Source organism: Morganella sp. TYF_1, assembly GCF_043105645.1.
Lineage (GTDB): Bacteria > Pseudomonadota > Gammaproteobacteria > Enterobacterales > Enterobacteriaceae > Morganella > Morganella morganii_B.
Genome location: NZ_JBICLU010000025.1, coordinates 55,436 through 170,124, shown reverse-complemented (window position 1 = coordinate 170,124; position 114,689 = coordinate 55,436). Strand labels below are relative to the sequence as shown.

123 protein-coding genes and 4 tRNA genes (2 of these 127 running past the window's edge) are annotated in these 114,689 nt (G+C 47.8%); 56 read left to right on the top strand and 71 right to left on the bottom strand.

Going from position 1 to position 114,689, the window contains the following annotated elements; all coding sequences use genetic code 11:
* Positions 1–73 carry the 5' portion of an MBL fold metallo-hydrolase gene (locus ACF8OF_RS12450; RefSeq protein WP_392496789.1) on the bottom strand. Its footprint begins 734 nt before the window's first position, so only the first 73 of its 807 coding nucleotides appear in the window; its start codon is at positions 71–73; its stop codon lies beyond the left edge, outside the window.
* A 189-nt stretch (positions 74–262) separates the two neighbouring features.
* On the opposite strand from ACF8OF_RS12450, the gene ACF8OF_RS12445 reads away from it, so the two are divergent.
* The 4 genes from ACF8OF_RS12445 (at position 263) to ACF8OF_RS12430 (ending at position 3,525) form a co-directional block, all read left to right on the top strand.
* Positions 263–721, top strand: coding sequence for a DUF6097 family protein (locus tag ACF8OF_RS12445; RefSeq protein WP_025154422.1), 459 nt, complete (start codon positions 263–265; stop codon positions 719–721).
* 111 nt (positions 722–832) lie between these two features.
* The gene (locus ACF8OF_RS12440; RefSeq protein ID WP_025154421.1) at positions 833–1,498 is read left to right on the top strand and encodes a response regulator; all 666 of its coding nucleotides are present in this window, start codon (positions 833–835) and stop codon (positions 1,496–1,498) included.
* Positions 1,499–2,917 carry an ATP-binding protein gene (locus tag ACF8OF_RS12435; protein ID WP_262861875.1) on the top strand — a complete coding sequence of 473 codons (1,419 nt, stop codon included), beginning with the start codon at positions 1,499–1,501 and terminating at the stop codon, positions 2,915–2,917.
* A gap of 35 nt (positions 2,918–2,952) precedes the next feature.
* Complete coding sequence (locus ACF8OF_RS12430) at positions 2,953–3,525, top strand: cysteine hydrolase family protein (RefSeq protein WP_392496788.1); 573 nt, start codon at positions 2,953–2,955, stop codon at positions 3,523–3,525.
* A 43-nt stretch (positions 3,526–3,568) separates the two neighbouring features.
* On the opposite strand, the gene ACF8OF_RS12425 is transcribed toward ACF8OF_RS12430, so the two are convergent.
* Positions 3,569–3,895 (bottom strand): AzlD domain-containing protein, encoded by a 327-nt coding sequence (locus tag ACF8OF_RS12425; RefSeq protein ID WP_262861330.1) that lies wholly within the window; start codon positions 3,893–3,895, stop codon positions 3,569–3,571.
* Entirely contained in the window at positions 3,895–4,557 is a 663-nt protein-coding gene (locus ACF8OF_RS12420) for an AzlC family ABC transporter permease (protein WP_262883036.1), read from the bottom strand. Before ACF8OF_RS12420 ends, ACF8OF_RS12425 begins: the two co-directional genes overlap by 1 nt.
* 106 nt (positions 4,558–4,663) lie before the next feature.
* On the opposite strand from ACF8OF_RS12420, the gene ACF8OF_RS12415 reads away from it, so the two are divergent.
* From ACF8OF_RS12415 to ACF8OF_RS12405, 3 genes are all read left to right on the top strand, one after another.
* Entirely contained in the window at positions 4,664–5,221 is a 558-nt protein-coding gene (locus ACF8OF_RS12415; RefSeq protein ID WP_015422664.1) for a helix-turn-helix domain-containing protein, read from the top strand.
* A 143-nt stretch (positions 5,222–5,364) separates the two neighbouring features.
* Positions 5,365–5,937, top strand: a complete 573-nt coding sequence (locus tag ACF8OF_RS12410) for an HdeD family acid-resistance protein (RefSeq protein WP_392496787.1) — start codon at positions 5,365–5,367, stop codon at positions 5,935–5,937.
* 198 nt (positions 5,938–6,135) lie between these two features.
* Positions 6,136–7,419, top strand: a complete 1,284-nt coding sequence (locus tag ACF8OF_RS12405) for a mechanosensitive ion channel family protein (RefSeq protein WP_279799790.1) — start codon at positions 6,136–6,138, stop codon at positions 7,417–7,419.
* Here the strand turns inward: ACF8OF_RS12405 and ACF8OF_RS12400 are convergent.
* Entirely contained in the window at positions 7,396–7,932 is a 537-nt protein-coding gene (locus ACF8OF_RS12400) for a DUF924 family protein (RefSeq protein WP_392496785.1), read from the bottom strand. The genes ACF8OF_RS12405 and ACF8OF_RS12400 overlap by 24 nt on opposite strands.
* A 128-nt stretch (positions 7,933–8,060) precedes the next feature.
* Here ACF8OF_RS12400 and yddG point away from each other — a divergent pair, with 128 nt between their 5' ends.
* The 3 genes from yddG (at position 8,061) to ACF8OF_RS12385 (ending at position 10,443) form a co-directional block, all read left to right on the top strand.
* Complete coding sequence (gene yddG / locus ACF8OF_RS12395; RefSeq protein WP_392496784.1) at positions 8,061–8,954, top strand: aromatic amino acid DMT transporter YddG; 894 nt, start codon at positions 8,061–8,063, stop codon at positions 8,952–8,954.
* 81 nt (positions 8,955–9,035) lie between these two features.
* Positions 9,036–10,163, top strand: coding sequence for a glycosyltransferase family 9 protein (locus tag ACF8OF_RS12390; RefSeq protein ID WP_262883039.1), 1,128 nt, complete (start codon positions 9,036–9,038; stop codon positions 10,161–10,163).
* A gap of 79 nt (positions 10,164–10,242) precedes the next feature.
* Positions 10,243–10,443, top strand: coding sequence for a DNA polymerase III subunit theta (locus ACF8OF_RS12385; protein WP_262861326.1), 201 nt, complete (start codon positions 10,243–10,245; stop codon positions 10,441–10,443).
* A gap of 50 nt (positions 10,444–10,493) precedes the next feature.
* Here ACF8OF_RS12385 and ACF8OF_RS12380 read toward each other — a convergent pair whose 3' ends face one another.
* Positions 10,494–10,772 (bottom strand): DUF6694 family lipoprotein, encoded by a 279-nt coding sequence (locus ACF8OF_RS12380; protein ID WP_262883040.1) that lies wholly within the window; start codon positions 10,770–10,772, stop codon positions 10,494–10,496.
* 254 nt (positions 10,773–11,026) lie between these two features.
* Between ACF8OF_RS12380 and ACF8OF_RS12375 the strand changes: the two genes are divergently transcribed.
* From ACF8OF_RS12375 to osmB, 4 genes are all read left to right on the top strand, one after another.
* On the top strand, positions 11,027–11,467 hold the full coding sequence (locus ACF8OF_RS12375; RefSeq protein ID WP_392496782.1) for a hypothetical protein: 441 nt from the start codon (positions 11,027–11,029) through the stop codon (positions 11,465–11,467).
* A 77-nt stretch (positions 11,468–11,544) separates the two neighbouring features.
* Positions 11,545–12,444: a helix-turn-helix domain-containing protein gene (locus ACF8OF_RS12370; protein ID WP_392496781.1), complete on the top strand. Its 900-nt coding sequence runs from the start codon at positions 11,545–11,547 to the stop codon at positions 12,442–12,444.
* 393 nt (positions 12,445–12,837) lie between these two features.
* The gene (locus tag ACF8OF_RS12365) at positions 12,838–13,194 is read left to right on the top strand and encodes a hypothetical protein (protein ID WP_392496780.1); all 357 of its coding nucleotides are present in this window, start codon (positions 12,838–12,840) and stop codon (positions 13,192–13,194) included.
* A 110-nt stretch (positions 13,195–13,304) separates the two neighbouring features.
* Positions 13,305–13,526: an osmotically-inducible lipoprotein OsmB gene (osmB, locus tag ACF8OF_RS12360; protein WP_392496779.1), complete on the top strand. Its 222-nt coding sequence runs from the start codon at positions 13,305–13,307 to the stop codon at positions 13,524–13,526.
* A 29-nt stretch (positions 13,527–13,555) separates the two neighbouring features.
* Here the strand turns inward: osmB and ACF8OF_RS12355 are convergent, their stop codons facing one another.
* From ACF8OF_RS12355 to ACF8OF_RS12345, 3 genes are all read right to left on the bottom strand, one after another.
* Positions 13,556–14,149: a DUF1287 domain-containing protein gene (locus tag ACF8OF_RS12355; protein WP_279799776.1), complete on the bottom strand. Its 594-nt coding sequence runs from the start codon at positions 14,147–14,149 to the stop codon at positions 13,556–13,558.
* A gap of 18 nt (positions 14,150–14,167) precedes the next feature.
* Positions 14,168–14,602, bottom strand: coding sequence for a hypothetical protein (locus ACF8OF_RS12350; RefSeq protein WP_392514107.1), 435 nt, complete (start codon positions 14,600–14,602; stop codon positions 14,168–14,170).
* Positions 14,603–14,863: 261 nt separating this feature from the next.
* A complete protein-coding gene (locus ACF8OF_RS12345) occupies positions 14,864–15,154 on the bottom strand; it encodes a hypothetical protein (RefSeq protein WP_262861297.1) in 291 nt (96 codons plus the stop codon).
* A gap of 525 nt (positions 15,155–15,679) precedes the next feature.
* Between ACF8OF_RS12345 and ACF8OF_RS12340 the strand changes: the two genes are divergently transcribed.
* Positions 15,680–16,819: a glycosyltransferase family 4 protein gene (locus tag ACF8OF_RS12340; RefSeq protein ID WP_262871988.1), complete on the top strand. Its 1,140-nt coding sequence runs from the start codon at positions 15,680–15,682 to the stop codon at positions 16,817–16,819.
* Between the two features lie 60 nt (positions 16,820–16,879).
* Here ACF8OF_RS12340 and ACF8OF_RS12335 read toward each other — a convergent pair whose 3' ends face one another.
* The 4 genes from ACF8OF_RS12335 to ACF8OF_RS12320 form a co-directional block, all read right to left on the bottom strand.
* Positions 16,880–19,912 (bottom strand): putative adhesin, encoded by a 3,033-nt coding sequence (locus ACF8OF_RS12335; protein WP_392496775.1) that lies wholly within the window; start codon positions 19,910–19,912, stop codon positions 16,880–16,882.
* A gap of 541 nt (positions 19,913–20,453) precedes the next feature.
* Positions 20,454–21,716, bottom strand: coding sequence for a translesion error-prone DNA polymerase V subunit UmuC (gene umuC / locus ACF8OF_RS12330; RefSeq protein ID WP_349466196.1), 1,263 nt, complete (start codon positions 21,714–21,716; stop codon positions 20,454–20,456).
* The gene (umuD, locus tag ACF8OF_RS12325; RefSeq protein ID WP_015422655.1) at positions 21,716–22,132 is read right to left on the bottom strand and encodes a translesion error-prone DNA polymerase V autoproteolytic subunit; all 417 of its coding nucleotides are present in this window, start codon (positions 22,130–22,132) and stop codon (positions 21,716–21,718) included. Before umuD ends, umuC begins: the two co-directional genes overlap by 1 nt.
* Positions 22,133–22,387: 255 nt before the next feature.
* Complete coding sequence (locus tag ACF8OF_RS12320) at positions 22,388–23,191, bottom strand: hypothetical protein (protein ID WP_349466195.1); 804 nt, start codon at positions 23,189–23,191, stop codon at positions 22,388–22,390.
* A 421-nt stretch (positions 23,192–23,612) separates the two neighbouring features.
* Between ACF8OF_RS12320 and ACF8OF_RS12315 the strand changes: the two genes are divergently transcribed.
* Together ACF8OF_RS12315 and ACF8OF_RS12310 are read left to right on the top strand one after the other, a co-directional pair.
* Complete coding sequence (locus tag ACF8OF_RS12315) at positions 23,613–24,464, top strand: aldo/keto reductase (RefSeq protein WP_195431915.1); 852 nt, start codon at positions 23,613–23,615, stop codon at positions 24,462–24,464.
* A 38-nt stretch (positions 24,465–24,502) separates the two neighbouring features.
* Entirely contained in the window at positions 24,503–25,492 is a 990-nt protein-coding gene (locus ACF8OF_RS12310; RefSeq protein ID WP_349466194.1) for an aldo/keto reductase, read from the top strand.
* 36 nt (positions 25,493–25,528) lie between these two features.
* Here the strand turns inward: ACF8OF_RS12310 and ACF8OF_RS12305 are convergent, their stop codons facing one another.
* The 20 genes from ACF8OF_RS12305 to ACF8OF_RS12210 all read right to left on the bottom strand — a co-directional run bounded on the left by ACF8OF_RS12305 (position 25,529) and on the right by ACF8OF_RS12210 (position 45,293).
* Positions 25,529–26,440: a LysR family transcriptional regulator gene (locus ACF8OF_RS12305; protein WP_195431911.1), complete on the bottom strand. Its 912-nt coding sequence runs from the start codon at positions 26,438–26,440 to the stop codon at positions 25,529–25,531.
* Positions 26,441–26,775: 335 nt separating this feature from the next.
* Entirely contained in the window at positions 26,776–28,434 is a 1,659-nt protein-coding gene (locus ACF8OF_RS12300) for a hypothetical protein (protein ID WP_349466193.1), read from the bottom strand.
* A 382-nt stretch (positions 28,435–28,816) separates the two neighbouring features.
* Positions 28,817–29,503 (bottom strand): hypothetical protein, encoded by a 687-nt coding sequence (locus tag ACF8OF_RS12295; protein ID WP_392496773.1) that lies wholly within the window; start codon positions 29,501–29,503, stop codon positions 28,817–28,819.
* Positions 29,500–29,820 (bottom strand): hypothetical protein, encoded by a 321-nt coding sequence (locus ACF8OF_RS12290; RefSeq protein WP_004238646.1) that lies wholly within the window; start codon positions 29,818–29,820, stop codon positions 29,500–29,502. The genes ACF8OF_RS12295 and ACF8OF_RS12290 overlap by 4 nt, the downstream gene beginning before the upstream one ends.
* A 1-nt stretch (position 29,821) precedes the next feature.
* Entirely contained in the window at positions 29,822–32,956 is a 3,135-nt protein-coding gene (locus ACF8OF_RS12285; protein ID WP_392496771.1) for a host specificity protein J, read from the bottom strand.
* Positions 32,957–33,538 (bottom strand): tail assembly protein, encoded by a 582-nt coding sequence (locus ACF8OF_RS12280; RefSeq protein WP_229064460.1) that lies wholly within the window; start codon positions 33,536–33,538, stop codon positions 32,957–32,959.
* Complete coding sequence (locus ACF8OF_RS12275; RefSeq protein WP_195433251.1) at positions 33,466–34,179, bottom strand: C40 family peptidase; 714 nt, start codon at positions 34,177–34,179, stop codon at positions 33,466–33,468. The genes ACF8OF_RS12280 and ACF8OF_RS12275 overlap by 73 nt, the downstream gene beginning before the upstream one ends.
* A 3-nt stretch (positions 34,180–34,182) precedes the next feature.
* Complete coding sequence (locus ACF8OF_RS12270) at positions 34,183–34,881, bottom strand: phage minor tail protein L (protein ID WP_036414551.1); 699 nt, start codon at positions 34,879–34,881, stop codon at positions 34,183–34,185.
* A complete protein-coding gene (locus tag ACF8OF_RS12265; protein ID WP_036414548.1) occupies positions 34,878–35,207 on the bottom strand; it encodes a phage tail protein in 330 nt (109 codons plus the stop codon). Before ACF8OF_RS12265 ends, ACF8OF_RS12270 begins: the two co-directional genes overlap by 4 nt.
* 39 nt (positions 35,208–35,246) lie before the next feature.
* Positions 35,247–38,570 (bottom strand): tape measure protein, encoded by a 3,324-nt coding sequence (locus ACF8OF_RS12260; protein ID WP_392496769.1) that lies wholly within the window; start codon positions 38,568–38,570, stop codon positions 35,247–35,249.
* 43 nt (positions 38,571–38,613) lie between these two features.
* On the bottom strand, positions 38,614–39,306 hold the full coding sequence (locus ACF8OF_RS12255) for a DUF6246 family protein (RefSeq protein WP_392496767.1): 693 nt from the start codon (positions 39,304–39,306) through the stop codon (positions 38,614–38,616).
* A gap of 50 nt (positions 39,307–39,356) precedes the next feature.
* Positions 39,357–40,112 carry an Ig-like domain-containing protein gene (locus tag ACF8OF_RS12250; RefSeq protein ID WP_195433242.1) on the bottom strand — a complete coding sequence of 252 codons (756 nt, stop codon included), beginning with the start codon at positions 40,110–40,112 and terminating at the stop codon, positions 39,357–39,359.
* Between the two features lie 64 nt (positions 40,113–40,176).
* Positions 40,177–40,548 carry a hypothetical protein gene (locus ACF8OF_RS12245; RefSeq protein WP_048822304.1) on the bottom strand — a complete coding sequence of 124 codons (372 nt, stop codon included), beginning with the start codon at positions 40,546–40,548 and terminating at the stop codon, positions 40,177–40,179.
* On the bottom strand, positions 40,545–40,913 hold the full coding sequence (locus ACF8OF_RS12240) for an HK97 gp10 family phage protein (RefSeq protein WP_123568967.1): 369 nt from the start codon (positions 40,911–40,913) through the stop codon (positions 40,545–40,547). Before ACF8OF_RS12240 ends, ACF8OF_RS12245 begins: the two co-directional genes overlap by 4 nt.
* A 1-nt stretch (position 40,914) precedes the next feature.
* Positions 40,915–41,256, bottom strand: coding sequence for a hypothetical protein (locus tag ACF8OF_RS12235; protein WP_195433240.1), 342 nt, complete (start codon positions 41,254–41,256; stop codon positions 40,915–40,917).
* Between the two features lies 1 nt (position 41,257).
* A complete protein-coding gene (locus tag ACF8OF_RS12230) occupies positions 41,258–41,635 on the bottom strand; it encodes a hypothetical protein (RefSeq protein ID WP_004242363.1) in 378 nt (125 codons plus the stop codon).
* Between the two features lie 24 nt (positions 41,636–41,659).
* A complete protein-coding gene (locus ACF8OF_RS12225; RefSeq protein ID WP_195433238.1) occupies positions 41,660–42,640 on the bottom strand; it encodes a major capsid protein in 981 nt (326 codons plus the stop codon).
* Positions 42,641–42,645: 5 nt separating this feature from the next.
* Positions 42,646–43,332: a hypothetical protein gene (locus ACF8OF_RS12220; RefSeq protein WP_052926036.1), complete on the bottom strand. Its 687-nt coding sequence runs from the start codon at positions 43,330–43,332 to the stop codon at positions 42,646–42,648.
* Between the two features lie 65 nt (positions 43,333–43,397).
* Positions 43,398–44,459: a phage minor head protein gene (locus ACF8OF_RS12215; RefSeq protein WP_004242360.1), complete on the bottom strand. Its 1,062-nt coding sequence runs from the start codon at positions 44,457–44,459 to the stop codon at positions 43,398–43,400.
* A gap of 3 nt (positions 44,460–44,462) precedes the next feature.
* Positions 44,463–45,293, bottom strand: a complete 831-nt coding sequence (locus ACF8OF_RS12210) for a DUF4055 domain-containing protein (protein ID WP_349814511.1) — start codon at positions 45,291–45,293, stop codon at positions 44,463–44,465.
* Here ACF8OF_RS12210 and ACF8OF_RS12205 point away from each other — a divergent pair.
* Complete coding sequence (locus tag ACF8OF_RS12205; RefSeq protein WP_223302382.1) at positions 45,248–45,367, top strand: EspF repeat-containing protein; 120 nt, start codon at positions 45,248–45,250, stop codon at positions 45,365–45,367. The two genes, ACF8OF_RS12210 and ACF8OF_RS12205, sit on opposite strands and share 46 nt — an antisense overlap.
* A gap of 476 nt (positions 45,368–45,843) precedes the next feature.
* Here ACF8OF_RS12205 and ACF8OF_RS12200 read toward each other — a convergent pair whose 3' ends face one another.
* Positions 45,844–47,328, bottom strand: a complete 1,485-nt coding sequence (locus ACF8OF_RS12200; protein ID WP_392496765.1) for a terminase — start codon at positions 47,326–47,328, stop codon at positions 45,844–45,846.
* A 1-nt stretch (position 47,329) separates the two neighbouring features.
* Entirely contained in the window at positions 47,330–47,932 is a 603-nt protein-coding gene (locus ACF8OF_RS12195) for a hypothetical protein (RefSeq protein WP_195433234.1), read from the bottom strand.
* A 63-nt stretch (positions 47,933–47,995) separates the two neighbouring features.
* On the opposite strand from ACF8OF_RS12195, the gene ACF8OF_RS12190 reads away from it, so the two are divergent.
* Positions 47,996–48,547 carry a YfbU family protein gene (locus tag ACF8OF_RS12190; protein ID WP_392496763.1) on the top strand — a complete coding sequence of 184 codons (552 nt, stop codon included), beginning with the start codon at positions 47,996–47,998 and terminating at the stop codon, positions 48,545–48,547.
* Between the two features lie 35 nt (positions 48,548–48,582).
* On the opposite strand, the gene ACF8OF_RS12185 is transcribed toward ACF8OF_RS12190, so the two are convergent.
* The 16 genes from ACF8OF_RS12185 to ACF8OF_RS12110 form a co-directional block, all read right to left on the bottom strand.
* Positions 48,583–49,020: a hypothetical protein gene (locus ACF8OF_RS12185; RefSeq protein ID WP_229064459.1), complete on the bottom strand. Its 438-nt coding sequence runs from the start codon at positions 49,018–49,020 to the stop codon at positions 48,583–48,585.
* Positions 49,021–49,585: 565 nt separating this feature from the next.
* A complete protein-coding gene (locus ACF8OF_RS12180) occupies positions 49,586–49,780 on the bottom strand; it encodes a hypothetical protein (RefSeq protein WP_195433226.1) in 195 nt (64 codons plus the stop codon).
* Positions 49,777–50,319 (bottom strand): KilA-N domain-containing protein, encoded by a 543-nt coding sequence (locus tag ACF8OF_RS12175; RefSeq protein WP_195433225.1) that lies wholly within the window; start codon positions 50,317–50,319, stop codon positions 49,777–49,779. Before ACF8OF_RS12175 ends, ACF8OF_RS12180 begins: the two co-directional genes overlap by 4 nt.
* Before the next feature lie 646 nt (positions 50,320–50,965).
* Entirely contained in the window at positions 50,966–51,073 is a 108-nt protein-coding gene (locus ACF8OF_RS12170) for an MW1434 family type I TA system toxin (protein WP_195433224.1), read from the bottom strand.
* A gap of 350 nt (positions 51,074–51,423) precedes the next feature.
* Positions 51,424–51,801, bottom strand: coding sequence for a hypothetical protein (locus ACF8OF_RS12165; RefSeq protein ID WP_314048286.1), 378 nt, complete (start codon positions 51,799–51,801; stop codon positions 51,424–51,426).
* Complete coding sequence (locus tag ACF8OF_RS12160; protein WP_171819744.1) at positions 51,798–51,956, bottom strand: hypothetical protein; 159 nt, start codon at positions 51,954–51,956, stop codon at positions 51,798–51,800. The genes ACF8OF_RS12165 and ACF8OF_RS12160 overlap by 4 nt, the downstream gene beginning before the upstream one ends.
* Positions 51,938–52,414 (bottom strand): lysozyme, encoded by a 477-nt coding sequence (locus ACF8OF_RS12155; RefSeq protein WP_392496762.1) that lies wholly within the window; start codon positions 52,412–52,414, stop codon positions 51,938–51,940. The genes ACF8OF_RS12160 and ACF8OF_RS12155 overlap by 19 nt, the downstream gene beginning before the upstream one ends.
* Positions 52,407–52,598 carry a phage holin family protein gene (locus ACF8OF_RS12150; protein WP_392496761.1) on the bottom strand — a complete coding sequence of 64 codons (192 nt, stop codon included), beginning with the start codon at positions 52,596–52,598 and terminating at the stop codon, positions 52,407–52,409. Before ACF8OF_RS12150 ends, ACF8OF_RS12155 begins: the two co-directional genes overlap by 8 nt.
* Positions 52,599–53,079: 481 nt before the next feature.
* Positions 53,080–53,286, bottom strand: coding sequence for a hypothetical protein (locus ACF8OF_RS12145; protein ID WP_195433384.1), 207 nt, complete (start codon positions 53,284–53,286; stop codon positions 53,080–53,082).
* Positions 53,287–53,454: 168 nt separating this feature from the next.
* Positions 53,455–53,607 (bottom strand): MbeCy, encoded by a 153-nt coding sequence (locus tag ACF8OF_RS12140; RefSeq protein ID WP_195433386.1) that lies wholly within the window; start codon positions 53,605–53,607, stop codon positions 53,455–53,457.
* A 605-nt stretch (positions 53,608–54,212) separates the two neighbouring features.
* Entirely contained in the window at positions 54,213–54,647 is a 435-nt protein-coding gene (gene psiE, locus ACF8OF_RS12135; RefSeq protein WP_195433389.1) for a phosphate-starvation-inducible protein PsiE, read from the bottom strand.
* A 268-nt stretch (positions 54,648–54,915) separates the two neighbouring features.
* Positions 54,916–55,845 (bottom strand): LpxL/LpxP family Kdo(2)-lipid IV(A) lauroyl/palmitoleoyl acyltransferase, encoded by a 930-nt coding sequence (gene lpxL, locus ACF8OF_RS12130; protein WP_036414508.1) that lies wholly within the window; start codon positions 55,843–55,845, stop codon positions 54,916–54,918.
* 75 nt (positions 55,846–55,920) lie between these two features.
* Positions 55,921–56,061: a hypothetical protein gene (locus tag ACF8OF_RS12125; RefSeq protein ID WP_223302381.1), complete on the bottom strand. Its 141-nt coding sequence runs from the start codon at positions 56,059–56,061 to the stop codon at positions 55,921–55,923.
* A gap of 9 nt (positions 56,062–56,070) precedes the next feature.
* Positions 56,071–56,283, bottom strand: a complete 213-nt coding sequence (locus ACF8OF_RS12120; protein WP_046024440.1) for a cold shock domain-containing protein — start codon at positions 56,281–56,283, stop codon at positions 56,071–56,073.
* 374 nt (positions 56,284–56,657) lie between these two features.
* Complete coding sequence (locus ACF8OF_RS12115; RefSeq protein ID WP_046024441.1) at positions 56,658–57,095, bottom strand: antiterminator Q family protein; 438 nt, start codon at positions 57,093–57,095, stop codon at positions 56,658–56,660.
* Between the two features lie 289 nt (positions 57,096–57,384).
* The gene (locus ACF8OF_RS12110; protein ID WP_036415819.1) at positions 57,385–58,014 is read right to left on the bottom strand and encodes a recombination protein NinG; all 630 of its coding nucleotides are present in this window, start codon (positions 58,012–58,014) and stop codon (positions 57,385–57,387) included.
* 285 nt (positions 58,015–58,299) lie between these two features.
* Between ACF8OF_RS12110 and ACF8OF_RS12105 the strand changes: the two genes are divergently transcribed.
* The gene (locus ACF8OF_RS12105; RefSeq protein ID WP_036414499.1) at positions 58,300–58,728 is read left to right on the top strand and encodes a universal stress protein; all 429 of its coding nucleotides are present in this window, start codon (positions 58,300–58,302) and stop codon (positions 58,726–58,728) included.
* A 640-nt stretch (positions 58,729–59,368) separates the two neighbouring features.
* Here the strand turns inward: ACF8OF_RS12105 and ACF8OF_RS12100 are convergent.
* On the bottom strand, positions 59,369–59,812 hold the full coding sequence (locus tag ACF8OF_RS12100) for a recombination protein NinB (RefSeq protein WP_046024444.1): 444 nt from the start codon (positions 59,810–59,812) through the stop codon (positions 59,369–59,371).
* Positions 59,813–59,871: 59 nt separating this feature from the next.
* On the opposite strand from ACF8OF_RS12100, the gene ACF8OF_RS12095 reads away from it, so the two are divergent.
* Positions 59,872–59,947 (top strand) — tRNA-Lys (locus ACF8OF_RS12095).
* Positions 59,948–59,949: 2 nt separating this feature from the next.
* Positions 59,950–60,024, top strand: a tRNA-Gly gene (locus tag ACF8OF_RS12090).
* Between the two features lie 36 nt (positions 60,025–60,060).
* Here ACF8OF_RS12090 and ACF8OF_RS12085 read toward each other — a convergent pair.
* The 4 genes from ACF8OF_RS12085 to ACF8OF_RS12070 form a co-directional block, all read right to left on the bottom strand.
* Complete coding sequence (locus ACF8OF_RS12085; protein ID WP_052927416.1) at positions 60,061–60,789, bottom strand: ATP-binding protein; 729 nt, start codon at positions 60,787–60,789, stop codon at positions 60,061–60,063.
* A complete protein-coding gene (locus ACF8OF_RS12080) occupies positions 60,789–61,580 on the bottom strand; it encodes a replication protein (RefSeq protein WP_049240430.1) in 792 nt (263 codons plus the stop codon). Before ACF8OF_RS12080 ends, ACF8OF_RS12085 begins: the two co-directional genes overlap by 1 nt.
* 141 nt (positions 61,581–61,721) lie before the next feature.
* Positions 61,722–62,048, bottom strand: coding sequence for a hypothetical protein (locus ACF8OF_RS12075; RefSeq protein ID WP_036414494.1), 327 nt, complete (start codon positions 62,046–62,048; stop codon positions 61,722–61,724).
* A gap of 130 nt (positions 62,049–62,178) precedes the next feature.
* Positions 62,179–62,388, bottom strand: a complete 210-nt coding sequence (locus ACF8OF_RS12070) for a helix-turn-helix transcriptional regulator (RefSeq protein WP_036414492.1) — start codon at positions 62,386–62,388, stop codon at positions 62,179–62,181.
* A gap of 99 nt (positions 62,389–62,487) precedes the next feature.
* Here ACF8OF_RS12070 and ACF8OF_RS12065 point away from each other — a divergent pair, with 99 nt between their 5' ends.
* From ACF8OF_RS12065 to ACF8OF_RS12050, 4 genes are read left to right on the top strand one after another with little or no spacing between them, the layout of a single operon-like run.
* Positions 62,488–63,135 (top strand): S24 family peptidase, encoded by a 648-nt coding sequence (locus tag ACF8OF_RS12065; RefSeq protein WP_036414490.1) that lies wholly within the window; start codon positions 62,488–62,490, stop codon positions 63,133–63,135.
* 38 nt (positions 63,136–63,173) lie between these two features.
* Positions 63,174–63,515: a DUF3024 domain-containing protein gene (locus ACF8OF_RS12060; protein ID WP_119312847.1), complete on the top strand. Its 342-nt coding sequence runs from the start codon at positions 63,174–63,176 to the stop codon at positions 63,513–63,515.
* 57 nt (positions 63,516–63,572) lie between these two features.
* The gene (locus ACF8OF_RS12055; RefSeq protein ID WP_349466181.1) at positions 63,573–64,340 is read left to right on the top strand and encodes a HipA family kinase; all 768 of its coding nucleotides are present in this window, start codon (positions 63,573–63,575) and stop codon (positions 64,338–64,340) included.
* Positions 64,327–65,208, top strand: coding sequence for a hypothetical protein (locus ACF8OF_RS12050; protein WP_392496757.1), 882 nt, complete (start codon positions 64,327–64,329; stop codon positions 65,206–65,208). Before ACF8OF_RS12055 ends, ACF8OF_RS12050 begins: the two co-directional genes overlap by 14 nt.
* Positions 65,209–65,238: 30 nt before the next feature.
* Here ACF8OF_RS12050 and ACF8OF_RS12045 read toward each other — a convergent pair whose 3' ends face one another.
* Positions 65,239–65,436 (bottom strand): DUF2767 family protein, encoded by a 198-nt coding sequence (locus ACF8OF_RS12045; RefSeq protein ID WP_036414486.1) that lies wholly within the window; start codon positions 65,434–65,436, stop codon positions 65,239–65,241.
* A 249-nt stretch (positions 65,437–65,685) separates the two neighbouring features.
* Between ACF8OF_RS12045 and ACF8OF_RS12040 the strand changes: the two genes are divergently transcribed.
* Positions 65,686–66,141 carry a hypothetical protein gene (locus ACF8OF_RS12040; protein WP_223302380.1) on the top strand — a complete coding sequence of 152 codons (456 nt, stop codon included), beginning with the start codon at positions 65,686–65,688 and terminating at the stop codon, positions 66,139–66,141.
* A gap of 28 nt (positions 66,142–66,169) precedes the next feature.
* On the opposite strand, the gene ACF8OF_RS12035 is transcribed toward ACF8OF_RS12040, so the two are convergent.
* Both ACF8OF_RS12035 and ACF8OF_RS12030 read right to left on the bottom strand, forming a co-directional pair.
* A complete protein-coding gene (locus ACF8OF_RS12035) occupies positions 66,170–66,379 on the bottom strand; it encodes a hypothetical protein (protein WP_004240099.1) in 210 nt (69 codons plus the stop codon).
* Between the two features lie 354 nt (positions 66,380–66,733).
* Entirely contained in the window at positions 66,734–66,997 is a 264-nt protein-coding gene (locus ACF8OF_RS12030; RefSeq protein WP_125460924.1) for a hypothetical protein, read from the bottom strand.
* A gap of 145 nt (positions 66,998–67,142) precedes the next feature.
* On the opposite strand from ACF8OF_RS12030, the gene ACF8OF_RS12025 reads away from it, so the two are divergent.
* From ACF8OF_RS12025 to ACF8OF_RS11995, 7 genes are all read left to right on the top strand, one after another.
* Positions 67,143–67,691 (top strand): hypothetical protein, encoded by a 549-nt coding sequence (locus ACF8OF_RS12025; protein ID WP_087769856.1) that lies wholly within the window; start codon positions 67,143–67,145, stop codon positions 67,689–67,691.
* A gap of 206 nt (positions 67,692–67,897) precedes the next feature.
* Complete coding sequence (locus tag ACF8OF_RS12020) at positions 67,898–68,074, top strand: hypothetical protein (RefSeq protein WP_004240098.1); 177 nt, start codon at positions 67,898–67,900, stop codon at positions 68,072–68,074.
* The gene (locus ACF8OF_RS12015; protein ID WP_186758809.1) at positions 68,071–68,235 is read left to right on the top strand and encodes a hypothetical protein; all 165 of its coding nucleotides are present in this window, start codon (positions 68,071–68,073) and stop codon (positions 68,233–68,235) included. The genes ACF8OF_RS12020 and ACF8OF_RS12015 overlap by 4 nt, the downstream gene beginning before the upstream one ends.
* Positions 68,232–68,594: a hypothetical protein gene (locus ACF8OF_RS12010; RefSeq protein WP_087825465.1), complete on the top strand. Its 363-nt coding sequence runs from the start codon at positions 68,232–68,234 to the stop codon at positions 68,592–68,594. The genes ACF8OF_RS12015 and ACF8OF_RS12010 overlap by 4 nt, the downstream gene beginning before the upstream one ends.
* Before the next feature lie 2 nt (positions 68,595–68,596).
* Complete coding sequence (locus ACF8OF_RS12005; RefSeq protein WP_087825466.1) at positions 68,597–69,211, top strand: ERF family protein; 615 nt, start codon at positions 68,597–68,599, stop codon at positions 69,209–69,211.
* The gene (locus ACF8OF_RS12000) at positions 69,212–69,607 is read left to right on the top strand and encodes a single-stranded DNA-binding protein (protein ID WP_195430965.1); all 396 of its coding nucleotides are present in this window, start codon (positions 69,212–69,214) and stop codon (positions 69,605–69,607) included. It abuts the gene before it with no gap.
* 537 nt (positions 69,608–70,144) lie between these two features.
* Positions 70,145–71,296: a site-specific integrase gene (locus tag ACF8OF_RS11995; RefSeq protein ID WP_004240095.1), complete on the top strand. Its 1,152-nt coding sequence runs from the start codon at positions 70,145–70,147 to the stop codon at positions 71,294–71,296.
* A gap of 38 nt (positions 71,297–71,334) precedes the next feature.
* Here ACF8OF_RS11995 and ACF8OF_RS11990 read toward each other — a convergent pair.
* Both ACF8OF_RS11990 and ACF8OF_RS11985 read right to left on the bottom strand, forming a co-directional pair.
* Positions 71,335–71,410 (bottom strand) — tRNA-Thr (locus ACF8OF_RS11990).
* A gap of 5 nt (positions 71,411–71,415) precedes the next feature.
* Positions 71,416–71,503, bottom strand: a tRNA-Ser gene (locus ACF8OF_RS11985).
* A 207-nt stretch (positions 71,504–71,710) separates the two neighbouring features.
* Here ACF8OF_RS11985 and rcsD point away from each other — a divergent pair.
* The gene (gene rcsD, locus ACF8OF_RS11980; RefSeq protein WP_392496754.1) at positions 71,711–74,425 is read left to right on the top strand and encodes a phosphotransferase RcsD; all 2,715 of its coding nucleotides are present in this window, start codon (positions 71,711–71,713) and stop codon (positions 74,423–74,425) included.
* Entirely contained in the window at positions 74,418–75,068 is a 651-nt protein-coding gene (rcsB, locus tag ACF8OF_RS11975) for a response regulator transcription factor RcsB (protein WP_262858702.1), read from the top strand. Before rcsD ends, rcsB begins: the two co-directional genes overlap by 8 nt.
* Before the next feature lie 70 nt (positions 75,069–75,138).
* On the opposite strand, the gene rcsC is transcribed toward rcsB, so the two are convergent.
* Together rcsC and gyrA are read right to left on the bottom strand one after the other, a co-directional pair.
* Complete coding sequence (rcsC, locus tag ACF8OF_RS11970; protein ID WP_392496753.1) at positions 75,139–77,985, bottom strand: two-component system sensor histidine kinase RcsC; 2,847 nt, start codon at positions 77,983–77,985, stop codon at positions 75,139–75,141.
* Between the two features lie 173 nt (positions 77,986–78,158).
* On the bottom strand, positions 78,159–80,774 hold the full coding sequence (gene gyrA, locus ACF8OF_RS11965; protein ID WP_262883492.1) for a DNA topoisomerase (ATP-hydrolyzing) subunit A: 2,616 nt from the start codon (positions 80,772–80,774) through the stop codon (positions 78,159–78,161).
* A 187-nt stretch (positions 80,775–80,961) separates the two neighbouring features.
* Here gyrA and ubiG point away from each other — a divergent pair, with 187 nt between their 5' ends.
* The 5 genes from ubiG (at position 80,962) to tyrP (ending at position 87,122) form a co-directional block, all read left to right on the top strand.
* Positions 80,962–81,687 carry a bifunctional 2-polyprenyl-6-hydroxyphenol methylase/3-demethylubiquinol 3-O-methyltransferase UbiG gene (ubiG, locus tag ACF8OF_RS11960; RefSeq protein WP_025152238.1) on the top strand — a complete coding sequence of 242 codons (726 nt, stop codon included), beginning with the start codon at positions 80,962–80,964 and terminating at the stop codon, positions 81,685–81,687.
* Between the two features lie 376 nt (positions 81,688–82,063).
* Entirely contained in the window at positions 82,064–84,358 is a 2,295-nt protein-coding gene (gene nrdA, locus ACF8OF_RS11955) for a class 1a ribonucleoside-diphosphate reductase subunit alpha (RefSeq protein WP_262861868.1), read from the top strand.
* A gap of 12 nt (positions 84,359–84,370) precedes the next feature.
* On the top strand, positions 84,371–85,501 hold the full coding sequence (nrdB, locus tag ACF8OF_RS11950) for a class Ia ribonucleoside-diphosphate reductase subunit beta (RefSeq protein WP_004236768.1): 1,131 nt from the start codon (positions 84,371–84,373) through the stop codon (positions 85,499–85,501).
* On the top strand, positions 85,501–85,767 hold the full coding sequence (gene yfaE, locus ACF8OF_RS11945; protein WP_276582981.1) for a class I ribonucleotide reductase maintenance protein YfaE: 267 nt from the start codon (positions 85,501–85,503) through the stop codon (positions 85,765–85,767). The genes nrdB and yfaE overlap by 1 nt, the downstream gene beginning before the upstream one ends.
* Before the next feature lie 209 nt (positions 85,768–85,976).
* Positions 85,977–87,122, top strand: coding sequence for a tyrosine transporter TyrP (tyrP, locus tag ACF8OF_RS11940; protein WP_239558866.1), 1,146 nt, complete (start codon positions 85,977–85,979; stop codon positions 87,120–87,122).
* A gap of 47 nt (positions 87,123–87,169) precedes the next feature.
* Here tyrP and metC read toward each other — a convergent pair whose 3' ends face one another.
* Positions 87,170–88,351, bottom strand: coding sequence for a cystathionine beta-lyase (gene metC, locus ACF8OF_RS11935; protein ID WP_392496751.1), 1,182 nt, complete (start codon positions 88,349–88,351; stop codon positions 87,170–87,172).
* 207 nt (positions 88,352–88,558) lie between these two features.
* Between metC and ACF8OF_RS11930 the strand changes: the two genes are divergently transcribed.
* The 7 genes from ACF8OF_RS11930 to ACF8OF_RS11900 all read left to right on the top strand — a co-directional run bounded on the left by ACF8OF_RS11930 (position 88,559) and on the right by ACF8OF_RS11900 (position 93,919).
* Positions 88,559–89,230, top strand: coding sequence for a CDP-alcohol phosphatidyltransferase family protein (locus ACF8OF_RS11930; RefSeq protein WP_392496750.1), 672 nt, complete (start codon positions 88,559–88,561; stop codon positions 89,228–89,230).
* Positions 89,227–89,904: a lysophospholipid acyltransferase family protein gene (locus ACF8OF_RS11925; RefSeq protein WP_392496749.1), complete on the top strand. Its 678-nt coding sequence runs from the start codon at positions 89,227–89,229 to the stop codon at positions 89,902–89,904. Before ACF8OF_RS11930 ends, ACF8OF_RS11925 begins: the two co-directional genes overlap by 4 nt.
* A complete protein-coding gene (locus tag ACF8OF_RS11920; RefSeq protein WP_392496747.1) occupies positions 89,894–90,820 on the top strand; it encodes a phosphatidate cytidylyltransferase in 927 nt (308 codons plus the stop codon). Before ACF8OF_RS11925 ends, ACF8OF_RS11920 begins: the two co-directional genes overlap by 11 nt.
* Positions 90,820–91,404 carry a hypothetical protein gene (locus ACF8OF_RS11915; RefSeq protein WP_392496746.1) on the top strand — a complete coding sequence of 195 codons (585 nt, stop codon included), beginning with the start codon at positions 90,820–90,822 and terminating at the stop codon, positions 91,402–91,404. The genes ACF8OF_RS11920 and ACF8OF_RS11915 overlap by 1 nt, the downstream gene beginning before the upstream one ends.
* A 206-nt stretch (positions 91,405–91,610) precedes the next feature.
* A complete protein-coding gene (locus ACF8OF_RS11910) occupies positions 91,611–92,378 on the top strand; it encodes a basic amino acid ABC transporter substrate-binding protein (protein ID WP_262858714.1) in 768 nt (255 codons plus the stop codon).
* A gap of 67 nt (positions 92,379–92,445) precedes the next feature.
* The gene (locus ACF8OF_RS11905) at positions 92,446–93,210 is read left to right on the top strand and encodes an amino acid ABC transporter permease (protein WP_392496745.1); all 765 of its coding nucleotides are present in this window, start codon (positions 92,446–92,448) and stop codon (positions 93,208–93,210) included.
* A complete protein-coding gene (locus ACF8OF_RS11900) occupies positions 93,197–93,919 on the top strand; it encodes an amino acid ABC transporter ATP-binding protein (protein WP_004240079.1) in 723 nt (240 codons plus the stop codon). The genes ACF8OF_RS11905 and ACF8OF_RS11900 overlap by 14 nt, the downstream gene beginning before the upstream one ends.
* A gap of 58 nt (positions 93,920–93,977) precedes the next feature.
* On the opposite strand, the gene adeD is transcribed toward ACF8OF_RS11900, so the two are convergent.
* The gene (adeD, locus tag ACF8OF_RS11895; protein WP_392496744.1) at positions 93,978–95,744 is read right to left on the bottom strand and encodes an adenine deaminase; all 1,767 of its coding nucleotides are present in this window, start codon (positions 95,742–95,744) and stop codon (positions 93,978–93,980) included.
* 221 nt (positions 95,745–95,965) lie between these two features.
* On the opposite strand from adeD, the gene ACF8OF_RS11890 reads away from it, so the two are divergent.
* Complete coding sequence (locus tag ACF8OF_RS11890) at positions 95,966–97,300, top strand: NCS2 family permease (RefSeq protein WP_262867740.1); 1,335 nt, start codon at positions 95,966–95,968, stop codon at positions 97,298–97,300.
* Between the two features lie 40 nt (positions 97,301–97,340).
* Here the strand turns inward: ACF8OF_RS11890 and ACF8OF_RS11885 are convergent, their stop codons facing one another.
* Positions 97,341–97,754, bottom strand: a complete 414-nt coding sequence (locus tag ACF8OF_RS11885; protein WP_354621520.1) for a putative signal transducing protein — start codon at positions 97,752–97,754, stop codon at positions 97,341–97,343.
* A gap of 339 nt (positions 97,755–98,093) precedes the next feature.
* Here ACF8OF_RS11885 and ACF8OF_RS11880 point away from each other — a divergent pair, with 339 nt between their 5' ends.
* The 3 genes from ACF8OF_RS11880 to cycA all read left to right on the top strand — a co-directional run bounded on the left by ACF8OF_RS11880 (position 98,094) and on the right by cycA (position 100,803).
* Positions 98,094–98,642, top strand: coding sequence for a hypothetical protein (locus ACF8OF_RS11880; protein WP_279800458.1), 549 nt, complete (start codon positions 98,094–98,096; stop codon positions 98,640–98,642).
* An 86-nt stretch (positions 98,643–98,728) separates the two neighbouring features.
* Positions 98,729–99,022, top strand: a complete 294-nt coding sequence (locus tag ACF8OF_RS11875) for a DUF1883 domain-containing protein (RefSeq protein WP_025152223.1) — start codon at positions 98,729–98,731, stop codon at positions 99,020–99,022.
* Between the two features lie 383 nt (positions 99,023–99,405).
* Complete coding sequence (cycA, locus tag ACF8OF_RS11870) at positions 99,406–100,803, top strand: D-serine/D-alanine/glycine transporter (protein ID WP_262858721.1); 1,398 nt, start codon at positions 99,406–99,408, stop codon at positions 100,801–100,803.
* A 48-nt stretch (positions 100,804–100,851) separates the two neighbouring features.
* On the opposite strand, the gene putP is transcribed toward cycA, so the two are convergent.
* On the bottom strand, positions 100,852–102,339 hold the full coding sequence (gene putP, locus ACF8OF_RS11865; RefSeq protein WP_392496920.1) for a sodium/proline symporter PutP: 1,488 nt from the start codon (positions 102,337–102,339) through the stop codon (positions 100,852–100,854).
* A gap of 527 nt (positions 102,340–102,866) precedes the next feature.
* Here putP and putA point away from each other — a divergent pair.
* Entirely contained in the window at positions 102,867–106,841 is a 3,975-nt protein-coding gene (gene putA / locus ACF8OF_RS11860; RefSeq protein WP_392496743.1) for a trifunctional transcriptional regulator/proline dehydrogenase/L-glutamate gamma-semialdehyde dehydrogenase, read from the top strand.
* Positions 106,842–106,927: 86 nt separating this feature from the next.
* On the opposite strand, the gene fliZ is transcribed toward putA, so the two are convergent.
* The 5 genes from fliZ to ACF8OF_RS11835 form a co-directional block, all read right to left on the bottom strand.
* Positions 106,928–107,440: a flagella biosynthesis regulatory protein FliZ gene (fliZ, locus tag ACF8OF_RS11855; RefSeq protein ID WP_025152218.1), complete on the bottom strand. Its 513-nt coding sequence runs from the start codon at positions 107,438–107,440 to the stop codon at positions 106,928–106,930.
* Between the two features lie 52 nt (positions 107,441–107,492).
* Entirely contained in the window at positions 107,493–108,218 is a 726-nt protein-coding gene (locus ACF8OF_RS11850) for an RNA polymerase sigma factor FliA (protein ID WP_025152217.1), read from the bottom strand.
* 323 nt (positions 108,219–108,541) lie between these two features.
* On the bottom strand, positions 108,542–109,660 hold the full coding sequence (locus ACF8OF_RS11845; protein WP_392496742.1) for a FliC/FljB family flagellin: 1,119 nt from the start codon (positions 109,658–109,660) through the stop codon (positions 108,542–108,544).
* A gap of 229 nt (positions 109,661–109,889) precedes the next feature.
* Positions 109,890–111,038 carry a FliC/FljB family flagellin gene (locus tag ACF8OF_RS11840; RefSeq protein WP_392496740.1) on the bottom strand — a complete coding sequence of 383 codons (1,149 nt, stop codon included), beginning with the start codon at positions 111,036–111,038 and terminating at the stop codon, positions 109,890–109,892.
* Between the two features lie 239 nt (positions 111,039–111,277).
* On the bottom strand, positions 111,278–112,429 hold the full coding sequence (locus ACF8OF_RS11835; protein ID WP_392496739.1) for a FliC/FljB family flagellin: 1,152 nt from the start codon (positions 112,427–112,429) through the stop codon (positions 111,278–111,280).
* A gap of 330 nt (positions 112,430–112,759) precedes the next feature.
* Here ACF8OF_RS11835 and fliD point away from each other — a divergent pair, with 330 nt between their 5' ends.
* The 3 genes in view from fliD to fliT are tightly spaced (at most 5 nt apart) and all read left to right on the top strand, a layout consistent with a single transcriptional unit that may run on beyond the window.
* Positions 112,760–114,181: a flagellar filament capping protein FliD gene (gene fliD, locus ACF8OF_RS11830; protein WP_392496738.1), complete on the top strand. Its 1,422-nt coding sequence runs from the start codon at positions 112,760–112,762 to the stop codon at positions 114,179–114,181.
* A 5-nt stretch (positions 114,182–114,186) separates the two neighbouring features.
* Complete coding sequence (fliS, locus tag ACF8OF_RS11825) at positions 114,187–114,585, top strand: flagellar export chaperone FliS (protein ID WP_262858727.1); 399 nt, start codon at positions 114,187–114,189, stop codon at positions 114,583–114,585.
* Positions 114,575–114,689, top strand: partial view of a flagellar protein FliT gene (gene fliT / locus ACF8OF_RS11820; RefSeq protein WP_025152211.1) — the start only. Its footprint extends 275 nt past the window's final position; 115 of the gene's 390 nt are visible here — the first part of the coding sequence; it begins with the start codon at positions 114,575–114,577; its stop codon lies off the right edge, out of view. Before fliS ends, fliT begins: the two co-directional genes overlap by 11 nt.

Genomic DNA, 114,689 nt, shown 5'->3' with positions numbered 1-114,689 from the left:
GGCTGAGACCGGCGTGAGAATCCAGTTTCGGGTCAGTATTCGTATTTTCCAGCAGTGCGGTGATACGTAACATGGATGATAATCCTGAAAGATAAATGTATTCTGCCGTTATATATAACACAGTACTTTCCGCTATAACGTATCAGTATTGTACCGCAGAGCGCAGATTATGATTTAATTCAGTTAATGTTAATAAATCAGCATGACCGGGCTGTAAAATTGTTAAATAATAGCCGCCGGCACAGACTTTCAGGAGTTCCGCATGGGAATTATTACCGCTTTTGCAAAAAGCATCGATAACAGCCAGCTCTTACGCCTTTTGCATCAGCAAATAGAAAAACAGGACGCACCGGTAGCCTGCCGTGACGATCTGGATGATCAGCTCACCGATATCGCCGCCTATATGCACGATGAACATTATCCCGCCCTCGCGGCACGCCGCAAAAAGGTCAATATTCTGACCGGGTTACTCGCCCTGCCGGTATTACTTTTCTCTCTGCTGCTGTTCTCACAGAAGATTGCTGATACCCTGTCACTGAATATTGATATCAGCTATTTCTCACTGGCCCTGCTGGATTACAGCCTGACTTATATCTGGGCCGTGTTTATTTATGCTGCTGTATTGTTCGGTACCATTTTTTATTTTTATTTTCTGCAAAGGCAGACCGAAAAATATGCCGGGCATCTGATTGATGATTTTATAAACCGGATATCACAGTAACCGGGATTAATTAAGGGTAGATTAAGCCCCGTTGCCACACTAATTTGCCTGCGTTGTCACAGTAATCGTCAATGCTATACTGCAATCCGCTTTTACAGAGAGAGAAAAAACGTGCAAATTCTATTAGTCGAAGACGATTTACAATTAGGCAAAGCTCTGTGCCGGGGACTGGAACTGGCCGGTTTCCGGGTGTGCTGGCTGCGTTTACTGGCCGATGCCCGTAAGCGACTGACAGAACAGCATTTTGACCTGATGCTGCTGGATCTGGGATTACCGGACGGCGATGGTTTTGACTCTCTGGTGGAGTGGCGTAACAACGGAGAACAAATCCCGATTATTATTATGACGGCCCGCAATCAGCGCGATCATCTGGTGAATTCCCTCGATTCAGGGGCGGACGATTTTATTTCCAAACCGGTTGAACTGCCGGAATTAATCTCCCGGGTAAAAGCGGTTTCCCGGCGTATTGCCGGTTTTTCCTCGCAGTTATGGAAAGTGGATAATATCACCCTGAACCCGATGAACCATCAGGTGACACTGAACGACGAGTTATTACTGCTCTCCGGCAAAGAATATCAGCTGTTATATGAATTAATGCGCAATACCGGCAATGTGGTGCGTAAACATGAGCTGGAACAACGATTATTCGGGCTGGACGATAAAATCGAAAGCAATTCCCTGGAGGTGCATATCCATAATCTGCGCCGCAAGATCGGCAAAGAAAAAGTGATTACCGTCCGCGGAATCGGCTATCTGCTGAAAAAGGACAGCGAATAAGTGAGAATCCGCTCATTCTTTGTTTATACCGTCCTCCTTCAGACCTTTTCGATGCTCCTGCTGTGGGGCGTCTGGATAGCCTGGCTGAAATACGCATATCTGCCCGGTTTAAGTGAAGATTTTAATGCCCAGCAGATGGTGATTGCCCGCGGTGTATCTGACACGCTGCGGGAAACCCCCACAGATTCCGCCACTTTTCCGCAGATTGCCCGCGCCCTGGAGAGTATGTACGCCAACGCGATGAAAAGCGGGCTGGAAGAGGAGAATTATGATCCGCTGGTCGCGATTCTGCACAGCACAACCGGTGAGGTGTTATACAGTAATAAGCCGGATGTTCATATTCCGCTGAAACCGGACGGCATTGAGCGTTTCAGCGAGAACGGTGAAACCTGGTATCTCGCTTACCATACCGACCCGGATATGCAGCGCACTTCAGTTATCGGAGAATCCGGCACTGACCGCCATATGCTGATCGGCGACCCGGCAACCGGCACCGCTGTCCCGCTGCTGTTTATTCTCGGCACTATGCTTTCGTCCACGATTATCACCACCTACCTCAGCCTGCGTCCGCTGCGTGAAACCACCCGCAGTATCGCCACCCGTAATCCCGGCAACCTGACACCTATCAGTATGAAGTATCAGTACAATGAAATGCGTCCTGTGCTGCATGCCATCAACCAGCTGATGCAGCGGGTGGATGCCGCCAATATGCGGGAAAAACAGTTTATGGCAGATGCCGCCCATGAGCTGCGCACCCCGATTGCTGCTGTACTGGCACAAATTCATCTGCTCAAACAGATTGATGACCCGGCAGAACGCAACGAAATTACCGCGGATATGGAAATCAGTCTGGATCGCGCGGTATCGCTGTCACGGCAGCTGATTGATCTCGCCCGGCTGGAAACGGAAGATTATCCGCTGAAAATGGAAGAGATCGACCTGACCCAGGCGCTGAGCCACGCCATTGCCATGCTGGTGCCCTACGCCCTGCGCAAAAATATTGAGTTTTCTTTCGACGGCCCGGACAGCTGCATTGTTGTCAGCGATAAACAGGCGCTGTTCTCCATTATCAACAATATTCTGAATAATGCGGTGAAATACTGCCCGCCGGACAGTCAGGCAGAAGTTTCGCTGGACACCGGCAATCCGGAGGAAGTGCAGATTATTATCCGCGATAACGGCAACGGTATCAGTGAGCAGTACCGTCACCGCCTGTTTTCACGCTTTTTCCGGGTGCCGGGCTGCAGTGAAAACGGCAGCGGCCTCGGCCTTGCCATTGCACAGAATCTGGCGGAAAAAATCGGCGGCTATCTCTCAGTAACGGAAGGATTGCAGCAGCGCGGTATCGGGTTTGTGATCCACATTCCGGTAAAAAACCGTGAATTACCGGCTGCTTCCCATGACAGTTCTGAAACATAAGACTATGCTGAAAAAAGCCGGAACAGGAGGGACAGATGAAACAGGCTCTGATTATTATCGATCTTATTAATGACATTACCGGGAAACACGGGCTGTCAAACGCCTGCCATGAGCAGACCGCCGCCCGTAACCTGATTACAGCCACACGGGAAACCGCCCGTCAGGCACGGCAGCGGGCGATCCCCGTGGTATGGGTGCGGGTCGGGTTTGCGGATGACTGGCATGATATCCCTGCCGGATCACCGATGTTTCAGCGGGCAAAAGAGATTGGTGCCCTGAAACTGAGCGGCAGCGGTTGTGACTGGGCAGACGGTACCGATGTGCAAAAAGAGGATATCTGCTTTGTGAAAAAAGGTGTCAGTGCCTTTGCGGGAAATGATTTGCTGGTCTGGCTGCGTAAAGCCGGAATCGGACACCTTGTTCTGGCTGGCGTCAGTACGGTGATGGCCATTCAGAGCACCGCGCGTTATGCCCACGACAGCGGGTTTTATGTCTCGGTGGCGGAGGATCTGTGTGCCGCCCCGACAGCGGAACTGCATCAGATAAGCCTGGAGATGCTCCGCCCGATGGCAACTATCACCACATCCGCCGCCTGGCTGGCACAATAACGTTTCATTAATCCGCGCAGTGATGCTGCGCGGTTTTCTCTGCTTACCACAGCGACAGCAGATAACGCAGCAGCGCAGTCACAATCGCGGCAGCCAGCACAATCACCAGGAACGGCTTTTTATACCACGTCAGCAGCCCTGCGACTGCCACACCGGCCATTTTCGGCCAGTCAGATAATTCCTGCCCGCTGAAAATCGTCATCGTTACCGCGACAGCAAACAGAATGACAATTGCGCCCATGGAAAGCAGATTTTTAACGTGTGATGACACCGAGAAACGCCCGCTGAGCAGCGCCCCGGAAGCCCGCATAGCATACGTACCGACCGCCAGCAGCGCGATCCCTGTCAGAATGGATAATGTATCCGGCATTACGCTCTCCTCAGGCTGACCACCAGCCCCAGCAGTGATAACAGCACCGGGATCCCCGGCGGTAAAAATGGCGTGGCCGCCAGAGCAATAATTGCCCCCAGCAGAGCAGCACGGCGTGTTTTCGCCTCACGCAGTGCAGGCAGACACAATGCCAGGATAATCGCCGGAAACATGGCATCCAGCCCCAGTGCTTTGGTATCGACAATAAAGGTGCCGAGAAACTCGCCGATAATCGTCCCCAGCGGCCAGCACAGAAAAATCCCCAGCCCGCACAGCCAGAAGGCGGCTTTCTGTTTGTCTTTTTGTTTTTCTGCCAGACCGAACACCACACTCTCATCATTAAGAATATGGAAGCCCAGCAGTTTTTTCGGGCCCTGACCGGCAAGATCATGCACCGCGAGGCTGAACGGCACATGACGGGCATTAACCAGTAACCCGGCCAGCGCCGCAGACACCGGACTGCCGCCGGCCGCCACAACGCCGATAAACAGAAACTCTGACGCCCCTGCCAGTACAACCAGGGACAGTGTCAGCGGTACCCAGAGCGGAAAACCGTTGGCATGCGCCAGCGCCCCGTAGGAAACGCCGACAATTAAATCCGCCACACAAACCAGCAAAATATTGCGGATCATGGCATTATCGAGTGGAATAGCGAGTTTCATTGCGATAGACTTATAAATTGAACGATACGTTCATTATGTCGAACGGTTTAAATTACGCAAGTGTTAATTCCGGGTTATTTCCGTTAACCAGCAGAGAGTGTATTTTATGGATTCACCTATCACCCCGCCCCTGCAGATTATGGCTGTCAGGCTGACTGAAGAGCGTCAGCGTCAGGGGCGTTCTATCGCTGATGTCGCGCGCAGTGCCGGTATTGCCAAATCCACACTGTCGCAGCTGGAGTCAGCACAGGGAAATCCGGGAATCGAAACACTGTGGTCACTCTGCGTGGCACTGAATATCCCGTTTGCCAGTCTGTTTGAAACCCCGAAAAGCCGGGTGACCGTGCTGCGGCGCGGTGAAGGTATTCAGGTCAGCGCCGAGAATGCCTATTATCACGCTTTTCTGCTCTCCTCCGCCTCTGCGGTTAACCGGCGCGACCTCTACACCATCACCGCACAGCCCGGCAAAGACCGCGTGTCCGAGCCGCATATGGCACAAGTCACTGAACATATCCTGCTGATGACCGGCAGCGCCGTTGTCGGTACCCTTGATGAGCCCGCCACACTCCTGCCAGGTGACTATATTTCCTACCCCGGTGATGTCCCGCATATTTTCAAAGCGCTGGAGCCCGATACCACAGCGGTCATGATTATTGAGCACTGATTTTACGTATTTGCTATTCACAAATGCTTACTTATCGCAAATAATGTAAAGTGAAGTTTATCATTTCGGGTATATTCCGCATCCGGTATCAGACTGCTTTGCCTGCACTGATACCGGTACAACGGGCTTACTAAGGAAAAACCATGCTTGATTTTAACCGTCAGAATTTAACTCATATGACAGCCGGTGCCCTGAAAAAACAACGGGGCTATTTGTGGATCGTCGCCATTCTTCTGCTGGCCGGTGGTGTGGCCTGTCTGATGAATCCGCTGATCTCCGGTGTCACACTCAGCTATATCATCGGGGGACTGCTCGTGATAAACGGGCTCTCCATGTTGTTTGTGACACTCAGCAGCCGGCTTTACAGCGGCGGCAGTAAGCTGTTTTCCGTTCTGGTTGCGGTGGCCTATCTCCTTCTTGGCTATGTTTTCCTGACCGAGCCGCTCACCGGGATGCTCAGTCTCGCTATTCTGCTCGCTATCCTGTTTATTACCGGCGGGATCCTGCGCCTGGGTTCAGGTCTGCGTCAGATGTCTCAGGCCCGCGGCTGGCTGAACATTATTATCGGCCTGCTTGATCTGTTTATCGCTTATCTGCTGGTCGGTAACGGCCCGATTGTGTCTGTCACCCTGATAGCGACACTGGTCGGTATTGAACTGTTGTTCAGTTCTTTCGGGCTGATCGCCGCCGCCTCTGTCCTGAAAAAGAATAATTAACCGCATCCGGTGGCGCGGGCACATAATTTGCCGCGCCACATCCCCCTTTTTTCCTTTTTTTCCGCTTTTATCGCAACTTTACATACCCTTTCAGTACCCGTGCCTGAAAAATGGTACAGTATTCAACGTGATCCTATTTTTTAACCTTTTGCTGCTCACGAAGGAGTCTGTAAAACCACGTCACAGGAGATATTTTTTATGGAGCAACAACTGCGACTATGGCTGCAACAACAATTTGAACTCAGTAATGACTACGCCTCATGGGCAGCCATTACCGGGGTAATTGTTCTGATTCTGGCTATCGCTGTTATTCTGCATCTTGTCCTGCACAAAGGCCTGCTGCCGTATATTGAACGCCGTACCGGCGGCGATCAGCGTCCGTGGGGGGCATTGATCACCCGCACCAAACTGTTTAACCGCTTTGCATTTCTGATTCAGGGTATTGTCTTTAATATTCAGGCACTGGTCTGGCTGGGGCGCGGCTCTGCCGCACAGGAAATTCTCACCACCGGCGCACAGGCCTGGTGCCTGCTGTTCGGCATGCTGCTGCTGTTTTCAGTGATGGACATTCTTCTGAACCTCTCCCGCCATACGCCGTCGCTGAGCCGGCTTCCGCTGCGCGGTGTCATGCAGAGCCTGAAACTGATTGTCGCGGTACTTTTCAGCATCCTGATAATTTCACTGCTGATCGGAAAATCCCCGCTGATTTTACTGAGCGGACTCGGTGCCATGACCGCCGTCCTGATGCTGGTCTTTAAAGACCCGATCATGGGGTTGGTGGCCGGTATTCAGTTGTCGGTCAATGACATGCTGAATGTCGGGGACTGGCTGGAGATGCCGAAATACGGCGCGGACGGTGCAGTAACAGATATCGGGCTGACCACGGTCAAAGTGCAGAACTGGGATAACACCATCACCACCATTCCGACTTACGCCCTGATTTCCGACTCCTTTAAAAACTGGCGGGGAATGACGGCATCCGGCGGACGGCGTATCAAACGCAGCATGAATCTGGATACCACCAGCATCCGCTTTCTGACGGATGAGGAAATCAGTCAGCTGCGTAAATCAAACCTGATTGCCGGTTATATCGATGCCAAATTACAGGAAATCGCAGAATACAATGCGCAGGAGCCGGATGACACGCTGCTCAACCAGCGGCGGCTGACCAATATCGGGACATTCCGTGCCTATGCGGAGGCGTACATCAAAGCCAGTCCGCATATTCACAAAAAAATGACCACCATGGTGCGCCAGCTGGCACCGACACCGGACGGGCTGCCGGTGGAAATCTACGCTTTCACCAATGTGACGGCGTGGATAAGCTATGAGCAAATCCAGTCCGATATTTTTGATCACCTGTTCGCGATCCTGCCGCAATTCTGGCTGCGGGTGCATCAGACACCAACGGGCTTTGATATGCGCGGGATTGCCGCCCATTTTGCCCGTGAGTGTGAATCAGAACGCCGAACCGGGTTGTAACAGAAATTCCGCCTCTTCCGGGGTGGAGTTCCGCCCCAGAATCTCATTGCGGTGCGGGTAGCGGCCGAAGCGGTCAATGATCGCTTTGTGCCGCCGCTCAAAATCCTCTGTGCTCTCATCGAGCCCTTTAAACAGTAATTCTGCCTGCTGATGGATCAGCGCAGATTCCGAATGCATATACGGCATCAGCACAAATTTGCGCTGCACCGGAGGCAGCTGCAGATAATCCGGTGTTTTCACCGCTTCCTGCGCCAGCACCAGTGCCATCGGGTCCTGTACAAACGACCGCGCGTCACCGCGCCACAGGTTACGGGAGAACTGATCCAGCACGAGGATCTCCGCCAGACGTCCGCCGATATGCGCCCGCCAGCTGAAACACTCTCCGGCGGCCGCCTGCTCCCACACGCTGAGAAAACGGCGGCGGATCAGATCATCAAATTGTGTATCTTTCTTAAACCATTGTTCCGGTGTGGCTTCATTAAACCAGAAATCCAGAATCTGTTGTGCTTCCATCGTCAGGCTCCTTATCAGTCCGGCCATGAGGATCTCTCCCTTTGCCCGGCGGTCATATCACGGTATGCTGGGAAACCATTATTAGTTTAACGCATATATTGTCAATTATTTATCACAGGCCGATATTCATGGGAAAACTGTCCGCACACACCGCCACATTCTACGGTGTTCTGGCCATTCTGTTCTGGAGCACCATTGTCGGATTAATCAAACGGGTCAGTGAGGATTTCGGGCCTGCCTTCGGTGCGGCGCTGATATACACCCTCGGGTCAGTGATGTTACTGCTGGTGACCGGTTTCCCGGCCATCCGCCGCTGGCCGCGCCGCTATCTTATCTGGGGCACGCTGTTGTTCGTCAGTTATGAGGTCTGCTTTATTCTGGCGCTCGGTTTTTCGCAGAACCGTCAGCAGGCAATTGAACTGGGTATGGTGAACTATCTTTGGCCTTCCCTGACCGTCGGGCTGGCTGTACTCATGGGCGGACAACGTCTGCGTCTGCCGCTGATAGCCGGTCTGGTGCTGGCAATACTCGGTATCAGCCGGGTGATCGGCGGTGAGAACGGGTTATCACTCAGCTCTGTCGCCGCAAACGTTGCACTTAACCCGCTGAGTTACGGCCTCGCGTTTGCCGGTGCGGTGATCTGGGCCTTCTACAGTAATTTATCACGCAGGCTGGCGGACGGTAATAACGGCATTACCCTGTTTTTTATCATCACCGCCGTAATGTTGTGGGTGGTGACCGCCTTTGACGGCATCACACTGCCCGCTGAATTTTCCGTTTCGACCGTTCGTTTTCTGATTGCCGCCGCTGCCTTGTCCTGTGCGGCTAATGCACTCTGGACCGTTGCGGTTCTGCGCGGTAATGTCGCTCTGATAGGCACACTCTCTTATTTTACCCCGGTACTTTCCACCGCGTTTTCCGCATTATTACTCAGCACCGCCCTCTCCTTTGCATTCTGGCAGGGCGTGCTGATGGTCACCGGCGGTTCTTTATTATGCTGGCTCGCCACCCGCCGGAAATAACACAAAAATGAACCGGCAGCTTTCCGGCGGAATATGCTAAATTAACGCCATGCTATTATTGGTTGCCTGTCAGGAAATGTGATGTCCAAAAAATTTAAACATAAACTGGTTAATTTATTCTTACGGCTTTATACCCGCCGCCGTGATTTTTCACACTCCGTCACGGCTTTTAAACAGCTGGAGACCATCGACTTCCGCAATATTGTCATTTATTCGACAACGGCACTCGGGGATTTTCTGATGAACACCCCGGCTATCCATGAAGTCCGGAAGCGGTTTCCCGACGCCAGAATTACCGTTGTTGCCGGCAATAAAATGGCCGCCTATATTCGTACCGGCATCGGTAAAGACTGGGATGACGTCGTCTGCTGGAACAGTAAAGTCAATACAGTGACTAAACTGGTCAGAGATTTGAAAGCGCACGGAACACCGGATCTGATTCTGATTATGCACTCACATAACCCGTATGATTATCTGAGTGCGGTTATGACCGGCGCACCGTTTGTTTTCCGCTGTAACCATCCGGCAAGTCCGTGTTCACTTATTGAACCCTGGCTGACCAATTATAATGGTCCCGGTCATCGTCATGCTATTCAGTCCCGCCTCGATCTGATAGCACCGCTGCAATGTCAGTTCACCGGCAAAAGCATTGAGATGCGTGTCCCCTGTGAGGTCACCGCAGAACCTTCCCCGTGGCACAACGTGGGCTTTCAGATGGGCGCATCCAGTGAAGAACGCTGCTGGCCGGTATCTTACTTTGTGCAGCTTGCCACCGCCCTGATGTCCGCAGATGATAAAATCCGGATAACCCTGTTCGGCGCGCCGGGGGAAGTGTATCTTTCAGAGCAGTTTATGACGTTACTTCCCGCCGGGTTTCATCACCGTACGGAATCCCTGATCGGCAAAACCTCCATGACAGAGCTGACTCAGGCGGTGAATAATATTGATGTGCTGGTCACCGGAGATACGGGTACCATGCATATTGCTATCGCGCTGAAAGTCCGGACGGTCAGTCTGTTTGTCAGTGCCGCAGCTCACGCTACCGGTCCTTATCAGGATCCGTCGCTTCACCGGGTGATCTCCGGTTTTACCAGCCCGCTGTTAACACCTCCCGGAAACCATGAAATGACAGCGATCAGTACTGACCGGGTTATTACTGCTGTGCAGGATGCGCTGGCGGATGTTTATCCGGACACCCGCAACCCCTGATACGTTAAATTACTTACGCAAAAGCACGGTCTCACGCCCGGCCGTAAAATACAGTAGACTGGCAGAAAAAGGAGGATCTATGTCAGAGAGTATGAAAAAACCGCGTATGACACAGGAAGAAGAGGACGAAATAGAGACCCTGACAAAAGGTCTGGTCATGCGGGATAAAATGAAACTGCCGAAGATTGACAGAGAAGTCGAGCAACAGCGTCCGGCGCGTTTACGCCCGTGGTTCCGGGAACGTCTTAAATTCCACCGTGATGCGGTCAGAAACAGTTAACCATAAAACAGCACCTGCCGGCAGCAGATAAGCCGGCAGGCTGAATAGGGTTATTTCGCCATCTCAATAATTTCTTTTGCTGTTTTACCCTGTAATTTCTCTTTCAGTCCCGCCATCATTTTTTCTTCATCACCACCGCTGGCAAATGCCACCTGGAAGCTGATTTTAGTAATAGCGCCTTTCAGTTCACGGGATTGTTCCGGACTCAGATCTTTTTCCATTTTAGCAATGGATTCCTGCGCTGTTTGCTGAGAAGACATATCCAGTGTTGCATCACCGCAAGCGGTGAGTGCAAAAGAGAGCGTGATAACTGCCAGTAATTTTTTCATTTTTCACCTCGTTAATAATATCTGCGGTATTTTACATTGCCGTACAGATAAAACCATGTTTATTACAGGCGGAGTTCATCGTTTATCAGCCTTCAGTATCAGAATGCCTTCCGAATACCGGTTACTGAAAGTGCCGTTATTCATTTGTGTTATGGTGGTTGGTGATAACTATCCGAAACCCAACCTTTCACCTTATTCATGAAATGACAGAAACGTATTTTAATAGCCGGTAAATTATTTAATGGAGTAATGTTATGGCTGGTTGTTTTGGTCCAAGTCCTTTATCCGCGGGTATCAGTAGTCAAACAATAACTGAGAACCATTTTTCTGATACTTCCCTGCCACCGATTCCATGGGAAAATATTAAAGATTTTTTCTTTGAAAATCAGCATGATACTGCACACCCTTTCTTCTCGGAGTTTTCCAACCCTGACCAGAAAATATCCAGAGATGCCCTTGAAGGCCTGTTTTTTCAGCTCATAGAACTGGCGGCACCAGGATATAAAAACCACTTTACCGTGGAAGAAAACAGTTCATCAGAAAAGTGTTATTATCGTATTACCGATAAAAAGGGAAACTATATTTTGTCAATTTATCATGGACCTATAATAATTAGTAATGCTAAATCCTCATGGGAGCAGGTAATATGCTTACGCGTATCCCTGATGGTAAAAACACAGTACAGAATCGCATAATTTGTTATTGTAAATCCGCTGTTTTTCAGTATTTGTGCCGATATAATACCTTCGTCTGAGAAATACACGGAAAAGCTATGTTTAACGAATGTGTTGTTGATGAAATTTTAAACTGGATAGAAAATAATCTTGAGTCTGATCTTTCATTAGAGGCCGTTGCCGGGAAAGCCGGGTATTCCAAATGGCATTTTCAGCGTATTTTTAAACAGCAGACCGGTTATACCCTGGCAAGTTATGTCCGTGCCCGGCGCCTGTCCTGTGCGGCCATTGCCCTGCGCCTGCTGCCGCTCAACCTGATGCATTTATCCATGAAATACCGTTTTGATTCACAGCAAACATTCTGCCGTGCCTTTAAACAGCATTTTGGTATTACCCCGTCAGGCTACCGTAAAAAAAACGGCTGGCAGCCGGGTGGATTTGTTCTGCCGAAACGCTATGCCGGAAAACTGCACTCATCAGTTGAAATGACAACACTGCCGGAAAAAGTGCTGACCGGAACCGCACATAGTTACCAGGCTGCATCCGATACCTGGAATATGCGCCTGCCGCAGTTGCGCAAATATTACTGGCAGCCTTTTTTACAGCGGCTCGCTGCATTACCGGATGCGGTTTATGCCATACACGGTGTCAGTAAATCGGCAGGGGATACGTTCTCAATGTATTATGCCACCCTGGCCGAAACACATTGCCTGAAAAATACCACGCCGCAGGATCTTATTTATACATCCGGCCATGCCCATTACTTAAAAATTATTTTTACCGGTGATTTTTCAGGTATTGATTTTCAGGATATTACTTACGATATCTATAATAATATTCTGCCGGAAATGAATATTATCCGCCATCCCGGGCATCCCGATACGGAAGAATACGTACTTCAGGACAACATCACAGAATTAAACCCGGAAAACCCGAAACTGGCGGTCCGGGCAATTAATTATTACATTCCGGTAATGACTGATACCGCAGGCTGGTGATCATTCTCTGCCAGCGTCATACTGTTATGGCTATTCTGCTCTGCGGTCTTCTGTGCAGTAACAGTTTGTTGCCGGGTATCATTAAATCCGAGAATAAAAGTAAACAATACAAATCCGTAGACGACCTTTCGTTTTGACGGCACCCGTTTACTGATTAAAATATAAATAATCAGAGCCGCCGAAATAACCACCCCTGATATGTATACGTAGTTTCCCATAATGGTAACTCCCCTGATTATATTCCAATCGTAGTTTATCTTATTCACCCGTACATTATTCTGATAATCGTCTTAAAATAACAAAATTAGGAATTGACTGTTATTTATTTTCTGTTTTTTACACATGAACCGGTTACTATGAAAAAGAGTATCTTCTGATTTACGGAGGTAACCAATGTCATCATATGCAGAACATATCATTACAGCGCACATTCAGTGCGATGCGGAAGAAGCGCTGCTGCCGCTGCTAAAAGAACTGACTGATAAGCAGATGCTGGGCGGCTGGCGGTTGCGCAAGTATGAAATACTGCCTGCCGGTGCCCCATCCCCCTGGTATCTGCTGAAAGATAGTGCACAAATCGCATTGCTGCCGACACATCCTTTCGCTGCTGTTTCTGTCGCGGATGCCGCTATTGCGGATGAAACCGAAATCACGGCGCATAATGAGCGGATTGAACATCTCAGTAATGCGATAAATTCCACTTACGGAATTTTATATTGCCATCTTTCTTTTAAAACACTGACAGTATAAAAATCTGAGATGGTATACTGGGATTGTTACGTATTTCCCGATTATTCTGATACAGGCGGATCCCGAACAGGACTATGTTGTAACACGCCTATTGTTCAGGAGTTTATAATATGAAGATGAATATTAAGAGAGTCAGCACAGTGACGTTGTCTGCCGTTCTGCTGCTTGCTGTGGCCGGCTGCGCCAATATGTCAAAGCGTGACCGGAATACGGCTATCGGCGCGGGTGTCGGTGCTGTCGGTGGTGCTGTCCTGACTGACGGCAGTGCGCTGGGAACCGTCGGCGGCGCGGCAATCGGCGGACTCATCGGCCACCAGGTGGGTAAAAAATAGTTTCCGGAGCCGGCATACCGCCGGCTTTTTCATTCCTTCCCTGCTTTATACCGGTAATGCCCGGTGATTTTCCAGCTGAACAACACATCCTCACTGACCTGTCCGCCGCCGATATTGTGCATGATCAGCGGGTTTCCGCTGCGTTCTGCTGTTTTATCAGTCACAATGCCAATGTGCGGACGGCCGTTATCCAGCTGCCAGGTCACAATATCACCGGGCACATAATCCGTTGCATTGCGTGTGACGGGTTTGGTTTCCCCTTTCCGGCTGAAAAAAACCATCAGGTTGGGCACCCGGCGGTGATCAATATTGGTATCCGGTCGTGTTTGTCCCCATAATTTACGGCCAGGATAGCGGGAAAACGCTGTTTTGATATCTTCGTGAACCTCTTTTTGCAAATCGATACCCATTTTCCGGTAACTGCGGATCACCACATCCGAACAAACCCCTTTCAGGGGGGAAACATCACCGCCGGGATAGGCAATTTTTTCATAGGACGGATCATACAATACCAGCCTGTCAAGCTGCTGAGCAGCCTGATTCAGGGATTCCGCACTGTAACCGGCAGGTATTATCACAGTAAACAGCAAAGCCGTGCATACTGCGGTAATCGTGTTGCGCATTCTTTCCTCCGCAATGACTCAGAAAATCCCGTTGTTACCCCAGATATAACGTAATACCCCGGCAGCATCCTGCGGACTGAGCTGTAATATACTCTGGTACAGCGCTGTTTTTATTTCGCAGGCCAGAATGACGTCTTTTTCCAGCGTTTCCGCTTCTTCTGCATCGAGCAAACGACCATAGGTATAGCGCAACCGGAGAAAGATACTGAGATATAATGCGTCAGTTTCTGCCGGAGATAAATCCGGCGCCGTTTTTTTTACGGGAGAAAGATTAATTCGGGTTCCGGTATCCGACTCTGCCGGATAAATAAAACTGAAATAACGCAGCCCGGAAGGATCTTTATCCAGAGCACAGTCAAACAATGCCAGCCGGTTTACGGCATATTGCAGTATCAGCTCATCAGATGTGTGCTTTAGTAATGCTTTCCGTTCCGCCGTATTACCGGAATACATTTCCCGGTAAAAATTCCGCAGTGTAATGCCGGATAAAAGATAATATTTTCCGGAGAAGCTACAGCACCTTGCCTCAGCAGCAACGGGTTTCAGTGCCGGAAAAAAAATAAGAAGAAAAAACAGAAAGAAGACAGAAAAATACACCGTCATGCGCTGCAGAAATATAATAGCCAGCACCCTGTCAGCCCCCGGCAGCGGGGTAAAATAGCCGGGTAAAACACCTGCCGGGCTCTGCACCGTCATATCAGAAAATTACCGGCATTATTCCAGCACCAGCTTATCCTGCCCGGCCCGTTCCGCCCAGACATTATATTCTCTGACCAGCGCCATCACTTCATTATTGGAATCTTTCATTTCCCGCATATGCGCCTGGAGTTTTTTCAGATCGCCGGGAAACTCCCGCTGAATTTGCTGTGTTTTTATCCGCAGACGCTGCATCTCTTTATTTCGCCTTTCCAGTGCGGCCATCAGCATATCCCTGATTTGATTACACTGTGCAATAGCTTCAGAATCAAATTCTGAATATTCCCGCATATCGTCGTTGTCAGTCATAAAAAAGATTACCCTTATCTGCAATATACCGGACACCGATTATAGCGTTTTACCCGCACGATTGCCCCCGCACCTTCGGCCTGAGAGAAATATTACACCCTGTTTCTCTGGCATCATATTTTCACCTGCAGCAAAATTCACCGGTTACGCATCTGATGATTAAAAAAGGTAAAAATGACGCTGTCTGTATCCGGAATAATACCATCGGTCAGCCTGCCTTTACCGCAATTCGGTTCCGGGGTGAATGCCCTCCCCGGCCTCAGGTCAGATTGGTGTTAACAAAAACAAATGATATCAATATATTACATTTCTTAGTGTCAACTCTTAGTTGTCTGACAACAGAGAGGGTTGTGACACGACTTATTTCAATGTATTTCTCCTTGTTTTGGCAATATAATGTAACAAATTATGCTTTGTATCTAAGTACATAGCACAAGAATGGTATGATGTTACGATAGTTTTACACAAAACAACGTAGTTTCAGACTGTCTTTCAGAAAAGTGTTAAATGGCGGAGGTCACCACCATGACTGGGAAAAAAATAAAGGTTGGATTGATTGTTGACGAATTTTTCGGGGCATTGAATACCCGGTTTGGTGGTTATGGGTACCTGGCCAGATACTATATGGCGAAATATCTTCCGAATGAAGAATTTGAGTTTGACATTTTACTGGGTAAAGGTAAAAGCCATTTTTTTGCAGAAAAATATACTGCGGACGGGGTTAATTTATATAAATTACCACGAAGAAATTGGTTCGCAAAACAATGGTTAAAGAAAAAAAATTATGACCTGTATTTCAGTGTGGAGCTGACATACGAACATGTGATAAAAAATGAGCCTGATCCGAATAAAAAACTGATTTTGTGGGTACAGGATCCCCGCCCGATGTATGAATGGGATGAAATTTTTACCGTTAAGCTTATTTCTGAAACGTCATATTACAATCAGCGTATTTATGATCTTGTTCATGACTGGTATAAACAAGATCGGGTTAAATTTGTTACACAAGCAAGATGCCTGAATCAAAAAGCCATTGACCTCTACAATCTGGATCCGGATGTTGATATTACTTTTTTACCAAACCCTATTGATATTGATTATAATTTCGATGTCACGACTTTTCATAAAAAGAATAATATCGTTTTCTTAGGCCGTATTGCATCAGTGAAACGCGGATGGATGTTCTGTGAAATAGCAAAAAAAATGCCACAGTACAACTTTTTTGTTTTAGGTAAAATATTCCGTGATGATGATAAAAATCATGAGATCATGAAGGAATATGAAAATATTCCAAATCTTCACTTTACAGGTCATGTCGAAGGTGAAGAGAAAAATAAATACCTTCGTGAGGCAAAAATTCTCGTAAATACCTCGATTCATGAGGCATTGCCGGTTTCCTTCCTCGAAGCGTTATCATTCGGAACGTTACTGGTCAGCAACCGTAATCCTGACGAATTAACCTCTAAATTTGGTATTGATGTCGGTGAAGTGCTTGGTGATGGATTTGATAAAGTTGATTTATTTGTTGATGCTATTGATAAACTGATCACCGGTGAAGAAAACCGGAAAAAATTATCGGTTGAGGCAGTGGAATATATCAAGACCTATCATTCTGTCGATAAATTTGTTTCAGACACACATACCATAATCAGAAACGAACTTTAATAATGATATATTGCTCAGGATAGTATCCTGAGCAATAATCCTCGCCATGCAGCAGATGCTTTAAAACGATCGGCACATATACAGATGGATTGTTTTGTCTTCAGCAAACACTGCAGATATATCACGGAGTAATTGTTCCAACATTACCTCCCCGTTCTCTTTAACTTTTATGATACTTTTTTTTGATTCCATTGCTAAGTTAGCGTAATTAATTTGCGATTCATGATCAAAACTTATAGCATAAGACTCAATGCTCTCACCGCCTTTTTTAATTTCCACCTCATTAAACTTTCCATTCACTAAATCTTGTAAATCATCAACATGACCATGAAGAACCTTTCCTTTTTCGGTATAAAATTTCAATTCCAGGTTATCAGGTATTCTGCCGGAAAAATTAATATTTCTCCCGGCGTGTGCTGCAAGGTATACATCATGTGACGTCTTTTGAGGAATATACAGACTAAAGTTTTTAAACTCTACTTTATATAATTGTTTATTTAGTTTATTTACTGAATGAACAGGGATATTAACCAGATCATTTTTTATTTTATCAAATTTCATAACGTATGTTTTTTCTGATGACATATCTGAACTGATATATACGTCAATATCTTTATTGTACATTAATATGGACTGATTAAGGCTTTCACCGATTTTTTTTAAGCTGCCGTCTTCTGGTTTGTATATACAAGCGAAACGGATTTCATTTGGTGAGCCAATAAGAACCACCCTTCTATCCTTACCCGCAAATTCAATCGGATAGTATTCATTATTTAACTTTATATAAAAACTGCCATTATCTGTAACGTAAATATTTTTATATTCAGGAATAGTGTGAACACCCAGCCCGGATATATCTATGCTCGCTACTTTTGTAGCATCGAATCTATCTGTAACTTTATTTTTATGTAAAATAAATTCATTTTTTTTAAAATCAACAAATATATTATCATTATTTCTATCTTTAATGCAGTAACGATGTTCACATTTATGAATATTCACAAAGTGATCATCGACTTTAATAAATCTATTTCCATCAGTATCATATCTTAATCCCTGATGGTCAGGCGCAGAAAGCTTGCCTGCATTCACGTTGTCAGAAATCATTTCTGGTAATATGAGATCTTCTAACTCTTTAGATACATGAACAGAGGTTTTTCGCTCAAATAACCAGCGATTACCATCCCATTCAATCAGATAGCCATTTTTTTCAGGAAACTTCAGGTCATAAACTTCATAATGGATGCCATGTTTTGGTGTTACGACTGTTTTAACCGGAACCAGTTCACCGTTCATTTCAACATATTGTCCCCAGGAATAATGACCTGATTCACCTATCTTTTCCTGTGAATATATATTACCACTTCCATAGTAGTCCGGATTATTATTTCCCATTGGTGTATAATAGAATCCATCTTTTTTACTTACTTTTATTTCCTTTATAATATCAATCTGCTGATTACTGAAGACAGCATGTTCATTATGCGTACTGAGATGCCATGTTCGTGATAAGGGCTCCATATAAACCGGGATAAATTCTTTTATTCCTGAGACTTTATTCACAACAATTTCATATTTACCGGTACCATTCTGATGAAGATCAAAATTAGTACCATGCAGCCTTATTTGCCGTTTTCCCTCACTGATTTCAACATTGAGTTTTGATGAGTCAAAACTGTCGGCATAACGCCATGAAAGGTTACTCTCATCAACAATAACTCTTCTTTCCAGCCGTTCCGGTTTTACCGCATCTGGATAATACGTAAAAAATTCATTCGGTTTTTCAGTCGGTTTGAGATAAACCTCCCGTCCATTATCATTTACCGCGCCTTTCAGCTTCAGCAGAATTTCATTTTTGATGCCGGTATGCGGATTTCTGGTGTAGAAAGCGGCTCTGTCCTGTGCCGGTGCGATATGAAGGAGTTCCATGGGCTTTATACGCCGGGAGGCTGCACGTGATGCAGATTGATACGACAAACCACCATCATCAAGTGAGGTTAACACCTCCGCTATAAACAACCTTCTGAATCGTTCCGCACATATCTTATCCTCCTGATTTTGATAATATGCCCGTCGTTTGGCATGCGCGATAAGATTCCCGATTAAAGGCTTAATCCCCAGTGTAAAAATGTTAGCCACTATGTTGAGGCCATCAGCGGCTCCCCGTTCCTCCGGAGAAGGCCGGCTATCCGGACGATTATCATAAATCATACGGAATGGATTTTCGGCTCTCTGGGCCTCGAATAAAAGCAATTTGCCCTGATTTTCACCCTGCGCATCCAGCACCTCTTCTTCAAAAGCGCAGTGTTCTTTTATATGTTCTCCGGTTCGGGGATCCAACTCCGGCATCAGTGCCCGCTTCGTTCGGTTTGTGCCCGAACCGTTATTATCCAGACGGGCAGCAACCATTGGCATGCCGGCAGCTTCCGCCCGCAGCCACAGTTCAACGTTACTACCTTCATCTGCAGTCAGCTGCCCGTCAGATACCAGATACTGCACCACGCCGGAAATCAGTTCATTCTTCTTCTGCTCACCTGTAATGATATAACTGTCGCTTTTCAAATTCCGTGTGATAGCCGGCGTTATTGCCGATTCTGTTCCGGCCTGTGGTACGGGTGATGCATTCGCCGGCGGAAATTGCAGTGGATCATGACGGGCGATAAACCGGCCTGTTTCATGCAGTGCATTCATAACCGGATTTAGCACAGCAGTGAATCCGGTATCACGGTTATCCGGATACGCGCTATCCCGGGAAACTGACGGAAATACACGTCTCTCTGAGGTAAATACAGATATATTGGTGGTTGCTGCGGGTAAAATATCATCAAATCTGACCTGGCTTAACAGCATTAACAGCGGTGCAACTGCGCCTTGTCGCGCAGATGTGGCCGGGGTCGATGGTGCGCTCAGTTCTCCGCGAGAATTGACGACGCTGTCAATACTGCGTCCTAAGCGGTATATTTCATCCGGAATACCGGGGCAGTCCGGATTGATGCCCTGAGTTTGTGTTGCGGAGTTTAGTCTGAAAGTATTGTGAAACTTATTCTGGTAAGTCCCGGTTGACACTCTGTGCTGCGATGCTGATACCGGCATAATTAAACTCTCCTGCGTGTGAAAATGATACACTCGCATATCCCGGCTATATCGCTATCAATGAATAGCCCCATTACGGGGCATTTTTGTAAAAAATAGGGTGCTGAAAGTACATCTTGTACTGTGATCATCAGGCAAAAGAAGAAATGGACAAGGGTAACGCTGAGATGAGTCATGATGCCATGGGGATTCATGGCACTAATAGGGCATGCGCACTAATAAAGGCAGTCTGGTTATGCATCATATACAAAAAAAACCCGCTAACTGGTTGAGAGTTAACGGGTCTTTATATGGTGCCGGCTACCGGAGTCGAACTGGTGACCTACTGATTACAAGTCAGTAGTTTTGTTTTTTTAATCAATTAGATACCGCATTAAATCACGCTTTCACGTCCCAACAATTAAAAAGATTGAAAAGGTATAAAGCACATCTAAAACCATTTGTGTCCCAAATATGTCCCACCACTCCTACCAACAGCTATACACCCATCTTTTAAACAAACTGCATATTTGCAACAACTCTTTATCTCACTGGTGCCACATTAACTTTTCACCACCGGTAACTGACTAAAGTTTGTTGTGTATGCCGGTGACAACATTTCGCGCTTCATCTTGTACCCGCTATCACTGCCTTTACCGGCAAACCACACACGGCCCAGCCCACTGTTGTTTATTGTGTCCATAGTCTTCATCAGCTCGTCGCTGTTTTTAAATGGCTGCCGGGTGGCGAACATATCGAACTGGGTAACAGCTGAATCCGTGAAGTCTGACAGAATGATACCGGCCTTATAATACCGGTACCCGTCACACCAGATACTATCCAGTGCTCTCATGGCGGCATTGATGATGTCCCGCGTGTCGCAGCTGGGATACTCGAGTGAAATGTTTGCACTGTTCGCATAGTCCGGCCCGTTAGCGTGTCTGCTGGTCTGCACAAACAACCCGATCATCCGGCAGCGCTGTTTTTCTTCCCGGAGTTTTTCCGCTGACCGTTCGGCATATTCACACACTGCCTTTCTCATGGTAACAATGTCCGTCACTTTGGTACCGAATGATCGGGAGCAGAGGATCTGCTGTTTCACCTTTCTGACTTCTTCCAGCTTGATGCAGGGTTCTCCGTTCAGTTCCCGCAGCGTACGCTCAGTAATAACACCGAAAGTTTTACGGATAGTCGCCGGTGCGGCGTTCGCCAAATCTAATGCAGTGCGAATCCCCATGGTGTTCAGTCTGGCCGATATTCGCCGACCGATACCCCACACTTCACTGACCGGTATCAGTGCCAGTAACTTACGCTGGCGCAGCCTATCAGAAAGGTCGACCACTCCGCCGGTTTTTTTCCATGTTTTTGCTGCATGGTTGGCAAGTTTTGCGAGTGTCTTTGTCGGTGCAATGCCAACACCGACCGGAAGGTGTGTTTTCTGCAGAATAGCAGCCTGTATCTCACAGCCGTAATCTTCCGGGCTGAATATCCTGGTCATGCCGGTAAAATCGAGAAAGGCTTCGTCGATAGAATAGATTTCAGTGGCGGGTGCGAAGGATGAGAGCAATGTCATCACACGGCTGCTCATATCGCCGTACAACGCATAATTTGAGCTGAATACTGTCACATTGTTTTTATAACAAAAATCGCGACACTCATAATACAGCGCCCCCATTTTGATGTCGAGGGCTTTCGCCTCTGCTGACCTGGCGATCACGCAGCCATCATTATTGCTCAGGACGATAACCGGCTTACCTGTCAGATCGGGCCGGAATACTCTTTCACAGCTAGTGTAAAAGCTGTTTACATCCACCAGCGCAAACATCACTGCGCCCGGTGGATGATGTAGGTGACCACACCGAAAATCTGTAAATCCTGCTCACTGCTGATTACGATAGGCTGATAATCCGGATTCATCGGGATCAGCATAGGTACCGGTGACAGTTGCAATTTTTTGACAGTAAACTCTCCGTCAAAACTGGCAATCACAATATCCCCCTCCGCCGCAGTTACCGCGCTGTCCACGATAACCACATCACCGTCAAAGATATTCGCATCTATCATCGAGCTACCTTCAACCCTGAGTAAATAGGTACTTTCCGGGTGTCGGATCAGTTCACTGTTCAGGTTTATGCGTTCCTCGATATAGTCCGCCGCCGGTGACGGGAACCCAGCGGGGACATGCTCGAGGAACAGAGGCAATGTCAGAATTGTATCATCGTTGATCTTGACAAGTTTCATACTCAGAACCGATTAACTGTATATACATACAGTTAATGATAGAGAAGTTTGGCTGTCTCATCAATCTGATTTTTACTAATCTTATGCGTCACATGCATTACTCATTGAAATCAAAGCCGACAGTCCGCTATGAGCGATGAGCGATGAGCGGACTGAGTTGACCAAACCGTCAGGGTCAAAATGATGATATGACCAGCAGAAATATGTATTAATCAACGGGGAGCAGGTCAAGGTAGCTCTATAAACAACTTGATTTTACTCTTTGTCCTTAATCAACAATGTGTTTTCGAAGGTAAATTCAGGTATGGGAGCAACTCTTTCTTGGGAGAAAATAAATTTTTTAATTACATGTTTATTTTTACACTTCTTGCAATATAACTCTGCTCCATCCTCCATGTCGCATAATGAGATGTGTTTTTTTTCACCACATATAAAGCAAGGTACTCCAGCAGATTGGAATGATTCATATCCACCATCCGGGGCAAGTCTAATAATAACAAAATTAGGGCAGCCAGCATTTTGGCAATCTATTTTATTATATTTTTTCACGTAATTTTTGGTAAAAATAATTTCCTTTTTACATTTTTCGCATTTTATTTTCTCATAACCTCGATGAAATGTTATGAGCTGTTGATCGCACAGCTCAGCTAATTTCGATAATATCGAATTTAGTTTATTTTTATCTACTTGAAATTCTTGTTTTTTTATGATTGGCTGATGTAAAAAACTCCCAAGGGTATTATACCATTTATTAAGGTCCTTATACTTAATATTTTTATAGCTTGCTGTTATCTCATTAGAGTCATCACCAGTTATCGTTACTTTTAAATCCTGATCTGCTGTTTCTTCAAACATGCACAAGGATTTTATTGCTTGAGGTGGTTGCCATGTGTTAATTACCGTCTCTGGAATTGTTCCTAGCCCTGCTCTTAATTGAATATATACATGACACTCAATTGCAAATCTCAATTCCAATGCACAGTATCTTAAAGAAGCGTTATCCCCAATTTCATATAGCCTCTTAGCATTGCTAATATGCTCTTTATAATCATACCCCATATACTCCCTCCTACATCTCCGGCTATATTGTAACTTATATAGTGTATATTAGATCATCTCACTATCTAAGTAAGATATCATGGGGTATCGGAAGTTCAACTCCTCTTGTTTAGGTCAATAATTTCAATAAAACCAGACTATTATGGCTTGATTCATTGTTTCCCTGACATCCTCCCCGTTGATTAATACACGCGCCATAGTCAACTAAATCGGTTGCGACCGGGAGAAGCGGTAGCAAAAATGTTGCCACTATACGAGTACTTGCCAGAACCCCTCAACTTCCGCTTTTGACACTAAACCGCCCGTCAACCCTATAAATATTAATGAACACATTTAATAAACCCTAGCTAATTATCCCATCTAATCAAATAAATCAGTTTGCATTATGATTTCCCTAAACAACAGCTGAAGGATGACCGTCATGCAAACTGTAAAACTGAACAACGGTATTGAAATGCCCCTGCTGGGCTTTGGCGTGTTTCAAATGTCTGATGCCACTGAATGCGAAAGAGCCGTTATTGATGCCATCGATATGGGATACCGTCTGATCGATACCGCCGCGTCTTACCAGAATGAAACTCAGGTCGGAAATGCTCTGAAACAGACCGGTATCGCCCGTAACAAACTTTTTATCACAACCAAACTTTGGCTGCAGGATACCAATTATGAAGGTGCTAAAGCCCAGTTTGAGCGCTCCCTGAATCGACTGCAACTTGATTACGTTGATCTGTACCTAATTCACCAGCCTTACGGCGATGTCCATGGGGCATGGCGTGCCATGGAAGAATTGCAACAGGCAGGAAAGATTCGTGCTATTGGCGTCAGCAACTTCCATCCGGACAGACTGGCCGACCTTATCGCCTTCAACAAAGTAGCCCCTGCGGTAAATCAGATTGAAATTAACCCATTCAACCAACAGCTGCATGCCGTTCCATGGAATCAAAGCCGCGGCATTCAACCGGAAGCCTGGGCACCATTTGCTGAGGGTAAGAATGGTCTGTTCCAGCATCCCTTGCTAACGGCAATTGGTCAGAAGTATGGCAAAAGCGCGGGACAAGTTGTACTGCGTTGGATCTTCCAGCGAGGCATCATTTCACTGGCAAAATCGGTGCGAAAAGAACGCATGGAAGAAAACATCAATATTCTCAATTTTGAACTCAGTTCTGAAGATATGTTGCAAATTACCGCCCTCGACACCGCAACCAGTGCTTTCTTCTCACATCGCGATCCTGCGATGGTCGAATGGCTCGCTGGCCGCAAACTGGATGTTTAGTCATACAAGCAATCTAATTAATTATCAGGACATAAATCATGGAAAAACGTTTTCTCGGTAATTCAAAACTTGAAGTTTCTGCACTTGGATTAGGTTGTATGGGGCTGAGTCACGGTTATGGTCCCGCCACAGATAAACATCAGGCCATTGAATTACTGCGTACAGCAGTAGAGCGTGGGGTAACTTTTTTTGATACCGCAGAAGTCTATGGGCCATTCATGAATGAAGAGGTGGTAGGTGAAGCGTTAAAACCCTTTAGAGACAGAGTGGTTATTGCGACGAAATTTGGTTTCAACTGTAGTAATGAAAACAAACAACAGCTTTTAAATAGCCGTCCGGAACATATTCGTGAAGCCGTCGAAGGTTCATTACGTCGGCTTAAAACTGACGTTATTGATCTTCTATATCAACACCGTGTTGACCCTGATGTACCGATTGAAGATGTTGCAGGCACAATAAAAGATTTGATTGCTGAAGGTAAGGTAAAACACTTTGGCCTTTCTGAAGCCAGCGCTCAGACAATTCGCCGAGCACATGCTATTCAGCCTGTCACCGCACTGCAAAGCGAATATTCACTTTGGTGGCGCGAACCTGAAGATGAAATATTACCTGTGCTCGAAGAATTAGGTATTGGATTTGTACCCTTTAGCCCATTAGGGAAAGGATTTTTAACAGGTGCAATTAATGCTAATACAACATTCAACAATGATGACTTTCGTAGCAAAGTCCCACGTTTCAGCACAGAAGCTTTAGAGGCAAATGCACAACTGGTTACTTTGTTAGCAGATCTCGCCAGCCAAAAAAGCGTGACTTCAGCACAAATTGCACTGGCTTGGTTATTGGCGCAAAAACCGTGGATTGTCCCTATTCCGGGCACAACTAAACTGCATCGTTTAGAAGAAAATTTAAATGCTGCCAATGTCATACTTAGTAATAACGATTTACAAAAAATCGCACACGCGCTGGAAACAGTGAAAATTGTTGGAGAACGCTATCCCGCTGCGTTACAAGCACTGATTAATCGATAAATTTACCTTAGGCTGGTAAACTCCAATGTATTTATTTCACACTACCAGCCTCTGCTTCTCACTATAACGCAGTGCATCAATCAATAATGCAAACGCAGGAGGGTGCTGTTTTCGATTTGGATAATAAAGATAATAGCCTGAAAAAACCGGGCACCAATCACTTAAAACTTGGACCAGCTTTCCTGATTTGGCGGCCTCTTGGATGGTATCCTCGGGGACGCAAGCAATACCAAACCCAGACAGTGCCGCATCAATTCGCTCGGACAATAAATTAAAGGTGAGTTGCCCTTCCACTCTAACCCGTAACGATTTGCCCTCTTTTTCAAACTCCCAATGATACAACCCTCCTGCGGTAGGAAGACGCATATTGATACAACGATGATGCTGTAACTCATGAGGCGTTTGCGGTATGCCCTGAGATTCAAAATATCCCGGTGAACCAACAATCGCCAACCGCATATCAGGGCCAATTCTAACAGCGACCATATCCTTATCAACGCTTTCTCCCAAACGCACCCCCGCATCAAAACCTCCATCAACAATATTAACAAACCCATTATCAACTACCAGTTCGATATTAATATCCGGATATGTACGCAGAAACGGTTTTAGCTTAGGCCAAAGAAGGCTGCGTGCTGCATGCTCCCCCGTTGAAAGACGGATATTGCCAGAAGCCACGCCATTAAGCTGAATGATTGCCTCTAACTCATGATTAAGATCAGCCAGTTGGGGTTCAAGACAAGCAATAATCTTTTCCCCTATTTCTGTAGCCGCGACGCTACGTGTTGTACGTCTCAAGAGCCGAACATTTAAACGGTCTTCCAATGCCCTGACTGCATGACTCAGTGCAGATTGAGAAACCCCCAGTTTAGCCGCAGCTTTGGTAAAACTTTTCTCCTTCGCAACAGCAAAAAAAATTTGTAACTCATTAAAATTATCTTTAAGCACAATGTATTCCTTTGCGTATCTTTAAGTTATATATCCTTTTTAACAAACCAGTTCACCATACTGTATATATACATTATGTGCGTGAATCTTGCTTTTATGTTCACAAACTGTTTTACAGATAAATCTCTCGTATCTGCTTTATTAGTTTGTGATGTTTATGAAAAAACATATAGCCTAACTGAGTTTTTTAGCTTATGTGAAGATACACTAAGGCTTAACCCATGAACAATGTATGATGTCTGCTTTTAACATGATACCCTCGGCAATGTCAGGTTAAATTTTGGTGAATACATATAAATATTACGCCGCCTAATATCCACGAGTGCGGCTTTGTTTTATTCTTCCGTGTCTCCGGCCTGCTCCACTATTTCCTGAACCTTCCGTTCTGCCTGCTCACGTTCCATCTGTTCAGCCAATTCACGTTGCTTCACATTCCACACAGAGCCCTGCGGCATTTCCACACGCACATCGAGACGGGTGGATTCAGGCAGATCACACGGTTCGCCGTCCTGATAGAAAACACGCTCACCTTCCGGGGTGACCTCTTTCAGCCGCCAGTTCTGGAAACGTTCCGGCAAATGCGCATGCTGACGGTGACAGGTTTCAATAATCAGACTGCCGTCACTCTGCACCCTGTCATCGACATAAACCAGCTCAAGGCCGTTATTGTCTTTCGGTACCGAGATACCGCCGTTTACACCCCATGCACCATCTGAGTTGTAACCAAGGATACCGGTAATGTGATACTGGCCGGTGCCGGTGTGACTGACTTCGGCACCTTCGGATTCGTCGTTGGTGTCGTAATGGCCGTCCGGATTGATTTGGATAATTGGGGATGACCTTTTAAGATAACCGCTGCCATCAAATGCAGTATTACCACCAATGACAGCCATCGTACCAGACCCGGTTTTGGCTATATTGATATTTGACCAGCCGGAAGAGTATGAAGATAGTAATACCCGTCCATCGTTATACGACCACAGACCGCAGGAATACATGCCGCTGGGAGAGGGTACTTCTACTTTTGAACTTGTATCACCAGGCTTCTTAGATTTAACAACAAGTCCGCTGCTAATCGTTGCTCCATTATTAGGATGTATATTCATCATCCATCTGGATGTTCCGGTATCCCACATTCCGGTATTACCGTCAGGATTGACAGCTATAACTGATGGACCTCCTTGAGCAACCAATTGAGAACCACCACCTTCTGATCTTGTCACATATTGGCCAACCCACTTTTGCGATGCAATCATCCCGCTTTCTAACGGAAATTGTAATTCTCCCGGCCATTTTCCGTTAAGGTTAGCTGATAGAAAAATCCGACCTTTATTGCAATAAAAATGCGCAAAAGTATTGGGGGTATCCATATCAGCGATAGACAATCTGTGAGTACAGTTTAAAAAACTTTTAACTGTCAGTTCCCCGCCTTTCGTCAGAAATAAGGAGTTATATTCATTACCTGATGCTTTCGCATACAGATAATCATTATGTGCACCCCACCACATTGTATTATCGGGATTCATTATCCCAGAGGCTTTTGCCGTTTTGTCACCCACACCAAACAACACAGTGTTAACCCATTCCCGCGAAGCTAACCCTTTTAAATCCTCCAGCGTCACCTTCTGGCCGTTCGGCAGTTCGATTTCCACCTGGCCGGTGTCTGTCATCCACTGCTGCATGGCCCGGAGAAAATAAACGATATAGCCTTGGTTCGCTGACATGGTGCGGGCTGCATCCGAAATGGTATCCGGTACCGTGGTGGCAATGGAGTATTTCGCGCCGCTGAGCGTCACCGGGGCATTGAATGACAACACCAGTTCGGTATCACTGTTTACCGCGCGGATCATCATACTGACCGGTGCTGTGCCGTTCTCGATGCTGATGAGTTGGCCTGGAGCCACGCCGTAAATGTTCTTTTTCCACTGCGTACCGCTGCCGGTTACGATCGGTGAACCGGCATTAATGGCTATGGTGCCGTCTGTGTAAATCATGGGGTTTCCTTAAATTTCAGACGAAAAAAAACCGCCGGAGCGGTTGTTGGAGGAGATTATTTATTTTGATTTTAGTTTTTGCGGGTCGAAGTAAGCGACGGTAACGCCAATAATCAGTCCTCTGTACCCTTACCTTTAACACATGTAATTTTGTCAAATGCATCCATACGGATCCAACCATGTAACCCTAGGACAGGATCACCAGTGCTGAAAAACCGTTTACTGTCCGGTGCATATTTTGTCAGCTTAGCTGAGTAATGCCGGTTATCCAGCCCCTCAAACATATGCCCGGTGCAATCCACTGGTTTGGTGTATACGTTATGGCTGCAGGCTGTCAGCGTGGTTATTGCAGTTAATGTGATTAATTTTAATATATTCATTCTTATATCCCCGTTGTATCTATTATCATTATATATAGCGGTATATCACATGACTCAAAAGATTGTGACGCATGCGGTCTGGAATACGTATCAACCAACAAACGCACCTCCAGTTTAGATCCATTCATTCGCCAGAAATAAGACTCGAATTCCATAAATTCTTCATAATCTGTTCTTTTCTGAGCGCCGCCACCAAATACAACTGCACAGTTATTACCATTATTAGGCATTGTCATAGACCACATTGTATCAGGCCATAGTTTTAGCCGCTGAACATGCAGTATATTTGCAACACCCCAGTTAGTATTATATACCACCTGATTGGTTACCGGGTTTATCACAACTATTCCCATTTTTTGATTACGTACCTTAACAGGGGCGTTACCAAACTCCCAGACTTCTATATTTCCGCCGGAGCCGTCGCGAAAAGGCATAGAGACAAAAGCATTATTATTCGTATTGTCAAACGCCTGACCGCCTATTCTGACCCAGAATGATGCTCTGGCTGCGATCATTTGTGTTTTCGGATGAACTCTGGCAGGAAAATAAACCTCTTTGATGGTTCCCTGTCCGGCATCCTGTACTTTCGGACAATGAAATGACTGTTTTCTGATTAACCCTAACGCTATATTAGTACCGTCAATTTGCATCCGGCCGGTGTCACCAAAACATATAAAACCGTGTTTCATGATTTTACACCATATAATATACGCATATAAGTTTCCCTGGCTCTCTGTTCGTCGTTTCGCCTTAAATTACCCTCAAAAATAATAACGCCATTTTCAACCCGGCAATCGCACCAGCCGTTATGATTGAACCAAAAGCTCGGATTAACCCAGACAAAAATCTCCCCCATAGGGAGCAGGTTCCGGTGATCCCAGCTGTATTTAAACTGACCGACCGGTGCAGGATTAATATCATGCCAACCGACGAACCGACCGAGTCTTTTACCGGAATCTAATATTTTATTACCGCGATCATCATATACAATAATCCCGTGAGCCATATTAATACCCCGATATATCACCAATAATGACCGTCAGCAGGTTATTGTCATATACTTTAATACCGCCCGCTGTAATACCGGTACCGTTTGTTGTTGTTCCGTCAAAGAACTCAAATTTATTAGCCTTTGCATCCAGAATAAAACCCTGTTTACCCGGCACATAGTTCTCCGACTGCATTTTGTCAGTGACAACCACACTGTTAAGCCATGCCTGATTAATGAACGCCTCACGCATAAAGACCTGTCCGTCCTTCATGTACATGAACATGTCCATCGATTTTTTCACCGGATTATAAAACGCAAACTGCTGAGCGTTAAAACCGATAAGGGTGTTCACCTGACCACCTTTCAGCTCAGCCCCGATCACCATACCGGCGGAATAATCCTCACCGTTATAACGGATCCGGACTTTCATATCGTGGACCACGGATGCCTGACCGGATGCCATATCCCACTGCGCGCGGATGGAGTTCTGCGCCAGCGCCAGTCCGTCTTCTGCTTTAACCTGTACCGCGTCCAGTTTCTCCGCAAGTGCCGTTGTTTCCGTAACCGTGTAGTTGCGGACATCGATGATTTCTGCTTTCATAACACCGTTTTCACGCTGCCAGTAACCCCACTGACCGTAAACGTTATTGGCGTTGTTGATAATGGCCTCGAAGTTATCATTCGCCTGAGACTGCAGGCCTTTAATGATGGCTGAGTCTTCGAGCTCTTTTTGCACTACATCGAATATTTCATCCGCATGGTTATTGGACTGACCTTTTTCTTCAATAAAATGAGATTTACCATACTCATTAATACTTCGGATATAAAACCAGTAATCATGTCCGGGCTTTAACTGACCTTTTGACCATACTTTTGCTCTGCCAAGGAATTCAGCCTCCTGTTCAATGTTATTAATGTTGGTAATTCTTTGCTCGCCGGAAAACCAAAATTCAAACTCAGTATTCAGTGTGTGCGGGGCACTGATATGTGGTATCAATTTCACCTCAAAGAAGCCTGACTCAACGCTGATAAACGAAGGGGCCGCTGGCGCACCAATAACCATCAGCACTTTCGACTCGCTTCCCAGCATTCCATTTTTATCTTTGCCGCGTACGCCAACCAGATATTCCCCAGCGGCCAATCCGTTGAAATAATATTCAAGATCAGACGTTTCACCAGTAAGGACAACCTTGTCATCTTTATAAACAGAAACAACGTAAGAAATATTGCGGTTAGCTGTTGTCATGGCCCACATAACTCTGGCCTGAACCTGAGAGCTGTCATTGATATAAGCTACGGAAAGGCGTTCAATGTCAGGGATTCGAACCGTATTTTGTGCAGACGGATTACCGGTGAAATTAACACCATCATCTACAATGCGCTCCTTTTTTGGTTCATGGAGAATACAGTTAAACTGATAGTTCCCGTTTTTATCTTCAGTAATAGTCAGTACCCGGAACATTCGCGTAATCAGCGTGTTTTTCGATACAGAAAACACACCGAATTTTTGCAGTCCGGCTGGTTCGCTCTTCAGGATAACAATGTCGCCATCTACTGATGATATTTCTGTTCTGATGAACTTCCCGCTGCCGCCGAGGTAAGCAAAATATCCCTTATCACCAGAAGACCATTTTATAGGTGCATCTGTTTTTACTCTGCTGCCAACAACATCTAAAACCCGGCCACCGACTTTTGAACCCGCAAATGAATCATCCGCTATTTCAATGATGTCACCCGGAAGACAATTAATACCCTCCCTGAAAGTCGTGAATGTTACACTTTCAGTCTCAAGCTTCTCTGTTTCCAGAATCCATTTACCAACACGATGAGCCTGCCCCCTGCTGGTGCAACCGAAAGCCGTTACTTTCTTAACATTCAGTCCGCCAAATCTTATGATCTGACCATCATCCTGTATAAACTCCCTCTCTTCCTTCCAGCCGTTATCCGGGTTAATCCATGAAACTTCAACTGCATTATGCCTTGCACTTTTAGCTGTTGATGTATAATTGAATTTCCCGCCGATAACATTTGAGTTTGTGTATGTCCATTCCGGATCTGCGGGCCTGTCCTGAAAGCAGGTTAACTGCACTCCATCCCATAAAGGCATTCCGCGAAATACGGATGCCAAATCATCAATAACGTCTTTCGCTTTCCGCTGTGAGGTAATATAGGCATTGAAAGTAAATCGTGGCTCTTTGCCGCCAAACCCATCCGAAACCATTTCATCGCAATACCTGGCTATCGCATACAAAGCAAACCGGTCACAACCAAAACGCCCCATCACGGAACCAATCCCGTAACGCCCATTGGTCACCAGATCGTAAAAAATCCATGCGGGATTGTCTGTCCATGCAGGCTTAAACCTCCCCGTCCATATACCGTTATAGCTGCGGGTTTCCGGGTCATAATTATCCGGGACCTGAACAATCAGCCCTTTGATATGATATGTACGTTTAGGCGTGTCACCATACTGAGATTTATCAATGCGCATACCAACCACAGCGGAGTTTGGGTATGAAAATTTAGCATCCGTAATTTCTGTATAGCTGGCCCACACCGTCCCGTTTTTAAGAAGGTCACTTTTACTGTCATCAGTGAGGCGCGATACTCTTATCTGAAACGGCTTTTGCTTTGGCGCGTTAATAATATGTGATTCAAGGTACTGACCACTTATTTTCCCGGGACCTATTGTGATTGTTTTTTCTGTCACCCATCCGCTGCCAGCATTAATCTCGACAAGCATCTGAACAGAAGTGTTTTCCTGGTTGCCTTTGTTGTCCTGTTTTACCAGCGCCGAAACACCTAATGTAAAGCGAATGCGATCGACTTCCTGATCAGATACCGTACGCAATATCGGTGTTTCTTTTTTCACTTCCACGTTTACAGGTATTTCTTTCTCAACAAACGGGAAACCATCGAGCGGAGACTGAGACTGCGTACCCGATCTCCACTGAACTTCGACCCCGCGAATATTCGGATTACCTTGTTTATCGACTATAGGCGTTCCGTTCAGCAGGAATCCCTGCATTCCGCCAACCGGTCCTTCAATAGGACCTTCTGACACCAAATCAATAATGTTCAGAAACTGCTTATTTTTCAGGTTGTCATCAACCAGACTCGGCGTGCTTCCGCCACCACCACCTTTGCCCATTTATACTGTCTCCAACCCCTGTGAAATCACATTTGAGCCAACCACCATCTCTCCATAACAAAGCGGAACGGGATATCCTTGCCCGATTCTGTTGGAAAGTGAGCTGAAATACTGGTTACTTTCTGAATTGCCTTCACTGAAATTTGGTGCGCCCGGTGTTCTTGCCAGCATCGTTGCCACCCCTGCTGCCGCTATTCCGACACCAGCAGCAAACATAGCCGTCGATGTCATCGTTGCCAGAAAACCGCCCGGAATAAAGAATGCCCCGGCAATTAGCGCTGCGCCGCCGATAATGCCAAGGAAACCACCTGATTTTGCGCCACCTATAACCGGCACTATCGTGATAACATCATTGTCATTAAGTGGAGTGTGTAATCCTGCCACTATGCAGTCCTCTGTCATATCATGACCGGCAACGCGTACCCTGAACTGCCCACGGTTTATTTCCCGTTTTAATCCGTCAATCTGATAACACAGACATCTTAACGCCTCACCTGCACTGCTGACCTCTAATTCAAACCGGCGTCCATATCGGCGTAAATAGCCAGCAAACTGTAGTCTGACCACTGTTTGTGCCTCCATATGCTGTGTGTGAATTTAAACCAGTAGCCACCGTAAACATCCCGCTTACTCAAACGATCAGGGCGATGATGAAGAATCTCCTGATTACCGATATATAGCGCTGCATGACAAGGTTTTGATGTACCCAGGCAGATAAGAATAACGTCGCCATCCTGTAGTTCATCAACCTGATAAAAACCCTGTCCGGAAATGTTATCCAGATACAGATTGTCACCGGTGTACCACCAATTATCATGTCGCTCAAAGTCATCAAGGCTGATGCCGCACAAATGGTAAGCATCCCGGATAATGCTGTAGCAGTCCTGCACACCGTGATTAAACTCACGCCCCAGCAATCGCGGAACAGGATTAAATTTCAGTAACCGGTCATCACAAACGAGCCACCACGGTAATCCGGTTTTAACCTGCATATCCCTGTCGCCCGCGCTTAAAAATGGCAGTCCAGCCGGATGACTGTGCACGACAGCTTCCACTTCTGCATGACTCTCAGCTCTCAACCATTCCTCTGAGCTGATTTCAAAATAATTTTCCGGGTCAGGGTGAATATTGGTACACGGGAAATAAATTCCTCCTGAAACCAGCCCACACGACTCCCTCACACCTTCCGTTGTTGCATGTGCGATAATGTTACTTTCAATCATGGGTTAACCTAGTTTGTTGGAGCCGAGAAACCCACCGAACGGCAATACTGAGGAGTGGCGAAGTTTGCAGCCACGGTACTTATGAGAGCACTGATCTTTTGTCGGGTCATTGGTCGGCTGATCCTTTTCGTCTGCGACAGGAGGCCCGTCATACCCGCAATCCTGTCCACGATATCGCCACGGGCATATATCAGCCTGAATAACCCGGGCGGGAATTTGTGCATTATCTGTTTCTGTCGGCAGCGCCAGCACATATGTAACGAAATCTGAGTCTGAATTTTCACGTTGCTCAATGACAAATTTCTGTACAGCCTCACGGGACGGATCTGCCTGATTGTTTCCATCCGGAAAATTTACCGCATCAAGATATTGCTCCATAACCTGCCGTCTGGTAACAATCGCCCCCAGTGCGTCGTCATAATCGTTATTGATTGCAGTCAGCAACCCATCAATGTTGGCGAATGTCATCTTCGGCCTTGCTGACGCTCCCTGCGCTGTCATGCTGAGTCCGGTTACCTGAACCGGATACGGATCATATCGGTTACCCTGCCAAATCACCGGTTTCAACAGGCCGTTCATTCCGTCATGAAAGCGGTATACATTCCCGCCGAAGCGACTTAAATCCACCTCATACAAATCAAGCATTGCTGATTGTTCAATCTGAGTAACCGCAATCCGCATATCTGCCGGAATATCTCTCACGCAACCACCTCCTCAAATACACAATCAATCTGCCAGACAGACTGTTTCCTCGTTACCTGCCAGTTACGGCACACGAATGTCCGCAGGGTTCTGTCATCCCCTGTCAGCCACAGGAATGATTCCACTGCCCCACGCTGACTGAGAAAATTATCTATTTCACGTCCGACAGAAACCGGTTTGATGAATGCCAGGTTATATGTTTTAAGGTGATTATTGATTCCGTCTTTGGCTCTCTGCTCGTAGCCATTGCCGAATTTTGCAACCCTGACCTTCGGTTCATTATTAATTTGGCAGGCATCCTCAGGACGCCATTTAAATTCATCCATTTATCGGTTCCATTAAAAAAGCCACCGTACTGGTGGCTGTTAATAGCGCTGATTACCTTGTATTGCACCGCTTCTGATTTCTGTCATCAGAACGTCATATACAGTACCTTTAACCATCCTGGTTATCATTGTTGCTTCCTTTTCTGTCATGCCATTGGGAGCCTGAACCTGAAAATTGAAGTGCATATCCCCTATGCTGACACCACCATCGCCACCCATCTGCCGGTTACTGATTACTTTTCCGCTGTCACCGGGGATCATGTACTGATGACCGTTCGACGCCTTGAATATTTCAGGCTGCCCGTTCTCACCAACGCGATACATTTTGTTAGCGTCAACGGGGCCACCGTTATAACGGGCACCGGCGACAGCCATTGTTTTACTCGCCGCCATGGCTGACATGTAAGACGCTGAACCAGCTGTAACCGCCGCCCCCATCGTTGCAATAGCAGCACTCATTGCCGCTGGAGCCCATGCTGATTGTGCTGCCACGGCCTGAGCAACAGTAGATGCCTGCGCTGCTGTTGACATGGCCTCACCAACAACCATATTTTTAATCTGCTGCATCCCCATCTGAACTAACGCCCCTACAGCCTCATCAACAATGGTTGATGCTACATTACGGAATGCATCATTAAGACTCTGTGCGCCGGTAATAAGCCCTGTCAGTACGTTGGATGAGCGCTGACCGAGAGCATCAAGACCATCTGCGAGAAACTGATTGGCCTGACTCTGATTACGCCAGATTTCCCACTGAGCATTCAGTCTTGCTTCCTCATACTCAGTGTTTGCTGCATTTATCAGCGCAAGACTTTGCTGTGCCGTAATAACTTTCTGATTTTCAAAATTTTTAATCAATGCCAACTTCTGAGCGTGCTCATTAGCCAGCGCCTGAACAGGATCAACCTGAGCCGCCATTTCCTGGACAGGAGATACAGCAGATTTCGCATTTATTTCCGCTGTTTTTCTGGCGTGTTCCGCTTTTAACTCAATGCTGCGTTTCTGATACTGTTCTTCGGTGATGAGGTTACCTTTCAGTTGCCGTTCGAGTTGCTCTCCGGCCAGTTTCATATCCTGATCAGCTTTTGCCTGCGGGTTCTGCTCAAATGCCTCTTTGCGGTCTTTGATTTTCTGCGTAAGGTCGTACTCTTTACCGGCCAGTGCTGTAACTTCGGCGATCTGAGCGGAATTAGCTTTTGAACCAAGCTTCTGTACTGCTTCAAGAATTGCAGCCTCGCGGGACAGCCCTTTTGTTTCCAGCTCTGCAACTTTCGTCGCATTAGCCAGGTCGGTTATCTTCTGTTTGAGTTTTTCCGCTTCTGTTGCTTCTTTTTTTGCTTCGGATACCGCCTCCCTTGATATTTTAATACCGGTTTTTTTTGCTTCGCTTGCCTCGCCAGCTTTAGCAGCTAATTCAGCAAGTTTTTCAGCTTCCTGCTCTGATATCCCTTTATCTTCAACATAATACTTGACCTGTAATTGACGTCTTACTACGTCATCCTTCGCTCCAGCCATTTCAATTTCACGTTCAAGCGTCTTTTTCATGTCAGCGCCAGCATCTGACCATTCAACTTTCAGGCTTGCTGAATTGAACTTTTGTTTTGCTTTTGTGGCTTCGTCAAGGTCAAGTCCGTAAGCGCGAAGTGCTGCTCCGGCATTAGGTAGCAAAGTACTCGCCTCTCGCTTTAGCAGCTCCTCGCCCTGCAACAATTCCCCGTTTAACTTCGCTTGCGCTGCACTGATAAAATTCACAGTCTTGCTTCTGTCATTTTGCACGCGCTCAAGATTGGCTTCTGCTTTTGCTAATTTTCTGGATATTATTTCGAGGTTCTCCTGGGTACTACCAAAGTGTAATACCCCATCAGAATATGCTTTGTATGCTGTTTTGAGATTTTTAACCTCCTGCTCTGCAGAGCGCTGAGCATCCGTCAGAACTTCGAGCTCGTCCCTGGCATCTGCTATTTTTGCTGCCAGTTCGGTGCGAGACATTTTATCCATGCTGGCACGCAATTCATTTAGTGAATCAGCAAACTCTTGTGCTGATCTTTTTGCTTCTTCAGCTTTTTGGAAAAAATAATACACAGCGGCTCCGGCCAACATCGCAGCACCAACCGATCCACCAATCAAGGATAGAGCTTTGCTTGCCAACCCACTTGCAACGTTAAGTCTGTTCTGTGCCGCAGCGAGACTATTTGTGGCTGCGGTTTCCTGCTGTGTTAATCCTGTTATTACTGCTGAGTTTACTGCCAATTCACGGCGAATTCTGGTTCTCTGCGCTTCAGTAGTGGCTGCTGCCAACTGCGCACCCAGCGACTGCTGAACTGTCACAGCCAGAGTCTTCTCAGCTGCAATTCTGTTGATTGTTGCCGTGGCGGCTTCGATCTCAACTCTGACCGCTTGTTTTGTCGCCGCCATATCGGCAAGTGTCTCTTTAACTTTCTTTGCCTGAGCGGTAGCTGATAGCGTAAGAGCTCCAACATATCTAGACCCCATGACACCGGCTGCAATAAGCAATACGTTAGTCAGTGATTCCAGATTGTTGCTGGCAGATACGGTAGCGTCGTTGAAGATGTTTATAAATGTCTTAACAGTGGTGTTCTCGCCAAAGAATTTAGTAATATTATTACTGGCGATCTGAAGAGACTGCGACATTGTTTGTGTTGTATTCGCAAACTCCTTCTCAATAGCTGGTCCCATTTCACGGAATGCTTTTAACAGTACATCCGTGGTTAATTTGCCTTCTGCGGCCATCGCTCTCAGCTTGCCGATGCTGACACCCAGTGAATCCGCAAGTCCTTTCATCAGTGCCGGAGCCTGTTCACTCATTGAGTTAAATTCCTGCCCGCGCAGCACACCAGATGCCAGTGCCTGTGATAACTGGACAAGTGCACCTTCTGATTCTGCTGCTGTGGCACCTGAAACGGTCATTGCCTTTGAGATAGTGGTGGTTATCTGCCCTAACTCTTCGCCACTGAGCCCGGCACTGCGCATCGCTCTTTCCAGTCGTGAATACAGCGTTGCGATACCGTCAAGGCTTGAACGACTGTTCTGAGCAATATCAAACACGCGCTGATTCACCACCGCCAGCGTCTCTCCGGTCTTTATGGAGTTGACGAGTTTGTTATTCAGCGCCGTCCAAGCTTCCGCGTAGCTGGTAACGGCTGACACAGACAAGTAAGCAGTCAGAGATGCGGCAACCCGCGACAGCGAGGCCATTGAGCGCTCAGTGCCATTGACGGCGGTCGTTGTGCGGTTAAATCTGCCTTCCATATTCCGCAGCCGCTGATCCAGTTGACGCTGTGATGTCAATAACTGAGCAACATCCATCTGCACCTGATATACGATTTCACCGACGTTTGCCATTTACCGGCTCCTTAAAATGAAAAACCGCCAAATGGCGGATATGTTAAACTGTCTTCCTGCTCACCAACCGGCGCTTGCCCTTAATCAGGTCATCGTTACGGACATCATCGGCATTGGTGATAGCCTCATACTCATCTTTCGTGAAGCCTTTCTCATCCGGATATTTCGCTTTCAGCATCATCACGAACTCGGTCATTGTGAGTTGTTCCGCTTCGCTGCGGGTGATGTTGAAATGCACACGGGCGGCACTGATGTAATCGACGGCGTGGAACTCGTCGGAGTATTCGTCTTTACCTTCGTTGCGCTGGAGTTTGCGCACCTTAGCTTTACCGATAATGCCGTGGGTCATTAGCTCGCGCGCCAGCAGGATGATATCGCGATAATGCATAGCGCCGCGCCGGTACACCATGCCGGATTTGCCAACCCGCCATTCACCGATAACCTCAGAACAGTCATCGTTACAACATGCCTGCATCACGTCCATTGCTGTCGATAAAATGCTGCGCCCGTAAACCGGTTTATTTAACAGTACAATCAGCCATTCAGGAACCATTCCGTAAGCGTCTACAGCAGACGCTATAATTTGTTGTACCTCTGCGCCATTTAATTGCGTAAACGCACTCACAATCTCTTTAGGCTCACCGATTCGCGTCATGGCATCCAGCGACGGGCGGAACAGGTAATCATTTTCGGCAGTGGATATCACCATCTCGCCGTATTCTAAACGCGGTGTCATATATCCTCCTGAACATTATCAAGGGCACCCGGAGATACCCTTTGTAATATTTAGGCCGCAGTGACTGTAACGACACATTTCGCCGCCTTACTGCCATCTTCCGATGTGACTGTAATATTCGCGGTACCGGCGGCGACAGCGGTGACAGTGACAACATTCAGTAGCTTACTGACGGTAGCGAAGTTAGGCTTATCGCTGACCACTTCGTAATTTTTGTTTGTCGCGTCAACAGGATTAAATCCGACCGTGAATGTTGCAGTTTCACCAGCTTTCACAGTCAGTGTCGCGGGGTTGGCTGCGATGCTCTGAACCACGATTTCTTCCTGCAGCCATTCAAAGCTGTCAGCGTCTGCGACTTTCAGTTCACCGGAATACGTGGAGATTTCTTTGGTCGGGAACTCCATAGACCATGATGTGAAGTTCATGTAACTCTGAATCACATCACTACCATCGCCTTTCATGTCAAGCTGCACCCAATATGACGGCTGACGGCTGGCCTTGACTTCAGCAAGGATTTCTTTGGCGATATCAAAAGCAGACGTGGAACCATCAGCACCTTTGCGCTTCAGTTCACCATCAAACTTAATGGTTAAATCCAGACCGGTCACGATGGCCTCAGTCAGGCCTTTCGTGTCATCAGCCTTGGATGTAACTGTTTCAGTTCCGTAATCCACGCTTTTGCTGGTCAGTGCGCCGAGACGCAGAAATGCGGACTGTTCAGGAGCCGTACCGGGGCAACCGGACGCGATGCGGAGAATTCCCGCATTACCCATCACCAGGCCTTTATCATCAGGGCATTGTGCCATGTTGTAACCTCTTTATATGCAAATAAAAAAGGCCGCCGAAGCGACCTGTTTGAAGTGTGTTTGTTTATGATGTGCAGCGGAAGGTCAGGGGAATCCAATACCTCCCCTCTGCCGTCTGAACCGGATTCACGAACCCGGAAATATTGATAATGAAATTCAAGCCATGAGACTGAGCATGGCACCTGACATAATCAAGTATTTCATAGGCTCTCTGAGCGACAAACTCCACCCAATTCTTACCTGAAATTAACGACACTGTGAAAAAATCGTCACCACCAAGATCATTGATTCTTCCGGTTCCGTCCCGCTGCTGAAAAACCATGTACGCATCCAGGTCGTGTCCGCCGGATTCTGACCATTCATAGTCCTGAATGATAAAACCGTCAGACAGCCCTGACTCGGAAAAATAACGCTTAACCTGCTCGATGGTGGTCATATGCGCATTTCCTCCGCGACAGCCTGGTCAATCATCTGCTGTGTTTCCTCAAAGCCTTTAGTGAGGAATTCTTTCTTCGCTGTCGGTCTGCGGAAGCTCTGCTTCACATTCGGGTCGTGAACGAAAACAGCATAGGATGCTGAGTAACCCACACGCCCGGTAAACAACGTTCCTTTCACCTCCACATCACGGAACTGAGAGTTGATCAGTGTCTTTGTATCAATCGGTGTGTATACCGCAGCCTGTCTGCCACCGATATCCAGCGCACGATGCATGGCCCTGCTGACTTTCTTTGACGTGATATTACCGACCAGCGCATTAAAGTCAGCAACAGCACGGTTAATACCGATTACTTTTGCTCCCATGTCACACCGCCGTTGTTAGAGTGTAGTCATCTTTGCCGCCGTTAATATCGCGGTCACGGTCAACGGCTTTGATTCTGCTGGCTCCGACCACGAACGGATCTTGTCCGTCATGCTTGCCGATAGCGATGTAATCATCTTGTGTGGCTTCGCTGTATTCCGTCCAGATGACATTTTTGATGACAATTTCAGTGCCTACCGTTTTTGTTCCGTCACTCATCCTGCTTCCGTAGTCACACCGGATATGAATGGGCTCTGAAAATTTCGGCTTGCCGTAACTGTCTTTGCCTTCAATCTTCCAGATAGTTGCCCATCCCTTGCAGAACCGGCGAAGGATTTTACCCATATCACCCCCGGTTCACGTCAAACTGAATAATGCTGACCGGCCGGTCAATAGGCAGGTTATCTGTGCATCCGGCGGTATCCAGTGCGGATAACAATTTCAGCAACGATTTTCTGCCGTCAGCAAAATACTGGTACGAAACTGAAGCACCGGACGGTGCATGTTCTGATGCAATTTTACGGACATCAGCCGCAGACAGGATGAGGATGACGGAATACACCTTGATAAGCGTCATCACCGCATCCGTATACCCTGCCTTATCAAGGCATCCGTCAATGCTGTCCACTACAGATAATGCGGCGGCAACCGCAAAATCAGGAGCCTCAAACCCCATCATTTCCAGTTGCTCGCCTATCTGCTCCGGACTGATTTGTACTGCCATATCACCTCCGGATTATTACTGCGATTACTTCGCAGATTTAGCAGCCTTACCGCCTGCATCAGCATCTTTACCGAATGTCACCATAACCCCGGCAGTGTCTTTGATGCTTGCAGCAATTTGTTTCCAGTTATCAGTTGCGGCTACCTGTTCGTTAGTCGGTGACTTGATACTGTCCTTCGCCCACTGATAACCACGCAAACCGATGGTGAAATCATATTCCCCCTGCATCAGAGCCTTAATGTTTTCCTGTCCGAGAACGTTCTGCGCTTTCATGATCAGCGGTGAGGTCTGTACAGCCGCCGCACCGGTAACCAGACCGAGTGAATGCTGCTTATTACCTTCAGACAGAGACGGAATATCAGAAATTACAAAACGACGCCCGAATCCGTCCTGCTTGATGGCCACGTTACCAATCTGGAACAGGTTACTGGAGTTGGTTAGTGTTTCGTCCATAAAGTCATTGAACGTTGCACCGTCCATCAGCCAGGCGATAATACGGGAATACGCATCACCAAACGGACGGGTGCCTTTGTTTAACCCGCGCAGTGATGGTGCGCTTCCTGCTGCTGTCAGATCAGTAACTGCCGCAGCGTTGCCGGAGATTGCCGCTTTCAGTGCCGCACCGGCAGTGTTCAGATAATCCTGAAGCATCGCTTCTGCAGCCTGCGCAGATACTACCGCTGCCGCTTCTGCTACGTCTTTACCCAGGCGCTTCATCATCGTCGGAGTGACAGATACCGGCCCGATACGACCATCGACCTTAATCATCCGGTCGAGAATTTGCCCTAACTCCTGCGGTGTAAGATTACCTGATCCGTATGCATTACGACGCTGTGCCAGACCACCAAGTAACTGCCATGATGTCTGCTCGATGTAATCACCAATATGGTCACCATCACCGAAAACCAGCGCACCGCCGGATGCTTCATTAAACTGCTGTACTGCCTGAGCCACCAGCTCTGTCGCTGCCAGAGATACCTGGTGCTGAAAAATATGCAATGTCATAAATCTTATGCCTCTGTATTTTTTGCAATGATTTCACGTGCGCGATCCACCAATGGATTCACACTTTTGGGTTTATCACTGCCTCCGGCAGGTGATTTGTCTTTGCCTCCGTCACCCCTGGTTCCGGTTGCCTTACTGCCGATAATGACCGGCGCAAATAACTGATTATTTCTGAATTCTTTTTCCAGCTCATCGATAGTCAGAGCTGATAGTTGCCCAGTTGCGTCCACCACGCGGGTTTTACCATCTTCAACGGCAAGGCGTGATTTGATATGCGGCACAATCAGCGCGGCACTGTCACCCGCAAGTTTTGTCGCCAGCGACTGCGCGACGTTATCAACCAAAAGTTTTTGCAGGCTGGCATCTTTTTCCTGTAACTGTGTCAGTAACTCTTTTTCGCGGATGTTGAGTTTTTCAGCCCAGCTCTTTTCCAGTGATTCGATATCACCGTTTTTACGGGCCTGTTCTTCTGCAGCTTTCTTTGCGGCTTCTTCAGCCTGACGGCGCTTTTCCTGTTCTGATTTCTTCTCAGATAACAGTTCATCGACTTTCTTCTGAAGACCGGACACATCCGGGATGTCAGGCATGCCATCAATCTGGATTTGGTATCCGTCACCGGCTTCTTTGTACATGGCCTTATGCTCTTCAGTCAGCACGTCAAATTCTTCTTTGGTTAATTTCCACTTAAACATCGTCAACCTCTGGTTTTGATGGTGTAGTCACTGACTACAGGTAATAAAAAACCCGCCGGAGCGGGTCATTTGAGTTCGATATCGGCCTTTCTGAAGGCATCGGGTATGATTTTCTGAAGTTCCTTCAGTGTTATTGGTCTGAAGTATTTATCGAGTTGTAATTTTGCGAATCGTTCCGGTGATAACCCGCCCTCACGGAATAACTGCGCCCTGGTCTTACCAAGCACAATGTCCTGCCTGTTCGCTGGCTGGCGGTAAAGCCACTCATAATAAGTTTCTTCGCCCCATTCAGAATTACCGACCGGCTCTGTGACAAACAAGTCTGCATATTTTTCATCAAGCACCGGGAGCAAGCGACTACGGCAGTTAGGGTGAAGCGGAGGCCTCGGTCCTTTACCAAGCGGATAACAGCGGCCGGACAGAGAACGGCACACTGCCGATGTTTTGTTATCCAGTATTGCACTGAATTCCTCATACTTAATCAGATCAGAATTCTCTTTATAGAAATCCGTCGCCGCCACACTGTGAGCATGTTGTAATGTCGTTCTGGCAACAGTCTGAAATCCCCTGACCACCCTGCCAACCACTGCCGCTGCGATTATCAGCGGTTCCGCTGAGGTTCCGTTAATAGCCGATTGCAGGTCAGCCACACCCCCGCCTGACGACAACGATATCACCACCTGATTCTCTATCTGCTGCATGGCTGTATCGGCCCACGACTCAATGAATTTGGCGAGAAACAGGGAGCTGTTCCATCCCGTCAGAGAGAGCGGTATGTTTTGCACATCTCTGCGCACCTTGTCAGCATCAGCCGGATTAACGTTTTTTACCAGTGAGTTAAACCCGTGATATTCAGCATCTGCCATCACAACAGCGGCGTTGATAATGTCATCAAGTAACCTGTCAGAATAACCGGAAAGAACTGGCTTCAGCGTTTTTCTCAGCGCCAGCGCAATTGATTTCGCTCTGCTGACTGAGGAAACACTACCGGAATATCCGGATAATGCAGATGCTACAGCAGCGCGAATATCTGACACCAGTTCACGTGTGTCAGCAGTTGATGATTTGAGCCTTTCCAGCATAATCTGAATCATCAGTGCATTATCAAAAATGAGACCCGGCCGCATATTTTATACTCCCAGCATATTTGTACCTCTGATCAACTCCAGCTCTTCAGCTACATCCTCCGGTTTCTCATCCTGCGGGACAAGGTTCGCCCCCTGCATATACCGGATAAAATCTACAATCCGCATATTGCCGGACTGCACAGATGCCAGAAGTGCAGTAATTGCTGCCGAATCAAACTGCGCAATCTCGTATGTCTTATTGAGTTCAACAGAAGCTTCTCCAGCTCCGGCAAACTGAATACAGAAAGCCAGCGCACGATTAAAAGCCTGCTCAACATTACCGGCGCTCAACGATAAAACAGAGTTATCCGTCTGTGCTTCATCCAGTGCCTGTGTTGCTGTTCTCGCCGATGAGCCTCGCTCAACCAGCTTTGCTCCCAGCATTGCCATCTGCTTTTCCCGGCGCTCTGCCACAATAATCTGCATGGTGCGTTCTTCCGGCTGTGCAAACTTCATCTCGCCACCCTGAGGCAACAACACTCCTTTGCGGGAACCGACTGTGAACCCGCCTGACATGTGGTTTTTCACCCAGTCATCTGTCAGGCCTGACAGCGCAACCATCGGCTGACCGATAGTGTGTGCTGACTCTGCAATATCTGCCTCAATCTGGTAATGCTTTATATTCATATAAGCTATGTCAGCCAGTGGTGGCGCATCAGGAGTATGGTCATTGTTTTTTGACCCAATCCACGACCATGGCAACTCAGAAAGCGGCTTTCCCTGCGCATCAGTGAATTTTATCCACTCGCCAGAGCTGATTTCACTGTCCTTCTGCCACCGCCTTGAGTGTGCCAACCCGTCGATCAGACGTAACTCAATCCAGCGGTCCTGCATTTGCAGTTCAAAATCATCAGACTCAACCGGTTCCTGATATTTCACAACAACTAGTGATGTTTTCCCGCCGGTGACCCGCCAGTTGATAATCTCCTTCGCCGTAAACAACCGGACGTATGGTCTGCCTTTGTCTGCCTCAGTCTGGATACCTGCCCCACTGAAATCACTGAGCAGTCCGGCACGGCCACGCTGCAATACCTGAGACAATGCATCGCGGATCATCTGAGTCAATGGTTGCCCCTGACCATCAATATCAGCTTCAAGACTCTTTGTTCCACCCGATATACTGATTTTTACCGGCTTACTGAATGCAATACCGAGTAATCCGCTTAATGTTCGTCCGGTTGCATTCAGAAACGAAGCACGGAGAAGATATTTTTTGTATCGCTCACCATCATCGTCATCCCGCTTTTTATCTGCGGGGTGCGGCAGGTACTTTTCACCGCGGCTTTTCACTACGCGCTCACCGTCAACGCAGTCCCCGATCATATTCCATTCCGGTAAAAATTCGGTGTATGCCGGATGTTTGTAATCCACGTTTGTATTCATGTCAGTTCCAGTTGAATGTCAGAGACTTTGTCAGACATTTGACGTTGCGGCGACTGACCGCAAAATAACGGAATCCGTCAGCATCGTGTGATGTGTAGTCGTGAAGTGGTTTATCTTTCCAGCACCCGCGTTTGTCATCCCATTCTTTCCGGTACGCCTCAAGGTGGGTAATGCCTTCGCCACACTTGTTCTCATCGAATACACAGAGCGGCAGGATTTCGCGCACTGCCTCAATACCCTCATCAACGGATAGCTTCGGCACCACCTCAAAGCGGATGGAGTAGGTTTGCCCGTCAATTTCGTACCCTTCCTGCGCCAGTTCCCGGCGTGATTTCGCGTCTGAACCGAACTCGCGGTTGTCGATATCATGCGGCCCGTTGTGGCTGGCATATTCATAGCCTTTGTCTTTCAGTACTTTCATGTAGTGCCGCAGACCTTCGCCACTGTTTGAGTAGTGATCGATGATGTGAAATTCTTCACCGACTTCACGCACAAACCAGATTGAAGTGGAGTCACCCACACCGATATCCCAGTACGTATGCACCGGCAGATGTGAGTTATCAGGAATTTCGCCAATGCGTTTATTCTCGTACAGCCAGCGGAATTGCTTGGCGTAATACGCACCATCCACAGACTGCTGAAATGCCTCTGACGGTATCGACGGGTATTCCCTCTTCATATCGTCGCCGAGTGTTTTTTCTTTGGCGTAGTACCAGGCTTTCTGCCGGTCGTTGAGCGTAATTCCGTACTTGCCGGATAGCTCAGCAAAATAGTCAGTCAGGCGCTGCGGTAGCTGCTCAACAGGGTCGATTGCGTACTGCGGATTCTTCCACCAGGAGAAGAAGAAAAACTTCCAGTCCAGCGGAGATAATGATTTGCCCTGCATCAGTGCTTTTTCAGCCAGCTGGCAATAATCGAAGAAATAACCAGCCCGACCCTCTGCCGTGCTTTCAATCGTAGTGAAACATTCCGTTGATACTGCCTCAAACGCCCCTGTGACAATCTCACGGGCCTTTTCCGGCTGCCTGGCGCATATCTTTCCGAACTCCGATACATGCAGGTAACGCAGCGTGCCGCCACGAAATGATACTGACACGGTCACTGATCCGCCTTTGCTGAATACCAGCTCACCGGCTGAGTCATTACTCGCGGGGTTGGCTGCTTTGATTTCGTCCGGCAGACGTTCGTAGGCGTATTTAATCTTCTCCCGGAACAGGCGCTTTGCATCCGGCAGGGTGTGAGCTATCAGTGCGCACTTGGCTGACTCAAATATTGCCGCGTCAAGCTGGATGATGCAGACCTCTGTCGTGAATCCAAGTTGACGGGCTTTCAGGATGATATTGCGGTTGTGGATGCCTTCGAAATATTCAGTTTGCTCAGGCGTCATTTTAAAGCGAACCGGGCGACCTTCTTTATCGGTGATCCAGTACAGATTATTCAGACGCCATTGCTTATTACGCAGTAACGCTAAATGCTCTGGCTTCATGTTATTTGCCCGATAGTTCGTCCATCAGGTCGGATAGCTGGCTGGCTGTTTTATTCGGCTGCATGTCATCAAGTCCATACGCCTGGCGCTCAAGACCGATAAGGTTCTTCAGTGTTTCGCTCAGCGCTTTGGCTGACTTCACGCGCTCAGGCAGAGAGATAACAGCATGATAAAGCTCGTTCAGCTTGTCGCGCCCGTTTTCGTCAGGCTCAATCATCAGCTCGCCGAGTTTCTCCAGCGCGGCCACATCGGCACACTCTGAGCTCAGTTCATCAAACAGCACGTTAGCCAATTCACGCGCCCGCCGGATATCCCCGCGATGCTCCATGCGAACATTGGTTATTACCTCTGCGGTAGCTTCGATAAGTACGCGTTCTGACAGTGATGTTTCTGTGCGTACCTGTCTGCGTACTTCCTGCTTGCGTACCATGTCATCAGACTTGGCTTTTATCTTCGCATTCAGGTCACGCGACCAATCATCACGCTTTGCTCTCTTTCTTATCGCCCCTTCGGATATGTCGTGCTGTGAGGCGATTTCACGGAGTGACATCACGCCAGCCCTGTAAGCCGACTCGATGGCCTCCCAGTCTGGTCTTTTAGCCATTCGTCACCTTTATTAAATTTGATTAATGATATATTGGATCTTCATTCATATTAGGAGGGCACAATGAGTTACTCACAGGCTGAGAAATTACAAATACTAATGCTGTGCGATATATACCGAGCATTAGACATAGAAGATGGTTTTAACCCTGATGTAGTAGAACAAGCGGTGTCAACAGATAACTACTGGGCTTTATCTTGGGAGTACCCATCGCTTAGTGATCAAGACGATACCCCAGAGAGTGTTAAATTATTTGTTGATACTGTAGATATGTTTGATTTACTTGACTATACATACAAAAACTTACCTGATGAACACAAGCAGGAAGTTGCAGAGAAAGTCGAGTTCTTTTCGCCTGAAAGCTCTTTCGTTTTCCCTGGATTCGACGGGAATAATGAAATTGAATACCTGACAATTGGCTCTTTATTAAAAACAATGGATAGATTCTCGGGAAAAGATCTAACAAAAAATTCGCATCGACCATGTGTTGATATGTACCGCAGAATGCTTGAAGTGTTCTTGCCTGCAAGACGTAATTTCAAGCACGGTGAAGGCATACCAAAAGACGATTTAATTAATACTCTTTTGGCCAAAACTCACCCATCAAACCGATAAGTGATATATGGCTCATTCTTTATTTTGAGCCATACTTACTCCTTACTCTTTTCCTCAACCACCGGAATGTATCTGATGTCGCTGATTTCATCCGGTGCGATATATGTCCATGAGCCATCCAGACCGGCAATGCCAATCAGTCCGTTAGTAATGCGCGGCTCTTTCGTTGTCATCAATCCGTGATATGTCGTGCCGTCCTTTTTGGTTGCTGTGACTTCGTATTTTTCAGTCATGTTCGCCTCAGTTGATTGATGTTCACCATTTCTTCCACCACGGCAGGTGTCGCCGCATATGAGGGTGTCTTTATCCCGGTGTTGCCGATTATTCTTGATGTCCACACGCTCGCTGTGAGGAGTGGCACAGGTCGTGGCTAATGTGGCAGAGGAGATCGGCGGCTCGGAGGTAATAAAAAACCCGCCGGAGCGGGTTGTGTTTGTTACGGTCTTTGCCAGGTTGCCCTGTGTTTTTTGCATTCCCGCATTACGGTGCTTATACTTCTTCCCGGTGGAGATTCCATTACCACAGTCTGCTGGAATGCCCCTCTCTTTGGCGGGTCAAGGTACTCAAATGTTAACTCTCCGACTTTAGCCCACAGATAACACTCTACTCCGCCAACTACTGACTTAATTTCCGCTGACACGATCGCTATTGTTACATCACCACCGTGTTCCCCCATGATTTCATATTTCAAAAAATCATTGTCGCCATTATCTACGTAGATAGTTTTAAGCACATTATGCAGAATCATTCAATTTCTCACCATTGTGGCATGTCCACCGATACTACATGATGACAGCAAATTTGCATAAATCTCTATCAACGCCACTCGTAAGTGACGTTTGCAGAGTTTTATAAAATGCAGATAATAAAAAAGACCGCCGGAGCAGTCTATCTGGATTTTTCGATGTCTTTTTCAATCTCATTCTTAATGCCTGCTTTGCACATCGCGCCTATCGCAAAGGTGGTTGCCAGAACAAACCATCCGAAGTATGCGAAGAAAGCCACAAAAGCAACGTCAGTAAGCACGTCATAGCTTCGTCACAACAGAGATTGATGCGTGTAGGTTTCGGCTATTTTATCCTTGCCGATAAGGCCAACCAGAACATTCATGACTGCGAACAGCCACCCGGCGAAATACCCGACATTAATCAGGCCATCCATATTCATGGTGATGCCAAAATAAAAAGATCCCGCGATTGCGAGGTCGAGTGTGATAGCCGGTAATCTTTTCATTGGTGCGCCTCCATCAGCGAAACCATATCCGGGTCCATCTGAGCAATGATATTTGCTCTGGTGTCTGTCAGTGACTTCTTCCGTCCGCCAACGCCCCAGCTATTCATTCTGCGGGCGCAATGACTAATCTCCTGCTTTTCAGTGGCAATCAGCAGGTCAAGGCGGTTAAGCATGGTCATGTTCGACAGTCCGTTAAGTGTCGCCTCTCGGAATGTCTCATATACACTGATTTCAAACTCAGGCTTAATCCACGCCGCATAACGTATCGCCAGTAATTCAGCAGCCCACACGCCTTGCTCATTACCGCCGTTAACTACCTTAAGTGATTGATTTTCTTTCAGAGGACTTTTTTGTCCTCTGGCATCGAGAGCAGAAACAAAACGCTTAACTCCGGCGCTCCGGATAAACTTACCCGGCCTTTGGGACTCATTGGCCTCGCCTTTGAGAACTGCCGCCGCATGTAAATCATTCAGGCTGTAACGCCCTTCGCTATCAACACGAACGGCCACGCCGTTAACAATAACTTTTGGATATTGCATGATGTCTACCTTACTTAGTAATGAATCCTGCCACATAGGAGATCAGCCCACCAAAGCGACATCAGCTATAACTGATCGCCTCAGGACTCATTCCTAAATATTGGCTTGGTGTTTAAGGATGTGTGCATGTGGTGCACGGGGTGAAATGCGTAGAGTCGCAACCTTCGCCACGTTACCTACGTTGCTGGGTCACTACCGGTCTGTTCCCGGTGGTCAAGATGTGGATCATCCTCCTTGCCGATATAGTTCGTACTATATGAGGCTATGAGAAATCAGATATTAAAAAGCCCCGCTATTTAGCGAGGCGTTATTTATCTTTCGTTTAGTTTTTGTTTAATTTTATTTATGTTAAGTCTGTATAATTCACTGATAGTAATGTTAAGTTTGTGATTTTGTTGTCCCTTCCGATCTTTCTTGCCCCTTTCCTTGGTTATGGGGCTATTTTTTTGCCCTCTTCGCTTCTATCTCTCGTATTGATCGCTTATCCAAATTGCATGCTTTATGCTATCGGTTCAGCCAGCTAATCATCGGATAAAATGTCCGTTTGAGACTCAAGCCACGGCACCAACCTGTTGTCAGCAGTCTTCATGCAAATGAACCCAACCGTCTCATACCCATCTACGCCATCAATGTCTGTTTCAAAGTCTCAATGACCTTTCTGAATGGCAAACAGGAACATACCTTTACCGCTCCAGCCTTCACGATCAATCTTTGCGCCAGCTTGGCTGGCTTCTAATGCTTGACTGAAATTCATACAAACCTCTCTGTTTGGATATAAAAAAGCCCCGCTATTTAACGAGGAGTTACCTCCTTATTTGACTAAGTATTATCCTGGATAATTTACCTAATATTATTTCCCTAAAATCCGAGTATTCTGGAGTGGCAGTTATTTCAAACTGTAAAAAAATGTTTAAACCTTAAATACTATTTGAATATGCTATTAGCCCCTTTTTATTTTAAGGGGCTTTTTTTATCCTCTCCGCTTCAATCTCCCGTATTGCCCTCTTATCGTGATTGCAGTTGGCAATGTATTTCATGGCATCAGCCAGCAGCTCAACTGCACCACCGAACGTCAGATCATCCGGTATATCTACCTGCTCACAATCAGCGGTCAGTTGTGGCGGAATCGGTATCACCGGTGCGGGTATTAATTCCGGTCGCGTATCTGCGCAACTCACTGACAGCATCAGCGGGAACAGGAGCAGCAGCGCATTCGCTGTCCTTAAATACTGTTTTGATAACTGTCTTAACGTTGACATGCTCTGTACCCTCGGTCTGTTTGGCTTTGATGTTGTCGAGTAATACGCGATGATTGGTGGCGATGGCTGAAAGCGTGGTGGTGTTTATCACCTGCTGGGCTGATAACTGGCCTGAGAGTACTGTGTTACTCACTTTCAGCTGTTGGTTATCCCGGTAGGTGTCATATACCCACCAGGCGGCAGCAATAAACAGCGCAGCAATTACCGCTTCTTTCCGGTTCATAACGCTTCACACTTATAATGGATCACACCACCCAGCGGGTTACCCGGCAGAGGCTTACAGTGATTCGGGAGTGAATACAGATAACAACCCGCCAACAGGGCAGTAGTCAGCAGGATGATAGCAATGATGATCAACGTTAAGGGGTTCCGTGGCATACCGCGTTCTCCGTATCCCGCCGGTTAATCAGACCCTGCCACCGCTTACCACCGGAAAATGTCCAGCGCTTCATTTCGTCACACGCACCGGCGATATCACCGGCGTTGAGTTTACGCAGCATAGTGGAGCGCGAGAACGCGCCGGGGCCGACGTTGTAGACAAATGAATAGATGGCCGCCCGGGTATTGTCATCAATCGGCACTTTGATCATAGGATCAACCGCGCGCCGGACTTTCGTCAGGTCGTCATGCAACAGGGCCTTGCATTCAGCGTCCGTGTACAGCTTGCCGGGCTGAATATCACTGCCGGTATGGCCATAACATACGGTGAGCACTCCGGCCACATCACGATAAGGCGTATACTCAACACCTTCATATGCGGGGATCAGCACCAGCGCACCGGCAATTGCCCCGGCAGCACAGGCGGCCATGACCTTTTTAACCAATCGCTTATTCATGATGTTCTCCGGCTTTCAACTGGAATTCCTTCCGTTTGTAATACCAGTTAACCAGGAACGTACCGATGGTACAGATGATCCCGGCAACAATAGCCCACTGATCCAGAGATAAAATGCCAAAGGCAGAGGTTATAAGCCCCCAGGCGTATGCTGTAGGGCTGGAATATTTGTCAGACATGCGCATATCCACCCCCTGCGGAGTGTTCCGTATGTTGAGTGATAGGAAAATGCTGCAACCGGGTTATATGTTTTAAACAGGTTAAAGTAAGGTGGCTGCGGCATTATTCAGAATCCCACCAGCGGCGGGAAAGCAATAAAAAGAGCGCTGTGTCCGAATACGGATTAGGTAATGAGCCTGTCGTATTCCAGTGCTCTTATTATTGCCATGGATAAAAAACCGCGTACAGCTCTTATGTTAAGTGATAATAAGGTAATTGATGCTGCGGCAATATAAACTAAAAAGGCCGCAAAAGGCGACCTTTGGAATTTAAATAAATATTATACAACCTTTCTTAATCTAAATAACGCACTACAATTGTAAACAATACATCTTAGTTATGTTGTTGGTATATACTTATTCTTTCCCCGGTTGCTGTTTGCGGTTTTTTCGTACACAACTAATGATCTATCCGGTGATTCAACAGAATTGAATATGTGAGCTATCATTATGGTTTTTTATCATCCTGATTCAGGCATAGCGAACATAAAACAACAGGCCCTTTTGCAATAACAACAGCCTGCTGAATAGCTGCATGCTCTCCCCAGAAATATCCGACATACGCTGTACTTTTGGCCTGCTGTAACTTTTGACATGTAATTTTATGTAAAACAAAACTACTATCACTGTCAGTCAACGTTAAATAATAATCCATATACCCCGCCTGTTATTCTTTATACTTATAAAAACAGGAATAACATATTAACAGGGATTTTAAAAATTAAAAAATCTACTGATTCCCTGCCATAAGAATCCAGCCAGACAACTGATCCTGCCACACCATGGATCTGGTACATCTTTTTTTAAACAAAAAAACAAAATATTATGCATTACAGTTCTCTTGTTTATTCAATTCAGCAAGCGCTAACTCTCTCATCCAATCTGAAAGCAGTGGTTTAGTTTTTACCGCATCCATGAGCGCTCTCTCTTTTTTGGTCAGGCGAACAACAATTACTTCTGTTTTCATATTAGACACAATAATTTTCCTCTATTAAGAAATAATATTGACACAAAATAAAAACAGAGATGTCGACTTTACACGTATTTACATAATAAAAAGCCCCATCATAACTGATGAGGCTGAAAAGACTCTGGTGGAGCACCTAGTCTCCCCGTCTTCATCTTTTACTCTTTAAGTATAGCAGATAAAATCAATACGACCCCCAAAAAACAAGATAATCAAATTTTAATTTAAAAATATAATGGCCGTTTTATGGATGGTGATGTTTTGTATCAATTTATTCCTGACATTTACATAACACAAGTAATCTGTGGATAGTTTTACACATACTTCAAATGTGATTTATGCAAAGTAAACAACCATCAACACAATGGCTAACACCAGCAAAGCAGAAACTGATAACCATTGAAATAAACGGAACACTGTATCAAATTGAAACGGGTTAAACATAGATACTCCTCTGGAACATAGTCCCGTGAGTGCCGCTCATTTCTCTGATTCACCGGTAAAGAAGATAACCTTACGGTTGTAAAGTCAGCTCCCAGACTGAGCCAACGGCACGGTATTGACAACACTACTATACCACATCGTCTTGGCACGGATTTTTTATTTACCTGATATTACTCAGCTTCGCAGTTTACCTTTTTTCTTTTAAGAATTGGTTTTTCAGTATTAGCTACATAAAGAGCAAATACTAATATCAGAATTGTAATTGAATATACGATTAATAATGATGGTTGTTTATGTTCGACTACTACCAGCCTGATAACCGCTGTTATTGCTATATATAAAAAATAATACAGCGGAAAATGATAGTTTGATTGAAAGTACTTGATTATTAATGCAATAAATTCAAAATATAAAAAATATATAATTATCCCATCAACTAATGAATACAGCGACACCGGGTCATTTTTTTTAAATAACAAAGCAGCAAGGATAATTGTTTCTTTTATCAAAAAAACAATCAATATAATTGCCAAAAGTAACAGTGCCGCACTGCTGATCCACTGAAGCAACCGACTTATTAACTTTGATTGGCTCAACCCTGACATGATGGCTCCTGAGGTTTCCCTCTTCAATATCACATCTATTTTTTATAGAATACAAAAATAAAGAACCGAAGGTACGGAACTTGCTAAACGTCAGCTGATATGAAATGTGTTTATACAGTTTACCACATTCTATTTCTTTAACTGTCTTACTTACACGTGATTACAATAAATAATCAACTTCATCAACATGAGTATAAAAACCCGCAATACGAAGTTTTTGTTTATAAGCAATGTGATACAGAGATCATTCAATGACAATCTTTGTAACTTATTTGTACAGAGAATTTTCTCCCGGAGGTCTGGTCTTAAACCTTCTGTGTGCCCACAAGTATTGGTCCGGAGCATGCATGATTTCTGCCTCAATAATCTGATTTAGTTTCTCAGCATCTGCCAGGTCATCTCCACACGGAAAATCAGCAATTTCTTTACCAATTATTAATTCATAAGGCCTCTTACCACTTTCATTATTTCTTATCATCGTTGCAGTAAGTATCGGCGACTTCGATAATTTGGCTATAGCTGCCACTCCTTTTGATGTAGAAGCATTAGCTACCGAAAAAAAAGGGGCGAAGATAGTACCTTTAGTTCCAAAGTCCTGATCCGGAGCAAACCAAATAGCCTGCCCGCGTTTTAGTTCCGATACCATAAACTTCAGATTCTTACGGTCGATCATCCCGCTTCCGGAACGGCTTCGGCATCTTGTTTGTATATACTCCATTGCTTTATTGTTGTGGGGACGATACATAGCATTTACAGGAAAACACAGCCCCATAACTCTGCCCCCAAGTTCCAGCGACATGGAATGAATACCAATAATTAAAACACCATTATTTTTGTCATATACATCATTAAAGTTATCACAACCCGTTACTCTAAATATTTCATTAATTTTTTTGTCATTCCAGAACCAGGCAATACCGGTTTCAAATAATGCAATCCCTAAAGATGACAGGTTGCTTGCAACCATACTCTCTATCTGGATTTTATTTCTGTCAGGAAAACATAATTCTAAATTTTTTTTAATTATGGATACCCGCCTTTTCAGGAACAAACCAGAAAAACGACCTAACTTATCGCCTAAAAACACAAGCCATGGATAAGGCATCTGAACCAAACAGAAAAGCAACAGGATACCAATCCAGGTTAAAATGTACCTTGGGTGAAGAAGCCTGATAGAAAATTTATTCAGAGAATACATTTTTTCCTGATAAGGAATAATTACTGCATAATAAAAAGACCTGATAATATTATCAGGCCTTGGAATTTAGTTTTTCTATTGCCTGGACAACAGCATCACCGTTTTACAAAAAATGCATTTTGCACCATGCGGATTTGATGCAGAAACATCAAAGTGCGAAGTCCGGTATTGTGTTCCACTGCAACAGGGGCACTGAAAAAACAGTGCTATTATCATTGGTGCGCCTTAGAGACCCACCACATTTGATGCAGACGGACCTTTTGCCCCGTCTTCAATATTGAAGGTAACATTCTGACCTTCAAATAATGTTTTGAAGCTGTCACTCTGAATCGCAGAGAAGTGAACAAACACATCTTTGCTACCATCTGCCGGAGAGATGAAGCCAAAACCTTTCGATTCGTTAAACCATTTTACTGAACCAGTCATTGTATTAGACATAGAATTTCCTTTAATTTTTTGATTGCCATAAGGCATATGAGGTTTGTTTTTTATTTTTACTTATGGGAATTAATTAGAAGGAATTCGCAATGAAGTGGTATCGAGGATAACGCTAAATGGTGAACGACTTTAAACTGACTAGCATAAATAGGCCTGTACTTCCAAACCAGTGACCCCATTAAGCCACAGATGATCACAAATAGCAAACTTTATTATTTTATCCCTCAGATGTTACGTATCACTACACGTAAATCACGACTGATTTTAACCAATTATCTTATCTGTTTATCAACATAAAAAAACCCCGTAAAAACGGGGTTTCAGTTTGTAATCAATACGACACAGAAATAACTCTGATCACAATAGCGTCTTTTTTACGATCGTAAAGCATTAATTTTTAAATCATGTAATTTGTTCATAAATGTCCGCATACCTCCATGATGTGATGTACCGTCCATTTCCAGTTTTACATCTCCCATTATGAGCATTCCTTCCACCAGCCCTTCTGCCTTCTGGAGTTTTTTCCCTATGTGAGTGTCTGAGCACCCGTATTTCTTGGCCAACTGAATAAACGTCTTACCGAAAACATAGTAATCAAAAAGCAGATCATGCATATCGCTGTTGCGGATGTTCAGTTTTGCCATAATGCCGGATATCACCAGAGCATCATTATCAGTACATTGCTGACGACTCTTAACTTTTTCAGGGATCAGCCCTTTAAACCCGGCAGCAATTGGTGACCAATATACTGATTCCTGATTATCAACAACCCAAGCCCCCCACCGTTCTAACACCTGGCGAATATCACGCATACATTACCTCGTTATTTTGCAGGCTATGAGGTTTAATATCTTCCGATAAAACAGAAATGACGCTTCCCGTATAGTTGCCCTGAAGAGTAGTGTTGCTCCAATGTTTCTCTCTCATTGTTCTCACTCCTGTATGCCTTTCATCTCGAACTCGGTCATAAGCACACCGATGTAGATTATGTACGCTTCGCACCAGGTATCCCGGTGAAACGTCCTGACTGTGTACCGGTTTATTTTCAACTCAGTCGCCAGTGTCGCCTGATTACCGTAGTGTTCAGGTATCGGTGTAATTTCAGGTCTTACGCTTTAACTCCCTCACTTTCGCACGGTACTCATCGCGTATACGGATATAGTCCTCCCGCTTCCAGTGCGGTATCTCATGCGGACCGCGTAACCAGTCAACTAACTCCTGTCCAAATTTTTCAATCAGCCGTAACTCGTATTTCTGCGTTACAGTGTTATTTTTGTGTGAGAATTTACCGGCCCCCGCATTGCATGATTTACATTGCTTATAGGCATTTCGCTCCTCAAACCGCAGCTCAGGATGTGACCCGACAGACAGAAAATGACCGCAGTCCCACTGCCCACCATGTAAATCAGGCGGATTAGGTTCACCACAGCTGATGCATGGTTCATCGCGGTCTCTGAGTCTGATGAATTGGTTAAACGCTGTTTGTGCTTGCTGCCGGAAATATGAGGTGGGTTTTACTGCTAACTTGCGGATTTTTAATTTATCTTTTGCTTCACGTTCTTTTTGCTGCTGCTCCTTTCTTAATTTGGCTTCAGCCTTTTCCCTTTCCCTGCTTCGTCGCTTTATTGCCAACTCAGCGCCATGCTCCGGACAGCACCACCATTCGTTACTGAATTTCGGGTGAAACCATTCTCGGCATATCAGGCATTTTCGCCGCGGTTGCTTTGCCACTCTCACCATCTCCTTTTATCTTCTCGACTACTTCAAGATGCGGACATTCACCGGCGCACTGGTCGCAAACATAAACTTCATCGTCGGCCAGTCCTTCGCCGCATATTGCGCAGTTCATCAAACCCTCCCCTGTAATAAATAATTACGCGAACCCACCATGCTTTAGGTGCAAAGTGGAGTTTTTTCCGAAGATCATTGATTAATAACTGCCGAACGTTTTTTGCTCACTTTTTAGCCAATCTGGTCTATTATTAATCTGAGTGAATAATGAATATCGGAGGAACTATGTACAAAAATATCCTTGTTCCGATTGATGTATGGGAAAAAGAACTCACTGATATGGTTACTCCTCATGTTGAAAGCCTCGCTAAACTTGAAGATGCCCGTATCCATTTTCTTGCGGTTATACCAGCATTCCCATATGGTGGTTTTGAAAGTGGTTTGTCTGTCGCGGATCTGGAAAAGCGACTGATAGATTCCACAAAGAAAGAATTAGGCGAGATAATCAGGAAATTCAGTTTGCCGGAGGACAGAGCAGACAGATATATCGTAATTGGTCGCCCAAAAGACAAAATACTTGAACGTGCCGAAGCTATTAGTGCAGACCTGATTATCATCGGCTCCCGTCGTCCGAGTATTTCTACCTATCTACTCGGCTCCACTGCTGCGGCAGTCGTCCGTTATGCCAAAACCTCAGTTTTAGTTGTCCGCTGACACCAGTCGCCCGCTCCGGCGGGCTTTACCATTTCTTCTCCTGACTCCCTGCACTAGCGAGTCGAACCAGGTAACATCTGACCGACCGAACCCCGGCTCAATGTATGCCTTGCTGACCACCTTCCCGCAAAATTCGATTAGCTTTCTCTCACCATGCCCGCTAACCGGCACTAACTCACCACTGGATTCACGCATGTAGCGATACAGTCTGGTGACAGCATCTGGTGATATTGCAAATAACTGACTCACATGGCGATTGTGCCTCGTTGTACCAACCTTTCGCAAACATCCGATATACAGCATTTTGTTGGTAAACCACTTAATGAACTCTGTCGAGTTTCCTGTGCGCAGCCCAGCTTCGTGATTGGTGAACGAATCCAGATCGCGACATGCCCTGATTATGTCAACGCATACTTTGAATTGTTCGTCATTCATCGCCATATCCTGTTAATCATTGCCCGTGGTGTTGGTTTCAGATATCTGACTACCGGCAGATACACGGTGACGTCGAAATACTGAGGATTGATATTCAGTGACTTCACCGGGTTATATCCCTTACGCCTGTAGTAAATGCAGAGATTATCGGCTTCGTCATTGGTGAGAAGTCGGTGTATGTGCGGTTCTTTCATACGTCCTGCTCCTATTCCTGATGTCCGTAATGATTAAACCTATATCGTGCGGCGCGGGGTTTTATACCTTCACCTATAGCCCACGCCTGCGAATATTCGATTAAGCTTGTCATGCGCTTCTTACTCATGTTTGCGGTACTTTCTCTTGCCAGCGGTACAATCTCTCCCTCAAGTCCCGGAATAAGCGTCCCGTCACGGCCTGTCGCCTTTGCATGTCCGGATACGAAAATACATTTCCAGTCCTGCAATCCCCACGTATTGCCAGCCCATACAATGCCCTGCTCTGCTACATTGCCGCACAGCGCATGAAACATGTCATTTTGGGGAAGGGTTCGCTTCGGATCGGATATTTTTACTTCGAGGGGGAATTCTTCGTTAAGCGGGAGATTGTCGAGCTCTGCCTTGAGATTTCTGAGTATCTGTATATTCCTGAGAAGGAATGTCTGTTTTTGCATTCAACCTCCTGAGGTTATCGGTTGCCGTTAGTTTCTTACGGGTGTATTTTAATTTCTTCGGGTCGTTAGCTCAGCCGGTAGAGCAGTTGACTCTTAATCAATTGGTCGGGAGTTCGAGCCTCCCACGACCCACCATTGCGGTCATCGTATAATGGCTATTACCTCAGCCTTCCAAGCTGATGATGCGGGTTCGATTCCCGCTGGCCGCTCCAATCATTTCAAAAAGTCTCCTGTCCTGGGTTATGACGCTACTTAACCTGCCTGCGGAAGCTTTCCCATGTGAAATTGATAACGGTCGGCGAACCCATTCTCAGGCGGTCAATAACCCGATCACCCAATGCTTTTGCCAGTTCGTCAAAATTGAGATTGGTCAGCACACCTACCGGTTTTTTATTCGATAACCGGCGGTCTACCACCTGAAAAATAATCAGTTCTTCGTTCAGGTTATTGCGCTGCACGCCAACATCATCCAGCACCAGTAAATCCACTTCACACAGGTCGCTGATCAGCTGCGACTCAGTAGTTTTTGCCCCTTTCTGGTATGTCTCACGGACACGCATCATCAGGTCTGGCAGAGTGGCAATCAGAATGCTTTTCCCGTTCCGGATTATCTGGTTGCCGATAGCTGCTGCCAGATGGTTTTTACCGGTGCCGGGATTACCGCTGAAAATAAATCCGCCAAATGATTTACCAAACTCAGATGCGTACTGCTGTGATTTACTGAGTGCCCGCTGTTGTTCCGGCGTTGTCACCAGATAGTTCTCAAACGTGCATTCCTGGTGTAACGGGCTGATACCAGAACGCCCCATGATTTTATGCAGTCGAGCCACACGGTTTTCGTCAGCAATCCGTTTCGCATCGATAGCGCCCTGCTCACGCTGCCACGCCATCAGCTCAGCGGCATTCGTGAATTTTGGCTTGATGTGCTCCGGCTTCATGCGGTTAAACCTCGCCAGAGTCTGTGCTGCTGTTGCCATCAGAAGTCCTCCGGTATGAATTGCTGAACACGCTTAGGCCGGACAATGCGCGGCCGTGTTGGTGGTGATTTCGGCATAAACAAGCCAGTCCAGCCGTTTGATATCGATTCGTCGATTACGCTCTCAGGTGTATACCCTGCCTCGTAAAATTTAGTCAGCCTGGATATCAGCCCGTTTAGTGTCTGTTTTGTCTTGATCGGTTTTTTCAGATCTTTCCGGTAGGTAACCCAGTTCACCCAGGTATCACGGCTCAACCAGTCAGGCAGCGGGTGTGCATTTGCATCAAAGGGTTCTGGCTTTGCCGGTTTTTCAGGTTTAGGGGATATAGGGGTATATATATTTTCTTTTTTCTTTAAAGTATTTCTTTTGTGTGTCTCCAAACCAGAGACATCATTTGTCTCTAACTTAGAGACTTTTTTTGTCTCCAGATTAGAGACAGTGTCTCTAAGTTGATTTTTCCACGCCGAAACCTCCTTGTTAACCCCAATCTTATTGCCATCTTTCACGATGTAATTCATTGAAATTAATTCGTTCTTTGCCTTGTTAACGTTCTGACGGGACAGGCCGGTAATTTCTGACAGCTGAGAATCTGCTATCCGGTCATTTTTCTTCCCGAACCCGTATGTTTTTCTGATCAGTGCCAACATTACCCGGAACTGTCTGGCTGTCAGATTGCAGCATGAAAGAGACTCCAGCAGTTCGTTGGCGAGTTTAGTGTAACCATCGTCCAGGTCTGCCACTCGTGGTTGCTCCTGCTTAACAGGGAATTCATACACTTCCGCTGTATTCATAGCGACCTCCATATCTTTGTTTTGTAATTACTTTCATGTATAATTACTCCGTTAATTGCTGTATCAAAAAAGGGAAACTTTATGTTTCCCTCTTTTCAACAACACTGGCTATTGATACAGTATAAATATTAAGTGCTTTTCTTAATGCGCCTCTGCTGCTCCAACAGTCGGGGCATTTTCTTTGATTCTCATCTGAGAGAGTTCACCAATCTGCTTCCACAGAAACCGATACTCCTCCTCACTGATTTTTCTTTCGCCAGGCAAAACAAAATCCCTGATACCGGCTGCGGCCAATGTCTCGCATATCTCCGGTAACTTTTCTGTTCTGCGCAGGATTGTTGAATCGTGAACACCGAGTAGTTTTGCAACGACCGTCTGTGTGGTGTTTCTGATTGCCTGATGAGCGGTTGTCATCAGATGATTTGACACAAACCGGTTGAACGATTTGCGTGGATTTGCATTTTCCATAATGTAAATTCCTTTTGGTATAGATAGTCCGTAGCTCACATCCTGTGAGGTAGTTTTATATGTAAATCGTCACTTTATCAGTGACTCCGTAGCAGCTAACAGCTCTGCGATTGTTAAAGAACCAGGGTAACTACATATACCTCTGCGGATACAAAATCTGCATTTCAGTGATTTTTTTTTCGTAAAATTTCACCAATTTTTCAGCAATCTCAAGTGATGCCGTCTGAGCGCCACGCTCCAAACGACTGAGGTTCCCGACATCGTAGTTAATTGCGGCCGCCACCTCTGCAATTGTTAATTGCTTTTCCAAACGAATTTTCCTTAAAGGCGTTATTTGCATATCTCACTCCACCTTGAATGCGCCATACGCATATTACCATATACTTTGATATGCGCAATACGCTTTGTGTGAGACGCATAAATAAAGTTGAATGATAATATGAAAATAGGAACAAAAATTAGAGCTCTCAGAAAACAGAAGGGATTAACAATCCTGCAATTAGCCACTGCTATTGATAGCGACGTGGGGAATATCTCTCGCCTTGAAAGGAATATCCAAGGCTACTCCGAGAGCACATTAACAAAAATTGCGGCTGCTCTTGGTGTCACGGTAGCCGACCTATTCTCCGATACCACTACACAGCAACAAGATGATAATGTTGAGTTTGTTGGATTCGTCCCCAATGGCATGGTTAAAGTAGTTGGGGAAGCATTCCTGGGGATTGATGGCGCAGTGGATATGATAGAGGCCCTTGAGGGATGGGTTCAAATTTACAGCGATGATAAGGACGCTTATGCCCTCAAAGTTAAGGGTGACAGTATGTGGCCCAGGATTCAGTCAGGTGAGTATGTGGTTGTTGAGCCCAACACAGTAGTCAGATCCGGCGATGAGGTCTTTGTGCGCACTGTTGAAGGTAAGAATATGGTAAAAATACTGAATAAAACCAGAGATGGTAGTTACCAATTCACCAGCGTCAACAATACTCACCCGCCAATCACAGTTGATCCACGTGAAGTGGAAAAAATGCATTATGTGGCAGCGATTGTAAAGCCGACTAAGTTTATCGATAAGTGCGAACAATCATAAGCCAGTACTGATAATCAAACGAGTTCTAAGGACAAACTATGGCATTCAATGACACTGAAGTCGTACAAATTAAACAATGTATGAACTATTTCATGGAAAAGCGTCGCCCACCAAAACATATCCGGGATGAACATGACCTTCAGTATCGTATTGAAGACGATAGCGTAATCATTTTCGAGGTTAGACAACTGTCTTGGAGCACAGGGCGTGCAGAAGAAATGCTTGCCAAAATAACAAACAACAGAAACAGCAACTCGTGGTCCCTGTTCTGGTCTACTGAGAATAATGAATGGCGACACTATGACGGTCGAATGATAGGCAGTTTTTCTGACGCCATAAAAATTATTGATGAAGATGCAGATCATCGATTCTTTGGCTGACAGTCTGATGAAACGTTTTAGAGTATAGTGGTAGGTGTAGAAATACATTATGAGGATATGACAGTGATAAGAGTTGGCAGACTCCATCCTGGTGGTGAACGCATAGGTGAAGGGCAGCACAATCCAATAAAAGGGGTTGCATCTTTCCAAGCGGGTGATGACATAGAAGAACTAGTCGTATTCGCAAAAGAATTATCAGATAGAGAGATGTCTATTGAAATAATTTGTGCAACATTAGGTAGAAAAATTGGATTGCCGATACCAGAGCCAGTTATTCTTTTTGATAATGATGAAAAAATATTTTTTGGCAGCATTGATGCAGAATACCCTAGCCTTGCGCATTACATAAAAGATACAAAAGACCCATCCATCGAACTTAAGCTATCGACATGGGGTGGACTAAGCCAAGCTGCATTCTTTGACGAATGGATCGCCATGGACGATAGAAATAACGGCAACCTGCTGTTTGATGGCGAGGGTTTCATTCTTATCGATCATGAGTCAGCCATACCTTCTGGCCTTCAGTCTGACCAGTCCGGAATTGATTTTTACTTCAACCAATTACTTGACATACTCCTATGCAACCTAGATAGAAACAACGAAATCGAAGTTCAAAAATTAGCTAACGATGCCAGGGCATGGTCACAACAAAATTCAGAAGACCCGACTAGTTACACTGATAATTTTTTAGAGAAAACAATCAACGAGAAAAACAGAAATCAGTTGATTTCTTTTTTATCATCCCGCATAGAAATTTTGGGAACCATGCTTTATCATCAAATAAAGCCAAATCAAATGCAGATGCAATACGATGCTAAATCTTAATGAACTCTTGAACACAGCACCAAGAACGCCAGCAGTCACTGGCGAGTGGGCATCAGTGTATCTGGAACCAATGATTGGTTCTGGAGAGAGGCTTACGATTGTAGTTGCTGCAAAGTGTACAGATAAATTAATTGATGTCAGACCTGCTATACGACAAGAGATTATAGATATTATGTATGGCCAACGTAGTGAGGCATTTTCCTCTATGGTTGACGTCATAGCAACAAGCCTCAAACTCCATTTAGAAAAAACAAGGTCATTTCACACTTGGGTTCCTCCTGTAAGTGGAGTGACATTAGGTAAGGTAAGAAAAGCTGCATCTAAAGATTTGGTTGGCATTTTAAGACAGGCAATAACATTATCATCCAGCCTTTCAAGTCTATTGGATGATAAGTCCGAGTTGAATTCCACCAAAAAACAAACCAGAACAGAAAAAGACAGGTGGACAACACAATTACAACAGGCAGTAATAAGGTCTGATGCAAGGCGACAAGGCTACTTTAATGCAAAATATGATTTTAAAAACAAGCGAATGGCAGCATCCGTATTTTATTTAAGTGAACATGCGGCAATCAATACCGGTAAACTTCTTCCAAGCTCACTCAGTAATTTGGTCGCGCATAGTAAGGCTAAAATAGCGGATTTATCTCTGATAAGAAGTCATCCAGACCTGTTACCTAGAGAAACTCATGAGTTTATAGTGTTCAAACCAAGTGATGATGACCCACGTTATCAAGACAGTGAAATCGCAAAAGTAAACAGTGCATTCCTTATTCTTCAGGATCTAGCCGAAAAGGATGAAATAACACTGACCGCTGTCACAGATATCCAAGAAGGTGCAATGCGCATACTAAGAACAGCAGCATAACCCCAGCCCTCCCCGCGAGAGCTTTTTGTATCAGTTATCGCTCATCAGGTCGATAGCAACCTCATAGACCTCATTCATAAACCTGTCTATTTCTTGTTCTTTATGGGAGTACAGCAATTGCCTGATATTTCCTTTCGTTATCATCTGCCGTGAATCCAGTAACATAATAGCCGCTCTGCCTGTTACTCTGCATACTTCACTGTAAATCAGTTCTCGTTCGTCACTCATTCATCACCTCTGTATATTTATTCAACAATAACATCCGCAGCAGCGCTTGGACAGAAAATAATTGTATATTTTTTGTTCCGCCTCATGTGATCTACGCCAGATTTTGACGATTTTAAAAAAGATAAATCATTAATAAAATCAACAATATAAATATATTAAATCTTATCTAACATTACCCAAGCCTAAATATGCGCTTGACGCATTTGCGTAAAATGCATATTGTCATATCCATCAACGGAACACAGCACGTTGGCGCTCTTTAAAAACGATGATAGCGAGCTGTGCATTGGCTGTCAGAACGGTGACGCTGATAAAGCGTCAACCTTCTCAGAAGGTTTCGGGATTGAAGCAAAGCATGATTGTACCAATCACCAAAGCCGACTGTTTGGAGGAAATATGGCAATAATCATAGTGAAAAAATCACGCAAGCCTGAATTTTTACGTGGCAACTCAGCAAACAGGCGTCACGCCAGGAGAAAGGCTGAAGCGATTGCCACCAAAAATGTAAAAATGAAGTTGGAGGAAATATTCAGAACTGAACCGGACAAAAGCCCAATGAGCCGAGTAGAAAAAGCCACATCAGCATGCAGTACACCGATTTACGATTCACCGGATAACTGCTGCTTAAACACTACTGCCCTGTATTCAACTAAGCGATATAATTCAAAACCAAAAACAGAATTTGGCATCACGGCCAGAGCATAGCCCATCCTATGAATGGGCTGACCAAGTATTACTTAAGGTAGAGCAAGTCCAGTGCTGCTTTCTCTGCATCTTCTGGCTCATCAAATGACTCCAGAATGTGCGGGTACCTTGCTGCCTGACTCAAACTTTTAATATTTTTCTCAATTTCGGATTTTTGCTCGGTAGTCAGCGCGTCAAAAATTGATTTCAGCAAAATATGCTGCGCGTCCAGACGCTTTGCTATCACTTCATTATTCATCTTATTTATCTCATTTTATAGGGTTAAAAGCATCTTAACGGATTTCTATCTGTAACACACTGCACCTCATCTGATATGGTTAAAAGCAGACACTTCACCCCATCACATTTACGGGGGATGTTAGGTTAAATAAAACAGGAGATGGATATGACATGTAGCAATAAGTACTGCATCGACTGAATTGAGCTCATCACATGTTGCTCAGGCAGAGGCGTATGCCGGAAGCTGCTGCAAAGTGTGCAATAATGAGAACATAGAGCCAACAGATAAAAGCATTTTTGATTATCTAAAATATATCGAGTGTCTTGGCGTCTGACAGCCCAGGAGACGAGCATCCAGTCAGTAATCTGAAATTTATATTTTCTGCTTCAGAATAGAATAGTAACAGTCTGATATCTTAATTAGATTAACTCCGGGGCGGACGCTGGATTCAACAACTTCCAAAACATCTTTATCAATCAAACGCTTTGCTGCTTTTTTATAAATTCTGATTTTCCTTTTTTTGTATTTTCCATTAAGAAAATATATCAGTAATGCGCGTTCTTCATCATCGAAATTTTTTATTACTTTGGGAGCTTTTATGAATCGAAAAATTACTTTTTTTATTAGCTCACTCATTATCTCTCCATAATCCATTGAACATCCGAATAATATTCTAGCATAAATTAACATATGATTTTACTGAAATTTTAACTTTTCTCTCAATGCTGGGATAACTATTCAGACATCACGTAGCACAGGGAAGTGTATAGGAGGAAGTAACATGCCGATGTTTAAAGTAACGTGTAAATGGAACGGAAAGCCATGGGAAAAGGATATCGAGGCCGAGGATGAGGCCGACTGTACAGAACACATGTATCTGTTTGGTGTACTGATTGGCAAAGCCGATATTCAAGACCTGCAATTAACTGAGATAAAGGAGAAAAAAACAATGTCAGGGCACCCACATGCAGACCTGATGGCTAAAGCCGCAGAGATAGCGAAGACGGATAAAGAGTGGTATTCACAATTTCAGCGCCTGATTGGCGGTGAATGGCAGTCCCCTATCGCCGAGTTTGTATTTCTACCTGAAATAGAATACCGCATGAAGCCGCGCTATATCGACATTAATGGATATCAGGTTCCAGAACCGGTGCAGGAGTCACTGGAGTACGGAACGGGTTACTGTGTTGTGGGTCTCGATGGTATTGATTATCAACGCTGGTGCGATGATGAAGACGATGAAAATCTACTTAAACAAGGGCGCATTCACCTAACCAGAGAAGCGGCAGAAGCCCACCGTTCCGCCCTGATCTCTTTCACACAGAAGTAATCCCCCTATCCCACCTCCGGATATCAGCAGGTAAACAACATGAAAACTAAACCTTGTCGCGCTGCGTGCGGTTCTGACGTGGCGTGCATCTCTATGTCATTTTTACGCCTTGCCCGATGTGCGGCAAGGGTAGCGATATCCACCGGAAAGTCCCGTATTTGGGATCTGGCTAACCAATTACAGATGAGAGCTTACGGGAGAAAGATATGTCGCTGATGACTGCGAAACAAAAACACACCAAGGAACAGGTTATTGAGTTGTTCAATCAGGCTGACATGGATGAAAAGCAGATTGAGCAGATTGTGTCGGAGTGGCGTTGGCGCAGGGAGAACGCCAAAACAAGCCGCATTCTCCATCAGTGCAGAATGAGGCTACCGGCATGAAGACATACACAATACAGGATGCTCAGGAAGAGCGGCAACGGATTGCCGAACAGCGCAGAAAACAAGAGCAGAAAGAAAAGGATGATTACTGGTTTCGTGAAAGTGTCGGATTGCCAAACGGACGGGTACCGGCAGAATTTTTAAGCGGAGAATTCACATGATGGAATATCCACGCCGCATAGGGAAACGCGCAGGCTCCGGCGGGACGTATGAGGACAATTATCAACGCGCCCTGAAATCAGCAATTGAGCAAATGGATTTGCAACGGCGGGGGAAATCGACCGGAGAGCCTTCACTGTCAGAGCAACGGGTTGCCGAGACACTTTACAACATCTGCCGTATCACCGCCCTTCACTATCCCCCACTACCCGAAAACATCAAAGCAGCACGGAATGCTGCTGAGACACAGGCGTGGAGAGAATGGAGGACAGAACATGGAAAAGCTACCGGTGTCGGTGGTGTTGATTATTACGGCGGTGGGCGTGCGGAATCACGCCCTGGCCAAAGATTGGGGGATTAATCATGTCTGAAGTCTATAAGGCAATAAGTGCCGTAGCCAAGGAACTGGCTGAGACAGGCATCAAAAAAGGGAGCCGGAATTCACAACAGGGGTTTATGTTCAGGGGTATCGACGCTGTATACAACGCACTTGCCCCGGCGCTGGTTAAGCATGGCCTGATTATCCTTCCCCGCATTATGGATCGTTCTGTCACGGAGCGACAGACACAAAAAGGCGGTACCTTATTTTATGTCGTGGTGAAGGCTGAGTTTGATTTCATTGCCACGGAAGACGGCAGCAAACACACAGTGACCACCTTTGGCGAAGCTATGGATAGCGGGGACAAGGCAACCAACAAAGCAATGTCTATCGCTTATAAATACGCAGCTTTCCAGGCATTTTGTATTCCTACCGAAGAAACTGCGATTGATGCTGACGCAGAGGTTCACGATGTTGTTCCACGTAATCCAGAGCAGATTTTGGGTGACTATACCGAATTTCTTAATGTCACAAGTGACACAAAGACGATTGAGGCTGAATACCGGAAAGTATGGCGAATGCTGAACGGTAGCGACAAACAGGATGAATGTAAGCGCCTCACCGGCATCAGGATCAACGAACTTAAGCAGGCGGCATAAATGGCAATTAACGTAATTACAATCAGCGGCAATCTCGGAAAGGATTGTGAGCAACGATGGACTCCGGCAGGGAAAGCCGTTGCATCGTTCAGCCTACCGGTGAAACAGGGATATGGCGAGCACGAAAAGACATCGTGGGTTATCTGTAAAATGTTCGGCGCGAAAGCTGAGAAATTGCCAGAACACCTGAAAAAAGGAATGAAGGTGACGGTTACTGGCGAGTTCATCATGGAGGAATGGACAGGTCAGGATGGCAATAAACGATCAGCGCCGGTGATTATCGTGAACCAGTTGGATTTCAGCAACAATCAGGCAGGAAGCCAGAAGCCGCAGACGCAGCAAGCTCCAGCACGGAATGAGCCACCGATGGATTTTGACTATGATGTTCCGTTTTAGGATGAAGCGTAATGCAGGGATGATCAGGTAGACGAAAGCGTTAAGTTATAACACCACAGAAAGCAGAGAACGGACGCAGACGAATAGCAAGGGATTGCCTTACGGAATTAATGCAGCACACATCAGACGAACAACACACCGCAATACTCGGCAAATACACACCGAAATTCAAACCACTTAATCACCCGTGCTTTCCTGAGAAGAAAGTGCCCGGGTATTACGTGCGTACGTTACAGCAGGAGGATGAAGTATGGGGGTTGCAACTAAACCCACTTTAACCAGAGGCAGAGCCCTAACTTTATATTGGCCGACCGTAGACGCCTACCCGATGGATAGCCGTGAAGCCTGTGCCTTCATGGGAATATCTTACCCTACCCTGAAAAAATGGATTGATTCCGGCAGGCTTTCCGGCTCGAGAAAAGATCCGCTTAAGCCCAAATCGCCGTGGCAGTTTACCCGTGCAAATTGCATTGCAGCCATCAACTACAAAATGCACAATACGCCGGAAAGCGTGATTAGTGCGGAAGAGGAAAGGATATGTCAATCTTCCGGAGAGGCGAGATATGGTACGCCAGTTACTCGCACAATGGTAAAAGAATTAAGGAGTCGCTTGGTACAACGGACAAAAAACAAGCGCAGGAGTTGCATGATAAACGAAAGGCCGAGCTGTGGCGCGTAAACTCACTGGGTGAAACTCCGAAGGTTACTTTTGAGGTTGCCTGTACGCGGTGGCTCGAGGAAAAATCAGGCAAAAAATCTCTTGATGATGATAAAACCAAAATACTGTTTTGGCTCGATCACTTTGAAGGGATGCACCTGGCAGATATTGATGAGATTAAAATCTATGATGCTGTCAGTAAGCTGAAAAATCAGAAGCTGAAAGAAAATTGGGAAAAGCATATTTCCGGCAGGAAGCGGCGTGCAGTCAGTAAAAAATCAGAGCCGGTTTCTGTAGCAACCAAATCTGCTTACCTGGCTTTCATCAAGTCACTGCTCCGCGCCGCTGAACGCGACTGGAAGTATCTCGATAAAGCCCCGAATATCCGGGTGCCAAAACCGAAGAATAACCGGGTCCGATGGCTTGAGCCACGGGAAGCAAAACGCCTGATCGATGAATGCAGTGAACCTCTTAAATCTGTTGTGACATTTGCTCTGGCTACCGGCCTGCGGCGCTCCAATATTATTAACCTGGAATGGTCACAAATAGATATGCCGAGAAAAGTAGCGTGGATTCCCCCGGATCAGACCAAATCAGGGAAAGCATTGGGTGTTGCTCTTAACGACACTGCGTGCCGCGTCCTGCGTGAGCAGATAGGCAATCACACAAAGTATGTTTTTGTGCATACGAAGGCTAAAAACAGATCTGACGGCTCAATGACTCCGGTTGTCAGAAAAATGCGCGTTGACGGTAATACTGCGTTCAGGACTGCACTTAAACGTGCCGGTATAGAAAACTTCCGTTTTCACGACCTTCGCCACACATGGGCGAGCTGGTTAATTCAGGCGGGAGTACCGCTGTCCGTATTGCAGGAAATGGGGGGATGGGAATCAATAGAAATGGTACGCCGGTATGCTCACCTGGCACCGGGTCATCTGAGCCAGCATGCGCAGCAAATCGATGCTGTTTTTGGTGAGGATGTCCCAAATATGTCCCACCCGACCCTGAGTGTGGTTGGTGAGCACAAATGAAAAACCCGCTAACTGGTTGAGAGTTAACGGGTTTAATATGGTGCCGGCTACCGGAGTCGAACTGGTGACCTACTGATTACAAGTCAGTTGCTCTACCAACTGAGCTAAGCCGGCTAATTTGGCGGAAGGATAGAGATTCGAACTCTAGGACGGTCTCCCGTCGGCGGTTTTCAAGACCGCTGCCTTAAGCCACTCGGCCATCCTTCCATGGGGCGCGATTATGCTGAAAAATGAGGAACCTGTCTACCCCTATATGCAAAAAAAACCGATTTTTTTGTCTGCCTGCTCAACATTCACACACCGTACCGGCCTGAGGGCGAAAGACAGCTGTTATTGTGGCAGGAATTAGTATGATAGAATTAATTCCCGGTGAATTTACAGTCAAGTACTTACTATAAGGTTGCAACGGAACATATGTACAGACAGTCACATTCCAGGCCTTATGCGATACCCGGCTTTTATGCATCATTTATTTCGTTATTAGTCTTATCTCTCTTTTTATACGGATATAACTATTACGATGCCTGGCTGGGAAGCAAGAAAGGCGCACTCTACAGTTTCAGCAGCCGGATAGAACATCAGGTTGAAACCTACCGCTATCAGTCCGCTGAGCTGTTCCGGCTTGCCAATACCACGGATACCGATAAACGGCCCGAACTCGTTCCCCCGCATAAGATCCTGAATGATATTTACTGGATTGACAGCCGTGTACCGGTGGTGGATGCCATTTTATTCGGTCAGACCAATGATGAGACGTATGCCATTGCACGGCGCTTTTCGGATTATCTGACCATTTTGTGGGGCGGCGAGAATCAGTTTAATTCCATGTATTACCTTAACGGTCTGGATAACAGTCTGCTGCTGGTCACATCCCACTCCGCCCTGCGCCCGGAACTGCGCTATCGTGAAAGCCAGCTGACGCTGGGAGCCGATGAGAAACGGGCAGAAATGCTGGCGGATTCCACCGCGCTGGATGAACGGGAGACACTCTCCTCTTTTACCAAGATGCCGTCAGAATCAACGTATTACTATACTTACCGCGCAATGTTCAATAACCCCGGTCAGCTGACCAGCGTGGTCGCGTTTGATTTACCGGTGAATAACCTGGTACCGGACAATCTGGATCTGTCCAATCTGTCACTGATCCCGGCCGGATCCCATACGCTCAGTAACCGCCCGAATGCGGTACAAATCAGTATTAACGGCCTGTCACTGAAACTCAGTTACCGTCTGCGTGAAATGCCGTATCAGGTGGTTTATCAGCTCTCGCTGCTGGCACTGGCCGAAGAAATGCTGTCGGCGAATATCTGGCTGTTAATTTCTGCCTTCCTGTTCACTGCACTTTCCGTCGGCGGCCTCGTTTATATCCGTAAGCGATTTATTTCTCCGCTCAATACATTGGTTCGTCAGGCCAGAAACAGTGAGGCAATAACCAATGAGATTGTGGCTCAGGTGCCTGTCGGGCTGGCGATTTATGATTTTGCCGCCAATAAACGGCTGGTCGGTAATACGATTGCCACCCAGCTGCTGACCCTCAGTGACCTGAACAAAACCCGCGATATGGCCCGGGAGCATCACGGCCGGATCCAGACCACCATTGATAATGTGGTCTATGAAGTCAGTATGAATCCGGTCCGTGATATGAATGATACGTACCTGATCCTGTTCCGGGATGTGGATCAGGAGGCACTGACCGCGCGCCGTCTGCAACTGTCTGACCGCGAGTATAAGAAAAGTATCAAAGCCCGTCAGTCCGTGTTATCGAATATCCGTTCCGAGCTGGTGGTGCCGGTCAAGCAGCTTGGTAATGATCTGCATACACTGGCACCGTATGTCACCGACCCGGCCGGTGCTCAGCTGATGGATAAAGTGGTGACAGAATCCGGTCATCTGTGTGAGTGGATTGAAAACATCATTCTGCTGGCTGACCTGGAAACCGATGACTGGAAGCCGACCAATGATGAATTCCTGTTGTCACAGATGGCTGAGGATATTGTTAAACAATTCTCACGTCAGATAAATGACAAAGGTATTCCGCTTTATTTTCATAACGGAATTAACAAGCAGCTGAATTATATTGGTGACGGTCCTGTTATCAGTAAGATTTTTTTATTATTGCTGAATTACGCCGTCAGCAATTTAAGATACGGGAAATTAGTTATTCGCCTTAAGAATATATTCAAAGATGAACATAATAATATCAAATTTGAAATAATCGCCAGTGGTTCGGGTCTGCCGCAATCTGATCTTGTTAACCGGCATGATCCATTTATGTTTCAGGTCGCGGATAGTGAAGGTCGTCCGAACTCCGGACTGGCATTCTATTTGTGTGATTTATTATGTAAGAAGCTGAAAGGTGAACTGAAAATAGACAGTAAACCGGATATCGGTACTCACTATAGCGTTGAGCTGCCGCTGCCTGCCACTGAGATGATCGGTGAGCCGTCAGAGGTGCTGGAAGACACGCTGTTTAAGATCAATATCATTAATCCGAGCATTCGGGAAATAATTAACACAATTATAATTGAAAATGGCGGAATTTTATTTGATAAAAATCGCGCATTATTGCAAGATGAATATGACATCCTGATAACTGACTTTGATAAGAAAGCGAGAAAGCCAATTCTCTTTTTACGAAATGATATTATTGAACATAAAATGATTACACCTTCCCTGGTGGAGTGTAATTATAATTTCAATGATGAAATTCTGAATGCTATTACGCTGCTTATCGAACAAAGCTTAACTTCGGATGAGTTTGATGATAGATTCTTACCCGGGAATCCGGGTATTAATACAGCAGCACTTTCCGTCGGGGAAGTTGTTGCATTATATAAAAATCAGCTGGCACAAAGTACGTATAAAGATCTATTTGCCACCACAGTACCTCCTGATATAAGTAAGATGTACACAGAAGCAGAATTAAGTGAATTGCAGCCACTGGCGCTGACAGTACATCGGGTCAAAGGGGTCTTTGCTGTACTCGACTTTGATTATCTGAAATCACGCTGTGAAGATATAGAACGCTGTATCGCTGACAAAAACAAAATGAAAGTGGATGAAGGTATCCGGGAAATTGATGCCATTGTCACTGAATTGCTGCAGCAAGGTAACCAAGAGTATGAATAACCTGAATGTTATTATCGCTGACGACCATCCTATTGTTCTGTTCGGGATAAAAAAGTCTCTGGAACAGCTGGAAACGGTTAATGTTGTTGGTGAATTTGAAGATTCCACTTCACTTATCAATAACTTAGCACGATTGGATGCAGATGTTCTGATCACTGACCTCTCCATGCCGGGAGATAAATACGGTGATGGCATCACGCTTATTAAGTATATCAAGCGCCATTATCCTGACCTGGCGATTATTGTGCTGACCATGAACAATAATCCGGCGATCCTCAGTGCTGTACTGGACCTCGATATCGAAGGGATCGTACTGAAGCAGGGAGCGCCTGCTGATCTGCCGAAAGCACTGGCCTCGTTACAGAAAGGAAAGAAATTCACGCCTGACAGCGTTTCCAAACTGCTGGAAAAAGTGAATGCCAACGGATACGGCGATAAACGCCTGTCTCCGAAAGAGAGTGAGGTTCTGCGTCTGTTTGCCGAAGGGCATCTGGTCACTGAGATTGCGCGTAAACTGAACCGCAGTATCAAAACCATCAGCAGCCAGAAAAAATCCGCCATGCTGAAGCTGGGTGTGGATAACGATATCGCTCTGCTTAATTACCTTTCGTCTGTCACTATCGACAGCCCCCGGGACGAGTAATCCGGAAACGTTTTACCATACTGATACAAAACCGCCATTCATCTGAATGGCGGTTTTTTTATGTGTCCGGTTATTCTGCCTGTGGTGGTGTGACCTGCGGGATATAGTGCGCCATCATGGTGCGCAGCGCCTGCATCGAGACCGGTTTGGAAAGGCAGTCATTCATGCCGGAGGCCAGACAGCGCTCGCGCTCCTCTGCCATCGCGTTGGCGGTGATCCCGATAACCGGCAGTGTCATGCCCTTCTCTCTCAGTGTGCGCGTCAGGTCATAACCGTTCATATTCGGCATGTTGACGTCTGACAGAATAATATCCACTTCATGGGTTTCGAGGAAATTGAGTGCATCCAGTCCGTCATCCGCCGTTGCCGTGTGGTAGCCGAACAGATGCAGCTGATCGGACAGCAGATGGCGGTTAATCGGATGGTCATCCACAATCAGGATCCGGACATGCACCGCCTGCTGACTGTCCGGCAACGGCGGCGGCGGCAGATCATCCGCTTCCTGACGGCGGTTATTCAGGCGATCGGAAACAAAATCAAACAACCCGTCGAGCTGATGCGTGTTATGCCGCCAGTGATTACCGCCCTGCGGCACCGGTTTGTCGGTATAACCGGCATCCAGCTCAATCAGCAGACGGGCCTGTTTCATCGCCGGCGTGACCACATCCGTTATCACCACCGCACAGGTAATATCCGGACATTCAGACAGCGCCACCGGGACCGCGGCAATATCCTGCCAGTAACGCTGCATATAATCCGCCAGCACGCCGTTCCGGAAATCAAAGACCAGCGGTACAGTCAGCGGCACAATATCCGTATGATGACCGGACGGATAAGCGGTATAGCACGGGAATCGGATCCCGAACAGACTGCCGACCTCTTTCTGCGATTCCACCATCATGTCGCCGTCCATCAGTGAAATCAGTTTTTCACAGATAGGCAGCCCCAGCCCGGTCCCTTGTGACGGGCTGTCCGTATTCGGCATAATCTGATAAAACGGGTCGAATAACTGGCGCAGCTCATCTTCACTGATACCACCGCCGGTATCCTGAATATCCACATGCAGATATTCACCGCAGACATAGACGTGAATACACACCATCCCGACATACGTGTATTTAATCGCATTATTAAACAGGTTGGCGATCACCTGCTGCATCCGTACCGGGTCATTACAGACCAGTTCCGGCACCTCTTTTTCGATAAAGCAGTACAGAGAAAGGTGTTTTTTCGCCACCAGCGGCAGATAGTTTGCCACCACAAAGTGAATATGTTCGCGGAAATTAAATTCTCTCGGCTCAATTTTCAGCTGTTTGGATTCAATTTTGGAGAAGTCGAGAATATCACTGATGATTTTCAGTAATAAAGATGATGAATTATTCATGGTGCCGAGCAGACGCTGGGCATCCCGCGAATGAGCCATGGACTGTAACAGTTCCAGGTTACCGATGATACCGTACAGCGGTGTGCGCAACTCGTGGCTGACCGTGGCGAGGAACATGGATTTCGACTGGTTGGCCTGCTCTGCCGCCTGTGCCGCGTCCTGTAATGAACTTTCCAGCTGCACACGGGCGCTGATATCCACCAGAACACAAATCGCCACTTCCTCGTTCTGGTAACGGGAATGCACAAAACTGACCTGAAGGTGCCCGCCGTTACGGGTCACCATATCTTCCATTCCCTGGCGCTTATCCTTTATCAGCAGACCGATGCGATTGCGATCCTCGAACGAAAGCATACGCCAGTAATTATGAGCCAGCTCATTACTCAGCAGTGCCGTACCGTCGAGGGTGCGCAGGATACAGATCCCGACCGGTGCAGAGGCCACAATTTTGTGGTTAAACTGCTCGTGCTCCTCCAGACGTATTGCGCTGTTTTCCGCAGGCATAAATATCCGCCGCTCCAGCAGCCAGGTGAACAGCCCGATAATAATGGCGGAAATCAGGTTAAGGATCGCCCCGTTGAGGATCTGGAATTTCAGTTTTTCATAAATTGAGCTCAGCGGCGTGGTATACACCACACTCAGCAGCGACGGCGTCAGTCTGCGTTTAAAGACCAGCCGGGTGAATCCGTCGTCATAGCCGAAATAATTGTCATCCACCAGATAGCTGTCTTTATTTTTCTGCGTGTTAATTTCTTCCGGATAGGAGAGCACAACATCATCCTGCTCATTGATGATCACCATATTCGCCGGAAAATCGCGCAGACGGTTGAAGTTCTCCAGCTGCAGGTTACGTTCAATGCCCATCAGCGCCAGAAAACGACCATCATAATACAGCGGCATCATCACAAACAGGCTGGCCATTCCCTGATTACTGCCCGGTGCCGCCCAGTAAATGGTGCGTTCTTTCCCCTGGCTTTTCAGGCGGAAATAGTTCTGAGAGTAATCATTGACCATTCTGCGCAGCGTTTCGCTGCTGGTGGAGAGATTGCGGATCGGAAATGACACCATACACAGGGTTTTTGAACCGACCAAAAAGACCTGATTGAGCCCCGTTGGGGCGGCAATATTATTCTGCCAGTACGTCAGGAGATCTTTGAATGCAATAATATAGGGGCCGCTGCCGGTACGGAACGCTGCGCAGTCGCCTTTGGTGTTAAGTGCCCGGTAATCAATAAAAAACCCGTCAGTCGTCCGGTCAGCCGGTTCTCCCGGCCGTACTTCTTTATTTTCGACAAACCGCTCATTCATATAACGGATATCGCGGGTTATATCGGTGGATTGCCGGAAATAGGCCAATAAGGCATCGTAATCGGAATAATACTGCTGGCGGATATCATTGCGCATCCCGTTATAGATATTCAGTAAATAGAATATCGTCACCAGCGCCCCCAGCCCCCATAACATCACACCGACGATCCGGAACAGGTAACGCGAAATTTTCAGTGATGTCTGGAAAGATGAAAAGTATCTCAAAGGGGCTCCGTCAATAATGAATCTGATATATTCACGAGGTTTCAGACTGTTATGTCTAGGATATACCACTGTGCAATGTTTACAAAACCCCCGGGCTAAATAAAAAGCAGGAACAATATTATTGTTCCTGCTTTATCCGTTTTCTGATTTTATATTACCGGAAACCGGTGATATTAATCGTTATTCTCTTCTGCATTATCATCCGGTGCTGCATCCGTCACTTCACCGTCTTCAGAGAAATCATTTTCATCCTCTTCCGGCTCTGCGAGACGCTGCAGACCGACCACTTTCTCTTCTTCTCCGGTACGGATCAGTGTCACACCCTGGGTATTACGGCCCACGATACTGACTTCAGAGACGCGGGTACGGACCAGTGTACCGGCATCGGTGATCATCATAATCTGATCATCTGCGCCGACCTGGATTGCCCCCACGACTTTCCCGTTACGCTCACTCACTTTGATGGAGATAACCCCCTGAGTGGCACGGGATTTGGTCGGATACTCCGCTTCCGCAGTCCGTTTGCCGTAGCCGTTTTCGGTGACGGTCAGGATCTCACCTTCACCGCGCGGAATAATCAGTGACACGACCGCATCGTCATCACCCAGGCGGATACCGCGCACACCGGTGGCAGTACGCCCCATGGCACGGACCGCATCTTCCGCAAAGCGGACAACTTTACCGTCAGCAGAGAACAGCATCACTTCATTGCTGCCGTCAGTCAGGTCAACACCAATCAGTTCATCACCCTCATTGAGGTTGACGGCGATAATCCCGGCATTACGCGGACGGCTGAAGTCCTGCAGGGAGGTTTTCTTCACGGTACCGCTGGCGGTCGCCATAAAGACAAATTTACCTTCCTCATATTCGCGGACCGGCAGAATCGCGGTGATACGTTCGTTCTGTTCCTGATCCAGCGGTAATATGTTGATAATCGGACGACCGCGGGCACCACGGCTGGCTTCCGGTAACTGATACACTTTCAGCCAGTACAGCTTCCCTTTGTTGGAGAAGCAGAGAATGGTGTCGTGGGTGTTCGCCACCAGCAGACGTTCGATAAAATCTTCTTCTTTGATGCGGGCGGCAGATTTACCTTTCCCGCCGCGGCGCTGGGCTTCATAGTCGGTCAGCGGCTGATACTTCACATAGCCCTGATGAGACAGTGTCACCACAACATCTTCCTGACTGATCAGATCTTCGATGTTGATATCCGCTGTATTTTCTGTGATATCGGTACGGCGCTTATCGTTGAACTGCTCTTTCACTGCCACCAGCTCTTCCCGGATAACTTCCATCAGACGCTCAGGGCTTTGCAGGATATGCAGCAGACCGGCGATCAGTTCCAGTAATTCGCGGTATTCGTCGAGCAGTTTTTCATGCTCCAGACCGGTCAGTTTCTGCAGACGCAGATCCAGAATCGCCTGAGCCTGAACCTCGGTCAGATGATAAAGACCATCGCGGATACCAAACTGCTCATCCAGACCTTCCGGACGGGCGGCATCATCACCGGCACCGGCCAGCATGGCGGCAACCGTACCCAGTTCCCACGCCTGTGCCAGTAACCCGGCTTTTGCTTCCGCAGGTGTTGGTGCACGGCGGATAAGCTCGATAATCGGATCGATATTAGCCAGTGCGATCGCCAGACCTTCAAGGATATGGGCGCGTTCACGGGCTTTGCGTAATTCATAGATTGTCCGGCGGGTCACCACTTCACGGCGGTGGCGCACAAACGCACTGAGAATTTCTTTCAGATTGAGGATCTTCGGTTGTCCCTGATGCAGGGCAACCATATTGATACCAAACGTGGTCTGCATCTGTGTCAGCAGATACAGGTTGTTCAGTACCACTTCACCGACCGCATCACGTTTGACTTCAATCACAATGCGCATACCGTCTTTATCGGATTCATCACGCAGCGCGCTGATGCCTTCCAGACGTTTTTCTTTAACCAGCTCGGCGATTTTCTCAATCAGGCGGGCTTTGTTTACCTGATACGGAATTTCGTTAACAATAATGGTTTCGCGGCCGGTTTTTTCATCCGTTTCCACTTCGGCGCGGGCACGGATATGAATTTTGCCGCGTCCGGTGCGGTAAGCCTCAAGAATACCGCGGCGGCCGTTGATAATCGCCGCTGTCGGGAAGTCCGGCCCCGGGATGTGCTCCATCAGACCTTCGATGCTGATATCTTCATCATCAATATAGGCCAGGCAGCCGTCGATGACTTCACCCAGGTTATGCGGCGGAATATTGGTTGCCATCCCGACAGCAATACCGGATGAACCATTCACCAGCAGGTTCGGGATGCGGGTCGGCATCACATCCGGGATCATTTCGGTACCGTCATAGTTCGGTACAAAATCCACGGTTTCTTTGTCGATGTCGGCTAACAGTTCATGGGCAATTTTTGCCATACGGACTTCCGTATAACGCATTGCCGCTGCGGAGTCACCGTCGATTGAACCAAAGTTACCCTGACCATCCACCAGCATATAGCGCATTGAGAACGGCTGAGCCAGGCGGACAATCGTTTCATACACAGCACTGTCACCATGGGGGTGATATTTACCGATCACATCCCCGACCACACGGGCAGATTTTTTATAGGCTTTATTCCAGTCATTACCCAGTTCTTTCATCGCGAATAACACGCGGCGGTGAACCGGTTTCAGACCATCCCTGACATCGGGGAGCGCGCGTCCGACAATAACGGACATGGCGTAATCCAGATACGAGCTTTTCAGCTCCTCTTCGATGTTAACGGGCAAGATTTCTTTGGCATTGTCGCTCATGGAGCCAGTATCCCTCATTACTCCGGATTCAAGGTGCGGAACTATACCACAAATCGCCAATGTTTAAAAAAGGAGATATAAAAATCGGGAGAGTATTTTATTTCTGACGCATCCGCGTCCGGCATTGTATACTGACGCCATCGCGTATTCCGGCAGGTTCTGCCGCAGCAAGAGAGAGAAAGAGACCATGAATGACACAGCTTCCCCGCTGACAGCCAACGTCGATCCTGCGGAAATTAAAAAATTTGAGGATGTTGCCTCACGCTGGTGGGATTTGGAGGGTGAATTTAAACCGCTGCACCGGATCAATCCGCTGCGTCTGGCCTATATTCAGCAGCGGGTTAACGGTGTGTTCGGGAAGAAAGTGCTGGATGTCGGCTGCGGCGGCGGAATTCTGGCAGAAAGTATGGCGCGGGAAGGTGCGGACGTCACCGGACTGGACATGGGCGCGGAGCCGCTTCAGGTTGCGCGTCTGCATGCGCTGGAAAGCGGCACCGATATCACCTATGTGCAGGAAACGGTGGAACAGCACGCAGAAAAGCATGCTCAGCAGTATGATGTGGTGACCTGCATGGAAATGCTTGAGCACGTGCCGGACCCGGCCTCTGTGGTGCGTTCCTGTGCCCGTCTGGTCAAACCGGGAGGGGATGTGGTGTTCTCCACCATTAACCGCAACAAAAAAGCCTGGTTTATGGCGGTTATCGCAGCAGAATATATTCTGAAGATGGTGCCGCCCGGTACACACGATGCGAAAAAATTTATCCGTCCGGCAGAGCTGATCGACTGGCTGAATAACACCGGCCTGCGTGAGCAGCATATGATCGGTTTACATTACAATCCGTTAAGCGATAAATTCTGGCTGGCATCCAATGTGGATGTAAATTATATGTTGCATACCCGCTTTATTTTATAGTGTCAAGTTAATTACTCTGCCGATTAATAAAACGCCAAACAAATCGCATTTTTCTAAAATTATCGCTTCGCGTAATCAGGTAAGCACTGTTTCATTTTATCAGCGATCTCAGTGCTTACCACTCCGTCCATGGGTAACTATCCTCAAGTTATCCACAAAAGATCCTGATTTTATACACTTGATCCTGAGCGCATTTATCATTATCTTGTTACCCATCTTTTACAGACACACTACATCTTGTGTTTAAATCGCTCATCACCCGCTATTGACTTTCCCGGAACAATTGTTTCAGGGATCGTTTTTTATCGGGCTGATATACATTATCAGCGCGTTAATCACAGTAAGGTGTCCTTTTCAAAACAGGGTATATCAACTGATGAACCAGAATCTGCTTGTTACCAAACGAGATGGTCACAAAGAACGTATCGATTTAGACAAAATCCACCGCGTCATTACCTGGGCCGCCGAAGGCCTGAATAATGTCTCTGTCTCCCAGGTCGAGTTACGTTCCCAGATTCAGTTCTATGACGGGATCCGTACCGCAGATATTCATGAAACCATGATTAAGGCCGCCGCCGACCTGATTTCCGCTGAAACCCCGGATTATCAGTATCTGGCTGCCCGCCTGGCCATTTTTAACCTGCGCAAAAAAGCCTACGGCCAGTTTGAGCCGCCGGCGTTATATGCCCATGTGCAGAAAATGGTGGCTGCCGGTAAATATGACGAAAATCTGTTAACCGATTACACCGAAGCTGAATTTGACCAGATGAATGAATTCATCGATCACTGGCGTGATATGAATTTCTCCTACGCCGCCGTCAAACAGCTGGAAGGGAAATATCTGGTTCAGAACCGGGTTACCGGCGAAGTGTATGAAAGCGCACAGTTCCTGTATATCCTGGTTGCGGCCTGTCTGTTCTCGCATTACCCGAAAGAGACCCGCCTGGATTATATCCGCCGGTTCTATGACGCCACGTCAACCTTTAAGATTTCCCTGCCGACGCCGATCATGGCCGGTGTCCGCACCCCGACCCGCCAGTTCAGCTCCTGTGTGCTGATCGAGTGCGGCGACAGCCTGGATTCCATCAACGCGACCTCCGGTGCGATTGTCAAATACGTGTCCCAGCGTGCCGGTATCGGTATCAACGCAGGCCGTATCCGCGCACTCGGCAGCCCGATCCGCGGCGGTGAGGCATTCCATACCGGCTGTATCCCGTTCTACAAACATTTCCAGACCGCGGTGAAATCCTGCTCTCAGGGCGGTGTGCGCGGTGGTGCGGCAACACTGTTCTACCCTATCTGGCATCTGGAAGTGGAAAGCCTGCTGGTGCTGAAAAACAACCGGGGTGTTGAGGGCAACCGTGTCCGCCACCTCGATTATGGCGTCCAGATCAACAAACTGATGTATGAGCGCCTGATCAAAGGCCAGGATATCACCCTGTTCAGCCCGTCCGATGTACCGGGGTTATATGACGCGTTCTTCGCCGATCAGGATGCGTTCGAACGTCTTTATGCGCAGTACGAGAAAGATCCGTCTATCCGCAAACAGACGCTGAAAGCCGTGGAACTGTTCTCCCTGATGATGCAGGAACGTGCCTCTACCGGCCGTATCTATATTCAGAACGTGGATCACTGTAACACCCACAGCCCGTTTGATCCGTTTATCGCGCCGGTGCGCCAGTCCAACCTGTGTCTGGAAATCGCCCTGCCGACCAAACCGCTCAACGACATGAATGACCCGAACGGGGAAATCGCGCTGTGTACGCTGTCCGCGTTTAACCTGGGTGCCATTGAGAACCTCGATGAGCTGGAAGAGCTGGCTATTCTTGCGGTACGTGCCCTGGATGCCCTGCTCGATTACCAGGATTATCCGATTGAAGCGGCACGCAAAGGCTCAATGGGCCGCCGTACCCTGGGTATCGGGGTGATTAACTTCGCTTACTACCTAGCGAAACACGGCGTGCGCTATTCCGACGGCAGCGCCAATAACCTGACTCACCGCACCTTTGAAGCTATTCAGTATTACCTGCTGAAAGCCTCCAATGAGCTGGCAAAAGAGTACGGTGCATGCCCGTGGTTTAACGAAACCACCTATTCACAGGGCATTCTGCCGATCGACACGTACAAGAAAACGCTGGATCAGCTGACCAACGAGCCGCTGCATTATGACTGGGAAGGCCTGCGCGAAGAGATCAAAAAACACGGTCTGCGCAACTCCACCCTGTCTGCCCTGATGCCGTCAGAGACATCCTCGCAGATCTCCAATGCCACCAACGGCATTGAGCCGCCGCGCGGCTATATCAGCGTAAAAGCGTCGAAAGACGGCATTCTGCGCCAGGTCGTGCCGGAGTATGAGCGGCTGAAATCCGCCTATGAACTGTTATGGCAGATGCCGGGCAACGAAGGGTATCTCCAGCTGGTGGGGATTATGCAGAAGTTTGTCGATCAGGCGATTTCGTCCAACACCAACTATGACCCGACCCGGTTCCCGAGCGGCAAAGTGCCGATGAACCAGTTACTGAAGGATTTGCTGCTGGCCTATAAATACGGCGTGAAAACACTGTATTACCACAATACCCGCGATGGTGCGGAAGATACCCAGGAAGATCTGCCTGAGGAAGTGGTTATCGCCGACGATGATGGTTGTGAAGGCGGCGCGTGTAAAATTTAAGGTGAATAAATAATGTCTTATACAACATTTTCGCAGGTACATAATGATCAGCTGAAAGAACCGATGTTCTTCGGGCAGCCGGTAAACGTTGCCCGTTATGATCAGCAGAAGTACCCGATTTTTGAATCACTGATTGAAAAACAGCTCTCCTTCTTCTGGCGTCCGGAAGAAGTGGACGTATCCCGCGACCGCATTGACTACAATGCCCTGCCGGATCACGAAAAGCACATTTTCATCAGTAACCTGAAATACCAGACCCTGCTGGATTCCATCCAGGGCCGCAGCCCGAACGTGGCGCTGCTGCCGCTGATCTCCATTCCGGAGCTGGAAACCTGGGTCGAAACCTGGTCTTTCTCGGAAACCATTCACTCCCGCTCTTACACGCATATTATCCGTAATATCGTGAATGATCCGTCGGTGGTGTTCGATGATATCGTGGCAAACGAAGAGATCATCAAACGCGCGGAAGATATTTCCGGCTATTATGATGACCTGATCCGGATGACCAATGAATATCATATGTTTGGTGAAGGGACGCATACCGCAAACGGTAAAACCTTTACTGTTACCCTGCGCGCCCTGAAACGCCAGCTGTATCTGTGCCTGATGAGCGTCAACGCACTGGAAGCGATCCGTTTCTATGTCAGTTTCGCCTGCTCTTTCGCTTTTGCCGAGCGCGAACTGATGGAGGGTAATGCGAAAATCATCAAACTGATCGCCCGTGATGAAGCACTGCACCTGACCGGCACCCAGCATATGCTCAACCTGCTGCGCAGCGGCCAGGATGATCCGGAAATGGCGGAAATCGCCAAAGAGTGCGAACAGGATTGCTACGACCTGTTTGTCCGTGCGGCGGAGCAGGAAAAAGAGTGGGCAGATTACCTGTTCTGCAACGGCTCTATGATCGGTCTGAACAAAGATATCCTGTGTCAGTATGTGGAATATATCACCAATATCCGCATGCAGGCGGTGGGTCTGCCGCTGCCGTTCAAAGTCCGCTCGAACCCGATTCCGTGGATCAACGCCTGGCTGGTATCGGATAACGTCCAGGTGGCACCACAGGAAGTGGAAGTCAGCTCCTATCTGGTCGGTCAGATTGACTCTGAAGTCAACACTGACGAACTGAGTAACTTCGAACTCTGATGCCCCGCTATAAAATCACCCTGCATGGCAACATGCAGGGTATTCAGCTGCATTATGTCAGCGAAGAACACAACAACCTGCTCAATACACTCGAACAATCCGTCCCGGTGGAATACCAGTGCCGTGAAGGTTACTGCGGTGCCTGCCGTGTCCGCCTGAAACGCGGCAAAGTCGGTTACCGGCAGCGACCGATGGCGTTTATTAATGACGGTGAAATTCTTCCCTGCAGTTGCTACCCGCTGAGTGACATCGACATCGAGTTGTAAGCCGTTTTGTGACCGGATATGCAATCCGGTTTTTTTATATCAGAGGTGTAACGATATATTTACGATATACGTAATTTAAATTTGACACCCTTCCTGTTTTTCATTACGCTTTGCCCACATATTATTGATTGAAATATCATGAGGTTTTGGTGAAAAATCGTACACTCGGCAGTGTTCTGATTGTTGCGGGAACAACGATCGGTGCCGGTATGTTGGCAATGCCCCTGGCGGCTGCGGGGATCGGTTTTCCGGTCATTGCGGTTATTCTGATCGGCCTGTGGGCTATCATGAGCTACACCGCCTTACTGATGGTTGAAGTGTATCAGTACAGTTCACCGGACACCGGTTTAGGCAGTGTTGCCCGTCAATACCTCGGATTACCGGGTCAGCTCCTGACCGGCTTCAGCATGTTATTGCTGATGTATGCCCTGACCACTGCCTATATCGGCGGTGCGGGAGAAATGATCTCTGCCAGCCTGCAAAACTGGTGGCAAATATCTGTTACACCGGGCACCGCGACCATTATCTTCACCCTCGTCGGCGGCCTCGTGGTGTGTGTCGGAACGCACTCGGTTGATTTTATCAACCGCATTCTGTTCACCGGCAAAATTATCTTCCTGATCATCATGCTCGCCGTCATGATGCCGCATGTGAATATGACCAACCTTGTCAGCATGCCGATTCAGAACGGACTGGTGCTTTCCGCTATCCCGCTGGTGTTTACCTCTTTTGGTTTCCACGGCAGTGTGCCGAGCCTGGTGAATTACATGAACGGCGACAGCAAAAAGCTGCGCTTTATTTTCCTTACCGGCAGTGCCATTCCGCTGGTGGCGTATCTGCTGTGGCAGGTTGCCACTCTCGGCGCGATCCCGTCCGATACCTTCTTTGGTATTCTGGCGCAGAAATCCGGCCTTGACGGCTTACTGACCGCACTCAGTGAAACCGTTGCCAATAAATATGTGGATATCGCGGTCAGCCTGTTTATGGATCTGGCACTGGCTACCTCGTTCCTGGGGGTGGCACTGGGATTATTTGATTATCTGGCCGACCTGTTCAGACGCAAAAACTCCGCATTCGGCCGAACACAAACCGGGATTCTGACCTTTGCCCTGCCGCTGATTTGCGCGCTGTACTACAAAAGCTTTACCGGCGCGCTGGCATATGCCGCAATGGCGCTCTCTTTCCTGGCGCTGATCCTGCCGTCATTATTAGCATGGAAAGTACGGCAGAACCCGAAAGCCGGCGCTTACCGTGTTGCCGGCGGAAACGGTGTACTGATCTTTATCTTCCTGTTCGGCCTGCTGGTGATCTCCATCGAATTCATCAAAAGCGCCGGTTATCTGCCGAACATTTAACACCCTTGTTCTGAAAGCAAGCCCGGATTTCCGGGCTTATTTTTTTGTCAGTGCGCCGCATTCAGCCGTTCAAATCCGGCGGTTAAATCCGCAATCAAATCCTCTGTGTCTTCCAGTCCGATTTGCAGACGCAGTGTCAGTCCGCCCGGCTGCCAGTCAGTGACCGTCCGGTAACGGCTGCAGTCAAACGGCACTATCAGGCTCTCAAACCCGCCCCAGGAATAACCCATTGCGAAAATATCCAGCCCGTCGAGCATCGCCGAGAGATCGTCTGTGGTGTATTTCGCATTCAGAACCACCGAGAACAGGCCGGAAGAACCGGTGAAATCCCGCTTCCAGATCGCATGCCCCGGGCATTCCGGAAATGCCGGATGCAGCACTTTACTGACTTCCGGACGGGATTGTAACCACTCCGCGACTTTCAGTGCCCGGTGCTGTGCTTCTTTCAGGCGGATATGCAGCGTGCGCAGCCCGCGCAGCACAAGGAAACAGTCCTCAGCCCCGGGCAGCATCGCCATCTGGTCATAAGTGCTGCGCAGTGCCGGCCACCACTGTGCATTGGCCGAAATCAGTCCCATCAGCACATCCGAATGACCACCGGGGTATTTGGTACCGGCTTCCAGGGAGATATCACAACCGTGCTCATGCGCGCGGAAAAAGAGCGGGGTCGCCCAGGTATTATCGATAATGGTTGTCACATGATGACGTTTCGCCACGGCGGTAATTGCCGGAACATCCTGCACCTCAAATGTCTGGGAGCCGGGGGATTCAAGGAAAATCACGGTTGTTTCCGGGCGGATAAGCGATTCAATCCCCGCGCCGATCAGCGGATCATAATAGGTGGTGGTAATACCCATCTTTGCCAGCAGGCCGCCGCATAACTGCCGGGTCGGGTGATAAACGGAATCTGTCATCAGCAGATGATCGCCGCTTTTCAGGGTGGTCAGCAGCGCCAGTGTCACCGCGCCCAGCCCTGACGGGGATAATACCGTACCCGCCGCGCCGGTCAGCTCACTCCAGGCATTTTCCAGTGCCGCAATCGTCGGTGTACCGTCCGTGCCGTAATGGAATTCCGCCCGGCGGTTGATCAGTGCATCATACGACGGAAACACAACCGTGGAGCCGCGGTATACAGGGGTATTCACAAATCCGTGCTGCGCTGCCGGGTTACGGCCGCTTTGCGTCAGCCGGGTTTCTGTCCGCAAAGAACGGCGGGATTGTTCTGACATAGTCACCTCAATAATAGTCTGCCTGGTTATCCTGCTATCCTGCCATAAGGGCGGCGGCTTTCCTTAGTCGCTTTTCAGCTAAGATATACCGTTATTCTCTTCGTCGTGTTGTAAAGAAATATCTGGCAATTTTGCTGCATCACTATTATTAATACGTTACGAAACCTTATATTATCAACAGATTAATTTTCACATGACGGAAAGGATATGGAATCAGAAGAAATCAGGGACCGGCGTCCGATCAAAGCCCGGCAGACCCGCTGGGCGACCTCTGCCGCCCGCCTGCTGCAACGGCGCGGTGCAACCCCCAACGGGATCTCTGTCGCCAGTTCAGTCTGTGCATTATTTGCCGCTGCCGCCTTTTACGGTGCCCTGAACTGTGAAATAACGGCTCTGCGTATCATCCTGTTTTTGCTGGCTGCACTGATGATACAGGGACGGCTTATCTGTAATCTGCTCGATGGTATGGTGGCGGTCGAAGGCGGCCTGCGCAGCCCTGCCGGGGCCGTATTTAATGATTTGCCGGACCGCGTTTCGGACAGCCTGATCTTCATCGGTGCCGGTTACGGGCTGGCCGGTTTTACCGCTTATGCCCCGCAGCTCGGCTGGGCCGCTGCGCTGATGGCAGTAATGACCGCCTATGTCCGGGTACTCGGCGGCAGTTGTGATCAGCCGCAGAAATTTGCCGGTCCGATGGCCAAACAGCACCGGATGGCGCTGCTGACCGCCGGTGCCGTTGCCGCCTGTTTTCTCCCGCTGTATCAGGCTCAGTGGCTGTTTCTTATCATACTGTGGGTGATTACCCTCGGCGCACTCTGGACCACCGTGCGCCGTACCCGCATACTGATGGCTGATTTACGTAAGGAACATAAAGGATGACCCGTAAAACGTTTTCGCCGGATCAAAAAATTGTCTCGGCGCTGCTGGTGTCGGTATGCCGGTTTCTGACCGGGATCCGCGCAAAGCAGAACGCCCCGCTGCCGGAAGGTAAGCCCTGTATTTATTATGCCAACCACTCCAGCCACCTTGACGGGCTGGTGATCTGGTCCTGCCTGAACAACACGGCACGCAAACATGTTCATCCGGTCGCAGCGCTGGATTACTGGGATAAAACCCGGTTCCGCCGCTATATTGCCAAACGCATCTTCGGTGCCGTGCTGATTGCACGCGGTAAAAAAATCGAACCGGCAACGGAGGTTGAACAGCAGGAAACCACCCCGGCGGAGAATCCGCTGGATGTGATGCAGAATGTCCTCAATACCGGGGATTCCCTGATTTTGTTCCCGGAAGGCACGCGCGGCGACGGTGAAAAAATTCAGGATTTCAAAGCCGGGCTCTGGCATTTATCACGCAATAATCTGGATGCCGTACTGGTACCGGTTTACCTGGAAAACCTCAACCGTGTACTGCCGAAAGGCTCGCGGCTGGTTGTGCCGATTATCTGCACCGCCACATTCGGCGCCCCGGTTGAACCGGCCGGAGAAGAAGAGAGCAAAGCGGACTTTTTAGTACGGACCCGCCTGGCGTTAGAGGCAATACATCATGAAAGATAATGAATTATTCTGGATCTTCAGCGGGCTGTTCGGGTTCCTGGCAGTGGCAACGGTTATCGGCCTGATCCTGAAACAGATTAAAGGAAACACCCCGGTTATCAGTAACCTGAATGCCCGTATCCGCGCCTGGTGGCTGATGTGTATTATCGCCGCTGTCGCTATCAGCATCGGGCCCATCGGCTCTGTGGTGCTGTTTGCCTTTATGTCCCTGCTGGCACTGCGTGAACTTATCACCCTGACGCCGACACACCGCGCCGACCACGGTGCTCTGTTCTGGTGTTTCTTTATCATCCTGCCGGTGCAGTACGTTCTGGTCGGTGTTCAGTGGTATAACCTGCTGGCGGTCTTTATCCCCGTCTATGCGTTCCTGTTTATCCCGACCCACATGGTGCTCTCCGGTGATACCCGCCACTTCCTGGAGCGCATGGCAAAAATCCAGTGGAGTGTGATGATTGCAGTTTACTGCCTCAGTTACGCCCCTGCACTGCTGGTACTGCCGATCCCGGGTTTCACCGATAACATCAACCTGCTGCTGTTTCTGATGATCGTGGTTCAGATTTCTGACGTACTGCAATATGTGTTCGGCAAACTGTTCGGCAAACACCCGATTGTACCGAAACTGAGCCCGAACAAAACCGTCGAAGGCTTTATCGGCGGGATCCTCAGCGCCAGTTGTGTCGGGATGGCGCTGTGGTGGGCCACACCATTCAGCCCGTGGGCGGCATTCCTGCTCTCAGTGATGATTTGTCTGGCCGGTTTCGCGGGCGGATTGTGCATGTCCGCTATCAAGCGGGACAGCGGGATCAAAGATTTCGGTGCCATGATTGAGGGGCACGGCGGCATGATGGACAGACTCGACTCCCTCTGCTTCGCCGCCCCGGTCTTCTTCCATGTGCTGAAATATTTTTATACCTGATGACTCAGGAAATTCTGCTGATCCGCCACGGTGAACCGGTGCCGGATAAAAAAACACCGCTGACGCTGCGCGACCTCCACGCCTGGCTGGCGGAATATGATGCGGGCGGGATTATCCCGCCTGCAGCGCCGCCGTTACCGCTGTCAGCAGACGCATTGTCCCGTTATTTCCCGGTAGCCAGTCCGCTGTTCCGTACCACGGCATCCCTGGATGTTCTCGGGATCACCCCCTGCGCCATTGTTGACGAACTGCATGAAGCGGTACTTCCGCTGTTCTCACCTGCACTGCTGATGCCGGTAAAACTGCCGCCGATGTGGTGGGTGACGGCATTCCGCCTGTTGTGGCTGGCGGGTGGCGGAAAATCTGTTCCCTCTGTGGCACAGGTACGCGGGCGGGCACAATGCGCCGCGAAAATCCTGGCCGGCTATGCACAGGAGCACGGTGCCGTACTGGTCATGGCACACCGGATTATCAATCACGCCCTGCGCCCTGCACTGGAACAAACCGGCTGGCAGATGACGGAAAAAACACATAACAGCTACTGGGGAATGATGCGGTTTACCCGCACCGCACCACACCGGTAATACCTGCCGGTGTATTCTGAACCGCATTCCTCCGCATGTTCCGCCATATCCGCTCTGTTTTGCTCACTTTCCCGTATAAGACGCTGCCTGCTTTGTTCCGCAGGCTGATCATCTGCTGCTGCTTTGCTTATTTTTAAATAGTTATTGCCATTAAATGAATATTTATGTATTTTTAATTGAAAATCACGCATAAAAATGAGGTTGTCATGTTTAAGAAATTAGTCTTTGCAGGCTGTTTATCATTATTAGCATTCACCGGGGTAAGTCAGGCCAAAGAAACCTATGTGGTCGGTGCGGGCGGCACCTATCGTCCGTTTGAATTTGAAAACAGTGAGAAACAACTCGAAGGATTTGATATCGATATTATCAACGCGGTTGCTGCCGCCGAAGATTTTGACGTCAAATTAATCAATACGCCGTGGGAAGGTATTTTCGCCACACTGTCCGCCGGGGATCGCGATATTTTAATTTCCGGTATTACCATCACCGATAAACGCAAACAGATGGTGGATTTCTCCGCTCCGTATTTCCCGGCAGAACAAGCGATTGTGGTGAATGAAAATTCACCGATCAGCGCATTATCTGAACTCAGCAAATATAATGTCGGCGTGGTGAACTCCAGCACTGGGGATATTGTGGTCTCTGATGTGCTCGGCAAAACCAGCACCGCCATCAAACGCTTTGATAATACTCCGCTGCTGTTACAGGAATTATATGAAGATGGCGTGGATGCGGCGGTCGGTGATGTCGGTGTGGTGAAGTTTTATATTAAAACCCATCCGGATAAGAAATTTAAACTGATTTACGACAATCATTTTGAAAAACAGTATTTCGGCATTGCGGTCGCCAAAGGTAATACGGAATTACAGGAAAAAATTAACCGTGGTCTGGCAAAAATTATTGCCGACGGTACTTACGCCAAAATCTATCAGAAATGGTTCGATAACGACGTACCTGCCCTGCCCGCACAGTAATTCATTATTTGTCTGATTATAAACCCGCCCTGCGGCGGGTTTGATCTGTTTTTTCAGGATGGATGTTATGTCAGCTTTCCGCTGGGAAATTATAGAAGAATACGCCCCGTTATTTATGGACGGGGCGCTGATGACAATCAAATGCACCATTATCTGCGTCATCTCAGGGACCCTCTGGGGACTGACACTCGGCCTCGGCCGGACAGCCCGTGCCGAACGCGGCCCGGCAAAATGGCTGCTGCTGTTCTTTGTGCAGTATCCGGTACGGTTTTATGTCAGTGCATTCCGTGGCACACCGCTGTTTGTGCAGATCATGGTGGTTCACTTCGCACTGGTGCCGCTGTTTATCAATCCGCGTGACGGCCTGATGGTCACCAGCGGTATTATCAGCTCCGACACCGCCAGAATGCTGCGATCTGAGTACGGTGCATTTCTCTCCTGTATTGTTGCTATCACACTCAATGCCGGGGCGTATGTTTCCGAGATTTTCCGGGCCGGGATACAGTCCGTCGATCGCGGTCAGACAGAAGCCTCCCGCGCACTGGGCATGAGTTGGGGAAAAACCATGCGCAAGGTGATCCTGCCGCAGGCTTTCCGCCGTATTCTGCCGCCGCTGGGTAACAATGCGATCGCTATTGTCAAAGATTCCTCCCTGGCTTCCGCTATCGGCCTTGCCGACCTTGCCTATGCTGCACGGACAGTATCCGGCGCATATGCGACTTACTGGGAGCCGTACCTGGTCATCTCCGTTATTTACTGGATGCTGACATTCCTGCTGGCGCAGCTGGTTCAATACACCGAAAGAAGGTTGAGCAGAAGTGATTCACGTTAATAATTTACAGAAAAAATTCGGCAATACCCATGTACTGCGCGGCATCAGCTGTGATATCCGTCCGCAGGAGGTTGTCTGTGTGATAGGGCCGTCCGGCTCCGGAAAAAGCACCTTTCTGCGCTGCCTGAATGCCCTGGAACGCCCGGATTCCGGTGAGATTGTGGTAAACGGCACCGATGTGTGTGATCCGAAAACAGATCTGAACAAAATGCGCGAACATACCGGTATGGTATTCCAGCGCTTCAATCTGTTTCCTCATATGACGGTGCTGGATAACATTACAATGGCGCCGCTGATGGTGTCCGGACTGAAAAAAGCCGATGCCCTGCTTAAAGCGGAGCGGTTGCTGGAAAAGGTCGGTCTGCCGGACAAAATTGATGCCTGGCCGGAGAGTTTGTCCGGCGGTCAGCAGCAGCGCGTCGCTATTGCCCGTGCCCTGGCGATGGATCCGACGGTGCTGCTGTTCGATGAACCGACTTCTGCGCTTGACCCGGAGCTGGTCGGTGAAGTGCTCAATGTGATGAAAGCCCTTGCCCATGAGGGCATGACAATGGTGATTGTGACCCATGAGATGAACTTTGCCCGCGAAGTGGCAGACCGCGTCTTTTTTATCGACCAGGGGATCATTCAGGAATCCGGCACACCGGAGCAGATTTTTAATCACCCGCAGAACCCGCGTACCGCCGCGTTTCTCAGCCGCGTGCTGTAATTGTTGCCGCAGTGAAAGTCAGTAAGGACAGAGACAAAACGTCTCTGTCCTTGTCTGTTTATGCGGTTAACTCACTGTGTGTAAAAACAAATTTGTTCACATCATATAACCCGAGGCTGGTGAGTTTCAGTGTCGGGATCACCGGCAGTGACAGGAATGCCATCTGAATAAACGGCTCATTCAGCATCACCCCGCAGTCGCGGCAGGCCGCTTTCAATGATTCAATTTCAGCGGCGATTTCCTCTGCTGTTTTATCACTCATCAGCCCGGCAATCGGCAGTGCGGCATGGCTCAGCACCCGCCCGTCCGCCACCACACACATCCCGCCGCCCCCGGCAATCAGCTGATTTACCGCCAGCGCCATATCCATCGGATCAATACCAGCGACAACAATGTTATGGCTGTCGTGGCTGACTGTTGAGGCCAGAGCCCCGCGCGTCAGACCGAAATTGTGCAGCAATGCCGTTGCCGGTGGTGTCTGACGACCATAGCGTTCAATCACCGCAAGCGAGCAGATATTATCGCAGTCATAGCGGCGACCGTCCCAGCTGACCCGCTGTTCACCGGTGATCAGCTCATTCGGAATGACACTGATGGCGCGGTACTCACGCCCCGGTTCCGGCACAAAGGCCAGAGATTGCGCTGTCACTGCCTGACGCCGCACGGTATTCTGCACCGGCGGACGTGATGCGGCCTGTTTAGCTTCCCGTTCACGCAACAACGCCGTTTTATCCACCCAGCGCCCGCCGCACATCACCGCCTGAATATCGACAGCTTTTTCATCCCGCAGCAGAACCAGATCCGCCTGTTTACCCGGTGCCACCAACCCGAGGTTTTTCAGCCCGTAATGCCGCGCGGCAGACCAGCTGGCAACACGGTAAGCAATATGCACCGGAATCTGATGCTGATTGATCAGACGATACACCAGCGCATTCATATGGCCCTCGTGAATGATTTCCCACGGATTGCGGTCATCGGTGCATAACAGACACTGCGGGCTGCTCATCGCCGTGATAAGCGGAGCCAGCGCATCCAGATTCCGTGCCGCCGACCCTTCGCGGATCATCAGTGCCATTCCCAGCGCCAGTTTTTCCAGCCCTTCCTCATAACGGTGCGATTCGTGACAGTTTTCAATCCCCCCGGCAATATAGCCGTTGAGGTCTTTCCCGGTGACCATCGGACAGTGACCATCCAGTGTCATACCGCGGAATGCATCCAGTTTATCCAGCGTTTCCGCCTCACCGGCAATCACTGCCGGGAAATTCATCATCTCCGCCAGCCCCGGCACATGCGGATGATCCTTGTATTTCAGCATCTCTGCCAGCGGGAAATCCGCGCCGTTCACATCACTGCCCGGTAGTGCAGGTACACAGGAACTCACCTGAACAAACTGGTTCTGCTGTGCCTGTTCCGCGCAGCGCAGAAACCATTCAATCCCCTCTTCTCCCATGACGTTCACGATTTCATGGGGGTCACACACGATGGTCGTGACCCCCAGCGGCAGTGTGGCACTCTCAAAGGTGACCGGCGTCATCATGCTGGATTCAATATGCAGGTGTGCGTCAATAAACCCGGGGACAACCACTGCATTTTTACCGTCAATGACCTGATGCGCTGGCGCATCCTTATATACCGCACCGACACCGGCAATGGCATTTCCGCTTATTACTACAGGGCCCGGAAATTCCCCGCCGTTAATCAGATCCAGGATCCGGACATTATCAATACGATAATCCGCCGGTGCCTCACTGCGGGCCACGGCGAGGAGTGTTGTCATTTCTTCACGGCTGCGCGTGCAGGTGTGCTTATTTTTCTCACTGTTCATCACTGTCCCCTGTTTTTCTCTCACATTGATAATGTGAATTCGCGGTGTTCTCTCTGTCCTGTGAGGTGTACCGGAATAAAGGTGATCCCCGCCGCAATGGTTACAAATTATTGCGACACAACCGGGTGATTACGGTTTCTCACGGGATGTCGTCACGATGCTGGCATTGATTATGCATTTATCAGACCAGTTATCTTTTCCCCGGGAGACAGGAGCATAAAATGGATAGTCAAACACCGGAAACCATCCGGGAAACAGGTGTACTGGGACGTTTATTCCGTTTACAGGCACACGGTACCACGGCACGAACCGAAGTTATCGCCGGTATAACCACCTTTCTTACCATGGTGTATATCATTTTTGTTAACCCGCAAATCCTCGGCGCGGCCGGGATGGATACACAAGCTGTCTTCGTCACCACCTGTCTGATCGCGGCGTTCGGCTGTATTCTGATGGGTTGTCTGGCAAATCTGCCGGTTGCACTGGCACCGGCGATGGGGCTGAACGCCTTTTTTGCTTTCGGTGTAGTTTCCGCCATGGGGTACTCCTGGCAAACCGGAATGGGGGCTATCTTCTGGGGTGCACTCGGCATGCTGCTGCTGACGGTTTTCCGCATCCGTTACTGGATGATAGCCAATATCCCGCTGAGTCTGCGCGTGGGGATCACCAGTGGCATCGGGCTGTTTATCGCTATGATGGGGCTGAAAAATATCGGTCTGGTTGTGGCGAACCCGGCCACGCTGGTCTCCATGGGGGATCTGACCTCCCACTCCGTCTGGCTCGGCGCACTCGGCTTTTTTATTATCACTATTTTGGCATCACGCCGTATTCACGCAGCGGTGCTGATCTCTATCGTAGTCACCACCCTGATTGGCTGGCTGCTGGGGGATGTCACCTACAACGGTATTTTCTCCCTGCCGCCGGATGTCACCAGTGTGCTGGGCAAAGTGGATGTAGCCGGGGCCTTTAATATCGGGCTGTCAGGGATTATCTTCTCATTTATGCTGGTTAACCTGTTTGACTCATCCGGTACTCTTATCGGGGTAACCGATAAAGCCGGACTGGCAGATAAAGACGGTAAATTCCCGAATATGCAGAAAGCGTTGTATGTGGACAGTGTCAGTTCGGTGATCGGCGGGTTTATCGGCACATCGTCGGTCACCGCGTATATTGAAAGTACCTCAGGGGTTTCTGTCGGCGGCCGGACAGGACTGACTGCCGTGGTGGTCGGGCTGCTGTTCCTGCTGGTGATTTTTCTCTCCCCGCTGGCCGGGATGGTACCTGCCTATGCGGTCGCCGGTGCGCTGATTTATGTCGGGGTGCTGATGACATCCAGCCTGGCACGGGTAAACTGGGATGATCTGACAGATGCGGTTCCCGCCTTTATCACCGCGATTATGATGCCGTTCAGTTTCTCCATCACGGACGGTATTGCACTTGGTTTTATCTCTTACTGTGTGATGAAACTGGGTACCGGGCGTCTGAAAGAACTGAATCCGTGTGTGATTCTTGTTGCCCTATTGTTTGTGCTGAAGTTTGTGTTTGTCGATCACTGATGTTTCTGCCGGATGGCGGATATTCCCCCTCATCCGGCATTTACTTTGTTTTCTTTTTCAGGTGATGGTGCAGCGCCTTAAACGGAATTGCCAGGCCGAGCGTCAGGAAAATAAGAAATACAAACCCTATATTGACATAATCTTCTTTGCTGTTTTCCGCTGCCGGTTCCGGACCTGCCTCAACCGGTTCCCCGTCCTCGTCAATCCCGAAATCACCATGATGATAATCCGCCAGAACCTCCTGCGCTCTGGTTAACTCGTCCTGATTAACCAACAGCTTCACGCCGCCGACAGCCTGTGCATACATCTGGTTATTCCAGACAATATTTTCATCCAGCAGCATCACCTCAATCCCTTCGGATTCCAGCAATCCGGCTTCAATCCGGGCATCCAGCGGCGACAAATACTGAGCCACTAATGCATAGCGGCTGCGTGTCGGGTGTATATTCCACATAATGCCTCCTTCAGTGGTTGTCCTGACTGAATAACCGGATTATAACAGCGTGCCGTTTAATCGTTGGTTAATATTATCACTGACGTTATATTTTTATCATAGTCTGATGCAGTCATAATATTAATCAGAAATAATCACATGTGCTTTATGGGATTATTCCGTAAATGACACTCATCCGTGAAAACTTATTTTCCTCACTGTCTGACCGGCGAAACCATTGTATTTTTGTTTAACCGTACCGGCTGATACTACACCTGCTTTTCGTAAACATCCTAAATTATCACTATGACTCTTGTGTTACAGTCACCACACGGTAAATACACAGGGAACCGTATTGCCATGAAGAATTGGATATTTTTAGCCTGGATGCTGGTTTTTTCGTTTACATCCTATGCGTATACAAATGCAGAACGTGCCCCGAAAGATCAGGCCATGTCGTATGTGATTAAATACTCCGGCAGCAAAACGGATGAAGGCAAGGAGAAAGCGCTGGATCAGTTTGGTACTCTGATCAGCCAGTACCCTGATGATATTGCACTGCGCGAGCTCTACAGTGATTTACTGATTGCGGATAACCGTTATGAAAAAGCGATCACACAACTGAAAATCGTTTATCAGAATACCGGGGTTCCGTCACTGAAACTGATGGAGTGCATGTTAACCGAACGCATTAAATTACCGCATAATATGTGTTACCGGGATGTCATTTCTGTATTTGAGCAGAGCAATGTCCGGGATTTTAATTATCTCCTGGCGCTGTATCTGGGTGAATCCCCTGATTTTGAGAAATACAAAGCCCGCTGGCTGGAAACACACACATTATCGGAAGAACAGAAAAAGTTAATCGCATTACAGCCGCGCATGCTGGTCAGTACCTATTATCCTTAACAGGAGCCGGTGCAGGTTATATCCGCGTAATAATACGTAACCGATGGCGGACATTCTGCCCGGGAAATAAAAACAGGAGTGTTATCATGCCGTTTTTACATAAAAGAATGCACCTGACAGCCGGTGATACGGTAGTGGTGGATTGTGGTCGTTCGTGCAATGTTTTAATGATGACCAAAATGAATTTTAATCAGTACCGCAAAGGAATGCCGTTCCGGACACATGGCGGCAGTGGTTTCTTCCATGAACTTCCGGCCAGAATGGTGGTGCCTTTCGATGCAGACTGGAATATTACGCTGGATATTGAGGAAGGGGCACTGACGGTTGAGCATTCCATTACCGTCGAGCCGCGCGCTGACAAAGCCATTGCAAAAAAATAACCTGCCGGTACCGGAATAATACCTGTCCGGGTCATTCCCCGCAGATAATATATACTGCGGGGATCGTTTTATATCCCTGTAATCAGCCGCCATTCCCCAAAATATACTATTCTGACCCATTACCGCCGGTTTGGGTTTTCTTATTAATGTTACTGCAAAAAATGCCCTTTTCTGCTGTTTCATAAACCCGCGTGATATTATTTTCACCCACAATAAAACTAATGCGAAACAATAGTACACAGGCTATATGACACACCAACCCCATGAATTTAACGGAAAATTTATCGTTACTCATTCTGAGAAATGTGTCACACTATTCGCTTACAGCACCATTTTTGAATGAATAAAAATAATGGTTATTTTTTAGCTTAACGGATTTGTTTATGGACGAAAAAACGCCTGCCACGCCGCCGCGCGGCGAACTCAAACGCAGTTTAACCAACCGGCATATTCAGCTGATTTCCATCAGCGGGGCAATCGGCACCGGGTTATTTATGGGATCCGGTAAAACAATTTCGCTGGCAGGCCCTTCGGTATTATTTGTCTATATGATCATCGGGTTTGTCTTATTCTTTGTCATGCGGGCAATGGGCGAGATCCTGCTGTCAAACCTGAATTATAAATCGTTCAGTGATTTTGCCGGTGACCTGATTGGCCCGTGGGCCGGTTTTTTTGTCGGCTGGACGTACTGGTTTTGCTGGGTCATTACCGGTATTGCCGATGTGGTGGCGATTACCGGCTATATCATGCACTGGGCACCGGATTTTCCGCGCTGGGTCAGTTCGCTGCTCTGTATTCTGCTGTTACTGTCCCTGAACCTGGCGACAGTGAAATTATTCGGTGAGATGGAATTTTGGTTTTCCATGATAAAAATTGTCGCGATTGTCGCGCTGATTATCATCGGCGGTATTCTTATCGGCACACATTTTGTTTCACCGGAAGGGCATGAGGCGGCATTATCCAATATCTGGTCTGACGGCGGTATGTTCCCGAAAGGGATAATCGGGTTCTTTGCCGGGTTCCAGATAGCCATTTTTGCCTTTGTCGGTATCGAACTGGTCGGTACTGCCGCAGCAGAAACCCGTGATCCGGTAAAATCCCTGCCGCGTGCCATTAATGCCATTCCGTTCCGGATTATTGCGTTTTATGTGCTGGCGCTGATTATTATTATGTCCGTCACACCGTGGCGCTCCATTCCGGCGGATAAAAGCCCGTTCGTGGAACTGTTTATTATGATCGGGGTGCCGGCAGCAGCCAGCCTGGTCAACTTTGTGGTGCTGACAGCCGCAGCGTCCTCCGCAAACAGCGGCGTGTTTTCCACCAGCCGGATGCTGTTCGGGTTAGCCAAACAAGGCAGCGCACCAAAACAATTCTGCCGTCTGTCAAAACAGGCAGTACCGGCCACCGGGCTGATTTTCACCTGCATTTGTTTGTCTGTCGGGGTGATTCTGCTCTATTTTATTCCTGATGTGATGCATGTGTTTACCCTGGTAACAACAGTATCCGCTATCCTGTTTATGTTTATCTGGAGCATGATCCTGTACAGCTACATTATGTTCCGCCGCCGCCGTCCGCAACTGCATGCCGCATCGGTCTATAAAGTGCCTTTCGGCAGCTGGATCCCGTGGGTGTGCCTGTCCTTTTTTGCCTTTGTGATTGTGCTGCTGACACTGGAAGCCGATACCCGCCAGGCACTGATTGCCACACCGTTGTGGTTTATCCTGCTGGCAGTCGGTTACCGGAATGTCAGAAAGCGCCGCCTTACACAGGCACAACAATAACGGACAAAAAAATCCCGGCGTTGCCGGGATTTTTGTTTTTATACCCGGTTACTCAGCCCGTCCGAGGTAACGGTCTTCCGCCTCAGCGAAACGCCCCTGAACGGATTTGTCCGGCTCACGGCCTGCCAGGCTGACCACCACGATCGCAATACCGGCCAGAATAAAGCCCGGAATAATTTCATATAAATTAAACCACTTATATTCTATCCAGATAAGAACCGTCACCGCACCGGTAAACATCCCGGCCAGCGCACCATTACGGGTCATCCGCTTCCAGATAACAGAGAACAGGATAACCGGTCCGAATGCTGCGCCGAACCCGGCCCATGCGTTACTGACCAGCCCCAGCACTTTGTTATTTTTGTCCATTGCGATATAGATAGCAATCGCCGCAATCACCAGCACCATAATACGCCCGACCAGCACCATCTCTTTCTGTGAGGCATTCTTACGGAAAAACGGCTTGTAGATATCTTCCGTCAGGGCACTGGCACTGACCAGCAACTGACAGCTCAGGGTACTCATAACCGCCGCCAGGATGGCTGAGAGCAGAATACCGGCAATCCACGGATTGAATAAGATGGATGTCAGGCTCATGAAAATCCGCTCGCGGTTCTCCGTCACCGCCCCCGCCAGTTCCGGGTTCTGCTGGAAGAAGGCAATACCGAAGAAACCAACACAAATGGTGCCTGCCAGGCAGAGGATCATCCAGGTCATACTGATACGGCGCGCACTGCGGATAGTGTGATGAGAATCCGCCGCCATAAAACGTGCCAGGATATGCGGCTGCCCGAAATAGCCCAGCCCCCAGCCCAGCAGAGAGATAATAGCGACAATATCCAGCCCGCGGAACATATCCACATACGCCGGGCTTTTTGCTTCGATAATCGCCAGTGCGGTATCAAACCCGCCGACAGACACAATCACCATAACCGGTGTCAGGATCAACGCGAAAATCATCAGTGTCGCCTGTACGGTATCTGTCCAGCTGACCGCGAGGAATCCGCCAAGGAAGGTATAAGCGATAGTTGCCCCTGCCCCGAGCCACATGGCTTTTTCATAACTGATACCGAAGGTGCTTTCAAACAGCAGGCCACCGGCCACGATGCCGGAAGCACAGTAAATGGTGAAGAAAATCAGGATCACGGCGGCCGAGACAATCCGCAGGATACGGCTTTTATCCTCAAAACGCTGCGTGAAATAATCCGGCAGGGTCAGTGCATTGTTGACTTCCGTCTGAAGGCGCAGGCGACCGGCAACAATCCGCCAGTTAAGCCAGGCACCGATACACAGACCGATGGCAATCCAGGATTCGGAAATACCGGAGAAGAAAACCACACCCGGTAATCCCATCAGCAACCAGCCGCTCATGTCAGATGCACCGGCAGATAATGCCGTCACAAAACTGCCCATCCGGCGGCCGCCGAGAATATAGTCGTCAAAGTTATTGGTGGAGCGGTAAGCCATATAGCCGATGAACAGCATCCCGACGATATAGACAATAAATGTCACAATCAGCGGTGTGGTCAGCGTCATTGTCATAATTAAGTTCCTGTACTGAATTTATAGTCCGTCACATACCAGCATTGCGTGTACCAATCGCTGTACAGGATGTGCGTCACAGCAGTATCACTGTGTTGTACACCGCCTCAGCCATCCCCGGGCTGCACAGACAATGCCCCGTCAATTATCGTTATGTGTTACATATGTCATGAGTTGTGTTCAGCCCGATAGTAACGACAACAACAATAAAACAACAATTAATTAACGACACTAAAATAAAAATTTGTGATTTTTATCACGGGATATGTCATCAGAAAGTGATGCAGTTAATCATCTGACTTACTTATTATACGCCTTAAAATTAATAATATACTATTGTTATATAATGATTTTATTTTAATCCACACCGATTACTTCTTAATCATTTTAACCATTCAACATAAAACAGCGACATTATTCACACTTTATACATCTTGTTAATTAACAATGTTGCACAAAGTTGCAACCTCATAGATATTAATGTGCAACGCATGACCTGTAGCCGTTTATGAGGAGTGAACATGGTGAGTACCACAATGGGCGTCAGACTGGATGAGGAAACCCGTGAGCGGATCAAAGCCGCAGCGCAAAAAATTGATCGCACGCCACACTGGCTGATCAAACAGGCTATTTTTGATTACCTGGCTCAACTCGATTCGCTTCCGGACGGCACACTGCCCGTGACCGGAACGCCTTCCGCCCCGGAAGATGACACCGCCCCGGCTGAGCCGCCGGTCAGCTGCCAGCCATTTCTGGAATTTGCCGGTGATATTTTGCCGCAGTCTGTCACCCGGGCAGCGATTACATCCGCATACCGTATTCCGGAGCCGGAAGCTGTAGCCATGCTGCTGCCGCAGGCGCAACTCTCCCCGGAAGCTGCACAGGCAACCCATAAGCTGGCTTACGGGCTGGCAGAAAAGCTGCGTAATCAGAAAAACAGCAGCGGACGCGCCGGATTGGTACAGGGACTGCTTCAGGAATTTTCCCTCTCCTCCCAGGAAGGGATCGCACTGATGTGTCTGGCGGAAGCGCTGCTGCGTATTCCGGATAAGGCCACCCGCGATGTGCTGATCCGCGATAAAATCAGCCACGGTGACTGGAATTCCCACCTCGGTCAGAGCAAATCGATGTTTGTCAATGCCGCCACCTGGGGGCTGCTGTTCACCGGTAAGCTGGTTGCCACACATAATGAAGCGGGACTGAGCCGTTCACTGAACCGCATCCTGGGCAAAAGCGGTGAACCGCTGGTGCGCAAAGGCGTGGATATGGCCATGCGTCTGATGGGCGAACAATTTGTTACCGGTGAAACCATTGCCCGCGCGCTGGCAAATGCCCGCAAAAATGAAGCCAAAGGCTTCCGTTATTCCTACGATATGCTGGGGGAAGCCGCACTGACAGCTGCAGATGCACAGGCGTATCTGGTTTCTTATCAGCAGGCGATCCACGCCATCGGCAAAGCCTCCGCCGGACGCGGTATTTATGAAGGGCCGGGTATCTCCATCAAACTCTCTGCCCTGCACCCGCGCTACAGCCGCGCGCAGTATGACCGTGTGATGTCTGAACTGTATCCGATCCTGCGCGACCTTGTTGTGATGGCGCGTCAGTACGATATCGGTATCAATATTGATGCGGAAGAAGCTGACCGCCTGGAAATCTCCCTCGATTTACTGGAAAAACTCTGTTTTGATCCGCAGCTGGCGGGTTGGAACGGCATCGGTTTTGTTATCCAGGCCTATCAGAAACGCTGTCCGGTGGTGGTGGATTACCTGATTGATCTGGCATCACGCAGTCAGCGCCGCCTGATGATTCGCCTGGTGAAAGGCGCTTACTGGGACAGCGAAGTCAAGCGCGCCCAGGTGGACGGACTGGAAGGCTATCCGGTGTATACCCGTAAGGTTTACACGGATATCTCTTATCTCGCCTGTGCCCGTAAACTGCTGTCAGTACCGAATCTTATTTATCCGCAGTTCGCCACCCACAACGCACACACCTTATCCGCCATTTATCAGCTGGCGGGCAATAACTACTATCCCGGCCAGTATGAATTCCAGTGCCTGCACGGTATGGGAGAACCATTGTACGAGCAGGTGGTCGGCAAAGTGGCGGACGGCAAACTGAACCGTCCGTGCCGTGTGTATGCACCGGTCGGCACCCATGAAACCCTGCTGGCTTATCTGGTGCGCCGCCTGCTGGAAAACGGCGCAAATACCTCCTTCGTAAACCGGATTGCCGATGGCTCGATTCCGCTGGAGATGCTGGTGGAAGACCCGGTTGCGGCGATTCAGGCAATGGCGGTCAAAGAAGGTGCTGTCGGCCTGCCGCATCCGAAAATTCCGCTGCCGCGCAATTTGTACGGCAATACGCGGGTCAATGCCGCCGGTCTGGATCTGAGTAACGAACACCGCCTGGCCTCACTGTCGAGTGCCCTGCTCAGTCACGCCGAGGATAATCTGCTCAGTGAGCCGATGACCGGCGGCACATTTACGCCATCCGTCCCGGCAGAGAGTCAGCCGGTCAGAAACCCGGCCAATCATCATGATATTGTCGGTCACGTCCGTCCGGCCACTGAGGATGAAGTGGATCATGCCCTTGCCACCGCCTCCGGTGCGGCGGAGATCTGGTTTGCCACACCGGCACAGGAGCGGGCGGACATCCTTATCCGTGCCGCACAGCTGATGGAAGATCAGTTGCAGCCGCTGCTCGGGATCCTGGTGCGGGAAGCCGGTAAGACCTTTGCCAACGCGATTGCCGAGGTCCGTGAAGCGGTTGATTTTCTCAATTATTACGCCTCTCAGGTGAAAACTCACTTTGCCGGTGATACACACCGTCCGCTGGGGCCGGTAGTCTGTATCAGCCCGTGGAACTTCCCGCTGGCGATTTTCACCGGTCAGGTGGCTGCCGCCCTCGCCGCCGGAAACCCGGTACTGGCGAAACCGGCGGAACAAACCCCGCTGGTGGCTGCCGTTGCGGTATCCCTGCTGCATGATGCCGGTGTCCCGCGCGAGGTGCTGCAATTGCTGCCGGGTGACGGTGAAACCGTCGGTAATCAGCTGGTGTGTGACCCGCGTGTTCAGGGTGTGATGTTTACCGGATCCACCGCCGTTGCCAAAATTTTACAACGCAATCTGGCTGCCCGTCTCAGTACGGAAGGCAAGGTCATTCCGCTGATCGCCGAAACCGGCGGCCTGAATGCCATGGTGGTAGATTCCTCCGCCCTGACAGAACAGGTGGTTACCGATGTGGTCAGTTCCGCCTTTGACAGTGCGGGACAACGCTGTTCGGCGCTGCGCCTGCTTTGCATTCAGGAGGATGTGGCTGATCGCACCATTGAAATGCTGAAAGGCGCGATGGCAGAATGCCGCCTCGGCAATCCGGATATACTGGCTACCGATATCGGCCCGGTGATTGATGAAGAGGCGCATAACGGTATCCGTCAGCATATTCAGCAAATGCGCGGCAAGGGCAGACCGGTGTATCAGACCGCGTTCGGGATGGAGACCGGCTCACCGGCAATGCTTAACGGCACCTTTATCCCGCCGACCCTGATTGAGCTGGATGATGTCACTGAACTGACACGGGAAATTTTCGGCCCTGTCCTGCATGTGGTTCGTTACCCGCGCGACACCCTGCCGGCGCTGGCGGAGAAAATTAATGCCGCCGGTTACGGACTGACATTCGGTATCCACACCCGTATCGATGAGACCATTGCACAGCTGACGCAACAGATTGAAGCCGGTAATATTTATGTCAACCGCAACATTGTCGGCGCGGTGGTCGGCGTTCAGCCGTTCGGCGGTGAGGGGCTTTCCGGCACCGGACCGAAAGCCGGTGGTCCGCTCTATCTCCACCGTCTGCTGGCAGAACAGCCTGATGATTCTGTGGTTACGCTTCTGGCAGAGCAGGATGATCTCAACCCGCCGGATGTGACAGTTCGCACGCAGTTACTGGCACCGTTTGATACCTTCCTCACCTGGCTGGAGGCACAACGCCGCCACGATGTCCTGACGGCGGTTATCCGTTACGGTGAATTATCACAGACCGGCACCTGCCGTCTGCTGCCGGGGCCGACCGGGGAACGCAACAGTTATTATCTGCTGCCGCGCGGAACCATTCTCGGTCTGAATGATTCGGAACAGGATGCCCTGCTGCAACTGGGTGCCACACTGGCGGCGGGCTGCCGTCAGCTCTGGCCTGTCGCGGAACATACCCGTTCGCTGTATAACGCGCTGCCGGACAGTGTTCGTGCGCAAATTACCCTGACAGAAGAGTGGTCAGCAGACGGTGTGGTCTTTAACGGTGTGATTTTCCACGGTGACAGTGATCGCTTACAGGCTGTAAACCGGGATGTGGCCGCACGCGGTGGTGAGATTGTACCGGTCGCAGGGCTCAGTCACGGTGATACACAGATCCCGCTGATGCTGTTGCTGCATGAGCGTGCTGTCAGTGTCAATACTGCTGCTGCGGGCGGAAATGCCAGCCTGATGACGATCGGCTGATAATCACGGCGTCTTAAAACGGAAAAAGGGAACGGACGTTCCCTTTGCTTTATCATTTACTGATAAAAAATGGTCTGACGGATAAATCAGTGTTTACCCTGCCAGTCAAGATACTGTTCGTACTTGCGCAGTGCGATGTTGTAGTTGCTCAGGGCGGAGTCAGATAAATCGTCACTCAGCTGTGCCTGGATAATTTCAGTGGAGAATTCCGTGGTGGCCGGGAAAGCTTTGGAGGACAGCAGCTCATCGAGACGGCGCAGACGAACAACATATTCGCGCACGGTGCTGTGGCTCATTTCCGTTTCTTCAAACAGATACTGTTTGAATGCCATAATATCGAAATAATCGGTTGCACTGTTGCAGTAGATCTCGCTGCAAAAACGGCAGAGAGCCACAAATTTGTCCTGTAATCCCATCCAGGTGGTGTCATCGATCATATCTGTCATTTCAGAAATCGCTTCTTTATTGATCAGCTGACCGTTGAATACCAGGGAGATACGATCGAGGGTTTTGTGACAATGACTGCAGTGAGTCTGGCTGTGTTTGAAATCTTTAATGTAACGGCTTACGGGCCGTTTCTTTTGTTTTGAAACAGACATATTCTGGCGCCTTGTGTAGTCTAATAAAAATAAATCAAAGATAAAGTCAAAGTTACTTCATGGATTTTAAGCGCGCCCGCAGCCTTTTGATTGCCTGACTGTGTAACTGGCTGACGCGGGATTCCCCCACTTCCAGCACTGCGCCTATCTCCTTGAGGTTCAGCTCTTCCTGATAGTAAAGAGTCAGAACCAGTTTTTCACGTTCAGGCAGTTGTTTTATCGCCTCAACCACCTGGTGACGCAAACTTTCGTCTACCAGCAAACCGAGCGGGTTGCCCCCGTCATCATCATCATCGCGGACGGGTTCGCAGCTTTCACCGTGGATTTCGTGCCACTCATCGTAAGAAAACAGCTGGCTGCTGTTCGTATCGGTTAACACCTGACGGTATTCCGCGATATCCATCTGTAACGAATCAGCGATTTCCTGCTCTGTGGCTGCACGCCCCAGAGACTGTTCGAGCGCACGCACGGCTTTGGTTATTTCCCGCGCCTGACGGCGCACACTGCGGGGAGCCCAATCTCTTCCCCGCAATTCATCCAGCATTGCCCCGCGGATCCGTTGTACCGCATAGGTTGCAAAGGTGGCACCCTGCATGGCGTCAAAACGCTCGACCGCATGCAGCAAGCCGATACCCCCGGCCTGAATTAAGTCGTCAATATCAACGCTTGCCGGTAATCTTACCTGCAACTTCAGGGCTTCGTGCCGGATAAGGGGATAATAACGCTCCCACAGGCTATTTTTGTTGATAACACCTTCGGCGGTATACAAATCACTCACAACCTGAAACACCCTTCGAGATTCATGAAAGGCTTTTATTATCGTGCCCGAAAAAGATTTCAATCCGGTGAGTAGTGAGGTAAATCACGCCTTATTTGCCTTATCCTAAATCACCTCATTAACAAATAGCAATACTCTCTTTCATTTTTATCATAAAATTTGCAAAATTCCGGTTATTTTATATGACAAAAAGAAAAATAGGCGTTAATTGATAGAATAAAAAAACAAATAGTTAGCATATTATTTGTTCTGTTATGGGTAACACTTATAAAAAAAGGTCAGAATATTCTGACCTTTTAAATACCTTAAAGCAACTACGTAAATTAACGTAACAGGCTCAGAACACCCTGAGGAACCTGGTTTGCCTGTGCCAGAACAGCAGTACCCGCCTGCTGCAGGATCTGACCACGGCTCATGTTAGACACTTCTGTTGCGAAGTCAGCATCCTGGATACGGCTGCGTGCTGCGCTCAGGTTATTAACAGAGTTGTTCAGGTTGTTAATGGTAGACTGCATACGGTTCTGGAATGCACCCAGTTTTGAACGGTAGGTATCAACTTTGGTTAATGCATCGTCCAGCGTTTTCAGCGATTCGTCTGCAGGTGCTTTATCCAGGTTCGCTTTAGTATCAACACGGCCGCTGATTTCTTCCCCCATATTCAGTGTGATATGAGTTTCATCATTCCCTGTACCTTGACCGGTTTTGGTATCTTGCTTAACGCTGTAGAATTTGCCGTTACTGTCTTTAGCAACTAAAGAACCACTTTCAGTTTCATAAATTTCTAATTCTTTTGGTGTTGCTGCTTTATCATTACCAATCGTAACCGTTGTTTTGGCATCAGTAATATTCAGCAGTGCTTTTGCAGCATCACCATCAGCCACTTTAGTTCCGGTTTTCAGAACAGTATCTTTACCCGGAACTTTAAAGTTCTCAACACCCAGTGTTTTCTGGTTGATCTGATCCATTTTCAGGTCAATCACTTCGCCATCGTTTGCACCAACCTGGAAGCTCATTTCGTTGTCGCTTGCCAGCACTTTGATGCCGTTGAACTGAGTCTGGTCAGAGATACGCTGGATTTCAGCTAAACGGTCAGTCACTTCAGCCTGGATAGAGCTGGTGTCGCTTGCTGAGTTAGTGCTGTTTTTAGCCTGAACAGTCAGCTCACGGATACGCTGTAAGTTATCGTTGATTTCGTTAACAGCACCTTCAGCAGTCTGTGCGATAGAGATACCGTCGTTAGCGTTACGTGCAGCCTGAGTCAGACCTTTCACGTTAGCGGTGAAGCGGTTAGCGATTGCCTGGCCTGCTGCATCGTCTTTTGCGCTGTTGATACGTGAGCCTGAAGACAGACGCTCGATTGCAGAGCCCAGTACGCCCTGTGAACGGTTTAAGTTGTTCTGAGTAACCAGAGACAGAACGTTAGTATTGATAACCTGTGCCATGATATATGTCCTTGTTATTGAAAATAATAAACAGCGTTTATCTGTTTGGCTTTCTGATTTTCGCCAGCAATAACACTATCGGCACCCTGAGAGGCCACTTTAATTTTTTTGGCAAATATTTTTAGAAAATCGTCGCATACCTCATTTTCGCAGACATAAAAAAAGCCGGAACAGAGGTTCCGGCCAAATAATAAAACAGAGGAATCACTTGATTTATAAGGTTATATCATTAGCCACGCAGAAGGCTCATCACATTGTTCGGAATGCCGTTTGCCTGAGCCAGTACAGCGGTACCTGCCTGCTGCAGAATCTGACCACGGCTCATGTTAGAAACTTCTGTTGCAAAATCTGCATCCTGAATACGGCTGCGCGCCGAGCTCAGGTTATTGACTGAGTTGTTCAGGTTATTGATAGTGGACTGCATACGGTTCTGGAATGCACCCAGCTGACTGCGCTGACTGTCAATTTTTGACAGTGCTTTATCCAGTGTGCCCAGCGGGCTTCTGGCATCAAGCACTTTCTGATCAGCCGCATCTAATTCTGCCACTTTTTTAAACTCAAGTTTTGCCGGTGTTGCACCCGCTGTACCTGTCGCCGCAGTCACAGTAACTTCTGCTTTTAACGTGACATCTTTACCGTCAACCTTACCCTGGATATACACGTTGGTTTTATCAACTGAACCATCTGCGGCCACCTGGTAAGATACTTTTGCACCTTCAACATCTTTACCATTAAACGTAATCTCTTTCAGTGCTTTTTCTGCAACTTTTTGTGCATCCTCTTCAGTACCTGTTCCCTGAAGATCCGCAACAAAATCACCCGCAGACAGTGTTGGCCCGAACCGGGAGGCTGCGATATCCAGTTTATCCAGACCCAGCGCTTCGCGATCAACCTTCTTCAGGTCGATATCAATGGTTTCACCGTCGTTGGTGCCGACCTGGAAGGTCATTTTGTTATCGGAGGACAGCACTTTAATACCGTTAAACTGCGTCTGCTCTGAAATACGGTCAATCTCTTTCATGCGCTGATCAACTTCTTCTTTAATAGAGTTGATATCGCTTTCAGAGTTGGTGCCGTTTTGTGCCTGTACCGTCAGTTCACGGATACGCTGGATATTGTCGTTGATTTCATTCACCGCGCCTTCTGTTACCTGCGCCAGTGAAATACCGTCGCTGGCATTACGGGAAGCCTGAGTCAGACCTTTAACGTTAGCGGTGAAACGGTTGGCAATCGCCTGGCCCGCTGCATCATCTTTCGCACTGTTAATGCGGGAGCCGGAAGAAAGACGCTCAATCGCAGTCCCTAACGCGCCCTGTGAGCGGTTTAAATTATTCTGGGTAACCAGTGACAGAACATTAGTATTAATAACTTGTGCCATAATGATACTTCCTTTTTTTGTATGAAATAATGTGAATTATTTTCTTCCGCCGCTGCGGGTTAATACTGTTAACGGGAAAAAATTTGAATTATTTACAGACAAAAGGCCGCCATAATGTCAATATAAAGCGTTTTATATTAATACTTATCGCGAATATAAGGCGGATATAAAAAAGCCGGAACAGAGGTTCCGGCCAAATAATAAAACAGAGGAATCACTTGATTTATAAGGTTATATCATTAACCACGCAGGAGGCTCATCACATTGTTCGGAATGCCGTTTGCCTGAGCCAGTACAGCAGTACCTGCCTGCTGCAGAATCTGGCCACGGCTCATATTAGAGACTTCTGTTGCAAAATCTGCATCCTGAATACGGCTGCGTGCAGAGCTCAGGTTGTTCACCGAGTTGTTCAGGTTATTGATAGTGGACTGCATGCGGTTCTGGAATGCACCTAACTGGCTGCGCTGGCTGTCAATTTTTGACAGTGCTTTATCCAATGTATCCAGCGGGCCTGCGGGTGCTTTAGCACCGGTAGCAAGCACTTCCACTTCCTTACCGGTTGCTTTAAACTTCGCGGTAATCGTACCACCGACATCTTCTGTTTTATCGAGTGTGACTTCCAGCTTGACATCTTTTCCGCCGGCAGAGCCGTCATCAATCTTGCCAACGACATAGTATTTATCTTTAACAACCTGACCATTTTCATCTTTCACTGCATGAATATCTGCGGCAGCCGGTGCAGTTTTCCATTTCATACCATCCGGTGCGTCTACGGTTGCTGCTGTAGCAGGCTTATTGGCACTGTCCTTGAAGTCAGTGAGTTTAACGGCACCACCATCCCATACATAATTCTTAGAGACGGCTGCAATATCCAGCTTATCCAGTCCCAGCGCTGCGCGATCTACCTTCTTCAGGTCGATATCAATGGTTTCACCGTCGTTGGTGCCGACCTGGAAGGTCATTTTGTTATCGGAGGACAGCACTTTAATACCGTTAAACTGCGTCTGCTCTGAAATACGGTCAATCTCTTTCATACGCTGATCAACTTCTTCTTTAATAGAGTTGATATCGCTTTCAGAGTTGGTGCCGTTTTGTGCCTGTACCGTCAGTTCACGGATACGCTGGATATTGTCATTGATTTCATTCACCGCGCCTTCTGTTACCTGCGCCAGTGAAATACCGTCGCTGGCATTACGGGAAGCCTGAGTCAGACCTTTAACGTTAGCGGTGAAACGGTTGGCAATCGCCTGGCCCGCTGCATCATCTTTCGCACTGTTAATGCGGGAGCCGGAAGAAAGACGCTCAATCGCAGTCCCTAACGCGCCTTGTGAGCGGTTTAAATTATTCTGAGTAACCAGTGACAGAACATTAGTATTAATAACTTGTGCCATAATGATACTTCCTTTTTTTGTATGAAATAATGTGAATTATTTTCTTCCGCCGCTGCGGGTTAATACTGTTAACGGGAAGTAATTCACTTTATTTACAGACAAAACGCCGCCATATTGTCAATATCAGGCATATTTATCCGGACAGCGCATCTTGTAAGATTTGTAACTAAATTGCTGCCTCCGGAGCCCTTTTTTGTTTCCTTATCTTAATGGTGACAATAACCCTGCTTTCCCTGCGCAACTCTGCCCATCATTTTTTGCCGTTAACGCTAAAATTCTTCCGCTGCCAACCGATAACTATGTAAAACCAATTAAATTCAGGAGAAGTACATGGCAGGCATAGCATCGTTAGGCGTCGGCGCCGGAATGGATCTTAATCAGCAACTGGACATGCTGGAGAAAGCAGAAATGCGCCGTCTGGAGCCGTTAACTGCCCAAAAAACAGCGTGTGATGCACAAATTAGCGCATTCGGGAAATTACAGGCCTCACTGGAAAAATTAAAGTCCGCGTCTGAAGGTCTGAAGAAATACGAAGATATCAGCACCACCAAAGTCAGCGGTGAATATAAAAGTTTTGATGTCACGACCGACGGCAAAGCAGTTCCCGGCGTTTACGACGTTAAAGTGGAGCAATTAGCCAAATCCCAGACGATTGCCACCCAAGGCCAGGACAGCAATACGGCCAATCTGGGGAGTAACAGTGATGAACGGACCATCACCATTACACAGGGTGACGGCAGTGATCCGAAGAAAACATTCAGTATTAAACTGGATAAAGATCATACGTCATTAATTGAAATCGCCGATGCGATTAATAAAGCGGATAAAGGTGTCACTGCGGCAGTAATAAAAACCGCTGATGGCAAATATACCCTGTCCATGTCTTCTAAGACGGAAGGAACTGAAAGTCATATTTCCGTCAGTGTCCCGGATGATCAGAAGCTGGATGCTATTTTACATGTTGAATATGACGCATCCGGTAAATTGGATACCACAAAAAGTAAGATGGTTGAAAAAGTTGCACCACAGAACTCAAAATTCACCATTAACGGTTTTGATTTCGAAGAGCAGACCAACACCATTAAAGATAAATTCCCCGGCCTGACCCTGACACTGAAGAAAGAAAGTGAAAACGGCAAAGAAGAACATTTGTCTGTAACGTCTGACAGTGAACCGGCGAAAAAGAAAATTAAAGAATGGGTGGATGCCTATAACGAGTATCAGAAACTCTGTAAAGATCTGACCAAATATACCCAGACGGAAAAAGGCCAGGCTGCTGATAAAAGTAATGGCCCGCTGATTGGTGACTCTACCCTGCGCGGTATTCAGAATACTATCCGTGCGCAGATCAGAACACCTAACGGCAACGGTGAAATTAACACCATGAACAAGATGGGTATTAAGCAAAAGACAGACGGTACCCTGGAAATAGATGACAAAGTGCTGGATAAGGCACTGAAAGAGAATGGCTCCAGTGTCAAAGAATTCTTTGCCGGTGACGGAAAAGAGACCGGTTTTGCCACCGAAAACTTTAATTACCTGAAAAAGACATTAGACAGCCGTGAAGGTACGATTCATAACGCGACCGACGGCCTGGAGAAAAAGAAAAAAGGTATCGATAAACGTATCGAACAAACCAATAAACAGATCGAAAACACCATGGATCTGTATCGCCGTCAGTTCCAGAATCTGGACAAAATGATGAACTCCCTGAGTGGCACCACACAAGCACTCGGCAGAATGTTAGGTTAAAAATAATGTATCAGCGCAAGGCAAATCAGGCTTACCAGCAGGTTAATCTTGAAAGCGAAATTACCAATGCCTCGCCTTATCAGTTGATCCGGATTTTGTTTAACGGGGCGCTCAGCGCCCTTCGCCGCAGCGAAATCTTTATGGAACAACATGATATTGCCGCCAAGGGTAATGAGCTGTCGAAGGCCATTAATATTATTGAAAATGGCCTGAAACAGGCTCTGGATTATGATGCCGGCGGTGAGCTGGCGCATAATCTGGCCTCCCTGTATGACTATATGATTATGCGGTTACTCAACGCAAATATCGACAATAACGTGGCCTACGTAAAAGAGGTCTATCAACTGCTCTCCGATCTCGCGGCAACATGGCAACAAATCGGGGCAAATGTGGATGAAAGATAATCAGGTGAGTATTCAAACAACCATCAATTTACACGATATATATCAACATGTACTGACACTGAGTGAAGAACTCGTTACCCTGGCCAGAAACAGTGAATGGGATG

Coding starts and splice junctions, on each gene's coding strand:
- ACF8OF_RS12050 (WP_392496757.1), top strand. CDS start 64,327: ATGCTAAATCTTAATGAACTCTTGAACACAGCACCAAGAACGCCAGCA.
- cycA (WP_262858721.1), top strand. CDS start 99,406: ATGGACGAAAAAACGCCTGCCACGCCGCCGCGCGGCGAACTCAAACGC.
- ACF8OF_RS11835 (WP_392496739.1), bottom strand. CDS start 112,429: ATGGCACAAGTTATTAATACTAATGTTCTGTCACTGGTTACTCAGAAT.
- ACF8OF_RS12075 (WP_036414494.1), bottom strand. CDS start 62,048: ATGGAAAATGCAAATCCACGCAAATCGTTCAACCGGTTTGTGTCAAAT.
- ACF8OF_RS12405 (WP_279799790.1), top strand. CDS start 6,136: ATGGAGCAACAACTGCGACTATGGCTGCAACAACAATTTGAACTCAGT.
- fliZ (WP_025152218.1), bottom strand. CDS start 107,440: ATGTCTGTTTCAAAACAAAAGAAACGGCCCGTAAGCCGTTACATTAAA.
- ACF8OF_RS12195 (WP_195433234.1), bottom strand. CDS start 47,932: ATGGCTAAAAGACCAGACTGGGAGGCCATCGAGTCGGCTTACAGGGCT.
- nrdA (WP_262861868.1), top strand. CDS start 82,064: ATGAACCAGAATCTGCTTGTTACCAAACGAGATGGTCACAAAGAACGT.
- ACF8OF_RS12335 (WP_392496775.1), bottom strand. CDS start 19,912: ATGCCGGTATCAGCATCGCAGCACAGAGTGTCAACCGGGACTTACCAG.
- ACF8OF_RS12255 (WP_392496767.1), bottom strand. CDS start 39,306: ATGACACCGCGTTTAGAATACGGCGAGATGGTGATATCCACTGCCGAA.
- ACF8OF_RS12085 (WP_052927416.1), bottom strand. CDS start 60,789: ATGGCAACAGCAGCACAGACTCTGGCGAGGTTTAACCGCATGAAGCCG.
- ACF8OF_RS12385 (WP_262861326.1), top strand. CDS start 10,243: ATGTCAGAGAGTATGAAAAAACCGCGTATGACACAGGAAGAAGAGGAC.
- ACF8OF_RS12180 (WP_195433226.1), bottom strand. CDS start 49,780: ATGAAAAGATTACCGGCTATCACACTCGACCTCGCAATCGCGGGATCT.
- ACF8OF_RS12310 (WP_349466194.1), top strand. CDS start 24,503: ATGGAAAAACGTTTTCTCGGTAATTCAAAACTTGAAGTTTCTGCACTT.
- ACF8OF_RS12345 (WP_262861297.1), bottom strand. CDS start 15,154: ATGACTGACAACGACGATATGCGGGAATATTCAGAATTTGATTCTGAA.
- ACF8OF_RS12230 (WP_004242363.1), bottom strand. CDS start 41,635: ATGGCAGTACAAATCAGTCCGGAGCAGATAGGCGAGCAACTGGAAATG.
- ACF8OF_RS12035 (WP_004240099.1), bottom strand. CDS start 66,379: ATGAATAATGAAGTGATAGCAAAGCGTCTGGACGCGCAGCATATTTTG.
- ACF8OF_RS12275 (WP_195433251.1), bottom strand. CDS start 34,179: ATGATTGAAAGTAACATTATCGCACATGCAACAACGGAAGGTGTGAGG.
- ACF8OF_RS12055 (WP_349466181.1), top strand. CDS start 63,573: ATGACAGTGATAAGAGTTGGCAGACTCCATCCTGGTGGTGAACGCATA.
- ACF8OF_RS11910 (WP_262858714.1), top strand. CDS start 91,611: ATGTTTAAGAAATTAGTCTTTGCAGGCTGTTTATCATTATTAGCATTC.
- ACF8OF_RS12445 (WP_025154422.1), top strand. CDS start 263: ATGGGAATTATTACCGCTTTTGCAAAAAGCATCGATAACAGCCAGCTC.
- ACF8OF_RS11880 (WP_279800458.1), top strand. CDS start 98,094: ATGAAGAATTGGATATTTTTAGCCTGGATGCTGGTTTTTTCGTTTACA.
- ACF8OF_RS12170 (WP_195433224.1), bottom strand. CDS start 51,073: ATGAATTTCAGTCAAGCATTAGAAGCCAGCCAAGCTGGCGCAAAGATT.
- ACF8OF_RS12290 (WP_004238646.1), bottom strand. CDS start 29,820: ATGGCTCACGGGATTATTGTATATGATGATCGCGGTAATAAAATATTA.
- ACF8OF_RS12160 (WP_171819744.1), bottom strand. CDS start 51,956: ATGCCACGGAACCCCTTAACGTTGATCATCATTGCTATCATCCTGCTG.
- umuD (WP_015422655.1), bottom strand. CDS start 22,132: ATGAAACTTGTCAAGATCAACGATGATACAATTCTGACATTGCCTCTG.
- adeD (WP_392496744.1), bottom strand. CDS start 95,744: ATGAACAGTGAGAAAAATAAGCACACCTGCACGCGCAGCCGTGAAGAA.
- ACF8OF_RS11845 (WP_392496742.1), bottom strand. CDS start 109,660: ATGGCACAGGTTATCAATACTAACGTTCTGTCTCTGGTTACTCAGAAC.
- metC (WP_392496751.1), bottom strand. CDS start 88,351: ATGTCAGAACAATCCCGCCGTTCTTTGCGGACAGAAACCCGGCTGACG.
- ACF8OF_RS12365 (WP_392496780.1), top strand. CDS start 12,838: ATGTCATCATATGCAGAACATATCATTACAGCGCACATTCAGTGCGAT.
- ACF8OF_RS12105 (WP_036414499.1), top strand. CDS start 58,300: ATGTACAAAAATATCCTTGTTCCGATTGATGTATGGGAAAAAGAACTC.
- yddG (WP_392496784.1), top strand. CDS start 8,061: ATGGGAAAACTGTCCGCACACACCGCCACATTCTACGGTGTTCTGGCC.
- tyrP (WP_239558866.1), top strand. CDS start 85,977: ATGTTGGCAATGCCCCTGGCGGCTGCGGGGATCGGTTTTCCGGTCATT.
- ACF8OF_RS12020 (WP_004240098.1), top strand. CDS start 67,898: ATGTCGCTGATGACTGCGAAACAAAAACACACCAAGGAACAGGTTATT.
- ACF8OF_RS11885 (WP_354621520.1), bottom strand. CDS start 97,754: ATGTGGAATATACACCCGACACGCAGCCGCTATGCATTAGTGGCTCAG.
- ACF8OF_RS11920 (WP_392496747.1), top strand. CDS start 89,894: ATGAAAGATAATGAATTATTCTGGATCTTCAGCGGGCTGTTCGGGTTC.
- ACF8OF_RS12100 (WP_046024444.1), bottom strand. CDS start 59,812: ATGCAAAAACAGACATTCCTTCTCAGGAATATACAGATACTCAGAAAT.
- ACF8OF_RS12400 (WP_392496785.1), bottom strand. CDS start 7,932: ATGGAAGCACAACAGATTCTGGATTTCTGGTTTAATGAAGCCACACCG.
- ACF8OF_RS11875 (WP_025152223.1), top strand. CDS start 98,729: ATGCCGTTTTTACATAAAAGAATGCACCTGACAGCCGGTGATACGGTA.
- ACF8OF_RS12155 (WP_392496762.1), bottom strand. CDS start 52,414: ATGAATAAGCGATTGGTTAAAAAGGTCATGGCCGCCTGTGCTGCCGGG.
- ACF8OF_RS12430 (WP_392496788.1), top strand. CDS start 2,953: ATGAAACAGGCTCTGATTATTATCGATCTTATTAATGACATTACCGGG.
- ACF8OF_RS12200 (WP_392496765.1), bottom strand. CDS start 47,328: ATGAAGCCAGAGCATTTAGCGTTACTGCGTAATAAGCAATGGCGTCTG.
- ubiG (WP_025152238.1), top strand. CDS start 80,962: ATGAATGACACAGCTTCCCCGCTGACAGCCAACGTCGATCCTGCGGAA.
- ACF8OF_RS12300 (WP_349466193.1), bottom strand. CDS start 28,434: ATGATTTACACAGACGGCACCATAGCCATTAATGCCGGTTCACCGATC.
- ACF8OF_RS11840 (WP_392496740.1), bottom strand. CDS start 111,038: ATGGCACAAGTTATTAATACTAATGTTCTGTCACTGGTTACCCAGAAT.
- ACF8OF_RS12190 (WP_392496763.1), top strand. CDS start 47,996: ATGAGTTACTCACAGGCTGAGAAATTACAAATACTAATGCTGTGCGAT.
- putA (WP_392496743.1), top strand. CDS start 102,867: ATGGTGAGTACCACAATGGGCGTCAGACTGGATGAGGAAACCCGTGAG.
- ACF8OF_RS12225 (WP_195433238.1), bottom strand. CDS start 42,640: ATGACATTGCATATTTTTCAGCACCAGGTATCTCTGGCAGCGACAGAG.
- ACF8OF_RS12060 (WP_119312847.1), top strand. CDS start 63,174: ATGGCATTCAATGACACTGAAGTCGTACAAATTAAACAATGTATGAAC.
- ACF8OF_RS12080 (WP_049240430.1), bottom strand. CDS start 61,580: ATGAATACAGCGGAAGTGTATGAATTCCCTGTTAAGCAGGAGCAACCA.
- ACF8OF_RS12115 (WP_046024441.1), bottom strand. CDS start 57,095: ATGCGTGATATTCGCCAGGTGTTAGAACGGTGGGGGGCTTGGGTTGTT.
- ACF8OF_RS12370 (WP_392496781.1), top strand. CDS start 11,545: ATGTTTAACGAATGTGTTGTTGATGAAATTTTAAACTGGATAGAAAAT.
- psiE (WP_195433389.1), bottom strand. CDS start 54,647: ATGTCAGGGTTGAGCCAATCAAAGTTAATAAGTCGGTTGCTTCAGTGG.
- ACF8OF_RS12005 (WP_087825466.1), top strand. CDS start 68,597: ATGTCTGAAGTCTATAAGGCAATAAGTGCCGTAGCCAAGGAACTGGCT.
- rcsD (WP_392496754.1), top strand. CDS start 71,711: ATGTACAGACAGTCACATTCCAGGCCTTATGCGATACCCGGCTTTTAT.
- ACF8OF_RS12015 (WP_186758809.1), top strand. CDS start 68,071: ATGAAGACATACACAATACAGGATGCTCAGGAAGAGCGGCAACGGATT.
- ACF8OF_RS12045 (WP_036414486.1), bottom strand. CDS start 65,436: ATGAGTGACGAACGAGAACTGATTTACAGTGAAGTATGCAGAGTAACA.
- yfaE (WP_276582981.1), top strand. CDS start 85,501: ATGCCCCGCTATAAAATCACCCTGCATGGCAACATGCAGGGTATTCAG.
- ACF8OF_RS12295 (WP_392496773.1), bottom strand. CDS start 29,503: ATGAAACACGGTTTTATATGTTTTGGTGACACCGGCCGGATGCAAATT.
- ACF8OF_RS12070 (WP_036414492.1), bottom strand. CDS start 62,388: ATGCAAATAACGCCTTTAAGGAAAATTCGTTTGGAAAAGCAATTAACA.
- ACF8OF_RS12000 (WP_195430965.1), top strand. CDS start 69,212: ATGGCAATTAACGTAATTACAATCAGCGGCAATCTCGGAAAGGATTGT.
- ACF8OF_RS11905 (WP_392496745.1), top strand. CDS start 92,446: ATGTCAGCTTTCCGCTGGGAAATTATAGAAGAATACGCCCCGTTATTT.
- ACF8OF_RS12165 (WP_314048286.1), bottom strand. CDS start 51,801: ATGAACCGGAAAGAAGCGGTAATTGCTGCGCTGTTTATTGCTGCCGCC.
- ACF8OF_RS12235 (WP_195433240.1), bottom strand. CDS start 41,256: ATGGGTAAAATCCTTCGCCGGTTCTGCAAGGGATGGGCAACTATCTGG.
- ACF8OF_RS11915 (WP_392496746.1), top strand. CDS start 90,820: ATGACTCAGGAAATTCTGCTGATCCGCCACGGTGAACCGGTGCCGGAT.
- ACF8OF_RS12380 (WP_262883040.1), bottom strand. CDS start 10,772: ATGAAAAAATTACTGGCAGTTATCACGCTCTCTTTTGCACTCACCGCT.
- ACF8OF_RS12425 (WP_262861330.1), bottom strand. CDS start 3,895: ATGCCGGATACATTATCCATTCTGACAGGGATCGCGCTGCTGGCGGTC.
- nrdB (WP_004236768.1), top strand. CDS start 84,371: ATGTCTTATACAACATTTTCGCAGGTACATAATGATCAGCTGAAAGAA.
- ACF8OF_RS12175 (WP_195433225.1), bottom strand. CDS start 50,319: ATGCAATATCCAAAAGTTATTGTTAACGGCGTGGCCGTTCGTGTTGAT.
- umuC (WP_349466196.1), bottom strand. CDS start 21,716: ATGTTTGCGCTGGTGGATGTAAACAGCTTTTACACTAGCTGTGAAAGA.
- ACF8OF_RS12185 (WP_229064459.1), bottom strand. CDS start 49,020: ATGCAAAAAACACAGGGCAACCTGGCAAAGACCGTAACAAACACAACC.
- ACF8OF_RS12375 (WP_392496782.1), top strand. CDS start 11,027: ATGGCTGGTTGTTTTGGTCCAAGTCCTTTATCCGCGGGTATCAGTAGT.
- ACF8OF_RS12150 (WP_392496761.1), bottom strand. CDS start 52,598: ATGCGCATGTCTGACAAATATTCCAGCCCTACAGCATACGCCTGGGGG.
- ACF8OF_RS12210 (WP_349814511.1), bottom strand. CDS start 45,293: ATGCAGGACCGCTGGATTGAGTTACGTCTGATCGACGGGTTGGCACAC.
- ACF8OF_RS12315 (WP_195431915.1), top strand. CDS start 23,613: ATGCAAACTGTAAAACTGAACAACGGTATTGAAATGCCCCTGCTGGGC.
- ACF8OF_RS12120 (WP_046024440.1), bottom strand. CDS start 56,283: ATGTCTAATACAATGACTGGTTCAGTAAAATGGTTTAACGAATCGAAA.
- ACF8OF_RS12240 (WP_123568967.1), bottom strand. CDS start 40,913: ATGGGAGCAAAAGTAATCGGTATTAACCGTGCTGTTGCTGACTTTAAT.
- gyrA (WP_262883492.1), bottom strand. CDS start 80,774: ATGAGCGACAATGCCAAAGAAATCTTGCCCGTTAACATCGAAGAGGAG.
- fliS (WP_262858727.1), top strand. CDS start 114,187: ATGTATCAGCGCAAGGCAAATCAGGCTTACCAGCAGGTTAATCTTGAA.
- ACF8OF_RS12145 (WP_195433384.1), bottom strand. CDS start 53,286: ATGGATTATTATTTAACGTTGACTGACAGTGATAGTAGTTTTGTTTTA.
- ACF8OF_RS12215 (WP_004242360.1), bottom strand. CDS start 44,459: ATGCGGCCGGGTCTCATTTTTGATAATGCACTGATGATTCAGATTATG.
- ACF8OF_RS12220 (WP_052926036.1), bottom strand. CDS start 43,332: ATGTTTAAGTGGAAATTAACCAAAGAAGAATTTGACGTGCTGACTGAA.
- ACF8OF_RS12125 (WP_223302381.1), bottom strand. CDS start 56,061: ATGATAATAGCACTGTTTTTTCAGTGCCCCTGTTGCAGTGGAACACAA.
- ACF8OF_RS12245 (WP_048822304.1), bottom strand. CDS start 40,548: ATGACCACCATCGAGCAGGTTAAGCGTTATTTTTCCGAGTCAGGGCTG.
- fliD (WP_392496738.1), top strand. CDS start 112,760: ATGGCAGGCATAGCATCGTTAGGCGTCGGCGCCGGAATGGATCTTAAT.
- ACF8OF_RS12025 (WP_087769856.1), top strand. CDS start 67,143: ATGCCGATGTTTAAAGTAACGTGTAAATGGAACGGAAAGCCATGGGAA.
- ACF8OF_RS12280 (WP_229064460.1), bottom strand. CDS start 33,538: ATGGAGGCACAAACAGTGGTCAGACTACAGTTTGCTGGCTATTTACGC.
- ACF8OF_RS12320 (WP_349466195.1), bottom strand. CDS start 23,191: ATGGGGTATGATTATAAAGAGCATATTAGCAATGCTAAGAGGCTATAT.
- ACF8OF_RS12390 (WP_262883039.1), top strand. CDS start 9,036: ATGTCCAAAAAATTTAAACATAAACTGGTTAATTTATTCTTACGGCTT.
- lpxL (WP_036414508.1), bottom strand. CDS start 55,845: ATGTATTCTCTGAATAAATTTTCTATCAGGCTTCTTCACCCAAGGTAC.
- ACF8OF_RS12350 (WP_392514107.1), bottom strand. CDS start 14,602: ATGTATTCCGGTAATACGGCGGAACGGAAAGCATTACTAAAGCACACA.
- ACF8OF_RS12285 (WP_392496771.1), bottom strand. CDS start 32,956: ATGGGCAAAGGTGGTGGTGGCGGAAGCACGCCGAGTCTGGTTGATGAC.
- ACF8OF_RS11995 (WP_004240095.1), top strand. CDS start 70,145: ATGTCAATCTTCCGGAGAGGCGAGATATGGTACGCCAGTTACTCGCAC.
- osmB (WP_392496779.1), top strand. CDS start 13,305: ATGAAGATGAATATTAAGAGAGTCAGCACAGTGACGTTGTCTGCCGTT.
- ACF8OF_RS12265 (WP_036414548.1), bottom strand. CDS start 35,207: ATGGATGAATTTAAATGGCGTCCTGAGGATGCCTGCCAAATTAATAAT.
- ACF8OF_RS12420 (WP_262883036.1), bottom strand. CDS start 4,557: ATGAAACTCGCTATTCCACTCGATAATGCCATGATCCGCAATATTTTG.
- ACF8OF_RS12415 (WP_015422664.1), top strand. CDS start 4,664: ATGGATTCACCTATCACCCCGCCCCTGCAGATTATGGCTGTCAGGCTG.
- ACF8OF_RS12250 (WP_195433242.1), bottom strand. CDS start 40,112: ATGGCACAATGCCCTGATGATAAAGGCCTGGTGATGGGTAATGCGGGA.
- ACF8OF_RS11890 (WP_262867740.1), top strand. CDS start 95,966: ATGGATAGTCAAACACCGGAAACCATCCGGGAAACAGGTGTACTGGGA.
- ACF8OF_RS12010 (WP_087825465.1), top strand. CDS start 68,232: ATGATGGAATATCCACGCCGCATAGGGAAACGCGCAGGCTCCGGCGGG.
- ACF8OF_RS12340 (WP_262871988.1), top strand. CDS start 15,680: ATGACTGGGAAAAAAATAAAGGTTGGATTGATTGTTGACGAATTTTTC.
- ACF8OF_RS11930 (WP_392496750.1), top strand. CDS start 88,559: ATGGAATCAGAAGAAATCAGGGACCGGCGTCCGATCAAAGCCCGGCAG.
- ACF8OF_RS12030 (WP_125460924.1), bottom strand. CDS start 66,997: ATGAGTGAGCTAATAAAAAAAGTAATTTTTCGATTCATAAAAGCTCCC.
- ACF8OF_RS12355 (WP_279799776.1), bottom strand. CDS start 14,149: ATGCGCAACACGATTACCGCAGTATGCACGGCTTTGCTGTTTACTGTG.
- putP (WP_392496920.1), bottom strand. CDS start 102,339: ATGACGCTGACCACACCGCTGATTGTGACATTTATTGTCTATATCGTC.
- ACF8OF_RS12065 (WP_036414490.1), top strand. CDS start 62,488: ATGAAAATAGGAACAAAAATTAGAGCTCTCAGAAAACAGAAGGGATTA.
- ACF8OF_RS12410 (WP_392496787.1), top strand. CDS start 5,365: ATGCTTGATTTTAACCGTCAGAATTTAACTCATATGACAGCCGGTGCC.
- rcsB (WP_262858702.1), top strand. CDS start 74,418: ATGAATAACCTGAATGTTATTATCGCTGACGACCATCCTATTGTTCTG.
- ACF8OF_RS11925 (WP_392496749.1), top strand. CDS start 89,227: ATGACCCGTAAAACGTTTTCGCCGGATCAAAAAATTGTCTCGGCGCTG.
- ACF8OF_RS12260 (WP_392496769.1), bottom strand. CDS start 38,570: ATGGCAAACGTCGGTGAAATCGTATATCAGGTGCAGATGGATGTTGCT.